The following is a 94579-nucleotide window of genomic DNA, read 5'->3' as shown; positions in this document are numbered from 1 at the left end:
ACAGCAAGCCGGTCGATGTGATGTCTGGCTTGATGTCAGTAGTAACAAGTTTGAATGTTCCCTGATAGCTCAGTCGGTAGAGCGACGGACTGTTAATCCGCAGGTCCCTGGTTCGAGTCCAGGTCGGGGAGCCAGCCAAATCAAAAACCCGCCTTCCGGCGGGTTTTTTGTTGAGCATGTGGCAGCAAATGGAGGAAACGGCATGATCAAGTCGATAGTGGCGATTGCCAGTGGGGCGGTGCTGGGCGCCTTGCTGCGCTGGAGCTTTGCGGCGCAACTCAACCGTCTGTTTCCGGCCATTCCGCCGGGTACCGTGGTCGCCAACTGGCTGGGCGCGTATCTGGTGGGGCTGATTGCCGGGCTGTTCGTGGCCAATCCGCACTGGCTGCCGGAGTGGCGGCTGTTCATCTTCACCGGTTTTCTCGGTGCACTGACCACGTTTTCCACCTTCTCGCTGGAGGTGGTGTCCTTGCTGCAGTTGCAGCGCTATGGCACCGCACTGCTGGCGGTGTCGCTGCACCTGTTCGGCTCGCTGCTGCTGACCATTGCCGGCTTCGCCACTGCGCGCTGGCTGGGTTAGGGCGTTCTGCCATCGCAACCCTGTTGTCAGGGCGATCGGCTCTGACCCGCACCATGCTGGCGGCGAGAGCGCATAAAAAAAGCCCACCCCGGAAGGTGGGCTTTTTGTTTGCCGCTGGCGTGACTTACTTGGCGGCCAGCCAGTCCTTGGCGCTGGCGATGGCCGCGCTCAGGTTTTCCGGCTGGGTGCCGCCGGCCTGGGCCATGTCCGGACGACCGCCGCCCTTGCCACCAACCTGCTGTGCCAGATGGTTGACCAGCTCGCCGGCCTTGAAACGGCCGGTGAGGTCCTTGGTGACGCCTGCAATCAGTGCCACCTTGCCGTCAGACTTGCTGCCCAAGGCAATCACGGCGGAGCCGAGCTTGTCCTTCAGCTTGTCGAGCAGGTCGCGCAGCGCGGCGCTGTCGACACCCTCCAGCTCGGCGGCCAGCAGCTTGACGCCGTTCACCTCGATGGCCTGTTCCGCCAAGCTGTCACCGGCGGAGGCCGCCAGCTTGCCCTTGGCGGCGGCCAGCTCCTTCTCCAGTGCCTTCAGTTCGCTTTGCAGCGCGCCGATCTTGCTGAGCACCTCGTCGCTGGTCTGCGCCTTGAGGTTGGCCGCAGCGCTCTTCAGCAGGCTGTCCTGGGCCTGGACGTAGGCGACCGCGCCTTCGCCGGTCACCGCTTCGATACGGCGCACGCCGGCAGCGACGCCGCCTTCGGCCACTATCTTGAAGAAGCCGATGTCACCGGTACGGTTGACGTGGGTGCCGCCGCACAGTTCGGCGGAGAAGTCGCCCATCTGCAGCACGCGCACCTCATCGCCGTATTTCTCGCCGAACAGCGCCATGGCGCCGGCACGGATGGCGTCGTCGTAGCCCATCAGGCTGGCCTTGACTTCGTGGTTGGCCGCCACCACGTGGTTGACCACGCGTTCGATCTCGGCGATCTCTTCTGCGCTCAGTGGCTGGCCGTGGGCGAAGTCGAAACGGGTGCGTTCGGCGTTGACCAGCGAGCCTTTCTGTGCGACGTGGCTGCCTAGTACCTTGCGCAGCGCGGCGTGCAGCAGGTGCGTGGCCGAGTGGTTGCGCGCGGTAGCCAGGCGCTTGTGCAGGTCGATGGTGGCCTGCACGGTATCGCCGATATTGAGGCTGCCTTTGGCGAGGCGGCCGGTGTGGCCGAATACCGCCGACTTGATCTTCTGGGTGTCGTTGACATCGAACAGGGCGCCCACACCACCGGCGGCGGAGATCTCGCCGATGTCGCCGACCTGGCCACCGCCTTCGGCGTAGAACGCGGTGTTGTCCAGCACCACGATGCCTTCATCGCCTGCGGCCAACGTTTGTACCGGCTCGGTGCCCTTGTACAGCGCGATCACCTTGGCATCGACGCTGTGGTTGCTGTAGCCGTGGAAGCTTGTATCGGCGCCATCGTAGCTGACGCTGCCGGCGACCTTGAATGCGGACGCGGCGCGGGCACGGGTGCGCTGTTCTTCCATCGCGCGCTCGAAACCGGCCATGTCGACCTCGATATGGCGCTCGCGGCAGATGTCGGCGGTCAGGTCGACCGGGAAGCCGAAGGTGTCGTACAGCTTGAACACGGTGTCGCCGTCCATCGCGGTCTTGCCGCCTTGCAGCGCGGCATCGACCAGCGCCATGCCGGTTTCCAGCGTTTCGGCAAACTTGATTTCTTCCTGGCGCAGCGCGTCCTCGATCACTGCCTGTTTCTGGCGCAGCTCGGGGTAGGCATCGCCCATCTCGGCCACCAGGTCGGCGACGATCTTGTGGAAGAACAGGCCTTTCTGGCCCAGCTTGTAGCCGTGGCGGATGGCGCGGCGTGCGATGCGGCGCAGCACGTAGCCGCGGCCGTCGCTGGACGGCAGGATGCCGTCGGCGATCATGAACGAGCAGGCGCGGATGTGGTCGGCGATCACTTTCAGCGACGGCACGCTCTGGCTGTATTCGATGCCGGTTTCGCGGGCGGCGGCGCGCACCAGGCAGGCGAGGGCGTCGGTTTCGTAGTTGGATTTCACGTGCTGCAGCACGGTGGACAGGCGCTCCAGACCCATGCCGGTATCCACTGACGGCTTTGGCAGCGGGTGCAGGGTGCCGCTCTCATCACGGTTGAACTGCATGAACACGTTGTTCCAGATTTCCATGAAGCGGTCGCCGTCTTCGTCCGGGCTGCCCGGTGGGCCGCCGGCGACTTCTTCGCCGTGGTCATAGAAAATCTCGGTACAAGGGCCGCACGGGCCGGTGTCGCCCATGGTCCAGAAGTTGTCGGACGCGTACGGTGCACCCTTGTTGTCGCCGATGCGGATGATCTTGTCCGCCGGCAGGCCGACGGTTTTGTGCCAGATGTCGTAGGCTTCGTCGTCGCTGGCGTAGACGGTCACCATCAGCTTGTCTTTCGGCAGCGCCAGCCATTGCTCGCCGGTGAGGAACTCCCAGGCGTAGGTGATGGCGTCCTGCTTGAAGTAGTCGCCGAAGCTGAAGTTGCCCAGCATTTCGAAGAAGGTGTGGTGACGCGCGGTGTAGCCGACGTTTTCCAGGTCGTTGTGTTTGCCGCCGGCGCGCAGGCACTTCTGGCTGGTGGTGGCGCGGGTGTAGTCGCGCTTTTCGAAGCCGAGGAACAGGTCCTTGAACTGCACCATGCCGGCCACCGTGAACATCAGGGTCGGGTCGTTGCCGGGGATCAGGCTGCTGGAGGCAACCACCTGATGGTTTTTCGAGGCAAAGAAGTCGAGGAACTTCTGGCGGATTTCAGCTGTTTTCATGGTGATTGGTCAGTATCTTCAGTGAATTCGGGTTGCGGCCAACCTTGCGGTGGCGCGGTGCAAAAAGTGATGCCCGATTGTGGCAAGCGTGGCCGGTGCTGGCAAGTGCGGCGCAGCCTATTCGTCGTCGGGCTCGCCGCGCAACACGCGCTGGATGATGTCCATGCCGAAGCCGCGGCTGGCGAGAAAGCGCATCTGTTTCAGCCGCTCCTGCTGGTCGGCCGGCGGCCGGCCGAACTTGCGCTGCCAGATGGCGCGTGCGGTGGCCAGATCGTCCTGCTGGGCCAGCGCGGTCTGGATGGTGTCGCGGTCGATGCCGCGTTCGCGCATTTCCTGCGCCAGGCGGCGGCTGCCGTAACGTTGGCCGCGGCTGTTGGCAAAGGCTTCGGCAAAGCGGCTGTCCGATTGCCAGTGGTCGGCGGCCAGCTGTTCCAGCAGCGCGTCGACTTCTGCTTCGCTGTCGGCAAACGGCGCGAGCCGCCGCTTCAGTTCCAGCCGCGAGTACTCGCGGCGGGACAGAAGATCGACGGCTCGCGCCTTCAGGCTTTTTTCAGTGCCGGCCATCAGGCATCAAAGGTGTCGTCGAGCAGCTCTTCTTCGTCTGCCGCGTCGTCCTTGTTGGCGACTACCTGTACGCCGACGGTTTCGCGGATCTTGCGCTCGATTTCCTTGGCGATCTCCGGATTGTCCTTCAGCCACTGGCGAGTGTTGTCCTTGCCCTGACCGATCTTCTGGCCGTTGTAAGCGTACCAGGCGCCGGACTTGCTGATGAAGTCGTGCTCGACGCCCATGTCGATGATTTCGCCTTCGCGCGAGATGCCTTCGCCATAGAAGATGTCGAACACCGCCTGCTTGAATGGTGGCGACACCTTGTTCTTCACGACCTTGACGCGGGTCTCGTTGCCGATGACCTCTTCGCCCTTCTTGATGCCGCCGATGCGGCGGATGTCCATGCGCACCGAGGCGTAGAACTTCAGCGCGTTACCGCCGGTGGTGGTTTCCGGGCTGCCGAACATCACGCCGATCTTCATGCGGATCTGGTTGATGAAGATCACTAGCGTGTTGGTGCGCTTGATGTTGCCGGTCAGCTTGCGCAGTGCCTGCGACATCAGGCGTGCCTGCAGGCCGACGTGGCTGTCGCCCATTTCGCCTTCGATTTCCGCCTTCGGCACCAGGGCCGCCACCGAGTCGACCACGATGATGTCGACGCCGCCGGAGCGCACCAGCATGTCGCAGATTTCCAGTGCCTGTTCGCCGGTATCCGGCTGCGAGATCAGCATCTCGTCGACCTTGACGCCCAGCTTTTGCGCGTAAGACGGGTCGAGCGCGTTTTCTGCGTCGATATAGGCGCAGGTGCCGCCCAGCTTCTGCGCCTCGGCGACCACTTGCAGACACAGCGTGGTCTTGCCGGACGATTCCGGACCGTAGATTTCCACCACGCGACCACGCGGCAAGCCGCCAACGCCCAAGGCGAGGTCAAGGCCGAGCGAACCGGTGCTGATCACCTGCAGGTTTTCATGCACCTGGTTGTCGCTCATGCGCATGATCGAGCCTTTGCCGAACTGCTTTTCGATCTGGGCCAGTGCTGCGCTCAGGGCCTTGCTCTTGTCTTCGGAACGCTCCGCCATGCTTGCTCCATTCATTCAACGGTGTGGTGTAAGGGATTGGGTTTGATTATGTACGTTTTCATCCGGCGTGCCAAATAAAAGCGACAGGCAACGATGCGTGCGCGCCACAAGGGCAGGGGCGCGCGGGATATCAAGCGCCGGATTATCGCACAAAACCCCCGGCGGCCAAGCTTGCTTCTGGCATGGCCGGCGGTGCAAGTAATGCTTTTGGCGGCAAGCCAAGCTGTGCCAGAATGGCTGCATGTTGAATGAACGTACGCAACGCCTGCTCAAGGTGCTGGTCGAGCGCTATATCGCCGACGGCCAGCCGGTCGCCTCGAAAACGTTGGCCGCAGTCTCCGGTCTGGAGCTGTCGCCGGCTTCCATCCGCAACATGCTGGCGGACCTGGAGGCGATGGGCCTGATTGCGTCGCCGCATACCTCGGCCGGACGGGTGCCGACGCAGCGCGGCTACCGCCTGTTCGTCGATCGCCTGATCACCATCCAGCCGCTGGCGGCGCCGATGGTGCAGGAGCTGCGCCACAACCTGCAGCCGGACAGCCCGCAGCGCGTGCTGCAGGCGGCGTCGCAGATGCTGTCGGAGCTGACCCAGTTTGCCGGCGTGGTGATGACGCCGCAGCGCCCGGACGGTGCCTTCCGCCAGATCGAGTTTTTGCGCCTGTCCGAGCGGCGGGTGCTGCTGATTCTGGTGACGCTGGAAGGCGATGTGCGCAACCACCTGTTCAACACCCCGCGTGATTACAGCGGCAGCGAGCTGATCGAGGCCGCCAATTTCCTCAACCAGCACTACGCCGGCCAGGCGCTGGCCGGGGTGGTCGACCGCATGGAGCAGGAGCTGACCTGCCTGCAGGGCGACATCTCCGGGCTGATGACGGAGGCGATCCGTTTCGGCCGCGAGAGCCTGAGCAGCGACGAGGTGATGGTGTCCGGCGAGGGCAAGCTGCTGTGCGCCAACGACTTCGGCGGCGACCTGCAGCGCCTGCGCGAGCTGTTCGACACCTTCCAGCGCAAGACCGAGCTGCTGCAGCTGCTGGAGCAGAGCCGGCAGGCGCCGGGCGTGAACCTGTTCATTGGCGACGAGTCTGGTGTGGTGACGCTGGACGACTGCAGCGTGGTGATCGCGCCGTACCGGATGGGCGGCCAGGTGGTCGGCACCCTCGGCGTGGTCGGCCCGACGCGCATGGCCTACGAGCGGGTGATCCCCATCGTCGACATCACCGCGCGGCTGGTCTCCAGCGCACTCAATTTCAACGACTAGAATTCAATCACCGGCCGCCTTGCGGCCAACCTTTTGACGGATCCGCCATGTCTTTTCTGCCCAAGATGCTGTTGTCCCTGCTGGCGCTGTGCGCCGCGCTGGCCCGTGCCGATGCCGCCTTTCTGGCGCGGCCGGACGTGCAGCGCTACATCGACGAACAGGTCGCCGCCGGTGCGCTGACGCGGCCGGAGCTGGAGGCGGTGTTCGCCAATGTCGAACTCAAGCCCAACATCATCAACATCATGGACCGGCCGTCCACCGCGCGGCCGTGGTACCAGTTCCGTCCCAACTTCTACAGCGAGCGGCTGATGGGCGAGGGCGTGGCGTTCTGGCAGGCCAACGAGGACGCGCTGCGCCGTGCTGAGCAGCAATACCATGTCGCGCCGGAAATGATCGTCGCCATCATCGGCATCGAGACCCGCTACGGCGGCAACACCGGCAGCTTCCGCCTGGCCGATGCGCTCTCCACGCTGGCCTTCGACTATCCGCGCCGCGCCGCGTTCTTCCGCGACGAGCTGACCGAGCTGCTGCTGCTGGCGCGCAGCGAGAACATCAACGCCTTGTCACTGAAGGGCAGCTACGCTGGGGCGATGGGCCTGCCGCAGTTCATGCCGTCCAGCTTCCGCAAGTGGGCGGTGGATTTCGACGGTGACGGCCATCGCGACATCTGGAGCAACCGCGTTGACGCCATCGGCAGCGTCGGTAACTACTTCCAGCTGCACGGCTGGCTGGGCGGCGACGACGTGGTGGTGCCGGCCGAGGTGGCGCCGGGCGAGGCGCTGGACAAGCTGCTGGCCGACAAATTCAACCTGCACTACAGCGTGGCCGAGCTGCGCGCGATGGGGGTATCGCCGCTGGCGCCGGTGCGTGACGATGCCAAAGCGGTGCTGTTCGCACTGGAAGTGGCGCCGGGCGAGATGCGCTACTGGCTAGGACTCAATAATTTCTACACCATCACCCGCTACAACAAGAGCACGCTGTACGCGATGGTGGCGCACGAGCTGGCGCAGGAAATCCGCAACCGCTACCTGGCGGCGCGTTTTGCCGCGACGCCTGCTCCCTGAACCGGGCGCAAACTGCTAGAATCGCCCGCCATGACCTATCAAGTTCTCGCCCGCAAATGGCGCCCCAAACGCTTCGCCGATCTGGTCGGCCAGGAGCACGTGGTGCGCGCGCTCAGCAATGCGCTGAAAGAATCGCGCCTGCACCACGCCTACCTGCTGACCGGTACCCGCGGCGTGGGCAAGACCACCATTGCCCGCATCCTGGCCAAGAGCCTGAACTGCGAAACCGGCACCACGGCCGAGCCGTGCGGCGTGTGCCAGGCCTGCACCCAGATTGACGCCGGTCGCTTTGTCGACCTGCTGGAGATCGACGCCGCGTCCAATACCGGCATCGACAACATCCGCGAAGTGCTGGAAAACGCGCAGTACACGCCGACCATGGGCCGCTTCAAGGTCTACATCATCGACGAAGTGCACATGCTGTCCAAGAGTGCCTTCAACGCGATGCTGAAGACGCTGGAAGAGCCGCCGGCGCACGTCAAGTTCATCCTCGCCACCACCGACCCGCAGAAGGTGCCGGTCACGGTGCTGTCGCGCTGCCTGCAGTTCAGCCTGCGCAACATGACGCCGCAGCAGGTGGCCGGCCATCTGGCGCACGTGCTGGACACCGAAGGCGTGAGCTCCGAGGCACCGGCGCTGGCACTGCTCGGCCGTGCCGCCGCCGGTTCGATGCGCGATGCGCTGTCGCTGCTGGACCAGGCCATCGCCTACGGTGTCGGCGACGTGCGCGAAGACGGCGTGCGCGCGATGCTGGGCGCGGTCGACCAGCGCTACCTGTTTGCCTTGCTGGAGGCGCTGGCCGATGCCGATGGCGCGCGCCTGATGCAGGAAGTGGAAGCACTGGTGGCGCGTGGTATCGGTTTTGACAGCGCGCTGGCCGAGTTGGCGATGCTGCTGCACCAGCTGGCGCTGGCGCAGACGGTGCCGGACGCCATCGCCGCCGACGAGCCGGAGCGTGACGCGCTGTTTGCGCTGGCGCAGCGTCTGGGCGCCGAGGACGTACAGCTTTACTACCAGATCGCGCTGCATGGCCGTCGTGATCTGGCGCTGGCACCGGACGAACACGCCGGCTTCAGCATGACCATGCTGCGCATGCTGGCCTTCCATCCGGCACAGGGTGGCGCCGATGTGGCGCCGCGTGCCGCCGCACAGAACCGCCCGGCGCCGGGCGCGCCACAGCCTGCGGCCAACCTGGCGCCGGTAACGGCGGCACCATCGCCAGCGCGCGCGCTGCTGGCCAATATCGGCGGCAAGTCGGCGGTGACGCCGCCTGCCGCCGCCGAGCCGCTGCCGGCGGCAGAAGCGGAACCCGAGCCCGCCCCCGCGGCGGCAGCAGCTGACACCGCGCCACCACCGCCTGCCGATCTGGCGCCGTGGCACGAGGCACCGGTGGCACCGGTGGCACCGTCTGCGGCAGCGACCGCGCCGATGCTGGCGGAGGCCGACGAGGTTGACGCGGCCGATACGGTCGACGATGAGATGGTCGAGTTGCCGGCAGCCGGCGACGCAGACGGCGAACTGGCCGAGTACGCGTTGCTGCAGGCGGAGGCCGACGCCACGCCGGCGGAGCCGGCGGTCATCGCCTTTGATGGCGACTGGTCGGCGCTGATCGGCCAGCTGGGCGCCAAAATGGGCGCCGCGCGCATGCTGGCGCAGAACGCCGCGCTGAAACTGTGGGACGGCGAGGTGTTCCACCTCGCGGTGCCGGAGGCGTTCCGCAATATGGCGGGGCGCGATTTTCAGGACAAACTGCGCACGGTGCTGGGTGAGCACTTGGGCCGTGCGGTACAGATCAGCGTGTCGATCGAGACGCTGGATGTGGAAACCCCGGCGATGCGGGATGCCCGCTTCAAGCGCGAGCAGCTGGCCGAGGCCAGGCTGATCATGCAAAACGATAAGGTGGTACAGCAACTCGTGCAGGAAATGGGCGCGACCTTGCTGGCCGAGACGATACAACCCGTTCAGGAGTAAGACGATGTTTGGTAAAGCCGGAATCGCGGGTCTGATGAAACAGGCCCAGCAAATGCAGGAAAACATGAAAAAGGCGCAGGAAGAACTGGCCAAGGTCGAGATCGAGGGCCAGTCCGGCGCCGGTCTGGTCAAGGTGGTGATGACCTGCAACCACGACGTGAAGCGCGTCAGCATCGACGACAGCCTGCTGGACGATGCCAAGGAAGACAAGGAAATGCTGGAAGACCTGATCGCCGCCGCCTTCAACGACGCCAGCCGCAAGGCCGACGCGCTGTCGCAGGAGCGCATGTCCGGCTTTACCGCCGGCATGAACCTGCCGGCCGGGATGAAGCTGCCGTTCTGAGTCATGCCCCGACAAAGGTTGGCCGCAAGCCGTGCGTGCTTGCGGCCAACCTTTTTTGTGATCAACAGGTTCTGTCATGAAAAATCCACCGTCCCTCGATCAACTGATCGCCGCGCTGAAGGTATTGCCCGGCGTCGGCCCCAAGTCGGCACAGCGCATGGCCTTTCATCTGCTGCAACGCGACAAGGCCGGCGCCGACAAGCTGGCGCGGGCACTGGATCGGGCGCTGCTCAATCTGCGCCACTGTGAGCGCTGCCACACCTTCAGCGAGACGCCGCTGTGCAATGTCTGCGCCGACGACAAGCGCCGTCAGGAGGTGCTCTGCGTGGTGGAGATGCCGGCCGACCTGCTGATGCTGGAGCAGACCCGCTGCTACGACGGTCTCTACTTCGTGCTGATGGGGCGGCTGTCGCCGATGGACGGAGTCGGTCCCAAGGACATCGACCTGGAGCGGCTGATCGCGCGCGCCTGTGACGGCGTGGTGGCCGAGGTGATCGTGGCCACCAACTTTACCGCCGAAGGCGAGGTCACCGCGCACCTGATCGCGGAAATGCTGAAGGCGCAGGGGCTGAAGGTGACGCGCATCGCGCGCGGCATGCCGGTCGGCGGCGAGCTGGAGTATGTCGATCCGGGCACGCTGGCGCAGGCGATGTACGAGCGGCGCACGCTGAGCTGAGTGCTGGCCGGCCATGAAAAAGCCGCCCGATCCGGGCGGCTTTTTTGCGGCCAACTTTGTGCTCAGCCGAGCAGCTTGTGCAGGGTTTTTTCGTACACCTGCGACAGCGGCTCGATGTCGTCGACGCTGACGCACTCGTTCAGCTTGTGGATGCTGGCGTTGATGGGGCCGAATTCCACCAGCTCGCGCGCGATGCGCTTGATGAAGCGGCCGTCGGAGGTGCCGCCGGTGGTGTTCAGTTCCGGCTCCACCCCGGCAACCTCGTGGATCGCGCTGCTGATGGCGTCGGTCAGCGCCCCCGGTGCGGTCAGGAACGGGTTGCCGGACAGCAGCCAGTGCAACTCGTAGGCCAGGCCGTGCTGGTCCAGAATCTGGTGCACGCGGTCCTTCAGCGTCTCCGCGGTGTGCTCGGTGGAGAAGCGGAAGTTGAACTTGATGTCGCAGCTGCCGGGGATGATGTTGGTGGCACCGGTGCCGGCGTGGATGTTGGAAATCTGCCAGCTGGTCGGCGGGAAGTACTCGTTGCCGTGATCCCATACCTCGGCGGCCAGTGCCGCCAGCGCCGGCGCGACCAGGTGCACCGGGTTCTTGGCCAGGTGCGGGTAGGCGATATGGCCCTGGATGCCGTGCACGATCAGGTGGCCGGACAGCGAGCCGCGGCGGCCGTTCTTGATGGTGTCGCCGAATTGCTGCGACGAGGTCGGCTCGCCGACGATGCAGTAGTCGATCACGTCGCCGCGTGCTTCCAGCGCATCGACCACGCGCACGGTGCCGTCGGTGGCGATGCCTTCTTCGTCGGAGGTGATCAGGAAGGCAATGGTGCCCTTGTGCTGCGGGTTGGCCGCGACAAAGCGTTCGCTGGCGGTGATGAAGGCGGCCAGCGACGCCTTCATGTCGGCGGCGCCGCGTCCGAACAGGTGGCCGTTGCGGATCACCGGCTGGAACGGGTGGCTGTCCCACTGGTCGACTGGGCCGGTGGGCACCACGTCGGTGTGGCCGGCAAAGCACAGCAGCGGGGCGCCGTGGCCGCGATGGGCCCAGAAGTTGCTGACGTCACCGAACGGCATGCGCTCGATGGTGAAGCCGAGGTCTTCCAGGCGCGCGATCATCAGTTCCTGGCAGCCTTCGTCGCGCGGGGTGATTGAGTCCAGGGCGATCAGGGTTCGGGTCAGTTCCAGGGTTGCGCTCATTTGCCGAATGCCTCCTGGTAGTCGGCTTCCTTGAAGCCGAGGTGCAGCTTGCCGTTGTGCTCCAGCACCGGGCGCTTGATCAGCGACGGCTTGCAGATCAGCAGGTCGATGGCGCTGGCCGGGATGGTCGCCAGTGCCTTTTCGGCGTCGCTGAGCGCGCGCCAGGTAGTGCCCTTGCGGTTGATCACCTGCTCGAGGCCGAGGCTGTCTATCCATTGCGCCAGCTTGTCGGCGGCGATGCCCTGTTTCTTGAAGTCGTGAAAGGCGTAGTCAATGCCCTGCGCGCTGAGCCATTGGCGGGCTTTTTTGACGGTGTCGCAGTTGGGAATGCCGTAAAGGGTAATCATGGTGGGTGTAATCGTCGGCTGTGGTTCAGTGGGATAGGGTAAAGCCGGCAAAGCTTTCGCCGTCTTCCGGCTTGCTGTCTTCCGGCTTGCTGTTGTCGTGGTTGATCAGCCAGTACAGGTTGGTCGGCGAGTCGGCGTTGTGCAGCGCCTCTTCCAGCGAGATCAGGCCGTCCCTGTACAGGCGGAACAGCGACTGTTCGAAAGTCTGCGCGCCCTCGGTCATGCTGGCCTCGATCGCTTCCTTGATCTTGTCGATCTCGCCGTTGCGGATCAGGTCGGCAATGTGCGAGGTGTTGATCAGCACCTCCAGTGCCGGGCGGCGCTTGCCGTCGCTGGCGGGGATCAGTCGTTGCGAGATCACCGCCTTCAGCGCGGCCGACAGGTCCATCAGCAGCGCGCTGCGGTTTTCCAGCGGGAAGAAGCTGATGATGCGGTTCAGCGCGTGGTAGCTGTTGTTGCCGTGCAGGGTGGAGATGCACAGGTGGCCGGATTGCGCGTAGTTGATGGCGTGGGTCAGTGTTTCGGCGTCGCGGATCTCGCCGATCATCAGCACGTCCGGCGCCTCGCGCATCGCGCTTTTCAGCGCGTTCTGGTAGCTGTGGGTGTCGACGCCGATTTCGCGCTGGTTCACCAGCGAGCGCTTGTGTTCGAAGATGAATTCGATCGGGTCTTCCACCGTCAGGATGTGGCCGGTCTGCGTCTGGTTGCGCTGTTCGATCATCGCCGCCACCGTCGAGCTCTTGCCAGAGCCGGTGGCGCCGACGACAAAGATCAGGCCGCGCTTGAGCGAGGTCAGCTCCTTCAGCGTTTCCGGCAGGTTGAGCTGGCCCAGCGACGGAATCTTCGGCGCGATGTAACGGATGACGATGCCGATGCTGCCGCGCTGGCGGAAGATGTTGACGCGGTAGTTGCCCAGCTCGTCCACCGCGGTGCCGAAGTTCATCTCCAGCTCGCGTTCGAATTCGTCGATCTGCTCCGGACTCATCAGGCTGTGGGCGAGGCGCTGCACGTTTTCCGCGCTCAGCGGCTTGTCGTTGACCGGCAGGGTGTGGCCGTCGATCTTGATCTGCGGTGGGGCGCCGCAGCTGAAAAACAGGTCGCTGGCCTTCTTGTCGGCCATCAGTTTCAGGAACGGGAGCATGAGCATGGTTGCGGGTTGCCTTGTGGTCGCCTCGGGTGGCGCTAGTCTAGCCCGAATGGTAGCCGGCTGTAGAGAGTCCGGCCATGAAAAAACCCGCCTGGCGGCGGGTTTATCGGTGACGGGTGCGAGGGCGTCAGGCGCGCAGCGCGCGGCGCAGGATCTTGCCGACGTTGGTTTTCGGCAGCTCGTTGCGGAACTCGACCGCCTTTGGCACCTTATAGCCGGTCAGGTTGGTCTTGCAGTGCTCGATGATGTCCTTCTCGCTCAGGCCCATGTCCTTGCGTACCACGAAGACCTTGACCACCTCGCCGGACTTGTCGTCGGGGACGCCGACGCAGGCCACTTCCAGTACCCCCGGGTGCATGGCCACCACGTCCTCGATCTCGTTCGGGTACACGTTGAAGCCGGACACCAGGATCATGTCCTTCTTGCGGTCGACCAGCTTCACGAAGCCGTCGTCGGTGATCACGGCGACATCGCCGGTGGCGAGGAAGCCCTGGCTGTCGATGACCTTGGCGGTTTCGTCCGGTCGGTTCCAGTAGCCTTTCATCACCTGCGGGCCGCGAATGCACAGCTCGCCGGCCTCGCCGCGCGCCACCGGCTTGCCGTCGTTGTCTCGCAGCTCGATCTCGGTGGACGGGACCGGTACGCCGATGGTGCCGTTGTATTCCTTCAGGTCCAGCGGGTTGATGCAGGCGGCGGGGCTGGTTTCGGTCAGGCCGTAGGCTTCGATCAGCGGCGTGCCGGTGACCTGTTTCCACTTTTCCGCCACCGCCTTCTGCACCGCCATGCCGCCGCCCAGCGCCAGGCGCCAGGTGGAGAAGTCGACGGTCTTGAAGTCCGGATGGTTGAGCAGCGCGTTGAACAGGGTGTTGACCCCGGTCATCGCGGTGACCTTGTACTTCTTCAGCTCCTTGATGAAGCCGGGGATGTCGCGCGGGTTGGTGATCAGCACGTTGAGGGCGCCCAGCTCGGTGAACACCATCAGGTTCGCGGTCAGCGAGAAGATGTGGTATAGCGGCAAGGCGGTGATGATGATTTCCTGGCCTTCGCGTACCACCGGTTTCACCCATTCGCCGGCCTGCAGCATGTTGGCGACGATGTTCTTGTGCAGCAGCATCGCACCCTTGGCGACGCCGGTGGTGCCGCCGGTGTACTGCAGGAAGGCGATATCGTCATGGCCGAGGGCGACCTTGCGCAGCGGCTGCTTGCTGCCCAGTGCCAGCGTGTCGTTGAAACGGGTGTGGCCCGGCAAGTGCCACGGCGGCACCATTTTCTTGATCTTGCGCACCACGAAATTGACGATCAGCGACTTGGGGAAGCCGAGCATGTCGCCGATGGCGGCAATCACCACGTTTTTCACCGGCGTGCGCGCAATCACGTCCTCCAGTACGCCGGCAAAGTTCTCCAGGATAACGATGGTGTCGACGCCGGCATCCTTGAGCTGGTGTTCCAGCTCGCGCGGGGTGTACAGCGGGTTGACGTTGACCACGGTGCAGCCGGCGCGCAAGGTGCCGAACACCGCCACCGGATACTGCAGCAGGTTGGGCATCATGATGGCGACGCGGGCGCCCTTGGCCAACTGCAGGGTGTTTTGCAGATAGGAGGCAAAATTGGCCGACAGGGTGTCCAGCTCGCCGTAGCTCAAGATTTTGTCCATGCACGCCATGGCCGGGCGGTCGCGGAATTTGTTGACGCTGCGCTCAAAAACCTCGACGACCGACTGGAATTCGTTGATGTCGATCTCGTGGGCAACACCGGCTTGGTAGTTTTTTAGCCAGATTTTTTCCATAACGTGTGGCTTCTCCATCGTGCTGTTTATGCGATGCCGCAGCCGAGCCCCTCGGTGCGGTGTGTTGTATCTATCTTTTTTAGCATTATTCAAAGCTGCATTCCAAACGCTCGTTCGGAATCATTGCAAATGTACAGGATGTCACTGCAAGTGCAAAGCGCGGGCTCCGGTGTGCACTTGGTGCATTGGTTTTCATCTGTCGTGAAATCAGGTATAATCGCGCCATTTTAAGGGATGGGCGGTTCGCCCATTTTTCATTTCTGGAATCGAATGCCCATGGATGTACGTTTGCTGCTTGAGAATACGCTGCCCGGTCTGGGGTATGAACTGGTTGATTTTGAATTGACCCCCGGTGGTGGCTTCCGCGTATTCATCGACAAGCCGGGCGGCATTACGGTCGAGGATTGTGTCAGCACCAGTAATCACCTGACACGTCTGTTCATGGTTGAAAACATCGACTATGACCGACTGGAAGTGTCCTCGCCGGGTCTTGATCGCCCCTTGAAAAAGGAGGCGGATTATGTGCGCTTCCAGGGGAGCCTGGCCAAGGTAAGAACCCGTTTACCGGTCGAGCAGCAGAAGCGTTTCATGGGCCGTATCGCGGGCATCCAGGACAGCGTCTTGCAGCTTCAGCTCGAAGATGGTCGCATTGTGGCCATTCCCCTGTCCAATATCGACAAAGCCAGGCTGGAGCCTGAGTTCTGATCGGGCAGGATGTTGGCCGCATATATAAGGTAAAGAAAAAATTCGGAGGGTTGGATGAGTCGTGAAATCTTGTTGCTGGTGGATGCACTGGCAAGTGAAAAGAACGTCAGCCGTGAAGTGGTATTCGGTGCGCTGGAACTGGCCCTGGCCTCGGCGACCAAGAAGAAGTTCAATGAAGATGAGCTGGATATTCGTGTCGAGATCGATCGCCATACCGGTCAGTACCATACTTTCCGTCGCTGGACCGTGGTCGATGCCGAAGCGCTGGAATTCGAAGATCGCGAACTGAGCCTGGAAGAAGCGCGCGAGCGTGATCCTGCCATCGAGCTGCATGGCGTGATCGAAGAGCCGATGGAAGCGGTCGAGTTCGGCCGTATCGGTGCACAGGCCGCCAAGCAGGTCATCCTGCAGAAAATCCGTGATGCCGAGCGCGAGCAGCTGCTGAACGAATTCCTGCAGCGCCGCGAGAGCATCGTGGTCGGTACCATCAAGCGTATCGAGCGCGGCAATGCCATCGTCGAGTGCGGTCGTCTGGAAGCGGTGCTGCCGCGTGATCAGATGATCCCCAAGGAAAACCTGCGTGTCGGTGACCGCGTCAAGGCCTACCTGATGCGTGTTGACCGCCAGGGCCGTGGCCCGCAGCTGATCCTGTCGCGTACTGCGCGCGAATTCCTGGTTCAGCTGTTCGAGCTGGAAGTGCCGGAAATCGAAGAAGGCACGCTGGAGATCAAGGAAGCCGCACGAGATCCTGGCCTGCGTGCCAAGATGGCGGTGAAATCCAACGACGCACGTCTTGATCCGCAGGGTACCTGCATCGGCATGCGCGGTTCGCGCGTGCAGGCGGTGACCCAGGAACTGGCGGGCGAGCGCATCGATATCGTGCTGTGGTCGCCGGATCCTGCCCAGTTCGTCATCAACGCTTTGTCGCCTGCCGAAGTCAATCGCATCATGATTGACGAAGACAACCACAATATGGACGTGGTGGTGGAAGAAGAGCAGCTGGCACTGGCCATCGGTCGCAGCGGCCAGAACGTGAAGCTGGCTGCCGAACTGACCGGCTGGGGCCTGAACATCCTGACCGTGACCGAAGCGGAAGAAAAGCATCTGGAAGAAGATGCCAAGCTGCGCGAACACTTCATTCAGCATCTTGGTGTCGATGAAGACATGGCCAACCTGCTGGTGCAGGAAGGTTTTGCTACGCTGGAAGAGGTGGCGTATGTGCCTGTGGCGGAAATGCTGGAAATCGAAGGTTTCGACGATGCGCTGGTGAATGAACTGCGCAGCCGGGCCCGCGATGCCATCCTGACCCTGGCCATTGCCTCGGAAGAAAAAGTGGAAGAAGTGGCCGACGAGCTCAAGGATCTGGAAGGTATGGATGCCGAGCTCTTGCGCAAGCTGGCCGAAAACGGCGTGACTAACCGTGACGACCTGGCCGATCTCGCCGTTGACGATCTGGTCGACATGACCGGCATGGAGTCCGAGGCTGCCCGCGCCTTGATTATGAAGGCTCGTGAGCACTGGTTTGACCAGTAAGGCCCGGAACGATTGCTAGAGGAATTAGGAATACGCATGGTTTTGACAAATATTAAGCAGTTTGCCAGTGAGCTTGGCCTTTCTCCTGAAAGGCTCGTTGAGCAGTTGAACAAGGCCGGTGTCGCCAAGCGCGGTTTGGAAGAAACCCTGACCGAGGGTGACAAGAAGCGTTTGCTGGACTTCCTGAAAACCTCGCACGGTGCGCGCGACGGTAACCAGGTGACCTTGACCCGCAAACAGACTTCCGAAGTGCAGAGCGCAACGGGTAGCACGGTGAAGGTGGAAACCCGCAAGAAGCGCGTGTTCGTGCGTCCGGAAGACGAGGCACCGAAGGCGGTTGCTACGCCAGTGGAAGCGGCGCCGGTAGCGGTTGCCGCACCGGTGGTGGAAGCCAAGCCCGAGCCAGTCGTGGTTGCCGAGCCAGCCAAAGTGGAAGCGGCGAAGCCGGTAGAGGCCAAGCCGGTTGCTGCCAAAGCGGAAAAGCCTGCCGAAAAAGCACCGGAAGCCAAGGTGGAGGCCAAGCCTGCCGCTGCGGAAACTCCGGCAGCGCCAGTGAAACAGCCGACGCTCAGCCGTCCGGCATCGATCCTGTCTGACGCCGAACTGGCCTCCCGCGCAGCGGAAGAGGCTCGTCAGGCCGAATTCCGTGCCCGTCAGCAAGCGCTGATGCGTGAAAAGCAGGAGCGTGAAGCCCGCCGTACCGCCGCCCGTCTGGAAGCCGCAGCGCCGGCGCCGGTCGCCAAGCCGGCACCGGTGGAAGCCAAGCCTGCCGCGCGTACTGAAGACATGCCACGTTCGGCCAAGCCAACCCAGCCGCGCATGCAGCCTGCTGCTGGTGGCCGTGACGGCGCCGCGCCGCGTCCCGACGGTGCCCGTCCGCAAGGCGGTCAGCGCCCTGCCGGTGCCGGTGGTCAACGTCCGGGTCAGGGTGGTGCAGGCCGTCCTGCCGGTGCTGGTGCCCGTCCGGCACCCGGTGCCGCTCCGTCGCGTCCGGCTGCGCCTGGCGCACCTGCCGCCGCTCCGGCGCCAGCCGGTGATGCCCGTCGCGGTCCGGCGAAAAAAGGTGGTGCCGGTGGTCGTGACTGGAATGACGGCAAAAAAGGCAAAGGCCTGAAAACCCGCGGTGGCGATGCCAGCAATGACTGGAAGAGCCGCAAGGGTGGCAAGCACAAGAACAGTAACAACGCCCACGCCTTCCAGGCGCCAACCGAGCCTATCGTGCACGAAGTGCTGGTGCCGGAAACCATCACCGTTGGTGACCTCGCTCACAAGATGGCGGTGAAGGCTGCCGAAGTGATCAAGGTGCTGATGAAGATGGGCATGATGGTGACCATCAACCAGGTGCTGGACCAGGAAACCGCGCTGATCATCGTGGAAGAAATGGGCCACGTCGGTAAGGCCGCTCAGGCGGACGATCCGGAAGCGTACCTGGACAAGGATGAAGTGGCCGAAGCCGTCGAAGCGCTGCCGCGTCCGCCGGTGGTGACCGTGATGGGTCACGTTGACCACGGTAAGACCTCCTTGCTCGACTACATCCGTCGCGCCAAGGTTGCTTCCGGCGAAGCCGGTGGCATTACCCAGCACATCGGTGCCTACCACGTGGAAACTCCGCGCGGCGTGGTGACCTTCCTCGATACCCCGGGTCACGAAGCGTTTACCGCAATGCGTGCCCGTGGTGCCAAGGCGACCGACATCGTGATTCTGGTGGTGGCTGCCGACGACGGCGTGATGCCGCAGACCATTGAAGCAATTCACCATGCCAAAGCGGCCGGTGTGCCGATCGTGGTGGCGGTGAACAAGATCGACAAGCCTGAGGCCAACGTCGAGCGCCTGCGTCAGGAACTGGTTGCCCACGAAGTGGTGCCGGAAGACTGGGGTGGTGACACCATGTTTGTCGAAGTGTCGGCAAAAACCGGTCAGGGCATCGACTCGCTGCTGGAAAGCATCCTGCTGCAAGCCGAAGTGCTGGAACTGACCTCGCCGGTCAATGCGCCGGCCAAGGGTGTCATCGTCGAAGCGCGTCTGGACAAGGGCCGCGGCCCGGTATCCACGCTGCTGATTCAGTCCGGTACCCTGAAGAAGGGCGACGTGATTCTGGCTGGCACTGCCTTTGGTCGTGTTCGTGCCATGATCGACGAAAACGGCAAGCTGATCGACGAAGCCGGTCCATCGATTCCGGTGGAAATCCTGGGCCTGTCCGACGTGCCGTCCGCTGGTGAAGACGCGATGGTGCTGACCGACGAGCGCAAGGCGCGTGAAATTGCGCTGTTCCGTGCAGGCAAGTACCGTGACGTGCGTCTGGCCAAGCAGCAGGCCGCCAAGCTGGAAAACATGTTTGCCCAGATGGCGGAAGGCGAAGTACAGAGCATGTCGCTGATCATCAAGGCCGACGTGCAGGGTTCTTACGAAGCGCTGGCGCACAGCCTGCAGAAGCTGTCGACCGACGAAGTGCGAGTCAATATCCTGCACTCCGGCGTGGGCGGCATTTCGGAATCCGACATCAACCTGGCGATTGCGTCCAAGGCCATCGTGGTCGGCTTCAACGCCCGTGCCGATGCCGCTGCGCGCAAACTGGCGGAGAGCGAAGGCGTCGAGATCCGCTACTACAACATCATTTACGATGTGGTAGACGACGTGAAGGCTGCCATGTCCGGCATGCTGGCACCGGAGAAGAAGGAGCAGATCCTGGGTACCGTCGAGATCCGTCAGGTGATTTCGGTGTCCAAGGTGGGCAACATCGCCGGTTGTATGGTGACCGACGGCATCATCAAGCGTTCGGCCAGCGTGCGCCTCATCCGTCACAACGTGGTGGTGCATACCGGCGAACTCGACTCGCTCAAGCGCTTCAAGGATGATGTCAAGGAAGTGCGTCAGGGTTACGAGTGTGGCCTGATGCTGAAGAACTTCAACGACATCCAGGAAGGCGATCAGCTGGAAGCGTTCGAGATCGTGGAAGTCGCCCGTACTCTGTAAGTGTTAAGCTGCAGGCGAGCGTTGTCCCGGCCACTGGCTGGGCAGCGCTCGCCTTTGTCTTTCTGGAACAGGACACAAGACATGGCAAAAGCCAAAAAAGGTTTCTCCCGCTCGGATCGCATCGCCGAGCAAATCCAGCGCGAGCTGGCCGAGCTGATCCGCAAGGGTCTGAAGGACCCGCGCGTCGGCTGGGTCACCATCACCGCGGTGGAAGTGACCCGCGACTACTCCCACGCCAAGGTGTTTTACACGGTGATGGAAGAGGGCAAGCGCGAGATCACCCAGGAAGCGCTGGAGAGTGCCGCCGGTTACCTGCGCAACGGCATCGGCAAGGTGTTGCAGATTTTCACCACGCCGCAGCTGCACTTCATCTATGACGATTCCATCGAGCGTGGCGTGTACATGAGCCGCCTGATCGATGAGGTCAACGGCACGGCGGTGACGGTGGCCCAGGACGCGGACAGCGATGCGGATGAGCCGGTGGCGGACGAAGCCGAAGGCGACGAGCCGATCGACGACGCGGGTGACGAGGCTGGCGACAAGGCATGAGTGCACCACGTCGGGTGAAATTGCCGATCAACGGCGTGCTGCTGCTGGACAAGCCTTACGACGTCAGCTCCAACGGAGCCCTGCAAAAGGCGCGCTGGCTGTACAGCGCCGCCAAGGCCGGGCATACCGGCGTGCTCGATCCGCTGGCGACCGGCCTGCTGCCGGTGTGCTTCGGCGAGGCGACCAAGTTTTCTTCCTATCTGCTGGATGCCGACAAGGGCTACCGCGCCACCGTCAAGTTCGGCCAGGTCACCACCACCGGTGACATCGAGGGCGAGGTGGTCATCGAGCGGCCGGTGACGTTTGACCGCGCGGCGCTGGAGCAAATGTTGGCCGCATTCCGCGGCGTGATTACCCAGGTGCCGCCGATGTATTCGGCGCTGAAATTCCAGGGGCGGCCGCTGTACGAGTATGCGCGCGAAGGCATCGAGATCGAGCGTGCCGGGCGCGAGGTCAGCATTCATCGCATCGAGCTGCTGTCGTTTGACGGTGTCGATACCGCGGTGATCGAGGTGCTGTGCAGCAAGGGCACCTATATCCGTACCCTGGCACAGGATGTGGGCGAGCGGCTCGGTTGCGGCGCGCACCTCACCGGCCTGCGCCGTACCACCACCGGCGGTTTCCGCCTGGAAGACGCGCATACGTTGGAAGCCATCGAGGCACTGCCGCGCGAGGCGCGCGACGGCTTGCTGCTACCGGTCGATATCCTGGTGTCGCATTTCCCCGAACAAACGTTGGCCGCAGAAGACGCACGCCGTTTTTGTCACGGTCAGGCTGTGCGCGGTGCCCAAAACTGTGCGACAATGCAGCGCTTTCGTGTTTACCAAGCGCAGACACGGGAGTTTCTCGGACTGGCGGATGCAAGCGAAGATGGCTTGCTTCAACCGGTACGGGTAATGGTTGCTCCGGCAACCGCCTTGTGAAGTGTGGATGGGTTTCGGCTCGCTACACTTGTCGGGTGGCAACACCCTAAACCGATATCGGAGTTTATTATTATGGCAATGACCGCCGCTCAAAAAGCACAGATCGTTAAAGACTACCAGCGCCAGGAAGGCGACACCGGTTCTACCGAAGTTCAGGTAGCGCTGCTGACCGCTCGTATCAACGATCTGACCCCGCACTTCAAAGCGAACACCAAGGATCATCACAGCCGTCGCGGCCTGCTGAAACTGGTTAGCTCCCGTCGTCGTCTGCTTGACTACCTCAAGCGCACTGACGTCGCTGGCTACCGCGCTCTGATCGCTCGTCTGGGTCTGCGTAAGTAATCGGTTTAAATTCGAAAAAGTCGCAGCCTGTCTGCGACTTTTTCGTTTCTGCAGTATCTTATTGAGTCAACGGGGGGAGCCTCTAGGAATCGGTATCGGTTACGGTGTTGATTGCTAGGGGTTCCCGTTGCAAGTTCTATTCCTTAAATCAAAGGAAACCTCACGTGTTTAATAAAGTTACCAAATCGTTCCAGTACGGTCGCCACACCGTGACCCTGGAAACCGGCGAAGTTGCCCGTCAGGCATCCGGTGCCGTTGTCGTTACTGTTGAAGATACCGTGGTGCTGGTATCGGTTGTCGGCTCCAAGAACGTCAAGCCGGGCCAGGACTTCTTCCCGCTGACCGTGGACTACCTGGAGCGTACCTACGCTGCCGGCAAGATCCCGGGCGGCTTCTTCAAGCGTGAAGGCAAGCAGTCGGAAAAAGAAATCCTGACCTGCCGCCTGATCGACCGTCCGATCCGTCCGCTGTTCCCGGAAGGCTTCTACCACGACGTGCAGATCGTGGCCACCGTGATGTCGCTGAACCCGGAAGTGGATTCCGACATCCCGGCGATGATCGGTGCTTCCGCCGCTCTGGCAATCTCCGGCCTGCCGTTCAACGGCCCGATCGGCGCCGCCCGCGTCGGCTACGCCAACGGCGAATACATCCTCAACCCGACCAGCACCGAGCTGCTGACTTCGGAAATGGATCTGGTCGTTGCCGGTACCCAGCGCGCGGTACTGATGGTGGAATCCGAAGCCAAGGAACTGTCCGAAGCGATCATGCTCGGCGGCGTGGTATTCGGCCACGAGCAGCTGCAAGCGGCGATCAACGCCATCAACGAATTCGCTGACGAAGTGAACCCGGTGATGTGGGACTGGACCGCACCGGCCCAGAACGACGAGCTGATCGGCAAGATCCGTGACATCTCCGGCGAAATGATCGCCAACGCCTTCCGCATCCGCCAGAAGGGCGCCCGTTCCGAAGCACTGGGCGCCGCCTGGAACGCCGTGAAGAGCGCACTGATCAACGAAGACACCGACACCCTGCTGGCCAACGAGATCAAGGGCATCTTCAAGTCGCTGGAAGCCGAAATCGTGCGTGGCCAGATCCTGGCCGGCGAACCGCGTATCGACGGTCGCGACACGCGCACCGTGCGTCCGATCGCCATCCGCACCGGCGTGCTGCCGCGCGTACACGGCTCCGCGCTGTTCACCCGTGGCGAAACCCAGGCCATCGTGACCACCACGCTGGGCACCAAGCGTGACGAGCAGATCATCGACGCGCTGGCCGGTGAATACACCGACCGCTTCATGTTGCACTACAACTTCCCGCCGTACTCCACCGGTGAAGCCGGCCGCATGGGTCCGCCGAAGCGTCGTGAAATCGGTCACGGCCGTCTGGCCAAGCGCGCGCTGGCACAGGTGCTGCCATCGGAAGCCGACTTCGGCTACACCATGCGTATCGTGTCGGAAATCACCGAATCCAACGGCTCCTCGTCGATGGCATCGGTATGCGGTGGCTGCCTGTCGCTGCTGTCCGCCGGTGTGCCGCTGAAGGCGCACGTGGCCGGTATCGCCATGGGTCTGATCCTGGAAGGCAACCGCTTCGCGGTGCTGACCGACATCCTGGGTGACGAAGACCACCTCGGCGACATGGACTTCAAGGTTGCCGGTACCGCTGCCGGTATCACCGCGCTGCAGATGGACATCAAGATCCAGGGTATCACCAAGGACATCATGCAGATCGCGCTGGAGCAGGCCAAGGAAGGCCGTATCCACATCCTCGGTCACATGAAAGAGGCGATCGAAGGCCCGCAAGAGCTGTCGACCCACGCACCACGCCTGTACGTGATGAAGATCAACCCGGAGAAAATCCGTGAAGTGATCGGCAAGGGCGGCGAAACCATCCGCGCCATCACCAAGGACACCGGTTGCGAGATCAATATCGGCGAAGACGGCACCATCACCATCGCTTCGGTTTCGACCGAGAGCGCGGAAGCGGCCAAGAAGCGCATCGAAGAGATCACTGCCGAAGTGGAAGTGGGCAAGGTCTACGAAGGTCCGGTCGTGAAGATCCTCGACAACAACGTCGGCGCCATCGTCTCGATCATGCCGGGCAAGGATGGTCTGGTACACATTTCGCAGATCGCCCACGAGCGCATCAAGAACGTGGCCGACTACCTGCAGGAAGGCCAGATCGTGAAAGTGAAAGCGATCGAGATGGACGACCGCGGTCGCGTGCGTCTGTCGATCAAGGCGCTGCTGGACAATCCGGCTGCCGCTCCGGCCAGCGGTGACGCTGCCTTCGGCCTGAAAACCGGCGCCTAAGCCCGTACCCTGACGCCAGTATCAACCGCCTGTCCGGCTTGCCGGGCAGGCGGTTTTTTATTTGCGGCCAACCTTTACGGTTGGCTGAGGTGTCAGCTGGTGCCGGTCGCCGCCGAGCGGCGCTTGCCCAGCCGCGGCTGGTAGTCGGCGAGGCTCGGCACCTGCCACAGATACCAGGTTGCGATGCTGCGGTAGGGGCTGCAGGCGGCGGTGGCGGCCAGCAGCTCGCGCCGGCTAGGCAGCGCCGGCAGCGCTTTCAGGAAGCGGTAGCCCTCGCGCACACCGAAATCATCGACGGGCAGGATGTCCGGCCGTGCCAGGGTGTAGAGCAGCAGCATTTCCACCGTCCAGCGGCCGATGCCCGGCAGCGTCACCAGCCGCTCGATCAGCACGTCGTCGGATAGCTGCGCCGCCTCCCGCCGCGACGGCACGCGGCCGTCCAGCGTGGCGGCGGCGATGGCGTGGATGGTGGCGACCTTGCGCCCGGAAAAGCCGCAGCCGCGCAATTGCCCGGTGTCCAGCGCCAGCAGTTGTGCCGGTGTCGGGAACGCTGGCTGCGGCTGGCAGGCCAGCAGCCGCGCCAGCATGGCATCGCCGGCGCGCACGTGCAGTTGCTGGTAGGCGACGGCGCGCACCAGCGCCTCGTACGGCTCGCGCGCCGGCTTGGGCTGCAGCCGGCAGTGGCCGACCTCGGCCACCAGCTGCGCCCAGTCAGCGTCGATGGCGGCCAGATGCCGGCTGGCGGCGTGGTAGGAATCATGCGGCAGGGTGGTCATGGGCGGCAGGGCGGCGGATGGCAGACAGGGCACGCTAACCCTGCGCCGTGCCGGCCGCATCCTGTTTCTTGCGCCGGCCTGTTGCAATGGCGGCCACTGTCGCAAAATAGGCGAATTCGGCAGCAAGCGGCGGGATGCCGGGCGCCGCCGCGTTGGCTACAGTAGGCTCATACGGTAGCTGACGAGTACAAAGGACATGACCATGACCGCGACAGCAAAACGGCGCGCCCTGGCGGCGGCAACGGAGGGCGACCCGCGCTGGGCGGCGGTGCTGGCACGCGATGCACGCGCCGACGGCCGCTTCTATTACTCGGTGCAGAGTACCGGCATCTACTGCCGGCCGTCGTGTGCGGCGCGGCAGGCGCGGCCGGAGAATGTGCGTTTTCACGCCAGTTGCGCCGATGCCGAACGTGCCGGCTTCCGCCCCTGCCAACGCTGCAAGCCGGACCAGCCGCCGCTGGCGCAGCAGCACGCGCAGAAGGTGACCGCCGCCTGCCGCCTGATCGACAGCGCGGACACGCTGCCGGACCTGGCAACGTTGGCCGCAGCGGTCGGCCTCAGCCGCTACCACTTCCACCGCCTGTTCAAGCAGCATACCGGGCTGACGCCGAAGGCCTACGCCGCCGCGCGCCGCGCCGAGCGGGTGCGCAACGGGCTGCAGCAGCACGACACGGTGACGGCGGCGATCTTCGACGCCGGTTTCAACGCCAATAGCCGCTTCTACGCGCAGGCCGACGCGGTGCTGGGCATGACGCCGGGCGACTACCGCGCCGGTGGTGAGCGCACGGTGATCCGCTTCGCCATCGGCCAGTGCACGCTGGGCGCGATCCTGGTGGCGCAGAGCGAGCGCGGCGTGTGCGCCATTTCGCTGGGGGATGATGCCGAGGCGCTGCTGCACGAGCTGCAGGACCGCTTCCCGCGCGCCGAGCTGATCGGTGGTGACGCCGACTTCGAGCAGCTGGTGGCGACGGTGGTCGGCTTTGTCGAGGCGCCGGCGCTGGGGCTGGATTTGCCGCTGGACGTGCGCGGCACCGCCTTCCAGCAGCGGGTGTGGCAGGCGCTGCGCGAGATTCCGCCCGGCGAGACCGCCAGCTATCGTGATATCGCCCGGCGCATCGGCGCGCCGCAGGCGGTGCGCGCGGTGGCCGGTGCCTGTGCGGCCAACGTGCTGGCGGTGGCGATTCCCTGCCACCGCGTGGTGCGCACCGACGGCAGCCTGTCCGGCTACCGCTGGGGCGTGGCGCGCAAGCAGGCGCTGCTGGCGCGCGAGGCCAAGTCGTGAGCGCGGTCAGCCGCGGCGCGGCGGCGGTCACGGTCGCCGCGGACAAACCAGGGCGCGGGCGATGACGGCCGACCTGTTTGCCGACCAGGCACCGGACTGGCAGGAGGGGCTCGGGGACGGCGCGCTGGTGCTGCGCGGCTTTGCACTGCCGTACGCGGCGGCGCTGCTGCAGGCCTTGCCGCCGCTGCTGGCGCAGGCGCCGTTGCGCCACATGCTCACCCCCGGCGGCCAGTCGATGTCGGTGGCGATGAGTAGCTGTGGTGACTACGGCTGGGTCAGCGATCGCCGCGGCTACCGCTACGCGGTACAGGATCCGGCCAGCGGCCTGCCGTGGCCGCCGCTGCCGGCGGACTGGTTGCGCCTGGCCGCCAGCGCGGCGGCGGCGGCCGGTTTTCCCGGCTTTGCGCCGGATGCCTGCCTGATCAACTGCTACCAGCCGGGCGCGCGCATGGCGCTGCACCAGGATCGCGACGAGCGCGACTTCAGCCAGCCCATCGTGTCGGTGTCGCTGGGGCTGCCGGTGGTGTTCCTGTTTGGCGGCCTGCAGCGCAGCGAGCGCGCACAACGGGTGCCGCTGGCGCACGGCGACGTGGTGGTGTGGGGCGGGCCGGCGCGGCTGCGTTACCACGGTGTGCTGCCGCTGCAGCCGGGCAGCCATCCGCTGCTGGGGGCGCAGCGCATCAATCTCACCTTTCGCAAGGCGCGCTAGCGGCGGGCCTTGACCCGGCCGTGCCCGGTCGCGCGGCTGGCGCCGCCAACACCGCCCGGCATCCGCTCATGCAATAACGCCGCGCCCCACAGGGTGGGGCGCGGCGTTGGTTTTTATTGCCTGACCGGCGTGGCCGCCACGGCCGGGTGGCACAGGGTACCGCGACAAGGTTGGCCGCAGCTTGCGGCCAACCTTGTGCCTTACTCGATGGCCGAGCTGGCGCGCGTCTGCTGCCGCAGCAGGAATTTCTGGATCTTGCCGGTCGAGGTGCGCGCGATCGGGCCGAAGATGATGCGCTTGGGCACCTTGAAGCGGGCGAGGTGGGCGCGGCAGTGTTCGATCACCGCCGCCTCGTCGCCGCTGACGCCTTCGCGCAGCTCGATGAAGGCGCACGGCACCTCGCCCCATTTCGGGTCCGGCAATGCCACCACCGCCGCCGCGATCACGTCCGGGAAGCGGCACAGCACGTCTTCCACTTCCAGTGACGAGATGTTCTCGCCGCCGGAGATGATCACGTCCTTGGAGCGGTCCTTGATCTTGACGTAGCCGTCGGGCTGGATCACCGCCAGGTCGCCGGTGTGGAACCAGTCGCCGGCCAGCGCCTCGGCGGTGGCGGCCTCGTTCTTCAGGTAGCCCTTCATCACCAGGTTGCCACGGAACATGATCTCGCCCATGGTCTCCCCGTCGTGCGGCACTTCCTGCATCGTCTCCGGATCCAGCACCGTCATGCCGTGCTGCATGGTGTAGCGCACGCCCTGGCGGCCGTTGCGTTCGGTGCGGCGGGACAGGTCCAGCGCCTGCCACGCCGGCTGCTTGGCGCAGACCGCGGCCGGGCCGTAGGTCTCGGTGAGGCCGTAGACGTGGGTGATGTTGAAGCCGAGCTTCTCCATGCCCTCGATCACCGCCGACGGCGGTGCGGCACCGGCCACCAGGCAGTTGACCGGATGGGTTATGCCCTGCTTGCACTCCGCCGGCGCGTTGATCAGCATGGTGTGCACGATGGGCGCGCCGCAGTAGTGGCTGACCTTGTGCTGCTTGATCAGCTCGAAAATCAGGCGCGGGTCGACGCGGCGCAGGCAGACGTTGGTGCCGACGTTGGCCGCAACCGTCCACGGGAAGCACCAGCCGTTACAGTGGAACATCGGCAGCGTCCACAGGTAGATGGCGTGGTGCGGCATGCCCCAGTCGACGATGTTGCTGATGGCATTGAGGTAGGCGCCGCGATGGTGGTAGACCACGCCCTTCGGGTTGCCGGTGGTGCCGGAGGTGTAGTTCAGCGCGATGGCGTCCCACTCGTCGGCCGGCAGCGGCCAGGCAAACTCCGGGTCGCCGCCGGCGAGGAAGTCCTCGTATTCCATCTGCCCCAGGCGCTCGCCGGGGCCGTCGTATTCCGCGTCGTCGACATCAATCACCAGCGGCGGCGTCTCCAGTAGCGCCAGTGCCGGCGCGATGGTGAAGGCGAACTCGCGGTCGGTGATCAGCACCCGCGCCTCGCCGTGCTGCAGCATGAAGGCGATCGCCTCCGGGTCCAGCCGGGTGTTGAGGGTGTTCAGCACCGCGCCGGACATCGGCACGCCGAAGTGGCACTCCACCATCGCCGGGATATTGGGCAGCATCACCGCCACGGTGTCGCCGGCGGTGACGCCGTGGCGTTGCAGCGCCGAGGCCAGGCGCCGGCTCCGGGTGTAGGTGTCGCGCCAGTTGCGCTGCAGGCTGCCGTGGATCACGGCGATGTGTTCGGGGTAGACGCTGGCGGCGCGCTCGATGAAACCCAGCGGCGACAGCGCGGTGAAATTGGCGGCGGTCTTGCAAAGACCGGTCTGGTAGGGCTTGCGTGCTTGTGACATCCGGCTCTCCTGTGGTGCTGCTTTGTGTCGTGCCGTCCGGCCCGGCTCGGGGCAGGGCGGCGCCGACTGTTATCCGGTCGATGGTTGCGGCAAAACCTTGCGCAACTTTGTGTCAAATGTAACGAATCGTTGCCACCGCGGCATTTTGTGGTGACGCTGCTCTAAAATGGGGTTTTTACTCGCTATGCCAGTGTTTTCTGGCCAAGGAGCGTCGTGATGATGCAACACCCGCCGCCAGAGGCCGCGCCCGGCGCCATGCTGCTGTCCGGGCTGGACCTGCTGGACCAGGGCGTCACCGTGTTCGATGCCGAGCTGAAGCTGGTGGCCTGCAACCAGCGCTTCCTGACGCTGCTGGATTTCCCGCCGCAGCTGGCGGCGGTGGGCACGCCGTTCGAAGCCTATATCCGTTATAACGCCTGCCGCGGCGAATACGGCCCCGGCGATGCGGAGTTGCAGGTGGCGGAGCGGGTGGTGCGCGCGCAGCGCTTCGAGCGCCATGACCTTGAGCGCCTGCGTCCGGATGGCTCGGTGCTGCGCGTGCGCGGCGAGCCGTTGCCGCAGGGCGGATTCATCGCGCTGTACACCGACCAGACCGAACAGCAGGCCTACGCGCGGCTGCTGCAGCAGCAAAAGCAGGATTTGGAAGGTCACGTCGGGCAGCGCACCGCCGAGCTGGAGCAGGCGCGGCACCAGTTGCGTGCCGCGCAGGCGGCCAACGTGCAACTCGGCGCCGACTTGCAGCGCAGTGAACAGCGGCTGCGGCTGATCACCGACACCATCCCGGCGCTGATCGCCTATTTCGACCACGACCAGATCTACCGCTACGCCAACAAGGGCTACGCCGACTGGTTCGGCCGCGACAGCAGCCAGATGAGCGGGCGCCACATCTCGCAGGCGCTGGGCAGCAAGTTCTACGCCGCGGTGCAGCGCTACGTCGAAGAGGCGCTGACCGGCAAGCAGCTCAGCTACGAATACTCGATGGAAAAGGACGACGGCAGCACCATCTTCGCGCGCAGCACGCTGGTGCCGGAGATCGCCGCCGACGGCGAGGTGCTGGGCTGCTTCGTGCTGTCCTTCGACATCACCGAGCAGAAACAGACCCAGGCGGCGCTGGTGCAGGCGCAGAAGATGGAGGCCATCGGCCAGCTGTCCGGCGGCATGGCGCACGACTTCAACAACATGCTGACCGTGGTGCTGGGCAACCTCGGCGAATTGCGCCGCCACCTGCAGCAGCAGCCGGCGCTGCTGGACTATCTCGACCCGGCGCTGCACGCCGCCGGGCGCGGCGTGGAGCTGGTGCGGCGGCTGCTGGGTTTTGCCCGCCAGCAGCCGCTGCTGGCACAGCCGGTACGCATCGGCGAGCTGATCCGCGGCATGATGCAGCTGCTGCAGCGCTCGCTGCCGGAAAACATCGTGCTGGAGTGCCAGCTGGCGGCGGAGCTCGACTACGTGATGGCCGACGCCAACCAGCTGGAAAGCGCCATCCTCAACCTGGTGCTGAACGCGCGCGACGCGATGCCGGACGGCGGCAGGCTGCAGATTGCGGCCAACGTCGAGACGCTGGATGCGCGTGCCGCCGCCGAGTGGCAGCTGGCCGCCGGCGACTATATCCGCATCGACGTGACGGACAATGGCTGCGGCATGGCGCCGGCGCTGCAGCTGCGCGTGTTCGAGCCGTTCTTCACCACCAAGCAGTTCGGCAGCGGCAGCGGCCTCGGGCTCGCGATGGTGTACGGCTTTGCGCGTCAGTCCGGCGGCCAGGTCAGCGTCAGCAGTCAGCTGGGGCGCGGCAGCGTGTTCAGCCTGCGCCTGCCGCGCACCACGCCGACGGCGCAGCCGCACGGCCTGCTCGATTTCAGCGGCAAGGCCGGTGGTCGCGAACGGCCGCTGGTGCTGCTGGTGGAGGACGATCCGGAAGTGCGGCGCGTGGTGCAGCGGCAGCTGAGCGCGCTCGGCTACCCGGTGGTGGAGGCGGAAAACGGCGATGAGGCGGCGACGCTGCTGGCCAGCATCGCCGATATCGGCTTGCTGCTGAGTGATATCGTGATGCCGGGCCGGCTCGGCGGCCGCCGCCTGGCGGCGCTGGCGCGGCAGCAACGGCCGGCGATCCGCATCCTGCTGATGAGCGGCTACGCCGCGCCGCCGGAAGCGGAGGACGACAGCACCCGTGACATTCCGCTGCTGGCCAAACCCTTTACCGAGGCCCAGCTGGCCCGGATGCTCGACGAGGTGATGCTGTGTCCCCCAATGAACTGACGCCGGCGGCACCGGCCGACAAACTGATCTACGTGGTGGAAGACGATCTGGCCGTGGCGCGGCTGATCAGCGGCGTGCTGGCGGAGTACCAGTTCCGTCACGAAACCTTCCGCGCCGGCCACGCCTTCCTGCAACGGCTGCGGCAGCAGGCGCCGGATTTGTGCATCGTCGATCTCGGCCTGCCGGACATGGACGGCATGGCGCTGGTGCGGCAGATCCGCGAGCGCCATCGCTGCGGCGTGATCATCCTCACCGGGCGCGGCCATGTCGGCGACCGGGTGATGGGGCTGGAAAGCGGCGCCGACGACTACATCATGAAACCGTTCGAGCCGCGCGAGCTGGTGGCGCGGGTGCGCAGCATCCTGCGCCGCTGCGAGGCGCCGGGCGAGATCGGCGACGCGGCGCGGCAACGGGTGGCGCATTTTTCCGGCTGGCGTTTCGACGTGGCGCGGCTGTCGCTGTACGCGCCGGACGGCGGCGAGCGCCCGCTCAGCGCCGGCGAAGGGCTGATGCTGCTGCGCTTTCTGGAGCGCCCCAACCGCGTGCTGCCGCGCGAGCAGCTGCTGGGGCAGCACGACATCTCGCCGTTCGACCGCAGCATCGACGTGCGTATCTCGCGGCTGCGGCGCAAGCTGGAAGACGACTCCTACAATCCGCGCCTGATCAAGACCGTGTACGGCGCCGGCTACCTGTTCGTCAGCAGCGTGGTGTGGGAATAGCGCGTTCGCGCGTTGCGGAACAAGGCTGCGGCCAACCTTGTGCTCAAGGTTGGCCGCAGCGTTTTGATATTTGCCTTTACACCGGCAGCTCGCAGCCGCTGCGGGCGCTGTCCAGCCCCAGCTCGATCAGCTGCATCACCGCAATCGCGTCATCCGCCGGCACCGGGTTGGCGCCTTCGCCGCGGATTGCTGCCGCCACCGCGGTGTAGTAGTGGCGGTAGTCGCCGTTCAGGGTGGGCACTACGTCGCCGTGCTCCTCTCCATCCTGCTGCCAGTAGTGCAGGCCGTGCAGCGTGTCCTCGCCCCAGCCGGCGCAGCCCGGCGCCTCGCCGCGTTTCAGCGCCGCTTCCTGGGTGTCCAGCCCGTATTTCACGTAGCTGCCCAGCGTGCCGTGCACCGCGAAGCGCGGCACGCCGCCGCTGATCAGGCTGCTGGCCGACAGCCGCACCCGCAGCCGGCCGTAGTGCAGCTGCACGTGGAAGTAGTCGGTGGCGACGGCGCCGCAGCGCTGCGCGGCGAAGTCGGCGTGGATGGTGCGCGGCCGGCCGAACAGCTGCAGTGTCTGGTCCAGCAGGTGCGGGCCGAGATCGAACCATAGCCCGCCGCCGCCGCCGGCGGATTCGCGCCAGCGCGCCTGCACCTGCGGCCGGTAGCGCTCGAAGCGCGACTCGAACAGCGCGATGTCACCCAGCGTGCCGTCCTGCAGCAGCTGGCGCACGGTGAGAAAGTCGGCATCCCAGCGCCGGTTGTGAAAGGCCGACAACAGGCAGCGGTGCACTCCGGCCATCACCTGCAGCTCCTGCGCCTCGGCCGCGGTTAGCGTGAACGGCTTGTCGACCACCACGTGCTTGCCGGCGGCCAGTGCCGCCGCGGCCAGCGGGAAGTGGCTGTCGTTGGGGCTGGCGATCACCACCAGGTCGATGTCCGGATCGGCCAGCACCAGCGCCACGTCACTGAGTACGCGGCTGCCGGGGTGCTCCTGCAGCAGCTGTTCGCCCTTGCTGCTGACGATGGTGTGCAGGCACAGCTGCGGGCAGGCGTGCAGCAGCGGGGCGTGGATGGTACGGCCGGCGTAGCCGTAGCCGATCAGGGCGACATTCAGGGGCATGCTCATGGTGGGTCTTCCGGTGGGTCTCTGCTTTCAGCCTAGTCCAAGCGTGGCGGGCGGCTGGATTCATTGCGTGGCCGGTGGCGCTTTAATGGCCTGGCATGAGGGGACGGGACGGGGGCAAGAAAAAGGCCCCGTGTCACGATACGGGGCCACTGGCCTTAGAGCCCGTTCAATGTCTGCTGCGACTGATCTCAATGGGGCGATACGGCGTTAAAACGCCTTCGGAAAGCTTGTTTATATCTGGATAAACGCCGCTTCCTCAGGCGCTTTCGCCTTGTCTCGCTCTAGCTCGCGAGGCTTTGAACAGGCTCTTACTGGGCGGCCGAGGCGGCCGGCGGCGCGTCTTCCTCGGCGGCTTCCTCCCACGGCAGGGCAACACGGGTGCTGTTGACCAGCAGCGTGCCGTTCTTGAAGTCGATCTTGGTGGCCAGCTGGCCGTTCTGCTGCGAGATCAGCTTCTGGCTTTCCCATTCGCTGAGCTGGGCGTCGAGCAGGCTCTTGGCCAGGTTGTCGATTTCGCCGAGATCCGGTTGCTCTTCGGCGCTGGCGTCGACGGTGAACAGGTTGCGCGCCTGCGCCACCACCATGTTTTCCAGCGTCTGGCGCGGCAGCTCGATGTTGAGCAGCGCGATGAAGCGCTTGATGAATTCCAGCGGCGTCTTCAGGTCGCTTTCCTGCAGCCCCTGCAGCGCGATCTGGCCGTCAAGCTTGGCCTCGCCGGTCGGCATGCGCAGCGAGAAGGTGTTGATCATGATTTTCGGATCGTTGATCAGCAGCGGCAGGCCCTGCTTGGTGATCGCCTCGATGTAGCGCTTGCGCAGCTGCGTCGGGTCCTTTTCCTCAAACGGGATGCGGGTGAAGGCCTGGTCCAGCTTCACCAGCGTCGGGCCGTGCAGGTGGTTGGCGGAGATGTCCAGCTTCAGCGGCCCGTACACGCTGTCGTTGTAGCTGAAGGTGTCGAAATCCAGCTTGCCGCGGGTGTTGATGAATTCTTCCTGCTCGCTGGTAACGATCTGGTACTTCAGGTTTTTTAGTTCGACATTCGACGGGCGGAATTCGCCGCTCGGGTTGATGAACTCGCCGACGCGCACGCGGCTGACCAGGTGGATCAGCTCGTTGAGCTTGATGCTGTACGGAATGCTCTCGTTCCACTTCAGGCTGACATTGGCCACCGACAGCTCGCCGGTGCCGAGCTTGACGCCGGTATTGCCGGGGCGCACGTCGGACAGGTAGCGAATGTTGTCGAAGCTGAAGCGGCCCTTAGGGCCGGCTTCCAGCACGAAACCGGGCGATACCGATTCGGCCTGGTATTCCTTGTAGCCGTCGGCGTAGTTCAGGCGCAGGTCGAAACCGCGCCAGGTCATCTTCACGCCGGCGAGGGTTTCTTCATAGTCGAATTGCGGCACCGCCACGCTCAGTTCGCCACCGCCGGCAAGGCCAAGGCGGTTGACCACGGTGATCGGCTCGGCGTCGCCAAAGAAGCGCTGTAGCGTCTTGCGCGTGCCCTCGCTCATGTCGAAGGTGGTCTCGACGCGGGCGCGTCCGGGGCTGAAGTGGCCGCTGAGCAGGCCCGGCAGCGGGCCATGCGCCACGTCATGGTGGTAACGGATGGTGCCCTGGAACAGCGGGCGCACGTTTTCCGGCAGCAGGCCGATGTAGGGGCCGAGCAGTTCCTGGTTGAACTCCAGCTCGGTGGTTTCCTGCGACGAGAACCAGCCGCGCTGGTACTGGTGCGACTTGACCTTGAACACCGACATCGCCGCAATCATCTGGTGTTGCTCTGCCAGCGTCTCCTCGGCCTTGATGCCGGCCCAGTAGGAAAAAGCGCCATAGAAAGCAAAAGTGCCGGCGACAGCGGCGGCGGTGAGTTTGATAGCGTGCTTGTTGACGTTCACGATCCGGCCTGAGTGACGAAATGACTGCGTATCTTACAATAGCCGCGCCGGTGTGACGAATCGGTACGCTGGCGACTGTCGATTCTTTTGCCGTTTACGCCGGCGAATTGTGTAAAATGCCGCGTTATCTCTATTAAAACCAAGAGGTTTGACTACGAATGGAATGGCTTAACGGTCTGATCGACCTGCCCTGGTGGGGTTATATCGTGGTGGCATTGGTCCTGACCCACATCACCATCGCGTCGGTGACCATCTTCCTGCATCGTCATCAAGCGCACCGCGCACTGGATCTGCACCCGATTCCGAGCCACTTTTTCCGTTTCTGGCTGTGGCTGACGACCGGCCAGGTCACCAAGGAATGGGCGGCGATTCACCGCAAGCACCATGCGCGCTGCGAAACGGCGGAAGATCCGCACAGCCCGCAAGTGCTGGGCATCAAGAAAGTCATGTGGGAAGGCGCCGAACTGTACCGCGCCGCCTGCAAGGACCGCAGCATCATGGAAAAATTCGGCCACGGCACGCCTGACGACTGGCTGGAACACAATCTGTACACCAAGCACACCGGCAAGGGCATCCTGCTGATGCTGGCCATCGACGTGCTGCTGTTCGGCGCCGCCGGCCTGTCGATCTGGGCGGTACAGATGGCGTGGATTCCGTTCTTCGCCGCCGGCGTGATCAACGGTATCGGCCACTTCTGGGGCTATCGCAACTTCGAGAACGAAGACGCCTCCACCAACGTGCTGCCGTGGGGCATCCTGATCGGTGGCGAAGAGCTGCACAACAATCACCACACCTTCGGTACCTCGGCCAAGCTGTCGTACAAGTGGTTCGAGTTCGACATCGGCTGGATGTACATCCGCATGCTGGAAATCGGCGGCCTCGCGAAGGTGCGCAAGGTGGCGCCGCGGCTGGTGGAAGAGCAGCGTACCCAGCAGCTGGATCTGGAACACCTGCAGGCGATCATCGCCAACCGCTACGCGGTGGCGGCGCGCTATGCCCGCGAGCTGAAGGACGTTTACCGCGTCGAGGTGGAAAAGCTGCACCTGCCGGAGCTGAAGGCGCCGCAGCTGGTGCGCAAGATGAAGGTCTGGCTGAAGCAGGACGCCAAGGACACCCCGGCGCAAGAACGCGAACAGCTGGCGGTGGTACTGGAAAAGAGCCAGGTGCTGCACACCGTGTACTCGATGCGCCAGGAACTGTCGCGCCTGTGGGAGCGTTCGTCGCTGACCCGTGACGAGCTGCTGAAGGAACTGCAGGACTGGTGCGCCCGCGCCGAAGCCAGCGGTATCGAATCGCTGCAGCGTTTCTCGCTGAGCCTGCGTCGCGCCTCGGTGGCCTGACCACCGCTGTTGTCTGAATCCAGCGCCGGAGCGAGTCTCCGGCGTTTTGTTTGGTGCCGCTGGTCGGCACCCGTGCCCATCATCCATTTATTCGGGAGTCGCAATGAGTCTGTATCGCCACAAACCAGGCAAGCGCATGTCGGAAGCCGTGGTCGTCAACGGCCTGATCTACACCGTACAGGTACCGGAAAGCGGCGAGGGTGATGCCCGCGCGCAGACCGCCGAGACCCTGGGCCTGATCGACACCGTGCTGGCCGAGCTGGACAGCGACAAGAGCAAGATCGTGGAAGCCACCATTTTCCTGACCGACCTCGCCGATTTCGATGCCATGAACGAGGCGTGGGACGCCTGGGTGGCGGAGGGCAATGCCCCGGTGCGCTGCACGGTACAGGCGAAACTGGCCCATCCGGACTGGAAGATCGAGATCCGCATCGTCGCCAGCCGTTAAGCTTGACGTGTGCCGGCCGTTTGGTCGCTACGCAAAAAAGGCCGCCAGCACCCTCACCGGGGCTGGCGGCCTTTTACATGCCATATGGCCGGCCTTTTTCCGTATCCGCGCGCAAGGATGCAGGGCTTGAGTGGGGGCAAGGTTGGCCGCAACGCATTGCGGCCAACCTTGGTGGTGGGCTTATTCGCTGAGCGACTCCAGCTTCCACTCGCCGCCGCTGCGCAGCGTCAGCGCGAACTGGTGGTGGATCAGCAGCGTGCTGCGGTGGCCGACGCTGACCAGCGTGGCGTGCGGCAGGCGGCTGCGCAGCAGGCGGTATAGTGCCTCTTCCAGGCCTTCGTCCATCGCCGAGGTGGCCTCGTCGAGGAAGATCACCTTCGGCGCCGCCAGCAGCAGCCGGCCGAAACCCAACCGCTGCTGCTCGCCCAGCGACAGGATGCGGCCCCAGTCGGCCTCTTCGTCCAGCTTGTCGATCAGGTGGCCCAGCTGCACCGAACGCAGCACTTCCGCCGCGCGCTCGTTGTTGGCCGAGGCCGGGTGCGGGTAGTGCAGCGCCGCGCGCAGGCTGCCCAGCGGCAGGTAGGGGCGCTGCGACAGGAACAGCACCTCGCTCTGCGGCGGGCGCTGGATGTGGCCGTCGCAGTGCGGCCACAGCCCGGCGATGGCGCGCAGCAGCGTGGTCTTGCCGCTGCCGGACGGGCCGCGGATCAGCAGCGCCTGGCCGGCGCTGAGGCTGAAGCTGAGCTGGGACAGCAGCGTCTGGCCGTCGGGGGTGCGCAGCGACAGCTGTCGCACGCTGAGGCCTTCGCTCTGCGGCGTCAGCTCCGGGGTCGGCAGCTGGTCGGCGCTGTGGATGGCGTCGATGAAGCCGGTCAGACGATCCAGCACCGCCTTGAAACCGGCGAACTCGTCGTAGGCGCTGCGGAAGAAGGACAGGTTGCTTTGCAGCTGGCCGAAGGCCTGCGAGGTCTGCACCATGTCGCCGAGCGTGATCTGCTTGGAGAAGAAGCGCGGCGCCTGCAGGATGAACGGGAAGATCACCCCGGTCTGGCTGACGATCAGGTTGAAGCCGGACAGCTTCAGCGTCCGGTGCACGATGTCCCAGGCGTTGCCGATCACCTGGCGGAAGCGCAGGCGCAGGGTGGTGCCCTCGACCTTCTCGCCGCGGTAAAAGGCGATGTTCTCGCCGTACTCGCGCAGCCGCACCAGCGCGTAACGGTAGTCGGCGCCGAATTTCTCGTTGAGGAAGTTGAGCCGGATCAGCGGCTTGCCGATGCGGAACGCCAGCACGGTGGCGACGATCACGTAGATGTAGACCATGAACACCAGCCCGCGCGGGATCTCGACGCCGAACAGCGCGAACACGCCGGACAGCCCCCACAGGATCAGGGTGAACTCGAAGGTGGACACCAGCGCGTCGATCACCCCCATCGCCAGCGACAGCGAGGAACCGACAAAGCTGCTGATGTCCTGCTGGATACGCTGGTCCGGGTTATCCGCCGGCTTGGCCAGGTGCTGGCTGCGGTAGTAGCCCTGCTTGTCCAGCCACTTGCCGAGGAAGTACTCGTTGAGCGACTCCCGCCAGTGAATGGCAAACACCTGGCGCAGGTAGTACTCCAGCAGCGAGCGGCCAACGTGTACCGCCGCCAGCACCCCGAAAATCAGCATCGAGGCCCAGAACAGCTTCACGTTCAGCTGTTGCAGCGCGCTGTACATATCGTTGTACCAGCGCGAGAACAGCACGTTGACGCGCACCCCGGCCAGCGTGATCAGCAGGATGGCACCCAGGCTCAGCAGCGGTTTCCAGCCGCTGATGCGCGGTGTGAAAAACGGTGCCGCCAGCCGCCAGAACTGGCGTCCCCACATGGTAGTGCGCGCCAGCGCGACCCCCAGCAACAGTGATACCAGCAGCGTGATGGCGGTGGCCTTGCCCAGCCAGATGGCGCTTTGCAGCAGTTCCTGACTCCAGTTCATCGGTTCTCCTTATGGCGCAGTAATGCAAAACCCGGTTCGATATGGCCGCCAGCATAGCGTTTTTTGCGCGGGCGGGGCAGCGGCAAACTCCGCTGCGGGGGGATTGACAGCTTTGCTACAATAGCGGTTCACCAATAACCAACTGCACAGGCTCATCCAGTCATGCTTAATCTTTACAACACACTGACCCGCCAAAAAGAAGCATTCAACCCGATCGAACCCGGCAAGGTAAAGATGTATGTGTGTGGCATGACTGTCTACGACCTGTGCCACATTGGCCACGCGCGCATGCTGACCGCCTTCGACGTGATCTACCGCTGGTTTGCCGCCTCCGGTTATGACGTCACCTATGTGCGCAACATCACCGACATCGACGACAAGATCATCAAGCGCGCCGCCGAGCGCGGCATCAGCGCCGAGGCGCTGGTGGAAGAAACCATCGCCGACATGCACGCCGACACCGGGGCGCTGGGCCTGTTGCGGCCAACCTTCGAGCCGCGCGCCACCCAGCACATCGGCGGCATGCAGGACATCATCAGCAAGCTGATCAGCCGCGGCAAGGCCTACCCGGCGGCCAACGGCGACGTCTACTACGCGGTGCGCGAGTTCGACGGCTACGGCAAGCTGTCCGGCAAGACGCTGGACAACCTGCGCGCCGGCGAGCGTGTCGAGGTCGATCCCAACAAGCGCGACGCGCACGACTTCGTGCTGTGGAAAGCGGCCAAGCCGGGCGAGCCGCAGTGGCAAAGCCCGTGGGGCGCCGGTCGTCCGGGCTGGCATATTGAATGCTCGGCGATGAGCTGCCACCACCTGGGCGAACATTTCGACATCCACGGCGGCGGCGAGGACCTGCAGTTCCCGCACCACGAGAACGAAATTGCGCAGAGCGAAGGCGCGCACGGCCAGCAGTACGTGAACTACTGGATGCACAACGGCTTCATCAACGTCGATGGCGAAAAGATGTCCAAGAGCCTGGGCAACTTCTTCACCATCCGCGACGTGCTCGGCCATTTCGACGGTGAGGTGATCCGCTTCTTCATCGTGCGCAGCCACTACCGCAGCCCGGTCAACTTCACCGACGGCATTCTCAACGACGCCAAGCAGGGCCTGACCCGTCTCTACACCGCCTTGCGCGGGCTGGAACTGCCGGCGTCGAGCGGCATCGACTGGAACAATGCCTACGCGGCGCGTTTCAAGGCGGCGATGGACGATGACTTCGGCACCTCCGAGGCGATTTCCGTGCTGTTCGAGCTGGCCGGCGAAGTCAACAAGAGCCGCGACGTGCAGCAGGCGCGCCTGCTGAAAGATCTGGCCGGCGTGCTGGGCCTGTTGCAGCGTGATCCGGAAGCCTTCCTGCAGGGCGAAGCCGGCGACGGCCTGTCGGCGGCGCAGATCGAGGCGCTGATCCAGGCGCGCAAGGACGCACGCGCCGCCAAGGACTGGGCCGAGTCCGACCGCATCCGCGACCAGCTGACCGCGGCCGGCATCGTGCTGGAAGACAGCGCCGGCACCACCACCTGGCGCCGTGCCTGAGCACGGGCAGGCAGGGCTGGCCGCTGGCCAGCTTTTGCTTGCCAAACCATTGTCAAGTGCGGATAATGCTGCGTTTTAGATGAAGCGCAGGCAAAACCCCTGCGCCCGATTGAAAAGGAAACCGAACATGCAAGCTGACATCCAGCCGAACTACAAAGAAGTTAACGTGACTTGCTCTTGCGGCAACACCTTTGCCACCAAGTCCACCATGGCCAAAGACGCCTTCCACATCGAAGTGTGCTCCGAGTGCCACCCGTTCTACACTGGCAAACAGAAGATTGTTGACACCGCTGGCCGTGTTGACCGCTTCAACCAGAAGTTCGGCAGCTTCTTCAAGCGCTAATTACGCTTGCAGCAGTCCGGAAAAAGGCAGCCACGGCTGCCTTTTTTGTTGTTCCGGTTTATCCTGAAGCCCATTGTCCGAGTACGGCTGTCCCATGCTGACCTATAGCGACTCCTCCCAGTCCCGCCTGCCTGCCGCCACTGAAAAGCCGTGGCTATTGTTGTTGCTGACCTTTGTCTGGTTGTGGCCGGGCATTGTGGGGCACACGCCGTGGAAGCCGGACGAACCCTACGTCACCGCCGTGGTGCAGCACATGCTGGCCGGTGGCCCGTGGTGGCTGCCGGCGATCGACGGCCAGGCGTATCTCGACAGCGCGCCGCTGTATTACTGGGTGGCAACCCTGTTCGCGCGGCTGCTGTCACCGTGGTTGCTGCCGCTGCATGATGCGGCGCGGCTGGCGACGCCGCTGTTCATGGCCATCGGCCTCGCCTTTGCCGGCGGTGTCGGCCGCGAGCTGATCGGCCGCCGTCATGGCCGCAGCGTGGTGCTGATCCTGATCGGCTGCTTGGGGCTGATCGTCACCGGCCACGAGATGAACCCGGTGGTGGCCGGCTTTGCCGGTTTTGCCGCGGCGCTGTACGCGCTGGTGCTGACGCGGCGGGCGCCGGCGCTGGCTGGTGCCATCCTCGGCGCGGCGACGGTGGTGCTGTTTCTGGCCACCAGCCTGTTGCCGGTGCTGCTGGTGTGGAGCGTGGCGCTGATGCTGCCGGCCTTCGTCAGCTGGCGCAACAAGGGCTACGCCATCACGCTGTTGATGGCGCTGCTGTTCGCCTTGCCGCTGGCGGCACTGTGGCCGCTGGCACTGTATCGCGGCGCGCCGGCGGTATTCCACGCCTGGTGGCAGTTCCACGCGCTGGGGCCACTGGACGGCTTTGGCGGCCTTGGCCTGTTCCACGAGTTCGGCTACTACCCGAAGCTGATGCTGTGGTACGCCTGGCCGGCGTGGCCGCTGGCGGCGTGGACGCTGTGGAAGAACCGCCGCTACGAGTTGCCGCTGCTGCAGTTGCCGCTGCTGTTCTTCGCGGTGATCCTGCTGCTGCTGACCTTCTCCAATCGCAGCCATACCGAGGACGCGATGCCGCTGTTGCTGCCGCTGGCGGTGCTGGCGGCGGTGGAGCTGGACAGCCTGCGCCGTGGCGCCGCCGCCTTCCTCAACTGGTTCGGCCTGATGGCGTTCGGCCTGTTCTCGCTGCTGGTGTGGCTGGGCTGGGCGGCGATGAACTTCGGCTGGCCGGCCAAGCTGGCGGAGCGCGCCAGCTATTTCAGTCCCTACTATGAGCCGCAGGTATCGTGGCTGGCGCTGCTGCTGGCGCTGGTCGCCACCGCGCTGTGGGGCTGGGCGGTGACGCGGCGCCATCTGCGCGGCCGCCAGGCGGTGACCAACTGGGCCGCCGGACTGGCGCTGCTGTGGGGGCTGCTGATGACGCTGTGGCTGCCCTTCCTCGATGCCGCCAAGAGCTACCAGCCGGTGGTGCAGGGCATGATGCGGGCGATGCCGGCCAGCGAGCACTGCGTGTCGGTATCGGCCAGCCAGCAGCTGGCGCGCATCAGCTGGGGCTATTACGCCGGCCTGCGCCTGCAGCCGGTGGCCGACGGGGCCGCGCCGGCCTGCAACCTGTTGCTGATGGTGCGCGATCGTCGTGTCGATACGCCGCCGCTGCCGGGCTGGCAGGTGCGCTGGAGTGGCAACCGTGCCCGCGACAAGCGCGAGCAGTTCGTGCTGTGGCAGCGCCTGCCGTAAGCGCTCGCCGCCAACAAAAACGCCACCTGACGGTGGCGTTTTGCATGCGGTTGCGGCCAACGCTGGCCGCAGGCGCTAGCTCTGCAGCTCGGGCAGGTCGACAAACAGCTGCAGCGCCTCCGGGTTGGCCAGGGCGGTGAGGTTGGTTACCGGCAGGCCGTGGATCACGTTCTTCACCGCCAGTTCGACGATCTTGCCGCTGATGGTCTTCGGAATGTCGGCGACGGCGATGATCTTGGCCGGCACGTGGCGCGGGCTGGCGCCGTTCTTGATCTTGTCGCGGATGGCGGCCTGCAGCGTCTTGTCCAGCTCGCAGCCGTCGCGCAGCTTGACGAACAGCACCACGCGCTCGTCGTCCAGCCAGCGCTGGCCGACGACGATGCTGTCCAGCACCGCGTCGAAGGTTTCCACCTGGCGGTAGATCTCGGCGGTGCCGATGCGCACGCCGCCGGGATTGAGCACCGCGTCGGAGCGACCGTAGATGATCATGCCGTCGTGCTCGGTCAGCTCGGCGTAGTCGCCGTGACACCACACATTGTCGAAACGCTCGAAGTAGGCCTTGCGGTACTTCTCGCCGTCCGCGTCGCCCCAGAAGCCGACCGGCATCGACGGGAACGGTTTGGTGCACACCAGCTCGCCCTTTTCGCCCTGTACCGGCTGGCCGGCGTCGTTCCAGATCTCCACCGCCATGCCCAGGCCGCGGCACTGCAGCTCGCCGCGGTAGACCGGCAGGCTGGCGCAACCCAGCGCGAAGCAGGACACGATGTCGGTGCCGCCGGAAATGGAGGCGAGGTTGATGTCGTCCTTGATCGCGTCGTAGACCCAGTCGAAGCTTTCCGCCACCAGCGGCGAGCCGGTGGAGAACACCGCGCGCAGGCAGCTGAGGTCGTAGTCGCGCTTCGGCTGCAGGTCGATCTTGCGCAGACCGTCGATGTACTTGGCCGAGGTGCCGAACTGCGCGCAGCGATAGGCTTCGGCGTATTGCCACAGGATGTGGCCGCCCTTGGCGAACGGCGAGCCGTCGAACAGCATCAGCGTGGCGCCGCTGGCGAGGCCGGATACCAGCCAGTTCCACATCATCCAGCCGCAGGTGGTGAAGTAGAACAGGCGGTCGCCGGCGTGCACGTCGGCGTGCAGCTGGTGCTCCTTCAGGTGTTGCAGCAGGGTGCCGCCGTGGCCGTGCACGATGCATTTCGGCTTGCCGGTGGTGCCGCTGGAATAGAGGATGAACAGCGGGTGGTTGAAGCCGACGCGGCGGAACAGCAGCTCGCTGGCGACAAAGCTGTCGACGAAGCGCTCGAGGGTGACGGCCTTGGGCACCGTTTCCGCGAAGGCGTCGGCGCGCTCCAGGTAGGGCACCACGATCACTTTTTCCACCGACGGCAGGCCGCTGGCGATGATCTGCATCTTCTCGCTGATGTCGACCTGCTTGCCGTTGTACCAGTAGCCGTCCGGGCAGAACAGCAGGCGTGGCGCGGTCTGGCCGAAGCGGTCCAGCGCGCCGTCGGTGCCGAAGTCCGGCGAGCAGCTGGTCCACACCGCGCCGAGGCTGCTGGCGGCCAGCATCGCGGCCACCGTCTCCGGCATGTTCGGCATGTAGCCGGCGACGCGGTCGCCTTCGGCAATGCCGTGCGCCAGCATCGCCTGTTGCAGGCGCGACACCAGATCGGACAGCTCCCACCAGGTCAGCTCGCGTTTGACCTTGTCCTCGCCCCAGAACACCATCGCCAGCGTGTCATCGCGGCGGCGCAACAGGTTTTCCGCGTAGTTGAGCGCGGACTGCGGGAAGAAACGCGCGGCGCGCATGCCGTCCTTGTCTTCCAGCGCCACGCTGCCCTTGTCACCGATCACCCCGGCGTAATCCCACAGCTGGCTCCAGAAGCGTTCCGGGCGCGCGATGCTGGCGTGCCACAGGCTGGAATAGTCGGGATAGCGCTGGTTGTCCAGCGTTTCCGCCAGCCGGGTAAAGGCGGTCAGGTGGGTCGCGCTCAGGCGGGCCGGTGACGGCTGCCAGATCGGATGGTCTGCTGCGTGCATATCAAGTCTCTCCTCAGGAAGCGTGTGGGGTCGCTCAAGGGTGTCGTTCTTTATTATGAAAGCTGTTTGTCGGCCAGTTTACTGCACAGCCATGCCTGCGGTATAGGCTGCCGGCCGCGCGATCTGTGCCGCGTGTGGCCGGCTGCGGCGTGTTGCGGCCAACCTTGGGCAAGGTTGGCCGCAAGTGTGGTGGCTCAGTCTTCCGTGTAGCTGCCGTCGTGCATCCAGCGCGCGTGTTGCGGTGCTTTGCGCGTTTCTGCCCATTCGTTGAGCATGTCCCACTTCACCTCGTCCAGCATCTGCATCATCTTCGGCGTGCCGGTATTGCAGGCCAGCTCCAGGCGGTGGCCGTTGGGGTCGAAGAAGTAGATCGACTTGAAGATGGTGTGGTCGGTGGGGCCGATCACGTCGATGCCGGCGGCCTGCAGCCGTGCCTTGGTGGCGAGCAGGGTGTCCAGCGAGTCCACTTCCATGGCCAGATGCTGCACCCAGTTGGGCGTGTTCTGGTCGCGGTCCATCGGCGGCCGTGTCGGCAGCTCGAAGAAGGCGAGGATGTTGCCTTGGCCGGCGTCGAGGAACACGTGCATGTACGGGTCCGGCGCCTTGGTGGACGGCACCTCGTTTTCGGCGATTGCCAGCACGAACTTCATGTCGAGGTGTTTCACGTACCACTCCACCGTTTCCTTGGCGTCCTTGCAGCGATAGGCGACATGGTGAATTTTCTTGATCAGCATGATGGTTCTCTCCGTGAGCGGTGGCCGTGGTGCGGCGCTGATTTCAGTCTGGCACTGATCGCGGTGGCGGTCAGTGGCGATGCTGGCAAGTTAACCATTAATTCGTTATTGGTCAATTTGTTCGATAATAACAAATATTATCGCCGTTGCTGGCGTGGCGAAAATGCTAGAATTGCCGCCGTTTCAACAACACTGACCATGCCAGCGGGCAAGACGGGGTAACGATGGAAAAAGACCGGCGCGGAATCCAATCAATCGAGGTGGGCGGCAGCCTGCTGCAGACGCTGGTGCGCCATGGAGCGCCGATGATGCTGAAGGACCTGGCCGGCGAGGCCGGCATGCCGGCGGCGAAGGCGCATCCCTACCTGGTGAGTTTTGGCAAGCTGGGGCTGATCGAGCAGGACGCGGGCAGCGGCCTGTACAAGCTGGGGCCGTTTGCCTTGCAGATGGGGCTGGTGGCGTTGCACGAGCTGGACGCGGTCAAGATCGCCACCGAACGCGCGGCGGCGCTGTCGCTGGACATCCAGCAGAACGTGGCGCTGGCGGTGTGGGGCAATCACGGCCCGACCGTGGTGCGGATCCAGGAGTGCAATCGCGTGGTGCACATCAATATGCGGACCGGCACGGTGATGTCGCTGCTGGATTCGGCAACCGGCAAGGTGTTTGCCGCCTACCTGCCGCCGCGGCTGACCGAGGAGATGATCGCCAGTGAAATGGCGGCGCGGCAGGCTGGTATCGAGGAGCAGGCCGCGTTCCAGTCGGCGCTGCAGCGGGTGCGCGAGCGCGGCATGGCGCGGGCGGTGGGCTACCCCTTGCCCGGCATCAATGCCTTCAGCGTGCCGGTGTTCGATCACGCCGGCCAGCTGGCGCTGGTGATGACCACGCTGGGGCCGGCGGCGACCTTCGCCTCGGACTGGAACGGGGTGATCGCGCAACGGCTGCGCAGCACGGCGGCCGACATCTCTGCACAGATTGGTTATCGCGGCTGAGTCGTGGTGCCGCAGGTGGGGGCCAGCCAGCGCCTCAGGCATTCACTGTCGTCGCGACGCCGGCGCAGCAGGTGCGGCGCTCACAAAAAGCAAAACGGGCTGGCAGATGCCAGCCCATTGCCGTATTGCTTAGAACCTGTTCACGATCTGCTGCGGCTGATATCGATGGGCGATACGGCGCTGAAAACGGCTTCGAATGCTTGTTTGTATCTGGAGAAACGCCGCTTCCTCAGTCGTTTTCGCCTTGTCCCGCTCTAGCTCGCGAGATCGTGAACACGTTCTTAGCCGCCGGAGCAGCCGCAACCGCCGCCGCCACCACAACCGCCTTGCTGGGCTGCCGGCGCCTGGGCCGGTGCCGGCTCGCTGTCGGCGACATGGATGGTGAAGTCGATGACGACCTGTTGCGGCGAGCGCTCCACGTAGTTGATCAGCACCTGGCCACCGTAGCGCTGCTCGATCTGGCCGAGCAGTGGCAGCGGGTCGTGGTCGTTGACGAAGCGCATGCGCTCGCCGTGGTTCAGCGATTCCAGCGCGCCAAAAATGGCGGCATGGCGGAAACGCTTGGCCACGCCGCGCGCATCAAAAGGGAAAACCGACAAATCAGAGGTGTGGGTGTGCATGGATGGACTCCTGTCTGTAACAGTGCCCAGCTTACGCACCCGCCGCGCCGCTTTCCTTGAGGCAAAATAAGCGCCGGCGCCGAGGGTTCGGTATTCGGCGTTCAGTATTCGGCGTCGGCCAGCAGCGGCGCGGCGCGATCCCTGTCCGACAGCTGCAGGCCGTCGCGCAGCGGCCAGGCAATCGCCAGTTGCGGGTCATCCCAGCGCAGCGCGCGCTCGTGCTGCGGGCTCCAGTAGGCGGTGGTTTTGTACAGCAGTTCGGCGTGTTCGCTCAGCGTGACAAAACCGTGGGCGAAACCTTCCGGAATCCACAGCTGGCGATGGTTGGCCGCCGACAGCAGGGTGCCGTAATGGTGGCCGAAGGTGGCGGAGTCGCGGCGCAGATCGACGACGACATCGAATACCTCGCCGGCCACACAGCGCACCAGCTTGCCTTGCGCCTGCGGCGGCAGCTGGTAGTGCAGGCCGCGCAGCACGCCGCGGCTGGAGCGGGAGTGGTTGTCCTGCACGAACTCGACGTGGCGGCCGATGGCGGCATCGAATTGCTGCTGGTGAAAGCTCTCGTAGAAAAAGCCGCGCTCGTCACCATGGATGCGGGGTTCGATCAGCCACAGGCCGGACAGGCCGGTTTCGCGGAACAGGCTCATTCAGCACCCTTCTTGCAGCAATTGCAGCAGGTAGCGACCGTAACCGGTCTTGGCCAGCGGTGCGGCCAACCTTTGCAGCTGGCCGTCGTCGATGTAGCCCATGCGCCACGCCACTTCTTCCGGACAGGCCACCTTCAGGCCCTGGCGTTTTTCGAGGGTGGCGATGAACTGGCTGGCCTCCAGCAGCGAGTCATGGGTGCCGGTATCCAGCCAGGCGTAGCCGCGGCCCATGGTCTCGACTGTGAGCGTGCCGCGTGCGAGGTAGGCGGCATTGACGTCGGTGATCTCCAGCTCGCCGCGCGGCGACGGCTTGATCGACTTGGCGATGTCGACCACCTGCGCGTCGTAGAAATACAGGCCGGTGACGGCGTAATGGGACTTGGGCCGCGCCGGTTTCTCTTCGATGCTGATGGCCTGGCCTGCGCCATCAAACTCGACCACGCCGTAGCGCTCCGGGTCGTTGACGCGATAGGCGAACACGGTGGCGCCCTGTGCCTGCGCCGCGGTGCGCTGCAGCTGGCTGGCCAGCTCGGCGCCGTAGAAAATATTGTCGCCCAGCACCAGTGCCGACGGCGCCCCGGCGAGGAAGGACTCGCCGAGGATGAAGGCCTGCGCCAGGCCGTCCGGGCTGGGCTGTACCGTGTACTGCAGCCGGATGCCCCACTGGCTGCCGTCGCCCAGCAGTTGCTGGAAGCGCGGCGTGTCCTGTGGCGTGGAAATGATCAGGATGTCGCGGATGCCGGCCAGCAACAGCGTGGTCAGCGGGTAGTAGATCAGCGGCTTGTCGTAGACCGGCAGCAGCTGCTTGCTGACCGCCAGGGTGGCCGGGTACAGGCGGCTATTGGCGCCACCGGCGAGGATGATGCCTTTACGGTTCATGGTTTTCTTGCGTTATCGAGGGTCTGGAACAGCTGCGCCACGCCTTCCTGCCATGACGGCAGCTGCAGGCCGAAGGTCAGCCGCAGCTTGCTGCAGTCGAGCACGGAATTGGCCGGCCGCGTGGCCCGCTGCGGGTACTCGTCGCTGCTGACCGCGTGCAGGCCGTCCGGCGGCAGCATCAGCGTCCAGCCTGCATCGCGGGCCAGCGCGATGACGTGGGCGGCGTAGTCGTGCCAGCTGGTGCGGCCGCTGGCGGCAAGGTGGTAGGTGCCGTAGCTGGTGCTGTCAGGGTAGTTGGCGTAGTGCGGCAGCAACAGCGCGCACACGTCCGCCAGCAGGCTGGCCGGGGTCGGGGCGCCAAACTGGTCGTCGACCACGGCCAGGCGGTCGCGGGTTGCGGCCAGCCTGAGCATGGTTTTCAGGAAATTCTGGCCATAGACGCCGGCCACCCACGAGCTGCGCAGGATGTAGTGGCGGCAGCCGCTGTCGCGGATGGCCTGTTCGCCCAGCCATTTGCTGCGGCCATACACCGATTGCGGATTGGCGCTGTCGTCTTCCAGCCAGGCGCCGAACTTGCTGCCGTCGAACACGTAGTCGCTGGAGTAGTGCACCAGCAGCGCGTTGTGCTGTGCCGCCCACTGCGCCAGTTGCGCCGGTGCGGCGGCGTTGACGGCATGGGCCAGCGCGATCTCGTCCTCGGCCTGATCGACCGCGGTATAGGCCGCGGCATTGACAATGATGTCGGGCTGCAAGGCGTCTAGCGTCGCGCTGAGGGTGTGCGGTGCCGCCAGATCGAATTGTTGGCGGCCGGGGCAGCTCAGTACCCCGTGCAGCGCCAGCGCGCGCTTGAGCTCGAAGCCGACCTGGCCGCTGCCGCCGGTGATCAGGATTTTTGCCGGGTAGCTCATGACTGGCCTCCGTATTGCCGGGTCAGCCAGTCGCGGTAGTGGCCGCTGCTGACGCCCTCGACCCAGTCCTGGTTGTCCAGATACCACTGGACGGTCTTGCGGATGCCGGAGTCGAAGGTTTCGGCCGGTTTCCAGCCCAGCTCGCGTTCCAGCTTGCGTGCGTCGATCGCGTAGCGGCGGTCGTGGCCGGGGCGGTCTTGCACATGGGTGATCTGCTCGGCGTAGACTTTGCCGTCGGCACGCGGACGCAATTCGTCCAGCAGGCGGCAGATGGTGCGGACCACATCGAGGTTGGCTTTCTCGTTCCAGCCGCCGACGTTGTAGGTTTCACCGGCGGTTCCGGCGTCCAGTACGCGGCGGAGGGCGGCGCAGTGGTCCTTGACGTACAGCCAGTCGCGTATCTGCCGGCCGTCGCCGTAGATCGGCAGCGGCTTGCCGGCCAGTGCATTGAGGATGACCAGCGGGATCAGTTTTTCCGGGAACTGGTAGGGGCCGTAGTTGTTGCTGCAATGGGTGGTCAGTACCGGCAGGCCGTAGCTGTGGTGCCAGGCCCGTACCAGATGGTCGGACGCGGCCTTGCTGGCGGAGTACGGGCTGTTCGGCTGGTAGCGGTGATCTTCGGCGAACGGTGCGTCCTCTGCGGCCAAGGTGCCGTAGACTTCGTCGGTGGAGACGTGCAGGAAGCGGAAGGCGCTCTTGTCTGCGGCAGGGAAGTCGTCCCAATAGCCGCGTACCGCTTCCAGCAGCTTGAACGTGCCGACGATGTTGGTGTCGATGAAGTCGCCCGGACCGTGGATGGAGCGGTCGACGTGGCTCTCGGCGGCAAAGTTGATCACCGCGCGCGGCTGGTGTTCGGCCAGCAGGCGGCCCAGCAGCTCGCGATCGCCGATATCGCCGTGAACGAAGCGGTGCCGGTCGTCGCCTTGCAGGCTGGTCAGCGTTTGCAGGTTGCCGGCGTAGCTCAGCTTGTCCAGGTTGACGACCGGCTCGTCACTGCCGGCCAGCCAGTCCAGCACGAAATTGCCGCCGATAAAGCCGGCACCACCGGTTACCAGAATGGTCATGTTGCTCTTTGCTTGCGGAAGTCGGTCGGGAAGGTCGCAGTGCGGCGGCGCGCCGCCATGGCACTGCTTGTTGCCGGATTGTACTTGCCTTGGCGGCGTAACACGAGCCGCCGCTATAACGCCGGCGGCGGCAAAGCACAACGGCCAGCCGGCGACCGTTGACCGCCGGCTGGCCGCGTAAACGGCAAGGACTCAGCTGCGCAGGCCGCGCGCCTTGGCGTACTTGGAGCCAGGCTCGCGCACCAGTGCCTCGGCAATGAACCAGGCGGTATCGGCCAGCTGCTCCAGATCCACCCCGGTGTGATAACCCAGCCCGTGCAGCAGGTAGACCACGTCTTCGGTGGCCACGTTGCCGGAGGCGCCCTTGGCGTACGGGCAGCCGCCCAGCCCGGCGACCGAGCTGTCGAAGGTGCGCACGCCGGCCTGCAGCGCGGTGTGGATATTGGCGATGGCCATGCCGTAGGTATCGTGGAAATGGCCGGCCAGCTTGGTCACCGGTACTACCTCTGTCACCGCATCCAGCATCGCGGTCACCTTGTTGGGGGTGCCCACGCCTATGGTGTCGCCCAGCGAGATTTCGTAGCAGCCCATGTTGTACAGCGCACGCGCCACTTCGGCCACCTTGTACGGGGCGATGTCGCCTTCGTACGGGCAGCCCAGCACGCAGGACACATAGCCGCGCACCTTGATGTTTGCCGCCTGCGCCCGCTTCATCACCGATTCGAAGCGCAGCAGGCTCTCGGCGATGCTGGCGTTGATGTTCTTGTGGCTGAACGCTTCGCTCGCGGCGCCGAACACCGCGATCTCGCGCACGCCGGCTTCCAGCGCCGCATCCAGCCCCTTGTCGTTGGGCACCAGCACCGGGTAGTCGATGCCGGCGTTCAGGTTCAGCGCCTGCAGCACCTGCAGGCTGTCGGCCATCTGCGGCACCCACTTGGGCGACACGAAGGCGCCGGCCTCGATAGTGCGCAAGCCGGCTGCGGCCAACCTTTCAATCAGCTCCAGCTTGGTAGCCAGGCTGATACTGTGCTTTTCATTCTGCAGCCCGTCGCGCGGGCCGACTTCGACGATTTTTACGTGGGTCATATAGAGCCTCTTTCTTTGCCACGGAATCCACAGAAAAGCACCCGTCAGCCTGTGATGTCTGACCATGAGCGCAGGACGTTTTGGCCTGCCGGATGCTTGGCGGGCCGCTTTTCTTTCCGTGCTTTCCGTGGGTTCTGTGGCAAATAAACAATCAGTCCGCCTCGAAATCCACCAGCTCGTCGCCGTCGCTGACCTGCTCGCCGGCGGCAAAGTAGAACGCCAGCACCTTGCCGTCGGCCGGCGCGGTAATGGTGTGTTCCATCTTCATCGCTTCCAGAATCAGCAACGGTTCACCCTTGGCCACGCGGGTGCCGGCTTCGGCCAGCAGCGCCACCACGCGGCCCGGCATCGGCGCCTTCATGTGGGTTTCGCCGTGCACGCCTGCTTCTTCATAGGCGTAAGGATCGAGGTAGTCCACGGCAATGCGCTCGCCGTCGGCAAACAGCACGCGCTGCGCGCCGTGGCGTACCAGTGTGGCGCTGATCTGCTTGCCGCCCAGGTTGGCCGTAAGCTGCTTGCCCTGCAGGCTGGCGCGCAGCGGGATGTCGCTGCCGTTGACGCTGACCAGCTGCTGCTCCTGTTGTTGCTGGCGCAGCAGCACCTCGATGCGGCTGTCGCCGTGGGCAAAGCCGAGGCGACGCTCCAGTGTGCTGTTCAGGCGCCAGCCTTGCAGCGCGCCGAAGGCATGGTTGTCGTCGCTGGCTGCGGCCAACGTTTCGCCCACCGCCAGCAGCGCCAGCTGTTCGCTGTTCGGTGCGGCGGGGGCGGGCAGCAGGCTGTCGTGGTAACGGGCGATCAGGCCGGTATCCACGTCGCCGCTGGCAAACGCCGGGTTGGCGGCAATGCGGCGCAGGAAGCGGATATTGGTGGTGACGCCCACCACCTGGTAGGCGGCCAGCGCCGCGTCCAGCTGCTGCAGCGCCGCTTCGCGCGTTTCGCCCCACACGATCAGCTTGGCGATCATCGGGTCGTAAAACGGCGAAATGGTATCGCCCTCCAGCACGCCGGTATCGACGCGCACGTGGGCGTTCTCCGCCGGCGGCTGCAGGTGCACCAGCGTGCCGGTGGCCGGCAGGAAGCCCTTGTCCGGGTCTTCGGCGTAGATGCGTGCCTCGATGCTGTGGCCGTGGATCGCCAGCTGCTGCTGTTGCAGCGGCAGCGGCTGGCCGCTGGCCACTTTCAGCTGCCACGCCACCAGATCCTGGTCGGTGATCATCTCGGTGACCGGATGCTCCACCTGCAAGCGGGTGTTCATTTCCATGAAGTAGAACTGCCCCGACTCCACGTCCATGATGAATTCCACGGTGCCGGCGCCGACATAGCCGACGGCGCGCGCAGCAGCTACCGCCGCCTCGCCCATCGCCTGGCGGGTTGCCGCCGGCAGGTGCGGTGCCGGGGCTTCTTCCAGCACTTTCTGGTGGCGGCGCTGCACCGAGCAGTCGCGTTCGAACAGGTAGACGCAGCCGCCCAGACTGTCGGCAAACACCTGGATCTCCACGTGACGCGGACGGGTCAGGTATTTCTCTACCAGTACCTTGTCGTCGCCGAAGCTGGCGCGCGCCTCGCGCTGGCAGCTGGCCAGTGCGGCGATAAAGTCGTCACTGCGCTCCACGATGCGCATGCCCTTGCCACCGCCGCCGGCACTGGCCTTGATCAGCACCGGGTAGCCCATCTTGTCGGCTTCGGTCTTCAGGAACAGTTCATCCTGATTGTCTCCGTGATAGCCCGGCACCAGTGGCACGTTGGCTTTTTCCATCAACGCCTTGGCGGCGGATTTGCTGCCCATGGCGGCAATGGCGCTGGCCGGCGGGCCGATGAAGGCGATGCCGGCGGCTTCGCAGGCGGCAGCAAAGTCTTCGTTTTCCGACAGGAAGCCGTAGCCCGGATGCACCGCCTGCGCGCCGCTTTGTTTGGCAATATCGAGGATCAGCCCGGCCTTGAGGTAGGACTCGGCGGCCGGCGCCGGCCCCAGGCGGTAGGCTTCGTCCGCCAGTTTGACGAAGCGGGCGCTGGCGTCGGCATCGGAATACACCGCCACGGTGCGGATGCCCATGGCGCGGGCGGTCTTGATCACGCGGCAGGCGATTTCGCCACGGTTGGCGATGAGGATCTTAGTAAACATGGTGGTCTCCCGTGGCGAACTCGCCGCGGCACATGCGTGCCGCCAGGCGATTTTGCTGCGCAGCTGCGCAGCCTTGCGGCTGCTGGTCGCCACGGTTGGCGATGAGGATTTTAGTGAACATGGTGCTCTCCCGTGGCGAACTCGCCGCGGCACTGGCGTGCCGTCAGGCAGTTTTGCTGCGCAGCTGCGCAGCCTTGCGGCTGCTGGTCGCCACGGTTGGCGATGAGGATCTTGGTGAACATATGGGAGCTTTCCCTTTTCTTGTCTGTTCGCTGCAGAGAGGACTAAGCGGCGGAATCCACCCGTTCAAATTTGCCGGTGGGACGCAGTGTTTTGCCTACCCGGGGTTGCTTGCGGCCAAGGTCAAAGGTTGGCCGCAAGGGCGGGGTGGTCAGTCCTTGATCCACTGTGGCGGGCGCTTGTCGAAGAAGGCAGCCAGGCCTTCGCGCGCCTCGTCGGTGACGCGGGTGGCGGCGATGGTGTGCGCGGTGTCGTCCAGCAGCGTGTCGTCCAGCGGCGAGCCCTGGCGCAGGTCGGCCAGCAACTCCTTGGCGGCGGTCAGCGCGTGCGGGCCGCCACGGACCAGCTCGGCGGCCACTTCGGCGACGCGCGTATCCAGCGCCTCGGCCGGCACCACCTCGTGCACCAGGCCGATGCGCTCGGCGGTGGCGGCGTCGATGCGCTCGGCGGTCAGGAAGTAGCGTCGTGCCTGGCGCTGGCCGATGGCATCGGCGACATAGGGGCCGATGGTGGCCGGGATCAGGCCGAGGCGCACTTCGGTCAGCGCGAATTTGGCGGCGTCGGTGGCGATGGCGATGTCGCACACCGCGGTGAGCCCGGTGCCGCCGGCCATCGCCGCGCCGTGGATGCGCGCGATCACCGGCTTCTTGCTGCGGTAGATGCCCTTGAGCATCGCCGCCAGCTTGCGCGCGTCGTCGAGGTTCTGTGCCTCGCTGTAACCGGCGGCGCGGCGCATCCAGTCCAGATCGGCGCCGGCGGAGAAGCTCTTGCCGCGGCCGGCCAGCACGATCACGCGCACGCCGGCATCCTCGTTCAGGATGCGGAAGGCGGCGGTGAGATCGGCGATCAGGTGCTCGTTCATCGCATTGTGCAGCTCCGGGCGGTTCATCCACACGGTGGCGACCTGACCGGCGCGTTCGATTTCCAAGGTGCTGTAAGTCATTGGAAAACCCTTTCTTTTATTTGCCACGTCACCCGCGGCAAAACACGGCAGCAGGCGTTGCCTGGCTGGCAGCGTCCGTTCCGCCGCCGCCATCCGTGCCTGCGGTTTGTCGTGGCGAAAACATCACATGCGGAACACGCCAAAGCGTGTTTTTTCCACCGGCGCCGACAGTGTCGCTTCCAGCGCCAGGCTCAACACCTCGCGCGTTTGCGCCGGGTCGATCACGCCGTCGTCCCACAGTCGCGCACTGGCGTAGTAGGGGTGGCCCTGCTGCTCGTACTGTTCGCGCACCGGCGCTTTCAGCGCTTCTTCCTGCTCTGGCGTGAAGGCGTCGCCCAGCTGTTCCTTCTTCACCTGCGCCAGCACGCCGGCGGCCTGTTCGCCGCCCATTACCGAGATGCGGCTGTTCGGCCACATCCACAGGAAGCGCGGCGAGTAGGCGCGGCCGCACATGCCGTAGTTGCCGGCGCCGAAGCTTCCGCCGATCAGCACCGTGAACTTGGGCACGCTGGCGCAGGCCACCGCGGTGACCAGCTTGGCGCCGTCCTTGGCGATGCCGCCGTTTTCGTACTTCTTGCCGACCATGAAGCCGGTGATGTTCTGCAGGAACACCAGCGGAATGCCGCGCTGGCAGCACAGCTCCACGAAGTGCGCACCCTTGAGTGCCGACTCGGAGAACAGAATGCCGTTGTTGGCGATGATGCCGACGCGGTAACCGTTGAGACGCGCAAAACCCGTCACCAGCGTCGTACCGTAGTTCTGCTTGAATTCGTCGAAGTCGGAGTTGTCGACCAGCCGCGCGATGATCTCGCGCACGTCGAACGGCTTTTTCGCGTCGGCCGGGATCACGCCGTAGATCTCCTCGGCGCCGTAGCGCGGCGGGCGCGGGTCGATGCGGTCGAGCGTGCCCTGTTTCTGCCAGTTGAGGTCGGACACGATGCGGCGGGCGATGGCCAGCGCATGGGCGTCGTTCTGCGCCAGGTGGTCGGCGACGCCAGATATTCTGGTATGCACGTCGCCGCCGCCCAGCTCTTCCGCGGTCACTACTTCGCCGGTCGCTGCCTTCACCAGCGGTGGACCGCCGAGGAAGATGGTGCCCTGGTCTTTGACGATCACCGTCTCGTCGCTCATTGCCGGCACGTAGGCACCGCCGGCGGTGCAGCTGCCCATCACCACCGCGATCTGCGGGATGCCGTCGGCAGACAGCTTGGCCTGGTTGTAGAAGATGCGGCCGAAGTGGTCGCGATCGGGGAACACCTCGTCCTGCAGCGGCAGGAAGGCGCCGCCGGAATCGACCAGGTAGACGCAGGGCAGGCGGTTTTCGCGGGCGATTTCCTGCGCGCGCAGGTGCTTCTTCACCGTCATCGGGTAGTAGGTGCCGCCCTTGACGGTGGCGTCGTTGGCGATGACCAGGCACTCGATGCCGGAAATGCGGCCAACCCCGGTGATGACGCTGGCGCCGGGGGCGTCGTCGCCATACATGCCGTAGGCGGCCAGCTGCGACAGCTCCAGGAACGGCGAGCCGGGGTCCAGCAGCAGGTTGATGCGCTCGCGCGGCAACAGCTTGCCGCGGGCCACGTGTTTCTCGCGCGCCTTGTCGCCGCCGCCTAGCGCGGCCTTGGCGACTTTTTCTTTCAGGTCGGCCACCAGCGCGCGCATCTTGTCGGCATTGGCCTGGAAGTCGGCGGCGCGGGGGGAGAGCTTGGATTCGATGATGGGCATGGTTGCGCCTCTATCGGTACGGAACAAGGTGCGGCAAGGTTGGCTGCACCGCTTGGACGTGGCGGGCCGGGCTTAGCGGGTCTCGGCCATCAGTTCGCGGCCGATCAGCCAGCGGCGGATTTCGCTGGTGCCGGCGCCGATCTCGTACAGCTTGGCGTCGCGCAGCAGGCGGCCGGTCGGGTATTCGTTGATGTAGCCGTTGCCGCCCAGACACTGGATGGCGTCCAGCGCCATCTGCGTCGCCGCTTCGGCGGCGTACAGGATGGCGCCGGCGGCGTCCTTGCGCGTCTGGCGCCCGGATTCGCCACGGTCCAGCGCCTGGCCGACGGCGTAGACGTAGGCGCGGCTGGCGGACAGCTTGACGTACATGTCGGCCAGCTTGCCCTGCATCAGCTGGAAGTCGCCGATGGCCTGGCCGAACTGCTTGCGGTCGTTCAGGTAGGGCACGGTCACGTCCATGCACGCCTGCATGATGCCCAGCGGGCCGGCGGACAGCACCGCGCGTTCGAAGTCGAGGCCGCTCATCAGCACCTTGACGCCGTTGCCTTCGCCGCCCAGCACGTTGGCTTCCGGCACGAAGCAGTCGTCAAAGAAGATCGGGTAGGTGTTGGAGCCGCGCATGCCCAGCTTGTCCAGCTTGCTGCCGTGGCTGAAGCCGGCAAAGCCCTTCTCGATGATGAAGGCGGTGATGCCCTTGGCGCCGGCACTGACGTCGGTCTTGGCGTACGCCACCAGGGTGTCGGCGTCGCCGCCGTTGGTGATCCACATCTTGCTGCCGTTGAGCTTGTAACCGCCGGCCACCTTGTCGGCACGCAGTTTCATGCTCACCACGTCGGAGCCGGCATTCGGCTCGGACATCGCCAGCGCGCCGACGTGTTCGCCGGAAATCAGCTTGGGCAGGTACTTGCGTTTCTGCTCGTCGTTGCCATTCTTGTAGATCTGGTTCACGCACAGATTGGAGTGCGCGCCGTAGGAGAGGGCCACCGAGGCGCTGGCGCGGGAAATTTCTTCCATCGCGATCATGTGCGCGAGGTAGCCCATGTTGGCGCCGCCGTACTCTTCCGACACGGTGATGCCGAGCAGGCCGAGATCGCCGAATTTCTGCCACAGGTCGGCCGGGAACAGGTTGTCGCGGTCGATGTCGGCGGCGCGCGGGGCGATCTCGCTCTGGGCGAAGTCGCGCACCGTTTCGCGCAGCATGTCGTAGGTGTCACCGTGGGCAAAGCGCAAGCTGCTGTACATGTCTCTCTCCTTTGTGCGAACTGCCCGGTGCCGTTGGCATCTCGTGGCGGCTATCTCTGTGTTGTAGCGGATGGTGGCGATTGCGCCATCTGCGCTGCGGCATGACTTAATCTTGAATTACGCTTACGTTAACGTCAATACAAAGTGACGAAACCATCCGTCAGGATGGCGGGAAAGCCTCAGGCTGTGGCGTCCTTGCCGGTCATGGTGTCGATCACCTGGCGGCAGTGGCCTTCCAGCACCACGATCTCGGACAACACCGCGTCGATATCGTTGCGCTGTTCTTCCAGTTGCTTCTTGCGCTCGGACAACAGCTGCAGCAGCTTCAGCGACTGGCTGGCCTCGTCGCGCGCCAGTTCGTACAGGTCGAGAATCTCGCGGATCTCGGACAGCGCGAGGCCGATGCGCTTGCCGCGCAGGATCAGCTTCAGCCGTGCGCGGTCGCGGTGGGTAAACAGGCGCTGGCGGCCTTCGCGCTGCGGCTCGATCAGGCCCTGTTCCTCGTAGAAGCGGATGGTGCGCAGGGTGATGTCAAAATCCCGTGCCAGGTCGGAAATGGTGAAAAGGCGTTCTTCGCTCATGATGGTTCCTGTTGGTCTGGCGCGATTGTAGCGTTTTTTGCCGGCCTTGCCGCGACAAGGCTTGAGTTTACGTTAACGTAATAGTAAGTTTGTGGCAAAGCGATAACAGCACAATGCAACGGAGAACACACCATGACGTCGATGTCCGCTCTACCCAGTTATGTGCACGGCACCGGTGACAAGCCGCTGATCGGCCAGACCATCGGCCAGTTTTTTGACGACGCCTGCCGCCGTTTTGCCGAGCGTGACGCGCTGATCGTGCGTCACCAGGGCATACGCTGGCGTTACGCCGAGCTGCAGGAGCAGGTCGAGCGCCTCGCCTGCGGCCTGCGCCGGTTGGGGCTGCAGACGGGCGAGCGCATCGGCATCTGGTCGCAGAACAACAGCGAGTGGCTGCTGATGCAGTTCGCCACCGCCAAGGCCGGGCTGGTGCTGGTCAACATCAATCCCGCCTATCGCCGCAGCGAGCTGGAATATGCGCTGAACAAGGTCGATTGCCGCGCGCTGGTGCTGGCGCCGAGCTTCAAGAGCAGCGACTACCTGGCGATGGTGAACGACCTCGCGCCGGAGCTGGCCGCCAGCCGGCCGGGCGAATTGCAGGCGGCGAAGCTGCCGGCGCTGCGCTGGGTGATTCGCCTCGGCGAAGAGGCGACGGCGGGTATGCTCAACTTCCCGGCCTTGCTGGCCGAGCCGACGGCGGCAGAGCGGCAAACGTTGGCCGCAATCGGCGACGCGCTGCAGTTCGACGACGCCATCAATATCCAGTTCACCTCCGGCACCACCGGCAGCCCGAAAGGCGCCACGCTCACCCACCACAACATCCTCAACAACGGCTTTTTCGTCGGCGAGGCGATGCGCCTCACCGAGCACGACCGGCTGTGCATCCCGGTGCCGCTCTACCACTGCTTCGGCATGGTGCTGGGGGTGCTGGCCTGCCTCACCCATGGTGCGGCGATGGTGTTCCCGTCGGAAGCGTTCGAGCCGCTGGCGGTGCTGCAGACGGTGGCGGAGGAGAAGTGCACCGCGCTGCACGGCGTGCCGACCATGTTCATCGCGGTGCTGGATCACCCGCGCTTCTCCGAATTCGACCTGTCCGCACTGCGCACCGGCATCATGGCCGGCAGCCCGTGCCCGATCTCGGTGATGGAGCGGGTGGTGGCGCAGATGCACATGGCCGAGGTCACCATCGCCTACGGAATGACCGAGACCAGCCCGGTCAGCTTCCAGAGCGCGACCGATACCCCGGTGGCGAAAAAAGTGGCCACCGTGGGCCGCATCCATCCGCACGTGGAGGTCAAGATCGTCGACATCGAGGGCCGCATCGTGCCGCGCGGCGAAACCGGCGAGCTGCTGACCCGCGGCTATTCGGTGATGCTCGGCTACTGGGACGACGAGGAGAAAACGCGGGAGGCGATCGACGCCGCCGGCTGGATGCACACCGGCGACCTCGCGGTGCTGGACGCCGACGGCTACTGCAATATCGTCGGCCGTGTGAAGGACATGGTGATCCGCGGCGGCGAGAACATCTACCCGCGCGAGATCGAGGAATTCCTGTATCGCCATCCCAAGGTGCAGGACGTGCAGGTGGTCGGCGTGCCGGACGCCAAGTACGGCGAGGAGCTGTGCGCGTGGATACGGCTGCGCGACGGCGAAAGCTGCACCGTGGAAGAAATCCGCGCCTTCTGCGACGGCCAGATCGCGCACTACAAGATCCCGCGCTACATCGAATTCGTCGATGCCTTCCCGATGACCATCACCGGCAAGATCCAGAAATTCATGATGCGGCAGCAGATGAAGGACAAGCTGGGGCTGGACGAAGCCAAGACCGCCTGACGCGCCGGCGCCCTGCGCGGCGCCAGTCCGCAGCAGCCGTGTGCGGTGTCGCCACCGCCACGGCTGTTTCTTTTTTGCGGCCAACGTTGGCCGCAACCGTCGTTGTTCGCCGGTCGCGATTACCCGCGCCGGCCGGCGCGCGGCGTGGTGGCGATCGTTGCTTTGTGCCTGGCGTGCCCTGGCGCCGATGGCAAGCGCGGTCGTCGGTGGCGAGTTTAGCCGCAGCGGTGTGCCTGCGGCCAAGCGCTCACCAGCTGCCGGCCGGCGGCCGCCAGCGGCTAGGTGCCGCCCACGTGCCAGCTCAGCACTTCGCGCTGTTCTTCCGCTTCGGCACGGGCGGTGGCGATGCGATCTTCCTTCAGTTGGGCGCGCACATTGTCCGGCAGTGCGGCCAGCGCGTCGCTGATGGCGGCGGCGAGCAGGTCGCCGACCATGCACGCCGGGTCGCGCTGTCGCAGGTGGGCCAGCGCTTCCAGCTCGCGCACCAGTGCTGCTGGCACCGGGCCGGACACATTGCGCACCGAGGAGCTGCGCAGGTCGCAGCTATAGGCACTGGCGGTGCCGCTGCACCAGCTGGCAACCAGTTCGTTGATCTTGTCACCCATGGTCTCTGCCTCCGTATTGGTTTCGGGCGCATCGATGCCGCACCCCGTAGTGCTTTATAGCCGCTGGATCGCGAATTGGGACGCCCCGCGCCGGCGGCCCGGCTGGTCTGTGGCGTCGCCGTGACGGGTGGCAGACGGGGTGACGGCGGCGGCCATGGCCGGCTGCGCTCGCCGGTCGCCTGCAACCGGCGGCGGCCGATGCGGCGTGGTCGCTGTCGCGGTTTTGCCCTGGTTGCTTGCCGCCGGACGGCGTCCCTGCTGGCCATTTTTCCTGGCGGGCACCGGTCTGGGCCTTGTTCGGTTTTCCTGAACGGGCACTCGGTTTTTTCCGCTATGGTGCGCGCGGCGCGGGCGCTACAGTGCCGGCATCGGGATTGGCAACCGCCAGTCAGCGTACATCCAAGGAGCCAGAATATGATTGCTATCCGTCCCGCCCACGCCCGCGGCAAGGCCGATTTTGGCTGGCTGCAGAGCCGCCACAGCTTTTCCTTCGGCCACTACTACGATCCGGCGCACATGGGCTTTTCCGATCTGCGCGTGATCAACGACGACCGCGTCGCACCGCGCGCCGGCTTCGACACCCACGGCCACCGCGACATGGAAATCATCAGCTACGTGCTCGACGGCGCCATCCGCCACCGCGATTCCACCGGCAACGAGGCGGTGCTGCGCGCCGGCGAATTCCAGGTGATGAGCGCCGGCCGCGGCATCATGCACAGCGAGTTCAACGCCAGCAACGACGCGCCGCTGTACTTCCTGCAGATCTGGATCGAGCCGCGCGAGACTGGCGGCGAACCGGGCTACCAGCAGAAGGACTTCGGCCTGCAGCCGGGGCTGACGCTGGTAGCCTCGCCAGACGGCGCCGCCGGCAGCCTCGCCATCCGCCAGGACGCACGCCTGTACCAGCTGCTGCTGGCGCCGGGCGAGGCGCTGGATTTCGCGCAGGCCAGCGGCCGCCGCAGCTATGTGCACCTGATCCGCGGCAGCCTGCAGCTGGCGGATGTGCAACTGGCGCCGGGCGATGGCGCCCGCGTCAGCCAGTTGCCGGCCTACACCCTGCGCAACAACGGCAGCGAGCCGCTGCAGGCGCTGCTGTTCGATCTGGCCTGAGCCGGCGCAGTCGCCGCCCGCCGCTGTCTGCGTGGCCAGCCGGGCGGGGCGCAGGGTTTTTCCGGCTCGTGTGCCGGCCAAGGTTGGCCGCAAGGTCTGCTGACGCACCGGCCGCGGCTGTCTGCACGGCATGGCGCGTCAGCCATGGCTGCCCGTCGCCCCGTGCCAGCGCGCCGGTGTTTACTGGCTACACTCAAAGTCAGGGAGCCGGGAGGACGAGCCATGAAGCTGGGGCTGGAAGAAATGCTGCAGCTGCTGCAGGAAGTGGAGCAGGGCGATCCGCTGGATTTTGCCGACCTGCCGATGGACGAAGACCAGCTGCGGCGGCTGGTACTGAGCGACCTGCTGCAGCGCGACCAGCAACTGCAGGCTAGCGCCTCGGCGGAGGAATGCCAGCTGATCTACCTGCTGTCCACCGCGCGGCTGGTGCTGGAAAACCTGCTGCTGCACCTGCAGTTGCTGCGGCTGAAGCAGCCGGAAGGCGGCAGCGACGTGCAGTGGCAGGCCTTGCTGCGGCGCTTCCGGCGCGGTGACGACGACGGCGCGGCGTGATAGTCGCCGCTAGCTTGCCGCTGCGGGAGTGACAGCTTTAGCGCCACGCTACCGTCGCCGCTGGGCAGCATACGGGCCGCCACCACCACCGTGTTCTTGTCTGATCCACACCATTCTCCCGCGTGTCTCCCGCGTGGCGGCCTGCTGTGCCGGCTGTCACTTGCCTCCCGCGTATCGCCGCGTGCCCCCGCTCAATCACCTCGCGCGCTTGCTGCTGCCGTCGCCACCATGCGGCGCCATGATCTTCCTCATCGTGTTCTCGTTGCCGGCCGGTGGCGGTTGTGGGTTTTTCGCCGGCGGCCTTCTATAACGGTGAGGTGACGTTTCCGGCCGTGTTGCCGCCGGAAAGGTCGGTCTGGCGCGCGGCAACCGGCCGCGCCGTTGCAACAAAACCGGCCGCCGTACCGGCGCGCCACCGCAGTGCGCGGTTGGCGGTGCTGGCCGCGGTGTGACCGGCACTGGGCGTGGGAGGCGGCGGCCGTTACGGTCTGGCTGCGATCCGGCGCGAAGGTGGATGCCATGCATCGTTCGATCCTGCTTTGCTGTCTGGCCTTGCTGTTTCCGTGCTTCGCCACTGCGGCCAAGCTTGCGCCGACTGCGGCGGCACCGTTGCTGGCGCCGCCGGCGGTACTGGCGGACCGCGACGGCGACGGCCTCGGTGACAGCCTGCAGCAGCAGCTGGCCACGGCGGCGCCGGACGCGCGCTTCGACGTGGTGGTCACCTTCCGGCAGCCGGCACAGGCGGCCGCCGCACTCCAGACGCTGGGCAACTTCGTGCCGCGTCATGAATTCAAGCTGATCCCCGGTTTTGCCGGCCGCCTCAGTGCGGCGCAGATCCGCGGGCTGTTGCACGCACCGGGCCTGCTGCGTATCGAGGAAGACGCCACGGTGCGCACCCAGCTCGACGCCGCGCGCGCCGACTTCGGCATCGAGGCCGCGCGTGGCTTGGCGGCCAGCGGCCTGAGCGGGCGCAATGTCGGCATCTGTATCGTCGATACCGGCGTCGATCCGCTGCACGAGCAGCTGGACAACGGCAAGGTCGCCGCCTTCATCGACTATGTCGCCGGCCGCAGCGTGCCCTACGACGATAACGGCCACGGCACCCACGTTGCCGCCATCGCCGCCGGCGATGGTAGCGGTGGCGCCTCGGCCACGGCGTTGCAGGGCGTGGCCAGCGGTGCCGCGCTGTACGCCGCCAAGGTGCTCGACGCGCAGGGCAGCGGGGCGGAAAGCAATGTGGTCGCCGGCATCCAGTGGTGTGCCGCCCAGGCCGGGGTGCACGTCATTTCCATGAGCCTGGCCGCGTTGCCGCCGGCCGACGGCAAGGATGCGATGAGCCAGGCGGTGGACGCCGCGGTGGCTGCAGGCAAGGTGCTGGTGGTGGCCGCCGGCAATGACGGCGACGAGCCCGGCACCGTCGGCTCGCCCGGTGCGGCGGCGGGGGCGATCACCGTCGGCGCCTGTGCCGAGTGGTCGGCGGTGCCGACTGCGGCCAACCATTCCGACGGAGTGTACCTGACGGCGTTTTCCAGTCGCGGCCCGATCACGGTGAACGCCACCACCAGCTACATCAAGCCCGATGTCTGCGCCCCGGGGCACCGCATTGCCGCGGCCAAGTCCGGCAGCACCGGTGACTACGTGGTTTATAGCGGCACCTCGATGGCGACGCCGTTTGTCGCCGGCACCGTGGCACTGGCGCTGGAGGCCAATCCGGCGCTGAAGGGCAATCCGGCGCAGGTGCGCAGCCTGCTGGAGGGCAGCGCGCAGGATCGCGGCGCCAGCGGCAAGGATAACGAGTGGGGCGCCGGTCTGCTCGACGGCTACGCCTTTGTCGCCCGCGCACAAAATGCCGCCGCCAGCGTCCGCACCGCGATGCCCACCGCCGTGCATGTGGATGCCAGTGTCGGCAGCAATCAGCTGTGGAGCCACAGTTTCAGCCTCGCCGAGAGCGACCTGGGCCAGCCGCTGGCGGCCACGGTGACCATCGTCGGCCAGCCGCTGTGTGTGCTGCAGTTTGGCGGCTCCTGCTTTGCCTACCAGTGGGATCCGGATCTCGATGCCCGGCTGCTGGCGCCGGACGGCACGCTGCTGTCGGCCAGTGGCTGCATGGGCGAGGGTGCGGACTGCGCCGCGCCGCGTGCGCCGCTGGTGGCGCTCGGCCGCCAGGAAACGCTGCATGCGATGCCGACCGTGGCCGGCACCTACCGTATCGAGGTCTGGGGCGCCCAGGACAGCGTCAATAACGGCAGGGGCGGCAGCTTCGCGCTCGACCTGTCGCGCGGCCCGCTGGCCGCCGCGGTGGTCAGCCCCGACTTTGCGCTGAGCACCACCCCGGCCAGCCGCAGCGTGGTCAGCGGCGGCAGCACCAGCTACACCACCACCGTCACCGCCACCGGGGGCTTCAGCAGCAGTGTCGATCTCGGTGTCAGCGGCTTGCCGCTTGGTGCCAGCGGCAGCTTCAGCCCCGATCCGCTCAGTGGCGGTGCCGGTTCTGCCACCCTCAGCGTGACCACCAGCAGCAATACCGCGGCCGGCAGTTACCCGCTGCTGATCAGCGGCATCGGTGGTGGGCTGAGTCGCAGCAGCACGGCCACGCTGCTGGTGACGGCGCCCAGCGCCGACTTCGCGCTGGCGGTGTCACCAAACAGCCGCACGGTGAAGCGTGGCGGCCGCGCCAGCTATACCGCCACCATCAGCCCGCTGAACGGCTTTAGCGGTGCCGTCACGCTCGGCGTCTCCAACCTGCCGGCCGGCGCCACCTTCGGCTTCAGCCCCAATCCGGTGACCGGCGCCGGCTCGTCCACGCTGACCGTCAAGACCGGCAAGAGCACACCGGTTGGCAGCTATCAGCTGCAGGTGACCGGCAGCAGCGGCAGCCTGAGCCACAGCCAGAGCGTGGGTCTGGTCGTGCGCTAGCGGCGGGCAGTGCACTGCCGCAAGGTTGGCCGCAATGCTGCCCACGCTTGCCGTTTCATGAGAAAATCCCCGCATCACGGGCAGCCCTGCGCTGCCCGCCTTGTTTTGCAGCCGGAACCTTGCCATGCCCCACAATGCTTCACCCCGCGTGCTGTCCATCATCCCGCCGATGACGCAGCTGAACACGCCTTACCCGTCCACCGCCTATATCACCGGCTTTCTGCGCTCGCGCCAGATCGACGCGGTGCAGGAGGACCTGGCGCTGGCGCTGGTGTTGCAGCTGTTCTCGGTGGCCGGCCTGAAGGCGGTGCGCGAGCGCATCGACGCCATCGCCCCGAAAAAGCGCAGCCATCAGGTGCGCCACTTCGTCGAATTCTTCGAGCGCTATCTCGCCACCATCGGCCCGGTGATCCGCTTTTTGCAGGGCGGCGATTCCACCGTCAGCCACCGCATCTGCAGCCGCGGCTTTCTGCCGGAGGGCGCACGTTTTGCCGCGCTGGACAACTATGTTGACCCGGATGATCCGGACGGCGGCGATCCGCTGGCGTGGGCGTTCGGCGCGCTGGGGGCGCAGGATAGGGCGCGGCATCTGGCCACGCTGTACCTGAATGACCTGTCCGACGTGCTGCGTGACGCGGTGGACGAGCGCTTCGAGTTCGTGCGTTACGCCGAATCGCTGGCGATGAGCCAGCCCACCTTCGAGCCGCTGGCCGCTGCGCTGGCGGCGCCGCCGACGCTGGTGGACGACACGCTGCAGGCGCTGACCCTTGCCGCCATCGAAAAGCACCAGCCGGATCTGGTGCTGCTGTCGGTGCCGTTCCCCGGCTCGGTGTACGCCGCGTTCCGCATCGCGCAGACCATCAAGCAACGTTGGCCGCAGATCCGCACCGCGCTGGGCGGCGGCTTTGCCAATACCGAACTGCGCGAGCTGCGCGAGCCGCGCGTGTTTGATTACTTTGATTTCGTGACGCTGGACGACGGCGAGAAGCCGATCCTGGCGCTGCTGGAACACCTGCAGGGGCAGCGTGGCGTCAGCCGGCTGGTGCGCACCTTTGTGCGTGATGGCGATGCGGTACGTTACGTCAACATGATGGAAGGCGACATCGCGTTCGAGGACGTCGGCGCGCCAACCTGGGACGGGCTGCCGATCGACAAGTATCTGTCGCTCCTGGACATGCTCAACCCGATGCACCGGCTGTGGAGCGACGGGCGCTGGAACAAGCTGACCGTGGCGCACGGCTGCTACTGGAAGAAGTGCAGCTTCTGCGACGTGACGCTGGACTACATCTCGCGCTACGAGACGGCGTCCGCCGCCACGCTGGTGGATCGCATCGAGGCCATCATCGCGGAAACCGGCCAGACCGGCTTTCACTTCGTGGACGAGGCGGCGCCGCCGAAGATGCTGCGCGCGCTGGCGGAGGAGCTGTTGCGGCGCAATGTCAGCATCTCGTGGTGGGGCAATATCCGCTTCGAGAAATCGTTCACCCCGGAGCTGTGCCAGCTGCTGGCCGAATCCGGCTGCATCGCCATCTCCGGCGGGCTGGAGGTGGCGTCCGACCGGCTGCTGAAGCTGATGAAGAAGGGCGTGTCGGTGGACCAGGTGGCGCGGGTGACGCAGGGCTTTACCGAGGCCGGCGTGCTGGTGCACGCCTACCTGATGTACGGCTTCCCGACGCAGACGGTGCAGGACACGGTGGACGCGCTGGAATACGTGCGCCAGCTGTTCGAGAATGGCTGCATTCAGAGCGGCTTCTTCCACCGCTTCGCCTGTACCGTGCACTCGCCGGTGGGGCAGAACCCGGAGGAGTACGGCGTCAAGCTGATCCCGCTGCCGGAGGTGACCTTCGCCAAGAACGACATCGGCTTCATCGACCCGACCGGCACCGACCACGACGCGATGGGCCGCGCGCTGAACAAGGCGCTTTACAACTACATGCACGGTATCGGGCTGGAGGCGGACGTGCGCGAGTGGTTCGACAGCAAGGTGCCGCGCACGCGGGTGTCGCGCCACTTCATCAGCAAGGCGCTGTTCAGCCAGCGCTGAGCCGACAGGCACAAAACACTGCGGCCAACCTTGTCACCAAGGTTGGCCGCAATATTTTTAAGAGCGGTTGCCGGCGGCTCAGCCCTCCAGTGCCTCCATCGCTTCCTGCAGTTCCAGCCACGCCATTTCCATTTCCTCCAGCTGGGCGGAGAGTTCGCCCTGGCGCTTCAGCGCGGCGGCCAGCCGTGCCTTGTTGTGCTCCTGGTAGGCTTCTTCCAGCAGCAGGAAGGCGTCCAGCTCGGCCTTTTCGCTGTTAAGCGTCGCCATGTCCTTGTCCAGCTTGTTCTGCTTGTTCTGCAGCGGCTTGCGCTGCGCCGCCAGCTTGTTGCGGGCGTCGGCTTCCAGCCGCTTCTGCTCCTTGCGGTTGACGCCGTCGCTGGCGGCGCTGCCCGGCGCCTTGCCGTTGTCGGCCTGCTGCTGCAGGCGCCACTGGCGGTAGTCTTCCAGATCGCCGTCAAATGGCTGCACCTTGCCGCCGGCCACCAGCCAGAAGGCGTCGGTGGTGGATTCCAGCAGCGAGCGGTCGTGTGACACCACGATCAGCGCGCCGCCGAAGTCCTGCAGCGCCAGCATCAGCGCGTGGCGCATGTCGAGGTCGAGGTGGTTGGTCGGTTCGTCCAGCAGCAGCAGGTTCGGCTTTTGCCACACCAGCAGCGCCAGCGCCAGGCGTGCCTTTTCGCCGCCGGACATCGGTCCGACCAGGTTGTTGACGGTGTCGCCGCGGAAGTTGAAGCCGCCAAGGAAGCTGCGCAGCTCCAGCTCGCGCGCCTGCGGCGCCAGCTTCTGCATGTGCCACAGCGGCGATTCGTCGGAACGCAAGGTGTCGAGCTGGTGCTGGGTGAAGTAGCCGATGCGCAGCATCTTGGCGCCGATCACCTCGCCGGCCAGCGGCTGCAGCTCGCCGGCCAGCAGCTTCACCAGCGTCGACTTGCCGGCGCCGTTGACGCCGAGCAGGCCGATGCGGCTGCCGGATTCCACCGACAGCGACAGCTGGCGCAGGATGGGGGTGTCGCCGTAGCCGACATCGGCGCGTTCCAGCTTCAGCAGCGGGTTGGGCAGGTTGTCCGGGGTGTCGAAGTGGAAGTCGAACGGCGAATCGACGTGCGCCGGCGCGATGCGTTCCAGTTTCTCCAGCGCCTTGATGCGGCTCTGCGCCTGGCGTGCCTTGCTGGCCTTGGCCTTGAAGCGGGTGATGAACGATTCCAGGTGCGCGACCTGGCGCTGCTGCTTCTCGTAGTTGCCCTGCTGCTGGGCCAGCTTTTCCGCGCGCATCACCTCGAACTGGCTGTAGTTGCCGGTGTAGAGGGTGAGCTTCTGCTGCGACACGTCGACGATGTGCGTCACCACGCTGTCGAGGAAGTCGCGGTCGTGCGAGATCACGATCAGGGTGCCTTCGTAGGCCTTCAGCCAGTCTTCCAGCCACAGCACCGTTTCCAGGTCCAGGTGGTTGGTCGGTTCATCCAGCAGCAGCAGGTCGGAGCGGCACATCAGCGCCTGCGCCAGGTTCAGACGCATGCGCCAGCCGCCGGAGAAGGTGGACACAGCACGGCTCTGGTGTTCGACGGGGAAGCCGAGGCCGGCCAGCAGCTTGCCGGCGCGGGCGGCGGCGGAATAGCCGTCGATGCGGTCCAGCTCGGCGTGCAGGCTGCCGATGGCGTTACCGTCGGCACTGGCTTCGGCGGCGGCCAACCTTTGCTGCAGGCGGCGCAACTCGGCATCGCCGTCGAGCACGAAATCGAGTGCCGATTGCGGCAGCGCCGGGGTTTCCTGCGCCACGTGCGCCATGGTCCACTGTGGCGGCAGCAGCACTTCGCCGCTTTCGGCGTGCAGTTCGCCCTTCAGCAGCGCGAAGACGCTGGACTTGCCGGCGCCGTTGGCACCGGTCATGCCGACCTTGTTGCCGGGGTTGATGGTGAGGTTGGCCGCAACAAGCAGTTCTTTCAGGCCGCGGCGCAGGGACAGGTTTTTTAGCTGGATCATAGCGATTCGGTAGGGCGGCCGCCTGGTGGCGGCCGGCGGGTGAGGGTCAGGCCTTGGGCAGGGTGGACAGATCCCAGCGCGGCTTCACGGTAAAGCTGCCGGCGGTACGCGCGTACTGCAGGCGCATGGCGCCGGCGAAGGCGATCATTGCGCCGTTGTCGGTGCACAGCTTCAGCGGCGGGTAGAACACGCCGAAGCGGCGCTTGGCCGCGGCGGCATCCAGAGCCGCGCGCAGCTGCTTGTTGGCGCCGACGCCGCCGGCGACCACGATGCGCTCCAGGCCGTACCGTTTCAGCGCCTTCACGCACTTGCTGACCAGCACGTCGACGATGGCTTCCTGGAAGGCGCGGCAGATGTCCTTGCGGGTTTGTTCATCGATGCTGCCGTATTCGGCCTCGACCTGCTTCTTCAGCATCAGCACCGCGGTTTTCAGGCCGGAGAAGCTCATGTCGAGGTTGTCGCTGTGCAGCATCGGGCGCGGCAGGGTGAAGCGCGCCGGGTCGCCTTCTTCCGCCAGTTTCGACAGCAGCGGGCCGCCGGGGTAGGGCAGGCCGAGCAGCTTGGCGGTCTTGTCGAAGGCTTCGCCGGCGGCATCGTCCACGGTCTCACCGAGGATCTGGTAATCGCCGACGCCACGCACGGCCATGATCTGGGTGTGGCCGCCGGAGACCAGCAGTGCGAGGAACGGGAATGCCGGCCGCGGATCGGCCAGTAGCGGCGACAGCAGGTGGCCTTCGAGGTGGTGCACGCTGATCACCGGGATGTTCAGTCCCACCGCCAGCGCATTGGCGAAGCTGGCGCCGACCAGCAACGCGCCGCCGAGGCCGGGGCCTTCGGTGTAGGCGATGGCGTCGATGTCCTGCAGCGTCTTGCCGGCTTCGGCGAGACAGGCACGGGTCAGCGGCGTGACGCGGCGGATGTGGTCGCGGCTGGCCAGCTCCGGCACCACGCCGCCGTATTCGGCGTGCATCGCCATCTGCGAGTGCAGCTGGTCGGCAATCAGGCCGCGTTCGGTGTCGTACAGCGCGACGCCGGTTTCGTCGCAAGACGATTCAATTCCCAATACGAGCATGTGAGTGGCTTCAAAACTAAACAATCTTTCCATTTTACCGGTGATTCTTTGTTCGCCCAAATCGGCAGTGATACGCTTGCGGTCTGAATCCAAGGGGAAGGCAAGATGAAAGCAAGACTGAAGTGGGTGGATGGCGTGTGTTTCATGGGCGAAACCGGCAGCGGCCATGCGGTGGTGATGGACGGCGCGCCGGAAGGCGGCGGCCGCAATCTCGGCCCGCGGCCGATGGAACTGCTGCTGCTGGGCACCGCCGGCTGCACCAGCTACGACGTGCTGAACATCCTGAAGAAGTCGCGCCAGGACGTGCGCGACTGCTGGGTGGAGATGGACGCCGAGCGTGCCGACAGCGACCCGAAGGTGTTCACCAGGATTCACTTCCACTTCGTGGTGGTGGGGCGCGAGCTGAAGGCGGACGTGGTGGAGCGCGCCATCAAGCTGTCGGCGGAGAAGTACTGCTCGGCCTCGATCATGCTCGGCAAGACGGCCGACATCACGCACGATTTCGAGATCCGCAGCGACGACTGAGAGCCTGTTCACGATCTGCTGTGGCTTGATCTCAAGGGTGGCGATACCGCGTTGAAAACGGCTTCGGCATGCGGGTTTATATCCAGATCAACACCGCTTCCTCCGCCGTTTTCGCCTTGTCTCGCTCTAGCTCGCGATATCGTGAACACGCTCTAAGCCAAATCTTGCGGCCAACCTTGGCCGCAATCGCCATGCTCAACGCCACCCTTGCCGGTGGCGTTGCCGTTTCCGGCGCGCGGCGGCAAATCTTGCCGCCTTGCCGGCGGCGGATGCGCCATCGGGCGGGAGTTTTCGGCCGTCGCGACCGGAACTTGAGCGCTGGGCGGCTGTTTTTTGATTGGCACAGTTCCTGCTTTAAGGATGCCAACTTAACGGACGACCGATCATGCTCGACAAGATTTCCGACCACCTCAACTTCTTCCAGCAATCGCTTGGCCTGCGTGCCAAGAAGGTGGAAGTGATTGCCAGCAATATCGCCAACGCGGATACGCCAGGCTACAAGGCGGTGGATTTCGATTTCGGCAAAGCGTTGCAAGGCCAGCTGCGCGCATCGCAAAGCGGGCTGGCGCTGGCGACCAGCAACGAGCGCCACCTGGCAGCCCAGGGCCACGCCAGCGTCGATGACGGCGGCCTGCAGTATCGCAGTGCGGTACAGCCCAGCCTCGACGGCAACACCGTCGATATGGATGTCGAGCGCGCCGCGTTTACTGACAACGCGATGAAATACCAGTCCACGCTGACCTTCCTCAACCGGAGAATCAGCGGGCTGATGGACGCAATCAAGGGTGGGCAATAACCATGTCGCTGTCTAATGTCTTCAATATTGCCGGCTCGGCGCTGACGGCGCAGTCGATGCGCCTGAACCTGGTGGCCAGCAATATCGCCAACGCGGAGAGCGCCACCAGTTCCACCGGCGAGCCGTTCCGCGGCCGTCACGCGGTGTTCACCGCCACGCCGGTGACGGCCGACATGCCGCAGGTAGCCGGTGTGCGGGTGACCTCGATCGTCGAGGACACCTCGCCGTTCCGCCTCAAGTACGAACCGGGCCATCCGCTGGCCGACGAGCGTGGCTACATCAAGATGCCCAACGTCAACCCGGTGGAAGAAATGGCCGACATGATTTCCGCTTCGCGCTCCTACCAGACTAGCGTCGAAGTAATGAATACCGCAAAGACCCTGCTGCAAAAAACCTTGCAGCTTGGCCAGTAACCGTTAGAGGTCTCGCATGGCAACCGTAAACAGCGCCACCGCCACCGGCATCGACTATGAGTCGTTCAACGTCGCCAGCAACAAGGCGGCCAGTAACGCCGAAGACATCCAGAACCGCTTCCTGAAGCTGCTGACCACGCAGCTGAAAACCCAGGATCCGTCGAACCCGATGGACAACGCGCAGATGACCAGCCAGATGGCGCAGATCAGCACCGTCAGCGGTCTGGAAAGCGTCAACGCCTCGATCAAGGCGCTGTCGGACAACCAGTCCGCCAGCCAGTCGCTGCTGGCGACGCTGATGATCGGCCGCTACGCGCTGATCCCCGGCAACGAAGTCAGCCTCAATGGCGGCGCGGCCAAGGCGGTGGTGGATTTCCCGCAGTCGGCCAGCGACGCGGTGGTCACCATCAAGAACGCCGCCGGCGTGGTGGTCAGCGAGATCAAGCTTGGCGCACAGACAGCCGGCCAGCTGACGGTCGGCTGGGACGGCAAGAACGCGGCCGGCGTGCAGCAGCCGGACGGCCAGTATTCGATCTCGATCAAGGCGGTGAACGGGACGGTGGCGGTGGATGCCAAGATCCTGAATCCGGTCAAGATCAGCAGTGTGGCGATCGACAAGGGCGTTTCTTCATTGGTGCTGGAAAACGGCAAGCGGATGTCGATGAGCGACGTGACGCAACTTATCTAAGACATTCCGGTTAAGCATTCGGGGGATAGAACATGGGTTTCCAGCAAGGTTTGAGTGGTCTGAGCGCAGCGTCCAAGCAGTTGGACGTGATCGGCAACAATATTGCCAACGGCAGCACCATCGGTTTCAAGGGCTCGCGCGTCGAGTTTGGCGATCTGTACGCCCGCTCGCTGGCCTCTGCCTCGACCCAGGCGGGTACCAATACCCAGGCCGGCGTCGGGGTGCAGGTACTGGCGGTGTCGCAGCAGTTCCAGCAGGGCAACATCACCACCACCAACAATCCGCTGGACATGGCGATTTCCGGTAACGGCTTTTACCGGTTGACCAGCGAAAACACCGGCAACGGCGGCATCGAGGCGTTCTCCCGCAACGGCGAGTTCAAGCTGGACAAGGAAGGCTACATCGTCAACAACGGCTACTACCTGAACGGCTACCAGATGGTCAACGGCGTGAAAACCGGTGCCGAACAGCCGCTGCAGGTGTCCACCATCAACAGTGGCATCGCCAAGGCGACCGGTGCTCCCGGCGAGCGCGGCATCGACTGGAGCTTTAACCTGAACGGCGGCGGCGCGGTGATCGACCCGGCGGTCAAACCGTTTGACCCGCTGGATGCGTCCACCTATTCCTATACCAGCGGTGCCAAGTTCTACGACAACTACGGCAACGTGCATACCGTGTCGGTGTACTTTGCCCGCCGTGCCTCGACCACCGACCCGGTGGTGCCGGCCACCGTGCCGCCGTCGACGCTGGACGTGAACAACTGGGACGTGTACCACTCGGTAGACGGCACCCTGGTAGCGGGCGCGCCGACCCAGGTCAAGTTTGACCAGTCCGGTCAGCTGACCGCGTGGTCGGACAACATCATCACCATCGCCGCCGATACCAGTGCCGCCAGTGCCCACCCGGCATTCGATATCGACTTCACCAACAGCACCCAGTACAGCGGCGATTACAGCGTCTCCCGTCAGGTGGCCGGCGGCTATCCGGCCGGCAAGTTCACCGGTATCGGTGCCGACTCCGCCGGCGTGATCTACGCCAACTACACCAACGGCGTGACCGAGCCGATCGGCCAGATCACCTTGTACAACTTCTCCAACATCCAGGGTCTGGTGCCTAACGGCAACAACCGCTGGCTGTATAGCAGCGACGCCGGTGCCCGCAGCATGGCCGACCCCAACTCCGGCGGCATGGGTTACATCAAGCCGTCGGCGCTGGAGGAATCCAACGTCGATACCACCGCCGAGCTGGTGAACATGATCATTGCGCAGCGCTACTACCAGGCCAACGCGCAGACCATCAAGACCCAAGACACCATCATGCAGACCCTGCTCAACCTGCGTTAATGCGGGTTGAGATGCTAAGCGCGGAGAGACGGATTCATGGATAAGGTGCTGTATCTGGCAATGAATGGTGCGAAGCACGTCGCATGGCAACAGGCGACCACTTCCAACAACCTTGCCAACGTCCATACCAACGGCTTCAAGGCCGATCTGGCGTCTTTCCGGGCGCTGCGTGTGGTCGGCGACGGTGCGCCGACGCGTACCTACCAGGTCGACAATACCGTCGGTCACGACATGAGCCAGGGCTCGCTGCAGCTGACCGGCAACGAAAGCGATTTCGCGCTGGCAACGCCGGGTTTTTTTGCGGTGCAGGCACCGGGTGGCGGCGAGGCCTACACCCGCGATGGCGGCTACATCGTCGACACCGAAGGCGTGATGCGCACCCGTTCCGGGCTGGCGATCCAGGGCGAGGGTGGCCAGATCGTGGTACCGCCGGGCTCGCGGATCACCCTCGGCATCGACGGTACGGTGTCGGCTTCGCCCAGCGTTGGTGCCGACCGTACCGTGCAGGTGCTGGGCCGCATCAAGCTGGTCAATCCGGGGGAGCGTGCGGTGTACAAGGGCGATGACGGCCTGTTCCGCCTGCACGACGGCCAGGACGCACCGGCTGCGGCCAACGTGCAGCTGAAGAGTGGCTTCCTGGAGGCCAGCAACGTCAATGCGGTCGAGAGCCTGGTGCAGATGATCAGCCACTCCCGCCATTACGATCTCAATATCAAGCTGATGCAGACGGCGGAGCAGAATGCCCGCCAGGCAACAGAATTGCTGTCGATTACCGGCTAAACGAACCGATAACAGGATAACAACATGATTCGTGCCTTGTATGTGGCCAAGACCGGTATGGATGCCAGCCAGTTCAAGCTGGACGTGGTGTCCAACAACCTCGCCAACGTGAACACCAAGGGCTTCAAGCGCTCCAACGCCATTTTTGAAGACCTGTACTACCAGACCCTGCGCCAGCCCGGCGCCCAGCTGTCGAACGGCAACGTACTGCCGACCGGCCTGCACGCCGGTACCGGTGCCGCACCGGTGGCCACCGCGCGGGTGCACACCCAGGGCGAGATGATCCGCACCGAGCAGTCACTGGACATGGCGATCGCCGGCGACGGTTTCTTCCGCATCCAGCAGACCGACGGCACCATCGCCTACACCCGCAACGGCGAGTTCAAGCGCAACAATGAAGGCCTGGTGGTCAATGCCGCCGGCCTGGCGCTGGACCCGGCGATCACCATTCCGGCGACCGCCACCAAGATCACGCTGTCGCCCGAAGGCTTGCTGGAGTATTTCGATGCCGGTGCTACCACCGCCACCGGTTCTTTCCAGATCAACACCGCCACCTTCATCAACCCGCAGGGGCTGGAAAGCATCGGCGGCAACCTGTATCTGGCGACCGGCGCGTCCGGTGACCCGATCGAAGGCCAGCCCGGCCTCGATGGCCGCGGCACCATTTCGCAGGGCTATGTCGAGGGTTCCAACGTCAACGTGACCGAAGAGCTGATCAACATGATCACCGCGCAGCGCGCCTACGAGATCAACTCGCGCGCGATCAAGACCGCCGACGAAATGCTGCAGAAGCTGACCCAGCTCTAAAGTCTAAGGAGTAGCCCATGAAGCGCCTGCTGAATCTTGTGTTGCCGCTGTGTTCGGCGCTGCTCTTGGCCGCCTGCGCGGTACAGACGGCGCCGATCACGCATCAGCCGATGGCGGTGCGGCCACAGCCGCAGCCGGCGCAGCTGCCAGCCGACGGCTCCATCTTCCAGGCCGCCAGCTACCAGCCGCTGTTCGAGGACAAGGTGCCGGTGCGCGTCGGCGACATCCTCACCGTCACCATCCGCGAGAACAACCGCTCCAGCAGCAAGGAAGAGACCGAGGGCGAGCGCGATTCCTCGATCAACGGCGGCATCAATGCCGGCGTGTCGCTGCCGTTCTTCCCCGGCGCCATCGAGAAGAAACTGGGCGGTGCCAGCCTGAACGGCAGTGGCAGCGCCAGCGAGAGCGGCTCCAGCAGCAATACCAACAGCAGCTCCTTCAATGCCTCCATCACCGTGACCGTGATCGACGTCTACCCGAACGGCAACCTGCTGGTCAGCGGCGAGAAGCAGATGAAGATCAACGGCGAGCATGAATTCATCCGCCTGTCCGGGGTGATCAACCCGCGCGACATCAAGCAGGGCAACAATGTCGAATCGACGCGGATGGCCGATGCCCGCATCGAGCAGATCAACCAGGGCCGCAGTCGCGCTTATAATGACACCGGCTGGCTGCAGAAAATCTTCCTGTCACTGCTGCCGTTTTAAGGGATAAGCGATGTCGCGTTTTGTCGTGGTGGTTTGCCTGGCGCTGCTGGCCGGTCCGCTGTTTGCCGCCCAGAAGATCAAGGAGCTGGCCAGCGTGGCCGGGGTGCGCTCCAACCCGTTGATCGGTTACGGCCTGGTGGTCGGCCTCGATGGCAGTGGCGACAAGGCCAGCGCCTCGCCGTTCACCGGCCAGTCGCTGGGCAATATGCTGAACCAGCTCGGTGTGCAGATCCCGCAGGGGATGAAGATCGACCCGAAGAACGTGGCCGCGGTGAGCCTGACCGCGACCCTGCCGCCGTTTGCGCGGCGCGGCCAGGCGCTGGACATCACGGTGTCGTCGATCGGCGATGCCAAGAGCCTGCGTGGCGGCACCTTGCTGCTGTCGCCGCTGAAGGGTATCGACGGCCAGATCTACGCGCTGGCACAGGGTAATGTGGTGGTCGGCGGTGCCGGCGCCGCCGCCGGGGGCAGCAAGACGCAGATCAACCACCTCAGCGTTGGCCGCATTCCGGCGGGGGCGACGGTCGAGCGCGAGTTGCCGGCCTCGCTGGGCATGGGCGACATGGTGGCGCTGCAGTTGCTGGAATCGGACTTCACCACCGCCAACCGCGTGGTGCAGGCGATCAATCGCGAGTTGGGCGGGCAGACGGCGCGGGCGCTGGACGGTCGCCAGATCGAAGTGCGGGCGCCGCAGGACAGCAATGCGCGGATCCAGTTTCTGTCGCGGCTGGAAAATATTGCCGTCGAGGCGGCAGAAGTTTCCCCCGTGGTGATCATCAATGCCCGCACCGGCTCCATCGTGATGAACAAGGCGGTACGCATCGATCCGTGCGCGATTGCCCATGGCAACCTGTCGGTGACGGTCAACAGCACCTCGACAGTGAGCCAGCCACCGCCGCTGAGCGGCGGCCAGACGGCGGTCACCCGCAAGGCCGATGTCAGTGTCAGCGCCGACGGCAGCAAGGTGGTCAACATTCCCGGCGGTGCCTCGCTGTCGGAGGTGGTCGGCGCCCTGAATTCGGTCGGCGCCACGCCGCAGGACCTGATCTCCATCCTGCAGGCGATGAAGGCCTCCGGCTCGCTGAAGGCGGAATTGCAGATCATTTGAGCGGCAAGGTTGGCCGCAAGCCAGTTGCAAGGCGATGTCCCTGACGGGCATCGCCTTTTTTGCTGGCCTGATTCTTGCTGTAGATCCGGCATCTGTGTCTGTTTAGCGTTCCTGCCATGCAAGTTTCCCGTGATGCCAGCAATCAATTAGCGATCGATCCCAATGCGACCGAGCGCTTGTCTTCCCTTGCGCGCAGCAATCCGAAGGAAGCGATCCGGCAGGTCGCCAGCCAGTTCGAGGCCATCCTGCTCAATCAGATGATGGCGTCGATGCGCAGCAACGGTTTTGACGGCGAAGAGGATTCCTCGGAGCTGGGCACCTACCGCGGCATGCTCGACCAGCAGATGGTCAACGCGATGGTGCAGGGCGGTGGTACCGGGCTGGCCGACATGCTGGCCCGTCAGATCGAGGGCGTGGCGCGGATTGACCAGGCCGCGACGCCGGCCGCCAGTAGTGGCATGCTGCCCTTGCCGGCGCTACCCGCCGCGGCGGCGAAAGCCATCCGCAAGTATGCGGAAGCTGCCGGCACCGCCACGGCGGCGCCGGCACCAGTGGCGATTCCGAGCGAGCGGCAGGCATTCGTCAGCACCCTGTTGCCGCATGCCGGCCAGGCGGCCGAGCGCCTCGGCGTGGCGCCGGAATTGCTGGTTGGCCACGCCGCGCTGGAAAGCGGCTGGGGCAGCCGCAGCATCCGCCATCCGGATGGTCGCGAGAGCTACAACCTGTTCGGCATCAAGGCCGGTGGTTCGTGGCGCGGCGAGTCGGTGGCGACCCTGACCACCGAGTACGTCGACGGCAAGCCGCGAAAGCAGGTGGAATCGTTCCGTTCCTATCCGAGCCTGCAGGCGGCATTCGACGATTACGCCAAGCTGCTGGAAGGCAGCAGCCGCTACCAGCGCGCGCTGAACCAGGGCGATAACGCGCAGGGCTTTGCCGTGGCGCTGCAGCAGGGCGGTTACGCCACCGATCCGGCGTATGCGCGCAAACTGGCCGGCGTCGCCCAGTCCCTGCTGGCACGCTAAAGTTCGGGCACCTGGCTGCCGATAAAGAACAACGGGAGAGTGAATCATGAGTGGTATTTTCAGTATCGGTATCAGTGGTCTCAATGCGGCACGCGCGGCATTGGATGTGACCAGCCACAACATCAGCAACGTCAATACCGATGGCTACAACCGCCAGCGTCTTTCCCAGAGTGCGGCGACGCCGCAGTTTGTCGGTTACGGCTATGCCGGCCGTGGTGTCGACCTGTACGCGGTATCGCGGCTGTACGACGGCTTCATGGACGAGCAGCTGCAGAATGTCACCGCGTCCAGCAGTGGTTTCCAGACCCAGGCCACCGCCCTCTCCGATATCGACAACCTGATTACCGATGGCAATGCCGGCCTCTCCAACCTGATGCAGGGTTTCTACGCCAGCCTGCAAACCCTCAGCCAGCAGCCGACCTCCATCGCTGCGCGGCAGTCGGTGATCAGCCAGGCCGAGTCGCTGTCCGGCCGTTTCCAGTCGATGAATACGCGCATGGAAGAGGTGCGTAACGGCCTGATCAACCAGATCAATACCTCGGTGGAGGGGGTCAACTCCTACGCCAGGCAGATCGCCGCCCTCAACGAGCAGATCATTTCCCTGAACCAGGGTGAGGGCCGTGCGCCCAATGACCTGCTGGACCAGCGCGATACGCTGGTACGCGACCTGAACAAGCTGATCAAGACCGACGTGGTCGAGCAGTCCGACGGCATGTATAGCGTCTACATCGGCCAGGGCCACCCGCTGGTGATCGGCGAGACCAGTTACGAAATGACCATGATGCGTGGCGCACCGGCGCAGCCGGAAGATCCGGAAGCGCCGTCACTGGGCATCAAGCTGCCGGGCACCAACAACACGGTGGTGCTCAATTCGCAGCTGATCGCCGGTGGCAGCATCGCCGGCGCCATGACCACGCTGAATTACGATGTGGCCCGCGTGCAGGCCGACCTCGGCCGCATGGCGGTTGAGTTTTCCGACGCGATGAACCGGCAGCAGGCGCTGGGTGTCGACCTGAACGGTCTGCCGGCCAGTACCCCGATGTTTGCCGACTTGACCGCCTTCCGTACCACCGCAGAGAACGCGACCACGCCGGCCGGTGAAGCCAAGGCGATGCGTGACGCCTTGCGCCGTTTTGCCGTGGCGGTGCAGGAGCCATCGCAGCTGGCGGTCGCCTCCGGCATCCAGGCTGGTGCTGCCGTGCCGGTCAACCCGGCCGAGGTGCCGGGCGGCAAGCCATCCATCTCGGCAATCTGGCAGGTGTCCAATCTGTCGCCGGCGGCCAACCCGACCCTGCCGGCGGCCCCGGCGCTGGCCTTGAACTATATTCCGGGCAATACCCCGCCGTTCGAGGCGGACTTTGGCGGCACCATCGTGCCGGTGACGCAGTCGGCAAGCCAGGCCGGCGTTTACGAATTCACCCTCGCCAGCGGCCAGCACATCGCCTTCAAGTTCGAGGGGCAAGCGGCAACCAACCAGACCATCCCGGTGACGCCACGTACCGGCGCCGCAGGCGAGTCGGCGCAGCTGGACAACGCCAACCTGCTGGAGATGGCCCGCTTGCAGACGCGGCCACTGATGGCGGCGACGCCCAACTCCACCTCGACCTTCCTGCCGGCGGTCGGCGCCGCGCGCACCGGCAGCCTGCAGTCGTTTTATGGCCAGACCGTCAGTTATGTCGGTAGCCGTACCAATGTGGTACAGGTGAGTTTGACGGCACAGGAAGCGGCGTTGCAGGAAGTAAAATTGAAGAGGGAATCGTTCTCCGGCGTCAATCTCGACGAGGAAGCGGCGAATCTTATACGCTATCAGCAGGCCTACCAGGCATCGAGCAAGGTCATCCAGGTGGCGCAGGAAATTTTCCAGTCGCTGCTGGACCTGCGTTGATAGTTTTCAGAGGATAAGGCAATGAGAGTCAGCAGCAATACCCAGTACATCATGGGCACCTATAACCTGCAAAGCAAGGGTTCCCAGCTCAACCGCCTCAACGAGCAGCTGTCGACCCTGAAACGCATCAACCGGGCATCGGATGACCCGGTGGCGGCGGCCACGCTGGTCGATATCAACCAGTCCAAGTCGATGAATACGCAGCAATCCAGCAATGCCAAGGCGGCCGCCTCGCAGCTGGCGATTACCGATACCATCCTCGGCAACGTCTCCAACACCATCATCTCGATCAAGACCCTGGCGGTGCAGGCAGGCAACACGGTGCTGACCAACGAAGACCGGCAGGCAATCCAGAACGAGATGCGCGAGAAGGTAAAAGAGCTGGTTTCCCTCGCCAACACCACCGACGGCGCGTCGAACTATATCTTCGGTGGCACCGACAAGAGCAAGCCGCCGTTTACCATGGCGGTGCAGGCGACCCCGCCACAGCTGAATATCAACTACCAGGGCAATGACCAGCGCCAGTACATGGCGATCTCGTCCAGCCGCGAGATCGCGGTGACCGAGCCCGGTTCGGTGGTGTTCGGCCGTACCTCAACTCCGGCCGGACCCGCCCCGGCAGGGCCGACCGCGGCCGGCAACGCGCTGTGGCAGTCGCTGTCGGTGTTTGACGAGGCACTATCCGCCGGCTCGGTGGACCCCAACTACGCCACCAATATTGCGACGGCCATTCAGGGGCTGGATGACGGCCTGTCGCAGGTACTGGCCAGCCGGGCCTCGCTGGGTTCGCGCATGCAGGAGACCGATTCGCTGATCGAGATGGGTGACGCCCTGAGCGTGCAATACGCGTCGCAGATCAGCAATCTGGAAGACCTGGATCTGGCCAAGGCGGTGTCCGACTTCGAGATGGCCAGAACGGCGCTGGAAGTCACGCAGAAAACCTTTTCCCAGGTGAAGAGCCTGTCCCTGTTCAACTACCTCTGATCGCGCCATGCAAACCATCCTCGCCCAGCTGATCGCTTTTGACACCACCAGTCGTGAGTCCAACCTGGCCCTGATCCGGTGGGTGCAGGACTATCTGGCGCAGTTTGGCGTGGACAGCACGCTGACTTTTTCCGATGCCGGCGACAAGGCCAACCTGTTTGCGGTGATCGGGGATCCGGCGCTGCCGATCGTGGTGTTGTCCGGGCACACTGACGTGGTGCCGGTCGACGGCCAGAGCTGGCAGAGCGCCCCTTTTATCATGAGCGAGCGCGACGGTCGTCTCTATGGTCGCGGCAGTTGCGACATGAAGGGCTTTATTGCCTGCGTGCTGTCCCTGGTCGAGGAGTGGACAAGGTTGGCCGCAGCCGGCCAGCTGCAGCGCGCCATCGGTATCGCGCTGTCTTACGACGAGGAAGTCGGTTGTCTGGGGGTCGGGCGCCTGATTGCCGACCTGCAGCAGCGACAGCTGCCGATCGAGGGCTGCATCATCGGCGAGCCGACCATGATGCGGCCGGTGATCGCCCACAAGGGCATTGCCCATTACCGTTGCCGCGTGCTCGGCCGCGCCGCGCATTCCTCGCTGACGCCCAAGGGCGTCAACGCCATCGAGTATGCCGCCAAGCTGATCGTGCACATCCGCAAGCTGGCCGATGCCGAACAGAGTTTCGGCATGCGGCAGGCACTGTATGACGTGCCGTTCACCACCTTGCAGACCGGCGTCATCCACGGTGGCACCGCGGCCAACATCGTGCCCAAGGATTGCGAGTTCGTGTTCGAGTGCCGCTGGTTGCCGGGTGACAATCACCAGCGTTTCGTCGACTCGGTGCGCGACTACGCGGCGCTGTTGAGCGCGGAAATGCAGCAGGTGGCGCCGGAGGCGGCGATCAGCTTCGAGCCGCTGGTCAACTGCCCGCCGTTCGAATCGGACGCCGACAGCAGCGTGCGCCAGCATGTCGACGCGCTGTGCCACGGTTGCCGTGGCGAGGCGGTGGCCTATACCACCGAGGCTGGCCGCTTTGCCGAGGCCGGTATTGCCGCGGTGGTGTGCGGTCCCGGTTCGATCGAGCAGGCGCACCGTCCCGACGAGTACGTCGAACTCGGCCAGCTGGCGCTGTGCCGCGACTGGCTGTTGCGGCTGACCGAGCGCCTTGTGCGCCCGGTGGGGCTGTAAGAGCCTGTTCACGATCTGCTGCGACTTGATTCCGGTGGGGCGATATGCCATTGAAAGCGGCTTCGGCATGCTTTTTATATCTGGATAAACGCCGCTTCCTCAGCCGTTTTCGCCTTGTCTCGCGTGAGCGTGCGGATCATGAACACGCTCTAAGAATCTTCTTTACTGTCTTTCGTTCCCCCTTCAAAATCCCGACCCTCCATTGCGGTGGAGAGTGATGCCCGCGCTGTTATCCACGGCGGCGGGCTTGTTGTCATTTCAAGGTGGGACAAACCATGAAACAAACTACGCAACCCGCGACACCCGCGGGTCAGGCGCGGGATGCCTTTACCAGCAGCTTCGGCGTGCTGGCGGCGACGCTCGGTTCCGCGGTCGGGCTGGGCAATATCTGGAAGTTTCCTTATGTTACCGGTGCCAATGGCGGCGCCGGTTTCCTGCTGGTCTACCTGCTGGCCACGCTGCTGGTCGGTCTGCCGGTGATGATTGCCGAGATCATGCTCGGCCGCAAAGCCAAGGCCGATGCGGTCACCACCCTGCGGGTGCTGGCGCCGGCCGGGCAATACTGGTGGCTGATCGGTGCCTCCGGGGTGCTGGCGGCGTTCCTGATCCTGTCGTTTTATTCCGAAGTGGCGGGCTGGGTGTTCGCCTATGTGTTCAAGGCCATCGGCGGCGACATCCTGAGCAAGGATCCGGCGCAGACCTCGGCCGCGTTCGGCGCGCTGGTGTCCGATCCGCTGCAGTCGCTGCTGTGGCAGTGGGGCGTGCTGCTGTTCATTGGCGGCATCCTGCTGCTGGGTGTGGCCAAGGGTATCGAGGCGGTCACCAAGAGGCTGATGCCGGTGCTGTTCATCCTGTTGCTGGTGCTGGGCGTGCGCAGCCTGATGCTGCCGGGCGCGGCGCAGGGGCTGGCCTTCCTGTTCGCCCCCGATTTTTCCAAGATCACCGCCGAAGTGGCGTTGATCGCGATGGGGCTGGCGTTCTTCAAGTTGTCGATCGGCATGGGCACCATGATGACCTATGGCAGCTATTTCCGTGACGACCAGAACATTCCTGCCACCACGGTACGGGTGATGAGCGCCGACCTGTTCGTGTCGATGCTGGCCGGTATCGTGGTGTTCCCGGCGGTGTTTACCTTCGGCTTCAAGCCGGAAGCCGGGCCGTCGCTGCTGTTCATCACCATTCCGGCGGTATTCGCCAGCATGCCGATGGGGCACCTGTTCATGGTGCTGTTCTTCGTGCTGTCGGCGGTGGCGGCCACCGGTGCCATGCTGTCGCTGCTGGAAGTGCCGGTGTCGGTGATGGTCGGCCGTTTCGGCATCAGCCGTGCCAGGGCGACGCTGATCAACCTGCTGCTGCTGGGCGTGATCGGCGCCAGCTGCGCGCTGTCCAACAGTGTGCTGGCCGACGTCAAGCTGTTCGGCATGACCTTCTTCGACTTGTTCGACTTCGTGTCATCGTCCATCCTGTTGCCGATAGGCGGCATCTTCATCTGCCTGTTCGTGTCCTGGGTATGGGGCAAGGACAAGATGATGGCGGCGCTGTCGAACGAAGGCGTGCTGCATAACCGGGTCGTGGTGCAGCTGCTGTACGGTTTGCTGAAATACGTGACCCCGCTGCTGATCCTGCTGGTGATGCTGAAGGGGCTGGGGCTGCTGTAACAGGGCGGGCAGGGGCTGCCGTATTGGCAGTCTCTGCTATAGAACAAGCAGGAGCAGGACAAGCAGAAACGGGAGAAAAAGATGGCAGGCCGATTGCTGGTTGGCACCGTTGCCGCCGCCTGCGGTGGTGCACTGGTGCTGTGGTTGCTGCTATCGCAGGAGCGCCTGCCGGTGGCGGAGTCCGTATTTCCGCCGGATCGCAATGGCGACCTGCTGCGCGACGACGTCGGCGAGCTGATCGCCGCGCGCTTCGCCGGCAATGCCGCGGCGTTTGCTGCCAGCAGCCAGCTGGCGCGGGCATGGCAGCGCGCGGTGCGGCAGACCGATCCGGCCAGGCTGGGGCCGGAGGTGACGCAGGTGCGCTACGCGATGTCCTGTGTGCTGAGCGAACACACGCTGGGCAAGGCCAAGGTCGATGCGCAGACCATGCTGCACTTCCTCGACCTGCTGCATGCGCGGATGTTCGATACCCCGGCGCGGCGGCAGCTGTGGCAGCAGTACGAACGCAGCGCCAGCCGCATTCCGCACGGGGAAACGCCGCTCAACCCCTGTCGTTTCGACATCTCGGCGATGGTGGGCTGAGCCGGTTATGCCATCAAGCAAACGTTGGCCGCAAGTGATTGCGGCCAACGTTTTTTTTATTCGCCTTTCGGACGCAGCGCGGCGAGGGCCGCCTTTTGCATTTCCAGGGTGCGGAGCTGCATCGACAGCGCGCCCAGGTTCATGGTGAGCCAGGTTTCCACCACGCGCAGCTCGGCCATGCGGCGGTCGATTTCCTCTTCGCTCATCGGTGGCAGGAACGGCTGGGCGCCCGGCGGGGTTGCGCTTTGCATCATCTGGCGGAACAGGGCGAACGGATCGGCAGGATTGAAATCGGCACTCATCGGAACCTCCACAAGGTTGGCCGCAACATAAAAAAACGGGTGAACATGACGTTCACCCGTTCAGTATAACCACTATCGGCGCTTAGCTATTTGCTTGTACATCCACCGCGGCCAGCGCCACCATGTTGACAATGCGGCGTACCGAGGAGATCGGGGTCAGGATGTGCACCGGCTTGGCCATGCCCATCAGGATCGGGCCGATGGTCACGCCGTCGGACGCCGAAACGCGCAGCAGGTTGTAGCTGATGTTGGCCGCTTCCACGTTTGGCATCACCAGCAGGTTGGCGGCGCCCTTCAGCGTGCTGTCCGGCATCGCCTGCTGGCGGATGCTTTCGATCAGCGCGGCATCGCCCTGCATTTCGCCGTCGATTTCCAGTTCCGGATGCGCTTCCTGCACCAGAGCCAGCGCGTCGCGCATTTTGCAGGCGCCTTCCGAGTTCCAGGTGCCGAAGCTGGAGTTGGACAGCAGGGCCACTTTCGGGTTGATGCCGAAGCGGCGTACCGACTGTGCCGCCATCTCGGTGATGGCTGCCAGCTGCTGCGCGTCCGGGTTCGGGTTCACGTAGGTGTCGGCGATGAAGATGTTGCCGGTCGGCAGGATCAGCGCGTTCATGGCACCGGCGACCTTGTCCTGGCGGGCGTAGCCGATCACGTTCTCGATGATGTCGAAGTGCTGGCGATACGGGCCATAGGTACCGCAGATCATCGCATCCGCTTCACCGCGGCGTACCATCAGCGCACCGATCAGGGTGGTGTTGCCGATCACGCGGCGACGCGCCTGTTCCTGCGATACGCCTTTGCGCTTGCTCAGCTCGTAATACTCTTTCCAGTAGTCGGCAAAGCGCGGATCGGATTCGTTGTTGACCAGTTCGAAGTCAACGCCGATTTCTATCTTCAGACCCAGCTTTTCGATACGCTTCTCGATCACGGAAGGACGGCCGATCAGGATCGGGAAGGCCAGACCTTGCGAGATGATTTCCTGGGTGGCGTGCAGCACGCGCTCGTCTTCACCTTCGGCCATTACCACGCGGGCCTTGGCTTTCTTGGCCTGGGTGAATACCGGCTTCATGAACAGGTTGGTCTTGTACACGAACTGCGCCAGCTGCTCGACATAGGCATCCATGTCGGCGATCGGACGGGTGGCCACGCCGGAATCCATCGCCGCCTGGGCAACGGCCGGAGCGATCTTCACGATCAGGCGCGGGTCGAACGGTTTCGGAATCAGGTATTCCGGGCCGAACGACAGTTCCTGGTCGCCGTAAGCGGTGGCCACCACGTCGTTCTGCTCCGCCATCGCCAGGTCGGCAATCGCGCGCACGCAGGCCAGCTTCATCTCTTCGTTGATGGTGGTGGCGCCCACGTCCAGCGCACCACGGAAGATGAACGGGAAGCACAGTACGTTGTTGACCTGGTTCGGGTAGTCGGAACGGCCGGTACCGATGATGGCGTCCGGGCGGACTTCCTTGACCAGCGGTGGCAGGATTTCCGGTTCCGGGTTGGCCATGGCGAGGATCAGCGGGTTGGCTGCCATCGACTTGACCATGTCCTGGGTGACCAGTTTCGGGCCGGACAGGCCGAGGAAGATGTCGGCGCCGACCATGGCGTCGGCCAGTTTGCGCTGACCGTTGTCCTTGATCGCGAAGCGCTTCTTCGATTCGTCCATCTTGTCGTCGCGGTTTTCAAAGATCACGCCTTTGGAATCGCAAACGGTCACGTTTTCACGCTTGATGCCCAGAGCCACCATCAGCTCCAGGCAGGCAATGGCGGCCGCACCGGCGCCGGAGGCGACCACGCGGACATTGCCGATTTCCTTGTTGATCAGGCGCAGTGCGTTCAGGACTGCGGCGGCGGCGACGATGGCGGTACCGTGCTGGTCATCGTGGAACACCGGGATGCCCATGCGTTCGCGGCACTTCTTCTCGATGTAGAAGCATTCCGGCGCCTTGATGTCTTCCAGGTTGATGCCGCCGAAAGTCGGTTCCATCGCGCAGATGATGTCGACCAGCTTGTCCGGGTCGTTCTCGGCCAGTTCGATGTCGAATACGTCGATGCCGGCGAACTTCTTGAACAGCACGCCTTTACCTTCCATCACCGGCTTGCCGGCCAGCGGGCCGATGTTGCCCAGGCCCAGCACGGCGGTGCCGTTGGTAACCACGGCCACCAGGTTGCCACGGGCGGTGTACTTGTAGGCGTTCAGCGGGTCTTCCACGATTGCGTCGCAAGGTGCTGCCACACCTGGCGAGTAGGCAAGGGCCAGGTCGCGCTGGGTGGCCAGCGGCTTGGTAGGGGCGACCTGGATCTTGCCCGGCTGTGGAAACTGGTGGAAATCGAGTGCGGCTTGACGCAGTTGCTCGTCCATTCTGTTGGCTCCTGATTATTATTTCATGAGGGTGTGGAGAGGGTTGACATTATAGGGCCAACCCTTAGTTGCGGGCTATGCCGTGTCCGACAAAAAACGCGATGGAGAGGTTCCATCGCGTTTTTGCGGCCAAGGTGCTTGTTACATCATGCCCAGGGTCTTGGGCAGCCACAGCGAAATCATCGGTACATAGGTGACCAGGCCAAGGAAAGCCAGCATGGTCAGCAGCCACGGCCATACCGCCACCGTCAGCTCGGTGATGCCCATCTTGGTGATGCCGGAGGCGACGTACAGGTTCAGCCCCACCGGCGGATGGCACATGCCGACTTCCATGTTGACCACGATCAGGATGCCGAAGTGCACCGGGTCGATGCCCAGCTGCATCGCCACCGGGAACAGGATCGGCGCGAAGATCAGCACGATCGACGACGGTTCCATCACGTTGCCGGCCAGCAGCAGGATCACGTTCACCGCCAGCAGGAAGGCGATCGGGCCGAGGCCTGCATCAATCAATGACCCTGCCATCGCCTGCGGGATGCCTTCGCTGGTCATCAGGAACGAGAACAGCACCGCGTTGGTGATGATGTACAGCAGCATCGCCGACATGCTGGCCGAATCGAGCAGCACCTTCGGCACCTGCTTCAGCGTCAGGTCCTTGTAGATGAACACGGCGACGATGAAGGCGTACACCGCCGACATCGCGGCGGCCTCGGTCGGGGTGAAGATGCCGGTGTAGATGCCGCCGATCACCACCACGATCAGGAACAGGCCCCACATCGACTCGCGCAGCGCCTTGACGCGTTGCTTGAAGGAGGCTTTCGGCAGGCGCGGGTAGTTGAACTTGCGCGCACGGTACCAGGTGGTGAGGCCGAGGAAGGTGGCCAGCATCAGCCCCGGGATCACGCCGGCCATGAACAGCTGGCCGACCGAGGTGTTGGTCGCGACCGAGTACATCACCATCACGATGGACGGCGGGATCAGGATGCCCAGTGCGCCGGAGGTGGTGATGACACCGGCGCCGAAGCTGTTGGGGAAGCCCTGTTTCACCATCGCCGGCAGCAGGATGGAGCCGATGGCGACCACGGTGGCCGGGCTGGAACCCGATACCGCGGCAAACAGCGCGCAGGCCACCACGCCGGCGAGGCCGAGGCCGCCGTGCCAGTGGCCGACCATCGACGAGGCGAAGTTGATCATGCGCCGCGCCACCCCGCCGTGGGTGAGGAAGTTACCGGCAAGGATGAAGAACGGAATGGCCATGATCTCGAACTTCTCGATACCGGTGAACAGCTTCAGCGCCACCGCCTCGATCGGCACGTCGGTCATGGTGAACAGGAAGGTCAGCACGGTGAGGCCGAGCGAGATGGAGATCGGCATGCCGGTCAGCATCAGCACCAGCAGCAGGCCGAAAATGATGAGGGCGCTCATTGCTTGCCTCCTTTGTTGGCTACGTCATGCGGGTGCAGGTTGTCGTCCAGCGCGAACCAGTTGCTGTCTTCGGTGACATCGTCCATGCCTTCGACATGGCTGTGGTCGTGTTTCGGCAGTACGCCGGTCTTGAGGAAGTTGACCATCACCTGCAGGAAGCGGAAGCACATCAGGTAGGAGCCGCAGGGCACTGCGAGGTAGACCAGCCACATCGGCACTTCCAGGTCGGCCGAGGTTTGCTCGGTATGGCCGATTTCCCAGACAAAGGTGGCGCCCAGGGTGCCGACGATGCCGGTGAACAGCGCGCCGGCGAGCAGGCCGATGACGATGAACTTGGCGCGGTTGTTGTCGGACAGCTTGTTGATCAGCACGTCGACGCCGACGTGGATGCCGGTGCGCACGCCGTAGGCGGCACCGAACTTGGCCATCCACACGAACAGGTAGATGGTCAGTTCCTGTGCCCAGCTGGTATGGATATCGGCAAGCAGGGGTTGAAGCAGCTCGATGCCGCTCCCGTAACGGTGCACGACGGCGAAGAAGGTGATCAGCGTCGCGGCGGCCATCAGGGTGGCGATCAGCCACTCCTCGAGGTGGTCGAGGAATTTCATGATAGTGACTCCGGTTAAGACAAAGGTTGGCCGCATGCCATGCTGCGGGATGCGGCCAACCTTCAGTCAGTCAGGTGCGGTTCAGTTCGGGGTGTAGCCGGTCTGCTTGTAGATCAGCTGTACCAGGCCTTCGCCGATGCGGTCGTCCATCTTGGTGTGAACCGGAGTCAGGGCTTTCTTGAAGGCGGCGCGTTCTGCCGCAGTCGGGATGTAGACCTGGGTTTTGCCGGAGGCCTTGATCTTGGCCAGATCGCTTTCGTTTTCCTGCTGCGCAATCTTGTTGGCGTAGACGGTGGCTTCCTTCATCGCGCCATCCAGCGTGGTGCGGATGTCGGCCGGCAGGCCGTCCCAGAACTTCTTGTTGACGATCACGGCGTAGCCGAGATAGCCGTGGTTGGTCACCGTGGCGTGCTTCTGCACTTCGTGCATCTTCTGCGTCAGCATGTTGGACGGCGGGTTCTCGGTACCGTCCACCACGCCGGTCTGCAGCGCCTGGTAGGTCTCGGAGAAGGCCATCACCTGCGGCAGGGCGCCGAGGGCGCGCATTTCTTCTTCCAGCACTTTGGACGACTGGATGCGCATCTTCAGGCCCTTGAAGTCGGCCGGCGACTTCAGCGGCTTGTTGGCGGAGAAGATCTTGAAGCCGTTATCCCAGTAGGCGAGGCCCTTGATGCCCTTGTTCTCGAGCTTGGCCAGCAGTTGCATGCCGATCGGGCCCTGGGTCACCTTGTGCAGTTCGTCGTAGCTGTCGAAGATGTACGGCAGGTCGAAGACCTCGAATTCCTTGGCGCCCAGCGGGCCGAACTTGGCCAGGCTTGGAGCCAGCATCTGTACCGCGCCCAGCTGCAGCGCTTCCAGTTCTTCCTTGTCCTTGTACAGCTGGCTGTTCGGGAATACCTGTACCTGTACGCGGCCCTTGGTACGGGTTTCGGCCAGCTTCTTGAAGTATTCGGCGGCCTTGCCTTTCGGCGTGTCCTGCGCCACCACGTGGCTGAATTTGATGACGAAATCAGCGGCGTGGGCGGCGCCAGCGAAGCCGAAGGTGGCCCCGATTACAAGGGCTGCATATTTCAGTTTCATCTCGGTACTCTCCTGTTATTTGTCGTGTTGTGCGTGTTATCGTCCGTGTCAGACAAACGGACTGTCCGCCACATCAACATTAGTTCCCGCAATGGGGGCTGACCATTGGGGACTTCCGCATTGGGGTTTTCCCTAGTGATTGATGCTGTTTGCCCTGGTTGCCCGTATGCAATTGATAGCTACTCCCCCGTTGAAATCGTCGCCCCGCCTGCTGTGGCTGGGGGTGATCCTGACCCTGGCCGCCTTGCTGGCGGCGCTGGCCGGTCTCTATTCCGTGGTCTACCGCGACTGGGTCGACGAGCAGCGCGACAGCCTGGTGCAGGAGCTGCTGTGGCTGGAGCAGAGCCTGCGCCTGCATCTGGAGGGGCACCAGCAAACGGTGGAGAGCATGACGCCGGACCTGCAGGGCGGCGCAGCCGGGCAGCAGCGTTTTGTCGCCGCCGCCAGCCTGCTGCGGCGCGAGAGCCGCGAGATTGCCGAGGTGCAGTGGGTAGACGGCCGCGGTCGCGTGCTGCTCGACGGCAGCGGCATGGCCAATGGCGGCCAGCAACTCGAAGGCGGCAGCTACGACGCCTTGTGGCGTGCAGAGCGCCTGAAGCGGCCGGTGTTCGGCACGCCGTATCGTGCCGCGGACGGCAAATACCGTTTCGATCTGGCGGTGCCGGTGCTGGTGCACGGCCGCTATCAGGGCGGGGTGCGCATCGTCTATGACATGGCGGCGCTGCTGCACCACCAGGTGCCGTGGTGGATCGCCTCGCAATACCACATCAGTGTGGTGGACCTGGACGGCAAGGCGCTGGCCAGCAAGTTCGAGCAGACGCCGCCGCAGAACACGCTGTTCCACCAGATCAGTTTCGATCCCCCCGGCTACGGCCTCAGCCTGCGCGCGGTCAGCTACCGCGCCGGTGTCGGGCTGGCGCTGCCGGTACTGTCCAGTTTCATCGGCCTGCTGACGCTGGCGCTGCTGTATTCGCTGTGGCGCATCCGTGGCCACGTGCGCGAGCGGGCGCAGGCGGAAAAGGCGCTGCAACACGAGATGATCCTGCGCCAGGCGATCGAGAACAGCATGAAAAGCGGACTGCTGGCGCTGGACCTGCGCGGCCAGATCGTGCACGTCAACCGCGCCTTTTGCGAGCTGACCGGGCTGGACAGCGCCGAGCTGGTCGGCCAGTCGCCGCCGTATTCCTTCTGGCCGCAGGAGGAGGGGGCGCTGCTGCAGGCGGCGATGCAGGCGGTGCTGGGCGGCGAATTGCCGGAACACGGCTTCGAACTGCCGTTCTGCCATTGCGACGGCGAACGTTTCGAGGTGCGCTTCTACGCCACGCCGCTGCGCGGCAATGACGGCCGCCACACCGGTTGGGTGGCGTCGCTGTACGACATCACCGAGCTGAAGAAAAAGCGGCTGGCTCTCAACTATTCGCACCAGCGCTTCCTGTCGGTGCTCAACGGCCTCGATGTCGGCCTGTGCGTGACCGACGGCGCCAGCTCGCAACTGCTATACGCCAACCCGGCCTTCGCCGAGATGTGGGCGCAGTTCGAGCCGGCGGGGCTGTATTGTCCGATGCTGCCGGGGCTGGCCGGCGCGGCACCGGCGGATCGCGTGTCGCTGGAGTTTTCGCCGGACCACGACGAGCACTGGTTCCAGCTGCAGTACCGCAAGATCAGCTGGGTCAACGAGGAGGAGGCGTGGCTGGCGATGCTGGTCGATGTCACCGAACAGCGCCAGCGCGACGAGCGGGCGCGGACGCAGGACGAGCGCTTCCAGACCACCTCGCGCCTGATCGCGATGGGCGAGATGGCGTCCAGCCTGGCGCACGAGCTGAACCAGCCGCTGACCGCCATTTCCACCTACGCCGCCGGGGTGTCGCGGCGGCTACCGGAGGCGGTGCAGCAGCAGCACGGCGTGCTGGAGGCGATCCAGGCCATCGTGCAGCAGGCGCGCCGCGCCGGGCAGATCGTCAACAGCATCCGCGCCTTCGTCAAAAAGCACGCGCCACAGCTAGAGAATGCCGATCCCGATCTGGCGGTGTCGCGCGCCCATGCGCTGGCGCTGCCGCTGGCGGAGAAATACGGCGCCCAGCTGTTGTGGGAGCCGGGCGGCAAGCCGGTGACGGTGCAGATGGATCCGGTGCTGATTGAGCAGGTGCTGCTCAACCTGATCAAGAATGCGGTGGAGGCGATGCGCGAGGCCGACGTGCGGCGGCCGCTGGTGGCGATCCGTACCGAGGCCGGCGAACGCTTCTGGCGGGTGGAGGTCAGCGACAGCGGGCCGGGGCTGGCGCAGGAGGTGAAGGACAACCTGTTTACGCCGTTCTATTCCACCAAGCCGGACGGGATGGGCATCGGCCTCAATATCTGCCGCTCCATCGTCGAATTCCACCACGGCGAATTCGGCGTTAGCGACACGCTGGCCGGCGGCTGCGTGTTCTGGTTCACCCTGCCGCTGTCCGGCCACAACGGCGCGCAGTAGCCGGACGAGGGCAAAGGTTGGCCGCAACGGCTGCGGCCAACCTTGTGCTTCAGCCTGCCGGCGTCAGCACGGTATCGTGGCAGTCGGCGTCGGTCTGCGGATAGTCGCGGCTGAAGTGCAGGCCACGGCTCTCCTTGCGCAGCAGGGCAGAGCGCACGATCAGCTCGGCGGTCTGCACCAGGTTGCGCAGCTCGATCAGGTCGTTGGTGACGTGGAAGTGGCTGTAGTACTCGTTGATCTCTTCCGACAGCAGATTGATGCGGTGCAGCGCCCGCTCCAGCCGCTTGTTGGTGCGCACGATGCCGACGTAGTCCCACATTGCGCGGCGCAGCTCGTCCCAGTTGTGCGAGATCACCACTTCCTCATCCGGATCGGTGACGCGGCTGTCGTCCCAGTCCGGAATCGCCGGCAGTGGCACCGTCTTCGACGCCACGATATTGGCCGCGGCCGCCTTGCCGATCACCATGCACTCCAGCAGCGAGTTGCTGGCCAGACGGTTGGCACCGTGCAAACCGGTGCAGGCGACTTCGCCGACCGCGTACAGGCCGTCGACATCGGTGCGCCCTTCCAGATCGGTGACCAGGCCGCCGCAGGTATAGTGCGCCGCCGGTACCACCGGAATCGGCTGCTGGGTGATATCGATGCCCAGCTCCAGGCAATGCGCGTAGATATTGGGGAAGTGCTCCTGGATGAAGCTGGCCGGCTTGTAGGAAATGTCCAGATAGACGCAGTCGAGGCCGTGCTTCTTCATTTCGAAGTCGATGGCGCGTGCCACTACGTCGCGCGGTGCCAGCTCGGCGCGCTCGTCGTGCTGCGGCATGAAGCGGGTGCCGTCCGGCAGGCGCAGGATGCCGCCTTCGCCGCGTACCGCCTCCGACACCAGGAACGACTTGGTGTGCGGGTGATACAGGCAGGTCGGGTGGAACTGGATGAATTCCATATTGCCGACCCGGCAGCCGGCACGCCAGCCCATGGCAATGCCGTCGCCGGTGGCGGTATCCGGATTGGTGGTATAGAGGTAGACCTTGCCGGCGCCGCCGGAGGCGAGGATGGTATGGTTGGCCGCAATGGTCACCACCTCGTCCAGATCCTTGTCCAGCGCGTAGGCGCCATAGCAGCGGTTTTCGCTGCGCCCCAGCTTCTTGCCGGTGATCAGGTCAACCGCAATATGGTTTTCCAGTACGCGGATACGCGGGTGGGCCTTGATCTTCTGGCCAAGGGTGGACGTTACCGCCGCACCGGTGGCATCGGCGGCATGGATGATGCGGCGATGACTGTGGCCGCCCTCGCGGGTCAGGTGAAAGCCGGTCTGGTGGCTGGCGTCCTTGGTGAACGGCACGCCGAGGTCCACCAGCCAGTCGATGGCATCCTTCGAGTTCTCGACGATGAAGCGGGTGGTTTCTTCATTACATAGCCCGGCGCCGGCGATCAGCGTGTCATCGATATGCTTGGCGACCGAATCGCCGGTGTCCAGCACCGCGGCAATGCCGCCCTGCGCATAAGAAGAACTGCCCTCCAGCAAATCCCGCTTGGTGATCAGGCCGACCTCGTAATGCTCGGCCAGATGCAGCGCCAGGGTCATGCCGGCCAGGCCGCTACCAATAATCAGGACATCAAACTTCAGTGTTGTCATTGTCGAATCGCTCTGAAACCGTGGTGAAAGCACACGCTGAAACAAAAAAGCAAGATTAGCAGAATCGCCCATCGCGTGCTGCGTCACGCCAAAGAATCATTGCGGCCAACCTTTTGCATTTTTCTTGACGCTGCGGTGTTTTTGAAATCAAGGGCTTGCCGCTTTTGTGTCGGAAATTGTGTTTGCGGGTGTTGACGCGGCTGGCGGGCTTCGCTATAGTTCGCCTCCTCAGCTGACGCCGAAAACGAAAC

The 94579-nt window shown here is 64.6% G+C and carries 81 protein-coding genes and 1 tRNA gene; 46 read left to right on the top strand and 36 right to left on the bottom strand.

Annotated elements, in window-relative coordinates; genetic code table 11:
• The first annotated feature begins 58 nt into the window (after positions 1-58).
• Positions 59-134: transfer RNA gene (locus ACG97_RS09265), tRNA-Asn, on the top strand.
• A 68-nt stretch (positions 135-202) separates the two neighbouring features.
• Positions 203-580, top strand: coding sequence for a fluoride efflux transporter CrcB (gene crcB / locus ACG97_RS09260; RefSeq protein WP_047967072.1), 378 nt, complete (start codon positions 203-205; stop codon positions 578-580).
• A gap of 124 nt (positions 581-704) precedes the next feature.
• On the opposite strand, the gene alaS is transcribed toward crcB, so the two are convergent.
• The 3 genes from alaS to recA form a co-directional block, all read right to left on the bottom strand.
• On the bottom strand, positions 705-3335 hold the full coding sequence (alaS, locus tag ACG97_RS09255) for an alanine--tRNA ligase (protein ID WP_047967071.1): 2631 nt from the start codon (positions 3333-3335) through the stop codon (positions 705-707).
• A gap of 117 nt (positions 3336-3452) precedes the next feature.
• A complete protein-coding gene (gene recX / locus ACG97_RS09250; RefSeq protein ID WP_047967070.1) occupies positions 3453-3899 on the bottom strand; it encodes a recombination regulator RecX in 447 nt (148 codons plus the stop codon).
• Complete coding sequence (gene recA / locus ACG97_RS09245; RefSeq protein ID WP_047967069.1) at positions 3899-4963, bottom strand: recombinase RecA; 1065 nt, start codon at positions 4961-4963, stop codon at positions 3899-3901. The genes recX and recA overlap by 1 nt, the downstream gene beginning before the upstream one ends.
• A gap of 241 nt (positions 4964-5204) precedes the next feature.
• Between recA and hrcA the strand changes: the two genes are divergently transcribed.
• The 5 genes from hrcA to recR all read left to right on the top strand — a co-directional run bounded on the left by hrcA (position 5205) and on the right by recR (position 10275).
• Entirely contained in the window at positions 5205-6221 is a 1017-nt protein-coding gene (gene hrcA / locus ACG97_RS09240) for a heat-inducible transcriptional repressor HrcA (protein ID WP_047967068.1), read from the top strand.
• 47 nt (positions 6222-6268) lie between these two features.
• Positions 6269-7285, top strand: coding sequence for a lytic murein transglycosylase B (gene mltB, locus ACG97_RS09235; RefSeq protein ID WP_047967067.1), 1017 nt, complete (start codon positions 6269-6271; stop codon positions 7283-7285).
• A gap of 30 nt (positions 7286-7315) precedes the next feature.
• Complete coding sequence (dnaX, locus tag ACG97_RS09230; RefSeq protein WP_047967066.1) at positions 7316-9256, top strand: DNA polymerase III subunit gamma/tau; 1941 nt, start codon at positions 7316-7318, stop codon at positions 9254-9256.
• 4 nt (positions 9257-9260) lie between these two features.
• Positions 9261-9599: a YbaB/EbfC family nucleoid-associated protein gene (locus ACG97_RS09225; RefSeq protein WP_047967065.1), complete on the top strand. Its 339-nt coding sequence runs from the start codon at positions 9261-9263 to the stop codon at positions 9597-9599.
• A 76-nt stretch (positions 9600-9675) separates the two neighbouring features.
• On the top strand, positions 9676-10275 hold the full coding sequence (recR, locus tag ACG97_RS09220; protein ID WP_047967064.1) for a recombination mediator RecR: 600 nt from the start codon (positions 9676-9678) through the stop codon (positions 10273-10275).
• A gap of 62 nt (positions 10276-10337) precedes the next feature.
• On the opposite strand, the gene dapE is transcribed toward recR, so the two are convergent.
• The 4 genes from dapE to ACG97_RS09200 form a co-directional block, all read right to left on the bottom strand.
• Positions 10338-11465 carry a succinyl-diaminopimelate desuccinylase gene (gene dapE, locus ACG97_RS09215; protein WP_047967063.1) on the bottom strand — a complete coding sequence of 376 codons (1128 nt, stop codon included), beginning with the start codon at positions 11463-11465 and terminating at the stop codon, positions 10338-10340.
• The gene (locus tag ACG97_RS09210) at positions 11462-11812 is read right to left on the bottom strand and encodes an ArsC family reductase (protein ID WP_047967062.1); all 351 of its coding nucleotides are present in this window, start codon (positions 11810-11812) and stop codon (positions 11462-11464) included. Before ACG97_RS09210 ends, dapE begins: the two co-directional genes overlap by 4 nt.
• A gap of 25 nt (positions 11813-11837) precedes the next feature.
• A complete protein-coding gene (locus tag ACG97_RS09205; RefSeq protein WP_047967061.1) occupies positions 11838-12959 on the bottom strand; it encodes a PilT/PilU family type 4a pilus ATPase in 1122 nt (373 codons plus the stop codon).
• A gap of 127 nt (positions 12960-13086) precedes the next feature.
• On the bottom strand, positions 13087-14745 hold the full coding sequence (locus tag ACG97_RS09200) for a long-chain-fatty-acid--CoA ligase (protein ID WP_047967060.1): 1659 nt from the start codon (positions 14743-14745) through the stop codon (positions 13087-13089).
• 276 nt (positions 14746-15021) lie between these two features.
• Here ACG97_RS09200 and rimP point away from each other — a divergent pair, with 276 nt between their 5' ends.
• The 7 genes from rimP to pnp all read left to right on the top strand — a co-directional run bounded on the left by rimP (position 15022) and on the right by pnp (position 24082).
• Entirely contained in the window at positions 15022-15450 is a 429-nt protein-coding gene (gene rimP, locus ACG97_RS09195) for a ribosome maturation factor RimP (protein ID WP_047967078.1), read from the top strand.
• Between the two features lie 54 nt (positions 15451-15504).
• Entirely contained in the window at positions 15505-16983 is a 1479-nt protein-coding gene (nusA, locus tag ACG97_RS09190) for a transcription termination factor NusA (RefSeq protein ID WP_047967059.1), read from the top strand.
• 36 nt (positions 16984-17019) lie between these two features.
• Positions 17020-19956, top strand: coding sequence for a translation initiation factor IF-2 (gene infB / locus ACG97_RS09185; protein WP_047967058.1), 2937 nt, complete (start codon positions 17020-17022; stop codon positions 19954-19956).
• An 81-nt stretch (positions 19957-20037) separates the two neighbouring features.
• Positions 20038-20505: a 30S ribosome-binding factor RbfA gene (gene rbfA / locus ACG97_RS09180; protein ID WP_047967057.1), complete on the top strand. Its 468-nt coding sequence runs from the start codon at positions 20038-20040 to the stop codon at positions 20503-20505.
• Positions 20502-21428, top strand: coding sequence for a tRNA pseudouridine(55) synthase TruB (truB, locus tag ACG97_RS09175; protein WP_047967056.1), 927 nt, complete (start codon positions 20502-20504; stop codon positions 21426-21428). Before rbfA ends, truB begins: the two co-directional genes overlap by 4 nt.
• A gap of 72 nt (positions 21429-21500) precedes the next feature.
• Positions 21501-21770, top strand: coding sequence for a 30S ribosomal protein S15 (rpsO, locus tag ACG97_RS09170; protein ID WP_047967077.1), 270 nt, complete (start codon positions 21501-21503; stop codon positions 21768-21770).
• Between the two features lie 164 nt (positions 21771-21934).
• The gene (gene pnp / locus ACG97_RS09165; RefSeq protein WP_047967055.1) at positions 21935-24082 is read left to right on the top strand and encodes a polyribonucleotide nucleotidyltransferase; all 2148 of its coding nucleotides are present in this window, start codon (positions 21935-21937) and stop codon (positions 24080-24082) included.
• A gap of 92 nt (positions 24083-24174) precedes the next feature.
• Here the strand turns inward: pnp and ACG97_RS09160 are convergent, their stop codons facing one another.
• Entirely contained in the window at positions 24175-24858 is a 684-nt protein-coding gene (locus ACG97_RS09160; RefSeq protein ID WP_047967054.1) for a DNA-3-methyladenine glycosylase, read from the bottom strand.
• Positions 24859-25060: 202 nt separating this feature from the next.
• Between ACG97_RS09160 and ada the strand changes: the two genes are divergently transcribed.
• Positions 25061-26140, top strand: a complete 1080-nt coding sequence (gene ada, locus ACG97_RS09155; protein WP_047967076.1) for a bifunctional DNA-binding transcriptional regulator/O6-methylguanine-DNA methyltransferase Ada — start codon at positions 25061-25063, stop codon at positions 26138-26140.
• A gap of 61 nt (positions 26141-26201) precedes the next feature.
• Positions 26202-26849: a DNA oxidative demethylase AlkB gene (gene alkB, locus ACG97_RS09150; protein WP_047967053.1), complete on the top strand. Its 648-nt coding sequence runs from the start codon at positions 26202-26204 to the stop codon at positions 26847-26849.
• Between the two features lie 200 nt (positions 26850-27049).
• Here the strand turns inward: alkB and ACG97_RS09145 are convergent, their stop codons facing one another.
• The gene (locus ACG97_RS09145) at positions 27050-28696 is read right to left on the bottom strand and encodes an acyl-CoA synthetase (RefSeq protein ID WP_047967052.1); all 1647 of its coding nucleotides are present in this window, start codon (positions 28694-28696) and stop codon (positions 27050-27052) included.
• Between the two features lie 216 nt (positions 28697-28912).
• On the opposite strand from ACG97_RS09145, the gene ACG97_RS09140 reads away from it, so the two are divergent.
• Together ACG97_RS09140 and ACG97_RS09135 are read left to right on the top strand one after the other, a co-directional pair.
• Entirely contained in the window at positions 28913-30952 is a 2040-nt protein-coding gene (locus ACG97_RS09140; protein ID WP_047967051.1) for a PAS-domain containing protein, read from the top strand.
• Positions 30934-31671 carry a response regulator transcription factor gene (locus ACG97_RS09135; RefSeq protein ID WP_202902730.1) on the top strand — a complete coding sequence of 246 codons (738 nt, stop codon included), beginning with the start codon at positions 30934-30936 and terminating at the stop codon, positions 31669-31671. Before ACG97_RS09140 ends, ACG97_RS09135 begins: the two co-directional genes overlap by 19 nt.
• Before the next feature lie 76 nt (positions 31672-31747).
• On the opposite strand, the gene ACG97_RS09130 is transcribed toward ACG97_RS09135, so the two are convergent.
• Positions 31748-32785 (bottom strand): oxidoreductase, encoded by a 1038-nt coding sequence (locus ACG97_RS09130; RefSeq protein WP_047967050.1) that lies wholly within the window; start codon positions 32783-32785, stop codon positions 31748-31750.
• Between the two features lie 308 nt (positions 32786-33093).
• Positions 33094-34677 carry a YdgA family protein gene (locus ACG97_RS09125; RefSeq protein WP_047967049.1) on the bottom strand — a complete coding sequence of 528 codons (1584 nt, stop codon included), beginning with the start codon at positions 34675-34677 and terminating at the stop codon, positions 33094-33096.
• Positions 34678-34835: 158 nt separating this feature from the next.
• On the opposite strand from ACG97_RS09125, the gene ACG97_RS09120 reads away from it, so the two are divergent.
• On the top strand, positions 34836-36017 hold the full coding sequence (locus tag ACG97_RS09120) for a fatty acid desaturase (protein WP_047967048.1): 1182 nt from the start codon (positions 34836-34838) through the stop codon (positions 36015-36017).
• Positions 36018-36120: 103 nt separating this feature from the next.
• A complete protein-coding gene (locus ACG97_RS09115; protein WP_047967047.1) occupies positions 36121-36465 on the top strand; it encodes a RidA family protein in 345 nt (114 codons plus the stop codon).
• 180 nt (positions 36466-36645) lie between these two features.
• Here ACG97_RS09115 and ACG97_RS09110 read toward each other — a convergent pair whose 3' ends face one another.
• On the bottom strand, positions 36646-38439 hold the full coding sequence (locus ACG97_RS09110) for an ABC transporter ATP-binding protein/permease (protein ID WP_047967046.1): 1794 nt from the start codon (positions 38437-38439) through the stop codon (positions 36646-36648).
• Positions 38440-38601: 162 nt separating this feature from the next.
• Here ACG97_RS09110 and cysS point away from each other — a divergent pair, with 162 nt between their 5' ends.
• The 3 genes from cysS to ACG97_RS09095 all read left to right on the top strand — a co-directional run bounded on the left by cysS (position 38602) and on the right by ACG97_RS09095 (position 42056).
• Positions 38602-39972 carry a cysteine--tRNA ligase gene (cysS, locus tag ACG97_RS09105; RefSeq protein WP_047967045.1) on the top strand — a complete coding sequence of 457 codons (1371 nt, stop codon included), beginning with the start codon at positions 38602-38604 and terminating at the stop codon, positions 39970-39972.
• Positions 39973-40099: 127 nt separating this feature from the next.
• Entirely contained in the window at positions 40100-40315 is a 216-nt protein-coding gene (gene rpmE, locus ACG97_RS09100) for a 50S ribosomal protein L31 (RefSeq protein WP_047967044.1), read from the top strand.
• 94 nt (positions 40316-40409) lie between these two features.
• Positions 40410-42056 carry a glycosyltransferase family 39 protein gene (locus ACG97_RS09095; RefSeq protein ID WP_047967043.1) on the top strand — a complete coding sequence of 549 codons (1647 nt, stop codon included), beginning with the start codon at positions 40410-40412 and terminating at the stop codon, positions 42054-42056.
• A gap of 75 nt (positions 42057-42131) precedes the next feature.
• Here the strand turns inward: ACG97_RS09095 and ACG97_RS09090 are convergent, their stop codons facing one another.
• Positions 42132-44093: an acetoacetate--CoA ligase gene (locus ACG97_RS09090; RefSeq protein WP_047967042.1), complete on the bottom strand. Its 1962-nt coding sequence runs from the start codon at positions 44091-44093 to the stop codon at positions 42132-42134.
• Positions 44094-44287: 194 nt separating this feature from the next.
• On the bottom strand, positions 44288-44827 hold the full coding sequence (locus ACG97_RS09085) for a VOC family protein (RefSeq protein WP_047967041.1): 540 nt from the start codon (positions 44825-44827) through the stop codon (positions 44288-44290).
• On the opposite strand from ACG97_RS09085, the gene ACG97_RS17600 reads away from it, so the two are divergent.
• The gene (locus ACG97_RS17600) at positions 44804-45049 is read left to right on the top strand and encodes a hypothetical protein (protein ID WP_156168005.1); all 246 of its coding nucleotides are present in this window, start codon (positions 44804-44806) and stop codon (positions 45047-45049) included. The genes ACG97_RS09085 and ACG97_RS17600 overlap by 24 nt on opposite strands.
• A 2-nt stretch (positions 45050-45051) precedes the next feature.
• The gene (locus ACG97_RS09080; RefSeq protein ID WP_047967040.1) at positions 45052-45816 is read left to right on the top strand and encodes an IclR family transcriptional regulator; all 765 of its coding nucleotides are present in this window, start codon (positions 45052-45054) and stop codon (positions 45814-45816) included.
• 281 nt (positions 45817-46097) lie between these two features.
• Here the strand turns inward: ACG97_RS09080 and ACG97_RS09075 are convergent, their stop codons facing one another.
• From ACG97_RS09075 to ACG97_RS09025, 13 genes are all read right to left on the bottom strand, one after another.
• Entirely contained in the window at positions 46098-46436 is a 339-nt protein-coding gene (locus tag ACG97_RS09075; protein WP_047967039.1) for a DUF2249 domain-containing protein, read from the bottom strand.
• Between the two features lie 101 nt (positions 46437-46537).
• Positions 46538-47083: a dTDP-4-dehydrorhamnose 3,5-epimerase gene (rfbC, locus tag ACG97_RS09070; RefSeq protein ID WP_047967038.1), complete on the bottom strand. Its 546-nt coding sequence runs from the start codon at positions 47081-47083 to the stop codon at positions 46538-46540.
• On the bottom strand, positions 47084-47962 hold the full coding sequence (rfbA, locus tag ACG97_RS09065) for a glucose-1-phosphate thymidylyltransferase RfbA (RefSeq protein WP_047967037.1): 879 nt from the start codon (positions 47960-47962) through the stop codon (positions 47084-47086). It abuts the gene before it with no gap.
• Positions 47959-48870: a dTDP-4-dehydrorhamnose reductase gene (rfbD, locus tag ACG97_RS09060; protein WP_047967036.1), complete on the bottom strand. Its 912-nt coding sequence runs from the start codon at positions 48868-48870 to the stop codon at positions 47959-47961. The genes rfbA and rfbD overlap by 4 nt, the downstream gene beginning before the upstream one ends.
• Positions 48867-49934 (bottom strand): dTDP-glucose 4,6-dehydratase, encoded by a 1068-nt coding sequence (rfbB, locus tag ACG97_RS09055; protein WP_047967035.1) that lies wholly within the window; start codon positions 49932-49934, stop codon positions 48867-48869. The genes rfbD and rfbB overlap by 4 nt, the downstream gene beginning before the upstream one ends.
• A gap of 192 nt (positions 49935-50126) precedes the next feature.
• Positions 50127-51020 carry a hydroxymethylglutaryl-CoA lyase gene (locus ACG97_RS09050; RefSeq protein ID WP_047967034.1) on the bottom strand — a complete coding sequence of 298 codons (894 nt, stop codon included), beginning with the start codon at positions 51018-51020 and terminating at the stop codon, positions 50127-50129.
• A 151-nt stretch (positions 51021-51171) separates the two neighbouring features.
• Complete coding sequence (locus tag ACG97_RS09045; protein ID WP_082133708.1) at positions 51172-53142, bottom strand: acetyl/propionyl/methylcrotonyl-CoA carboxylase subunit alpha; 1971 nt, start codon at positions 53140-53142, stop codon at positions 51172-51174.
• Entirely contained in the window at positions 53132-53263 is a 132-nt protein-coding gene (locus tag ACG97_RS18160) for a hypothetical protein (RefSeq protein WP_255348029.1), read from the bottom strand. Before ACG97_RS18160 ends, ACG97_RS09045 begins: the two co-directional genes overlap by 11 nt.
• On the bottom strand, positions 53253-53384 hold the full coding sequence (locus ACG97_RS18155) for a hypothetical protein (protein WP_255348028.1): 132 nt from the start codon (positions 53382-53384) through the stop codon (positions 53253-53255). Before ACG97_RS18155 ends, ACG97_RS18160 begins: the two co-directional genes overlap by 11 nt.
• 149 nt (positions 53385-53533) lie before the next feature.
• Positions 53534-54325 (bottom strand): enoyl-CoA hydratase/isomerase family protein, encoded by a 792-nt coding sequence (locus tag ACG97_RS09040; RefSeq protein WP_047967033.1) that lies wholly within the window; start codon positions 54323-54325, stop codon positions 53534-53536.
• Positions 54326-54448: 123 nt separating this feature from the next.
• Complete coding sequence (locus ACG97_RS09035; RefSeq protein WP_047967032.1) at positions 54449-56047, bottom strand: carboxyl transferase domain-containing protein; 1599 nt, start codon at positions 56045-56047, stop codon at positions 54449-54451.
• Between the two features lie 72 nt (positions 56048-56119).
• Positions 56120-57289, bottom strand: a complete 1170-nt coding sequence (locus tag ACG97_RS09030; protein WP_047967031.1) for an isovaleryl-CoA dehydrogenase — start codon at positions 57287-57289, stop codon at positions 56120-56122.
• A gap of 179 nt (positions 57290-57468) precedes the next feature.
• The gene (locus ACG97_RS09025) at positions 57469-57870 is read right to left on the bottom strand and encodes a MerR family DNA-binding transcriptional regulator (RefSeq protein ID WP_047967030.1); all 402 of its coding nucleotides are present in this window, start codon (positions 57868-57870) and stop codon (positions 57469-57471) included.
• Between the two features lie 132 nt (positions 57871-58002).
• Here ACG97_RS09025 and ACG97_RS09020 point away from each other — a divergent pair, with 132 nt between their 5' ends.
• Positions 58003-59703: an AMP-binding protein gene (locus tag ACG97_RS09020; protein ID WP_202902729.1), complete on the top strand. Its 1701-nt coding sequence runs from the start codon at positions 58003-58005 to the stop codon at positions 59701-59703.
• 278 nt (positions 59704-59981) lie between these two features.
• Here ACG97_RS09020 and ACG97_RS09015 read toward each other — a convergent pair whose 3' ends face one another.
• Complete coding sequence (locus tag ACG97_RS09015; protein ID WP_047967028.1) at positions 59982-60308, bottom strand: hypothetical protein; 327 nt, start codon at positions 60306-60308, stop codon at positions 59982-59984.
• 414 nt (positions 60309-60722) lie between these two features.
• Between ACG97_RS09015 and ACG97_RS09010 the strand changes: the two genes are divergently transcribed.
• The 4 genes from ACG97_RS09010 to ACG97_RS08995 all read left to right on the top strand — a co-directional run bounded on the left by ACG97_RS09010 (position 60723) and on the right by ACG97_RS08995 (position 66930).
• Entirely contained in the window at positions 60723-61418 is a 696-nt protein-coding gene (locus ACG97_RS09010) for a pirin family protein (protein ID WP_047967027.1), read from the top strand.
• A gap of 222 nt (positions 61419-61640) precedes the next feature.
• Positions 61641-61970 carry a hypothetical protein gene (locus tag ACG97_RS09005; RefSeq protein ID WP_047967026.1) on the top strand — a complete coding sequence of 110 codons (330 nt, stop codon included), beginning with the start codon at positions 61641-61643 and terminating at the stop codon, positions 61968-61970.
• 519 nt (positions 61971-62489) lie between these two features.
• Positions 62490-64886 (top strand): S8 family serine peptidase, encoded by a 2397-nt coding sequence (locus ACG97_RS09000; protein WP_047967025.1) that lies wholly within the window; start codon positions 62490-62492, stop codon positions 64884-64886.
• A gap of 124 nt (positions 64887-65010) precedes the next feature.
• Positions 65011-66930, top strand: coding sequence for a B12-binding domain-containing radical SAM protein (locus ACG97_RS08995; RefSeq protein ID WP_047967024.1), 1920 nt, complete (start codon positions 65011-65013; stop codon positions 66928-66930).
• Between the two features lie 78 nt (positions 66931-67008).
• Here the strand turns inward: ACG97_RS08995 and ACG97_RS08990 are convergent, their stop codons facing one another.
• Positions 67009-68910, bottom strand: a complete 1902-nt coding sequence (locus ACG97_RS08990; protein WP_047967023.1) for an ATP-binding cassette domain-containing protein — start codon at positions 68908-68910, stop codon at positions 67009-67011.
• 46 nt (positions 68911-68956) lie between these two features.
• Positions 68957-69982 carry a tRNA (adenosine(37)-N6)-threonylcarbamoyltransferase complex transferase subunit TsaD gene (tsaD, locus tag ACG97_RS08985; RefSeq protein WP_047967022.1) on the bottom strand — a complete coding sequence of 342 codons (1026 nt, stop codon included), beginning with the start codon at positions 69980-69982 and terminating at the stop codon, positions 68957-68959.
• A 105-nt stretch (positions 69983-70087) separates the two neighbouring features.
• Here tsaD and ACG97_RS08980 point away from each other — a divergent pair, with 105 nt between their 5' ends.
• The 15 genes from ACG97_RS08980 (at position 70088) to ACG97_RS08910 (ending at position 84451) form a co-directional block, all read left to right on the top strand.
• A complete protein-coding gene (locus tag ACG97_RS08980; RefSeq protein ID WP_047967021.1) occupies positions 70088-70507 on the top strand; it encodes an OsmC family protein in 420 nt (139 codons plus the stop codon).
• Positions 70508-70892: 385 nt separating this feature from the next.
• Positions 70893-71303: a flagellar basal body rod protein FlgB gene (flgB, locus tag ACG97_RS08975; protein ID WP_047967020.1), complete on the top strand. Its 411-nt coding sequence runs from the start codon at positions 70893-70895 to the stop codon at positions 71301-71303.
• A gap of 2 nt (positions 71304-71305) precedes the next feature.
• Entirely contained in the window at positions 71306-71716 is a 411-nt protein-coding gene (gene flgC / locus ACG97_RS08970) for a flagellar basal body rod protein FlgC (RefSeq protein ID WP_047967019.1), read from the top strand.
• 16 nt (positions 71717-71732) lie between these two features.
• Positions 71733-72404 carry a flagellar hook assembly protein FlgD gene (locus tag ACG97_RS08965; protein WP_047967018.1) on the top strand — a complete coding sequence of 224 codons (672 nt, stop codon included), beginning with the start codon at positions 71733-71735 and terminating at the stop codon, positions 72402-72404.
• 32 nt (positions 72405-72436) lie between these two features.
• Positions 72437-73747 carry a flagellar hook protein FlgE gene (gene flgE, locus ACG97_RS08960; RefSeq protein WP_047967017.1) on the top strand — a complete coding sequence of 437 codons (1311 nt, stop codon included), beginning with the start codon at positions 72437-72439 and terminating at the stop codon, positions 73745-73747.
• 36 nt (positions 73748-73783) lie between these two features.
• On the top strand, positions 73784-74527 hold the full coding sequence (locus tag ACG97_RS08955) for a flagellar basal body rod protein FlgF (RefSeq protein ID WP_047967016.1): 744 nt from the start codon (positions 73784-73786) through the stop codon (positions 74525-74527).
• A 24-nt stretch (positions 74528-74551) separates the two neighbouring features.
• Positions 74552-75334, top strand: a complete 783-nt coding sequence (flgG, locus tag ACG97_RS08950; RefSeq protein WP_047967015.1) for a flagellar basal-body rod protein FlgG — start codon at positions 74552-74554, stop codon at positions 75332-75334.
• 17 nt (positions 75335-75351) lie between these two features.
• Positions 75352-76041, top strand: coding sequence for a flagellar basal body L-ring protein FlgH (locus ACG97_RS08945; protein WP_047967014.1), 690 nt, complete (start codon positions 75352-75354; stop codon positions 76039-76041).
• A 10-nt stretch (positions 76042-76051) separates the two neighbouring features.
• A complete protein-coding gene (locus ACG97_RS08940) occupies positions 76052-77149 on the top strand; it encodes a flagellar basal body P-ring protein FlgI (protein WP_047967013.1) in 1098 nt (365 codons plus the stop codon).
• A 116-nt stretch (positions 77150-77265) separates the two neighbouring features.
• A complete protein-coding gene (gene flgJ / locus ACG97_RS08935; RefSeq protein ID WP_047967012.1) occupies positions 77266-78171 on the top strand; it encodes a flagellar assembly peptidoglycan hydrolase FlgJ in 906 nt (301 codons plus the stop codon).
• Positions 78172-78217: 46 nt separating this feature from the next.
• The gene (gene flgK, locus ACG97_RS08930) at positions 78218-80056 is read left to right on the top strand and encodes a flagellar hook-associated protein FlgK (RefSeq protein ID WP_082133707.1); all 1839 of its coding nucleotides are present in this window, start codon (positions 78218-78220) and stop codon (positions 80054-80056) included.
• 21 nt (positions 80057-80077) lie between these two features.
• Positions 80078-81040: a flagellar hook-associated protein FlgL gene (gene flgL / locus ACG97_RS08925; RefSeq protein ID WP_047967010.1), complete on the top strand. Its 963-nt coding sequence runs from the start codon at positions 80078-80080 to the stop codon at positions 81038-81040.
• Between the two features lie 7 nt (positions 81041-81047).
• Positions 81048-82211, top strand: a complete 1164-nt coding sequence (gene argE, locus ACG97_RS08920) for an acetylornithine deacetylase (protein ID WP_047967009.1) — start codon at positions 81048-81050, stop codon at positions 82209-82211.
• Between the two features lie 275 nt (positions 82212-82486).
• Positions 82487-83869, top strand: coding sequence for a sodium-dependent transporter (locus ACG97_RS08915; RefSeq protein WP_047967008.1), 1383 nt, complete (start codon positions 82487-82489; stop codon positions 83867-83869).
• 81 nt (positions 83870-83950) lie between these two features.
• Complete coding sequence (locus ACG97_RS08910) at positions 83951-84451, top strand: hypothetical protein (RefSeq protein WP_156168004.1); 501 nt, start codon at positions 83951-83953, stop codon at positions 84449-84451.
• Positions 84452-84507: 56 nt separating this feature from the next.
• Here the strand turns inward: ACG97_RS08910 and ACG97_RS08905 are convergent, their stop codons facing one another.
• The 5 genes from ACG97_RS08905 to ACG97_RS08885 all read right to left on the bottom strand — a co-directional run bounded on the left by ACG97_RS08905 (position 84508) and on the right by ACG97_RS08885 (position 90225).
• Complete coding sequence (locus ACG97_RS08905; RefSeq protein ID WP_047967006.1) at positions 84508-84753, bottom strand: PhaM family polyhydroxyalkanoate granule multifunctional regulatory protein; 246 nt, start codon at positions 84751-84753, stop codon at positions 84508-84510.
• Positions 84754-84835: 82 nt separating this feature from the next.
• A complete protein-coding gene (locus ACG97_RS08900; RefSeq protein WP_047967005.1) occupies positions 84836-87112 on the bottom strand; it encodes an NADP-dependent malic enzyme in 2277 nt (758 codons plus the stop codon).
• 141 nt (positions 87113-87253) lie between these two features.
• The gene (locus ACG97_RS08895) at positions 87254-88537 is read right to left on the bottom strand and encodes a TRAP transporter large permease (RefSeq protein ID WP_047967004.1); all 1284 of its coding nucleotides are present in this window, start codon (positions 88535-88537) and stop codon (positions 87254-87256) included.
• Complete coding sequence (locus tag ACG97_RS08890) at positions 88534-89145, bottom strand: TRAP transporter small permease (protein ID WP_047967003.1); 612 nt, start codon at positions 89143-89145, stop codon at positions 88534-88536. The genes ACG97_RS08895 and ACG97_RS08890 overlap by 4 nt, the downstream gene beginning before the upstream one ends.
• 81 nt (positions 89146-89226) lie before the next feature.
• Positions 89227-90225, bottom strand: coding sequence for a TRAP transporter substrate-binding protein (locus ACG97_RS08885; RefSeq protein WP_047967002.1), 999 nt, complete (start codon positions 90223-90225; stop codon positions 89227-89229).
• 166 nt (positions 90226-90391) lie between these two features.
• Between ACG97_RS08885 and ACG97_RS08880 the strand changes: the two genes are divergently transcribed.
• Positions 90392-92695 (top strand): PAS domain S-box protein, encoded by a 2304-nt coding sequence (locus ACG97_RS08880; RefSeq protein WP_156168003.1) that lies wholly within the window; start codon positions 90392-90394, stop codon positions 92693-92695.
• Between the two features lie 49 nt (positions 92696-92744).
• Here the strand turns inward: ACG97_RS08880 and nadB are convergent, their stop codons facing one another.
• A complete protein-coding gene (gene nadB, locus ACG97_RS08875; protein WP_047967001.1) occupies positions 92745-94328 on the bottom strand; it encodes an L-aspartate oxidase in 1584 nt (527 codons plus the stop codon).
• Positions 94329-94579 lie beyond the last annotated feature (251 nt).

This window comes from Vogesella sp. EB, assembly GCF_001037925.1.
In the GTDB taxonomy this organism is placed as follows: domain Bacteria; phylum Pseudomonadota; class Gammaproteobacteria; order Burkholderiales; family Chromobacteriaceae; genus Vogesella; species Vogesella indigofera.
This window is presented reverse-complemented; position numbering and strand designations above follow the sequence as displayed.

Bases quoted from the DNA above. Each gene is read 5' to 3' on its own strand.
- crcB (WP_047967072.1), top strand. From the start codon at position 203: ATGATCAAGTCGATAGTGGCGATTGCCAGTGGGGCGGTGCTGGGCGCC.
- alaS (WP_047967071.1), bottom strand. From the start codon at position 3,335: ATGAAAACAGCTGAAATCCGCCAGAAGTTCCTCGACTTCTTTGCCTCG.
- recX (WP_047967070.1), bottom strand. From the start codon at position 3,899: ATGGCCGGCACTGAAAAAAGCCTGAAGGCGCGAGCCGTCGATCTTCTG.
- recA (WP_047967069.1), bottom strand. From the start codon at position 4,963: ATGGCGGAGCGTTCCGAAGACAAGAGCAAGGCCCTGAGCGCAGCACTG.
- hrcA (WP_047967068.1), top strand. From the start codon at position 5,205: ATGTTGAATGAACGTACGCAACGCCTGCTCAAGGTGCTGGTCGAGCGC.
- mltB (WP_047967067.1), top strand. From the start codon at position 6,269: ATGTCTTTTCTGCCCAAGATGCTGTTGTCCCTGCTGGCGCTGTGCGCC.
- dnaX (WP_047967066.1), top strand. From the start codon at position 7,316: ATGACCTATCAAGTTCTCGCCCGCAAATGGCGCCCCAAACGCTTCGCC.
- ACG97_RS09225 (WP_047967065.1), top strand. From the start codon at position 9,261: ATGTTTGGTAAAGCCGGAATCGCGGGTCTGATGAAACAGGCCCAGCAA.
- recR (WP_047967064.1), top strand. From the start codon at position 9,676: ATGAAAAATCCACCGTCCCTCGATCAACTGATCGCCGCGCTGAAGGTA.
- dapE (WP_047967063.1), bottom strand. From the start codon at position 11,465: ATGAGCGCAACCCTGGAACTGACCCGAACCCTGATCGCCCTGGACTCA.
- ACG97_RS09210 (WP_047967062.1), bottom strand. From the start codon at position 11,812: ATGATTACCCTTTACGGCATTCCCAACTGCGACACCGTCAAAAAAGCC.
- ACG97_RS09205 (WP_047967061.1), bottom strand. From the start codon at position 12,959: ATGCTCATGCTCCCGTTCCTGAAACTGATGGCCGACAAGAAGGCCAGC.
- ACG97_RS09200 (WP_047967060.1), bottom strand. From the start codon at position 14,745: ATGGAAAAAATCTGGCTAAAAAACTACCAAGCCGGTGTTGCCCACGAG.
- rimP (WP_047967078.1), top strand. From the start codon at position 15,022: ATGGATGTACGTTTGCTGCTTGAGAATACGCTGCCCGGTCTGGGGTAT.
- nusA (WP_047967059.1), top strand. From the start codon at position 15,505: ATGAGTCGTGAAATCTTGTTGCTGGTGGATGCACTGGCAAGTGAAAAG.
- infB (WP_047967058.1), top strand. From the start codon at position 17,020: ATGGTTTTGACAAATATTAAGCAGTTTGCCAGTGAGCTTGGCCTTTCT.
- rbfA (WP_047967057.1), top strand. From the start codon at position 20,038: ATGGCAAAAGCCAAAAAAGGTTTCTCCCGCTCGGATCGCATCGCCGAG.
- truB (WP_047967056.1), top strand. From the start codon at position 20,502: ATGAGTGCACCACGTCGGGTGAAATTGCCGATCAACGGCGTGCTGCTG.
- rpsO (WP_047967077.1), top strand. From the start codon at position 21,501: ATGGCAATGACCGCCGCTCAAAAAGCACAGATCGTTAAAGACTACCAG.
- ACG97_RS09160 (WP_047967054.1), bottom strand. From the start codon at position 24,858: ATGACCACCCTGCCGCATGATTCCTACCACGCCGCCAGCCGGCATCTG.
- ada (WP_047967076.1), top strand. From the start codon at position 25,061: ATGACCGCGACAGCAAAACGGCGCGCCCTGGCGGCGGCAACGGAGGGC.
- alkB (WP_047967053.1), top strand. From the start codon at position 26,202: ATGACGGCCGACCTGTTTGCCGACCAGGCACCGGACTGGCAGGAGGGG.
- ACG97_RS09145 (WP_047967052.1), bottom strand. From the start codon at position 28,696: ATGTCACAAGCACGCAAGCCCTACCAGACCGGTCTTTGCAAGACCGCC.
- ACG97_RS09140 (WP_047967051.1), top strand. From the start codon at position 28,913: ATGATGCAACACCCGCCGCCAGAGGCCGCGCCCGGCGCCATGCTGCTG.
- ACG97_RS09130 (WP_047967050.1), bottom strand. From the start codon at position 32,785: ATGAGCATGCCCCTGAATGTCGCCCTGATCGGCTACGGCTACGCCGGC.
- ACG97_RS09120 (WP_047967048.1), top strand. From the start codon at position 34,836: ATGGAATGGCTTAACGGTCTGATCGACCTGCCCTGGTGGGGTTATATC.
- ACG97_RS09115 (WP_047967047.1), top strand. From the start codon at position 36,121: ATGAGTCTGTATCGCCACAAACCAGGCAAGCGCATGTCGGAAGCCGTG.
- ACG97_RS09110 (WP_047967046.1), bottom strand. From the start codon at position 38,439: ATGAACTGGAGTCAGGAACTGCTGCAAAGCGCCATCTGGCTGGGCAAG.
- cysS (WP_047967045.1), top strand. From the start codon at position 38,602: ATGCTTAATCTTTACAACACACTGACCCGCCAAAAAGAAGCATTCAAC.
- rpmE (WP_047967044.1), top strand. From the start codon at position 40,100: ATGCAAGCTGACATCCAGCCGAACTACAAAGAAGTTAACGTGACTTGC.
- ACG97_RS09095 (WP_047967043.1), top strand. From the start codon at position 40,410: ATGCTGACCTATAGCGACTCCTCCCAGTCCCGCCTGCCTGCCGCCACT.
- ACG97_RS09090 (WP_047967042.1), bottom strand. From the start codon at position 44,093: ATGCACGCAGCAGACCATCCGATCTGGCAGCCGTCACCGGCCCGCCTG.
- ACG97_RS17600 (WP_156168005.1), top strand. From the start codon at position 44,804: ATGGTGAATTTTCTTGATCAGCATGATGGTTCTCTCCGTGAGCGGTGG.
- ACG97_RS09085 (WP_047967041.1), bottom strand. From the start codon at position 44,827: ATGCTGATCAAGAAAATTCACCATGTCGCCTATCGCTGCAAGGACGCC.
- ACG97_RS09080 (WP_047967040.1), top strand. From the start codon at position 45,052: ATGGAAAAAGACCGGCGCGGAATCCAATCAATCGAGGTGGGCGGCAGC.
- ACG97_RS09075 (WP_047967039.1), bottom strand. From the start codon at position 46,436: ATGCACACCCACACCTCTGATTTGTCGGTTTTCCCTTTTGATGCGCGC.
- rfbC (WP_047967038.1), bottom strand. From the start codon at position 47,083: ATGAGCCTGTTCCGCGAAACCGGCCTGTCCGGCCTGTGGCTGATCGAA.
- rfbA (WP_047967037.1), bottom strand. From the start codon at position 47,962: ATGAACCGTAAAGGCATCATCCTCGCCGGTGGCGCCAATAGCCGCCTG.
- rfbD (WP_047967036.1), bottom strand. From the start codon at position 48,870: ATGAGCTACCCGGCAAAAATCCTGATCACCGGCGGCAGCGGCCAGGTC.
- rfbB (WP_047967035.1), bottom strand. From the start codon at position 49,934: ATGACCATTCTGGTAACCGGTGGTGCCGGCTTTATCGGCGGCAATTTC.
- ACG97_RS09050 (WP_047967034.1), bottom strand. From the start codon at position 51,020: ATGACCCACGTAAAAATCGTCGAAGTCGGCCCGCGCGACGGGCTGCAG.
- ACG97_RS09045 (WP_082133708.1), bottom strand. From the start codon at position 53,142: ATGTTTACTAAGATCCTCATCGCCAACCGTGGCGAAATCGCCTGCCGC.
- ACG97_RS18160 (WP_255348029.1), bottom strand. From the start codon at position 53,263: ATGTTCACTAAAATCCTCATCGCCAACCGTGGCGACCAGCAGCCGCAA.
- ACG97_RS18155 (WP_255348028.1), bottom strand. From the start codon at position 53,384: ATGTTCACCAAGATCCTCATCGCCAACCGTGGCGACCAGCAGCCGCAA.
- ACG97_RS09040 (WP_047967033.1), bottom strand. From the start codon at position 54,325: ATGACTTACAGCACCTTGGAAATCGAACGCGCCGGTCAGGTCGCCACC.
- ACG97_RS09035 (WP_047967032.1), bottom strand. From the start codon at position 56,047: ATGCCCATCATCGAATCCAAGCTCTCCCCCCGCGCCGCCGACTTCCAG.
- ACG97_RS09030 (WP_047967031.1), bottom strand. From the start codon at position 57,289: ATGTACAGCAGCTTGCGCTTTGCCCACGGTGACACCTACGACATGCTG.
- ACG97_RS09025 (WP_047967030.1), bottom strand. From the start codon at position 57,870: ATGAGCGAAGAACGCCTTTTCACCATTTCCGACCTGGCACGGGATTTT.
- ACG97_RS09020 (WP_202902729.1), top strand. From the start codon at position 58,003: ATGACGTCGATGTCCGCTCTACCCAGTTATGTGCACGGCACCGGTGAC.
- ACG97_RS09015 (WP_047967028.1), bottom strand. From the start codon at position 60,308: ATGGGTGACAAGATCAACGAACTGGTTGCCAGCTGGTGCAGCGGCACC.
- ACG97_RS09010 (WP_047967027.1), top strand. From the start codon at position 60,723: ATGATTGCTATCCGTCCCGCCCACGCCCGCGGCAAGGCCGATTTTGGC.
- ACG97_RS09005 (WP_047967026.1), top strand. From the start codon at position 61,641: ATGAAGCTGGGGCTGGAAGAAATGCTGCAGCTGCTGCAGGAAGTGGAG.
- ACG97_RS09000 (WP_047967025.1), top strand. From the start codon at position 62,490: ATGCATCGTTCGATCCTGCTTTGCTGTCTGGCCTTGCTGTTTCCGTGC.
- ACG97_RS08995 (WP_047967024.1), top strand. From the start codon at position 65,011: ATGCCCCACAATGCTTCACCCCGCGTGCTGTCCATCATCCCGCCGATG.
- ACG97_RS08990 (WP_047967023.1), bottom strand. From the start codon at position 68,910: ATGATCCAGCTAAAAAACCTGTCCCTGCGCCGCGGCCTGAAAGAACTG.
- tsaD (WP_047967022.1), bottom strand. From the start codon at position 69,982: ATGCTCGTATTGGGAATTGAATCGTCTTGCGACGAAACCGGCGTCGCG.
- ACG97_RS08980 (WP_047967021.1), top strand. From the start codon at position 70,088: ATGAAAGCAAGACTGAAGTGGGTGGATGGCGTGTGTTTCATGGGCGAA.
- flgB (WP_047967020.1), top strand. From the start codon at position 70,893: ATGCTCGACAAGATTTCCGACCACCTCAACTTCTTCCAGCAATCGCTT.
- flgC (WP_047967019.1), top strand. From the start codon at position 71,306: ATGTCGCTGTCTAATGTCTTCAATATTGCCGGCTCGGCGCTGACGGCG.
- ACG97_RS08965 (WP_047967018.1), top strand. From the start codon at position 71,733: ATGGCAACCGTAAACAGCGCCACCGCCACCGGCATCGACTATGAGTCG.
- flgE (WP_047967017.1), top strand. From the start codon at position 72,437: ATGGGTTTCCAGCAAGGTTTGAGTGGTCTGAGCGCAGCGTCCAAGCAG.
- ACG97_RS08955 (WP_047967016.1), top strand. From the start codon at position 73,784: ATGGATAAGGTGCTGTATCTGGCAATGAATGGTGCGAAGCACGTCGCA.
- flgG (WP_047967015.1), top strand. From the start codon at position 74,552: ATGATTCGTGCCTTGTATGTGGCCAAGACCGGTATGGATGCCAGCCAG.
- ACG97_RS08945 (WP_047967014.1), top strand. From the start codon at position 75,352: ATGAAGCGCCTGCTGAATCTTGTGTTGCCGCTGTGTTCGGCGCTGCTC.
- ACG97_RS08940 (WP_047967013.1), top strand. From the start codon at position 76,052: ATGTCGCGTTTTGTCGTGGTGGTTTGCCTGGCGCTGCTGGCCGGTCCG.
- flgJ (WP_047967012.1), top strand. From the start codon at position 77,266: ATGCAAGTTTCCCGTGATGCCAGCAATCAATTAGCGATCGATCCCAAT.
- flgK (WP_082133707.1), top strand. From the start codon at position 78,218: ATGAGTGGTATTTTCAGTATCGGTATCAGTGGTCTCAATGCGGCACGC.
- flgL (WP_047967010.1), top strand. From the start codon at position 80,078: ATGAGAGTCAGCAGCAATACCCAGTACATCATGGGCACCTATAACCTG.
- argE (WP_047967009.1), top strand. From the start codon at position 81,048: ATGCAAACCATCCTCGCCCAGCTGATCGCTTTTGACACCACCAGTCGT.
- ACG97_RS08915 (WP_047967008.1), top strand. From the start codon at position 82,487: ATGAAACAAACTACGCAACCCGCGACACCCGCGGGTCAGGCGCGGGAT.
- ACG97_RS08910 (WP_156168004.1), top strand. From the start codon at position 83,951: ATGGCAGGCCGATTGCTGGTTGGCACCGTTGCCGCCGCCTGCGGTGGT.
- ACG97_RS08905 (WP_047967006.1), bottom strand. From the start codon at position 84,753: ATGAGTGCCGATTTCAATCCTGCCGATCCGTTCGCCCTGTTCCGCCAG.
- ACG97_RS08900 (WP_047967005.1), bottom strand. From the start codon at position 87,112: ATGGACGAGCAACTGCGTCAAGCCGCACTCGATTTCCACCAGTTTCCA.
- ACG97_RS08895 (WP_047967004.1), bottom strand. From the start codon at position 88,537: ATGAGCGCCCTCATCATTTTCGGCCTGCTGCTGGTGCTGATGCTGACC.
- ACG97_RS08890 (WP_047967003.1), bottom strand. From the start codon at position 89,145: ATGAAATTCCTCGACCACCTCGAGGAGTGGCTGATCGCCACCCTGATG.
- ACG97_RS08885 (WP_047967002.1), bottom strand. From the start codon at position 90,225: ATGAAACTGAAATATGCAGCCCTTGTAATCGGGGCCACCTTCGGCTTC.
- ACG97_RS08880 (WP_156168003.1), top strand. From the start codon at position 90,392: ATGCAATTGATAGCTACTCCCCCGTTGAAATCGTCGCCCCGCCTGCTG.
- nadB (WP_047967001.1), bottom strand. From the start codon at position 94,328: ATGACAACACTGAAGTTTGATGTCCTGATTATTGGTAGCGGCCTGGCC.